Origin of the sequence: Bacillus sp. FJAT-25509 (assembly GCF_001420605.1) — a bacterium.
In the GTDB taxonomy this organism is placed as follows: Bacteria; Bacillota; Bacilli; order Bacillales; family Bacillaceae_G; genus Gottfriedia.
Genome location: NZ_LJIZ01000037.1, coordinates 1 through 91870, shown reverse-complemented (window position 1 = coordinate 91870; position 91870 = coordinate 1). Strand labels below are relative to the sequence as shown.

General features: G+C 33.0%; 79 protein-coding genes, 1 pseudogene, 2 riboswitches and 1 other annotated feature. Of the genes and pseudogenes, 33 read left to right on the top strand and 47 right to left on the bottom strand.

The window, feature by feature from the left end; translation table 11 throughout:
• Window positions 1-121 precede the first annotated feature (121 nt).
• Complete coding sequence (locus tag AN960_RS22020; RefSeq protein ID WP_056476428.1) at window positions 122-466, bottom strand: DUF805 domain-containing protein; 345 nt, start codon at window positions 464-466, stop codon at window positions 122-124.
• Window positions 467-725: 259 nt separating this feature from the next.
• On the opposite strand from AN960_RS22020, the gene AN960_RS22015 reads away from it, so the two are divergent.
• Window positions 726-1124 (top strand): VanZ family protein, encoded by a 399-nt coding sequence (locus AN960_RS22015; RefSeq protein ID WP_056476425.1) that lies wholly within the window; start codon window positions 726-728, stop codon window positions 1122-1124.
• A 53-nt stretch (window positions 1125-1177) separates the two neighbouring features.
• Here the strand turns inward: AN960_RS22015 and AN960_RS22010 are convergent, their stop codons facing one another.
• The 6 genes and pseudogenes from AN960_RS22010 to AN960_RS21990 all read right to left on the bottom strand — a co-directional run bounded on the left by AN960_RS22010 (window position 1178) and on the right by AN960_RS21990 (window position 6630).
• Window positions 1178-1519, bottom strand: coding sequence for a DUF805 domain-containing protein (locus AN960_RS22010; RefSeq protein ID WP_056476422.1), 342 nt, complete (start codon window positions 1517-1519; stop codon window positions 1178-1180).
• A gap of 164 nt (window positions 1520-1683) precedes the next feature.
• Window positions 1684-2598, bottom strand: coding sequence for a hypothetical protein (locus tag AN960_RS22005; protein WP_056476421.1), 915 nt, complete (start codon window positions 2596-2598; stop codon window positions 1684-1686).
• Between the two features lie 216 nt (window positions 2599-2814).
• Complete coding sequence (locus AN960_RS22000) at window positions 2815-4089, bottom strand: ABC transporter substrate-binding protein (protein WP_056476418.1); 1275 nt, start codon at window positions 4087-4089, stop codon at window positions 2815-2817.
• 15 nt (window positions 4090-4104) lie between these two features.
• Window positions 4105-4218, bottom strand: a pseudogene (locus AN960_RS25220) (carbohydrate ABC transporter permease); the annotation flags it as partial.
• A gap of 145 nt (window positions 4219-4363) precedes the next feature.
• Window positions 4364-5308 carry a DMT family transporter gene (locus AN960_RS21995; protein ID WP_056476415.1) on the bottom strand — a complete coding sequence of 315 codons (945 nt, stop codon included), beginning with the start codon at window positions 5306-5308 and terminating at the stop codon, window positions 4364-4366.
• A 161-nt stretch (window positions 5309-5469) separates the two neighbouring features.
• Window positions 5470-6630 carry a C40 family peptidase gene (locus AN960_RS21990; RefSeq protein ID WP_056476413.1) on the bottom strand — a complete coding sequence of 387 codons (1161 nt, stop codon included), beginning with the start codon at window positions 6628-6630 and terminating at the stop codon, window positions 5470-5472.
• A 489-nt stretch (window positions 6631-7119) separates the two neighbouring features.
• On the opposite strand from AN960_RS21990, the gene AN960_RS21985 reads away from it, so the two are divergent.
• On the top strand, window positions 7120-9039 hold the full coding sequence (locus AN960_RS21985; RefSeq protein WP_056476410.1) for a heavy metal translocating P-type ATPase: 1920 nt from the start codon (window positions 7120-7122) through the stop codon (window positions 9037-9039).
• Between the two features lie 306 nt (window positions 9040-9345).
• Here AN960_RS21985 and AN960_RS21980 read toward each other — a convergent pair whose 3' ends face one another.
• The 3 genes from AN960_RS21980 to AN960_RS21970 are packed head-to-tail and all read right to left on the bottom strand — an operon-like array spanning window position 9346 to window position 11274.
• Window positions 9346-10227, bottom strand: a complete 882-nt coding sequence (locus AN960_RS21980) for a YihY/virulence factor BrkB family protein (RefSeq protein ID WP_286131777.1) — start codon at window positions 10225-10227, stop codon at window positions 9346-9348.
• A gap of 17 nt (window positions 10228-10244) precedes the next feature.
• Window positions 10245-10784: a hypothetical protein gene (locus AN960_RS21975; RefSeq protein WP_056476408.1), complete on the bottom strand. Its 540-nt coding sequence runs from the start codon at window positions 10782-10784 to the stop codon at window positions 10245-10247.
• Between the two features lie 13 nt (window positions 10785-10797).
• The gene (locus AN960_RS21970; protein ID WP_056476405.1) at window positions 10798-11274 is read right to left on the bottom strand and encodes a low molecular weight protein-tyrosine-phosphatase; all 477 of its coding nucleotides are present in this window, start codon (window positions 11272-11274) and stop codon (window positions 10798-10800) included.
• 340 nt (window positions 11275-11614) lie between these two features.
• A riboswitch (TPP riboswitch) is annotated at window positions 11615-11719 on the top strand.
• Window positions 11720-11837: 118 nt separating this feature from the next.
• On the opposite strand from AN960_RS21970, the gene thiT reads away from it, so the two are divergent.
• Window positions 11838-12419: an energy-coupled thiamine transporter ThiT gene (gene thiT / locus AN960_RS21965; RefSeq protein WP_056476402.1), complete on the top strand. Its 582-nt coding sequence runs from the start codon at window positions 11838-11840 to the stop codon at window positions 12417-12419.
• Window positions 12420-12544: 125 nt separating this feature from the next.
• On the opposite strand, the gene AN960_RS24170 is transcribed toward thiT, so the two are convergent.
• Window positions 12545-14626: a WxL domain-containing protein gene (locus AN960_RS24170; RefSeq protein WP_156339753.1), complete on the bottom strand. Its 2082-nt coding sequence runs from the start codon at window positions 14624-14626 to the stop codon at window positions 12545-12547.
• A 34-nt stretch (window positions 14627-14660) separates the two neighbouring features.
• Window positions 14661-15662 (bottom strand): WxLIP family cell surface protein, encoded by a 1002-nt coding sequence (locus tag AN960_RS21955; RefSeq protein ID WP_056476399.1) that lies wholly within the window; start codon window positions 15660-15662, stop codon window positions 14661-14663.
• A 456-nt stretch (window positions 15663-16118) separates the two neighbouring features.
• Between AN960_RS21955 and AN960_RS24665 the strand changes: the two genes are divergently transcribed.
• From AN960_RS24665 to opp4A, 7 genes are all read left to right on the top strand, one after another.
• Window positions 16119-16274: a hypothetical protein gene (locus AN960_RS24665; protein ID WP_156339752.1), complete on the top strand. Its 156-nt coding sequence runs from the start codon at window positions 16119-16121 to the stop codon at window positions 16272-16274.
• 855 nt (window positions 16275-17129) lie between these two features.
• On the top strand, window positions 17130-17567 hold the full coding sequence (locus tag AN960_RS21950; protein ID WP_056476434.1) for a Dps family protein: 438 nt from the start codon (window positions 17130-17132) through the stop codon (window positions 17565-17567).
• A gap of 557 nt (window positions 17568-18124) precedes the next feature.
• Window positions 18125-19150: an ABC transporter ATP-binding protein gene (locus tag AN960_RS21945; protein ID WP_056476395.1), complete on the top strand. Its 1026-nt coding sequence runs from the start codon at window positions 18125-18127 to the stop codon at window positions 19148-19150.
• Window positions 19131-20057 carry an ABC transporter ATP-binding protein gene (locus AN960_RS21940; protein WP_056476392.1) on the top strand — a complete coding sequence of 309 codons (927 nt, stop codon included), beginning with the start codon at window positions 19131-19133 and terminating at the stop codon, window positions 20055-20057. The genes AN960_RS21945 and AN960_RS21940 overlap by 20 nt, the downstream gene beginning before the upstream one ends.
• A 15-nt stretch (window positions 20058-20072) precedes the next feature.
• Entirely contained in the window at window positions 20073-21038 is a 966-nt protein-coding gene (gene opp4B / locus AN960_RS21935) for an oligopeptide ABC transporter permease (RefSeq protein ID WP_056476389.1), read from the top strand.
• Window positions 21039-21052: 14 nt separating this feature from the next.
• Complete coding sequence (locus AN960_RS21930; protein ID WP_056476386.1) at window positions 21053-21958, top strand: ABC transporter permease; 906 nt, start codon at window positions 21053-21055, stop codon at window positions 21956-21958.
• A 24-nt stretch (window positions 21959-21982) separates the two neighbouring features.
• Entirely contained in the window at window positions 21983-23761 is a 1779-nt protein-coding gene (gene opp4A / locus AN960_RS21925; RefSeq protein ID WP_056476383.1) for an oligopeptide ABC transporter substrate-binding protein, read from the top strand.
• Between the two features lie 816 nt (window positions 23762-24577).
• Here opp4A and AN960_RS21920 read toward each other — a convergent pair.
• The 3 genes from AN960_RS21920 to AN960_RS21910 all read right to left on the bottom strand — a co-directional run bounded on the left by AN960_RS21920 (window position 24578) and on the right by AN960_RS21910 (window position 28763).
• The gene (locus AN960_RS21920; RefSeq protein WP_056476380.1) at window positions 24578-25984 is read right to left on the bottom strand and encodes an amino acid permease; all 1407 of its coding nucleotides are present in this window, start codon (window positions 25982-25984) and stop codon (window positions 24578-24580) included.
• Between the two features lie 266 nt (window positions 25985-26250).
• Window positions 26251-27537 (bottom strand): Glu/Leu/Phe/Val family dehydrogenase, encoded by a 1287-nt coding sequence (locus AN960_RS21915; protein WP_056476377.1) that lies wholly within the window; start codon window positions 27535-27537, stop codon window positions 26251-26253.
• Window positions 27538-27551: 14 nt separating this feature from the next.
• Entirely contained in the window at window positions 27552-28763 is a 1212-nt protein-coding gene (locus tag AN960_RS21910; RefSeq protein ID WP_056476375.1) for an ornithine--oxo-acid transaminase, read from the bottom strand.
• 330 nt (window positions 28764-29093) lie between these two features.
• Here AN960_RS21910 and AN960_RS21905 point away from each other — a divergent pair, with 330 nt between their 5' ends.
• Together AN960_RS21905 and AN960_RS21900 are read left to right on the top strand one after the other, a co-directional pair.
• The gene (locus tag AN960_RS21905; protein WP_056476372.1) at window positions 29094-30515 is read left to right on the top strand and encodes a sigma-54 interaction domain-containing protein; all 1422 of its coding nucleotides are present in this window, start codon (window positions 29094-29096) and stop codon (window positions 30513-30515) included.
• Between the two features lie 125 nt (window positions 30516-30640).
• The gene (locus AN960_RS21900; RefSeq protein ID WP_056476369.1) at window positions 30641-30928 is read left to right on the top strand and encodes a hypothetical protein; all 288 of its coding nucleotides are present in this window, start codon (window positions 30641-30643) and stop codon (window positions 30926-30928) included.
• Between the two features lie 49 nt (window positions 30929-30977).
• On the opposite strand, the gene pheA is transcribed toward AN960_RS21900, so the two are convergent.
• The 3 genes from pheA to AN960_RS21885 all read right to left on the bottom strand — a co-directional run bounded on the left by pheA (window position 30978) and on the right by AN960_RS21885 (window position 33612).
• On the bottom strand, window positions 30978-31826 hold the full coding sequence (pheA, locus tag AN960_RS21895; RefSeq protein ID WP_056476366.1) for a prephenate dehydratase: 849 nt from the start codon (window positions 31824-31826) through the stop codon (window positions 30978-30980).
• A gap of 103 nt (window positions 31827-31929) precedes the next feature.
• The gene (locus tag AN960_RS21890) at window positions 31930-32916 is read right to left on the bottom strand and encodes a LacI family DNA-binding transcriptional regulator (protein WP_056476363.1); all 987 of its coding nucleotides are present in this window, start codon (window positions 32914-32916) and stop codon (window positions 31930-31932) included.
• Window positions 32917-33174: 258 nt separating this feature from the next.
• Window positions 33175-33612 (bottom strand): galactokinase, encoded by a 438-nt coding sequence (locus AN960_RS21885; RefSeq protein WP_056476359.1) that lies wholly within the window; start codon window positions 33610-33612, stop codon window positions 33175-33177.
• Window positions 33613-34261: 649 nt separating this feature from the next.
• On the opposite strand from AN960_RS21885, the gene AN960_RS21880 reads away from it, so the two are divergent.
• Window positions 34262-34633, top strand: a complete 372-nt coding sequence (locus AN960_RS21880) for a DUF2500 domain-containing protein (protein WP_353611590.1) — start codon at window positions 34262-34264, stop codon at window positions 34631-34633.
• A gap of 20 nt (window positions 34634-34653) precedes the next feature.
• On the top strand, window positions 34654-35643 hold the full coding sequence (locus tag AN960_RS21875) for an NAD-dependent epimerase/dehydratase family protein (RefSeq protein WP_056476353.1): 990 nt from the start codon (window positions 34654-34656) through the stop codon (window positions 35641-35643).
• Between the two features lie 257 nt (window positions 35644-35900).
• On the opposite strand, the gene AN960_RS21870 is transcribed toward AN960_RS21875, so the two are convergent.
• Together AN960_RS21870 and AN960_RS21865 are read right to left on the bottom strand one after the other, a co-directional pair.
• Window positions 35901-36578, bottom strand: a complete 678-nt coding sequence (locus AN960_RS21870; RefSeq protein WP_056476350.1) for a Dph6-related ATP pyrophosphatase — start codon at window positions 36576-36578, stop codon at window positions 35901-35903.
• Window positions 36579-36650: 72 nt separating this feature from the next.
• Window positions 36651-36971, bottom strand: a complete 321-nt coding sequence (locus AN960_RS21865; RefSeq protein WP_056476347.1) for a hypothetical protein — start codon at window positions 36969-36971, stop codon at window positions 36651-36653.
• Between the two features lie 144 nt (window positions 36972-37115).
• Between AN960_RS21865 and AN960_RS21860 the strand changes: the two genes are divergently transcribed.
• Complete coding sequence (locus AN960_RS21860; RefSeq protein WP_056476344.1) at window positions 37116-37892, top strand: class I SAM-dependent methyltransferase; 777 nt, start codon at window positions 37116-37118, stop codon at window positions 37890-37892.
• 82 nt (window positions 37893-37974) lie between these two features.
• On the opposite strand, the gene AN960_RS21855 is transcribed toward AN960_RS21860, so the two are convergent.
• Window positions 37975-39249, bottom strand: a complete 1275-nt coding sequence (locus AN960_RS21855) for an ATP-binding protein (protein ID WP_056476341.1) — start codon at window positions 39247-39249, stop codon at window positions 37975-37977.
• 233 nt (window positions 39250-39482) lie between these two features.
• On the opposite strand from AN960_RS21855, the gene AN960_RS21850 reads away from it, so the two are divergent.
• Together AN960_RS21850 and AN960_RS21845 are read left to right on the top strand one after the other, a co-directional pair.
• On the top strand, window positions 39483-40628 hold the full coding sequence (locus AN960_RS21850) for a metallophosphoesterase (RefSeq protein ID WP_056476337.1): 1146 nt from the start codon (window positions 39483-39485) through the stop codon (window positions 40626-40628).
• Window positions 40629-40816: 188 nt separating this feature from the next.
• Window positions 40817-42043 (top strand): ATP-binding protein, encoded by a 1227-nt coding sequence (locus AN960_RS21845; protein WP_056476334.1) that lies wholly within the window; start codon window positions 40817-40819, stop codon window positions 42041-42043.
• A 62-nt stretch (window positions 42044-42105) separates the two neighbouring features.
• On the opposite strand, the gene AN960_RS21840 is transcribed toward AN960_RS21845, so the two are convergent.
• From AN960_RS21840 to AN960_RS21830, 3 genes are all read right to left on the bottom strand, one after another.
• Window positions 42106-42741, bottom strand: coding sequence for an FMN-dependent NADH-azoreductase (locus tag AN960_RS21840; protein WP_056476331.1), 636 nt, complete (start codon window positions 42739-42741; stop codon window positions 42106-42108).
• A gap of 169 nt (window positions 42742-42910) precedes the next feature.
• Window positions 42911-43525, bottom strand: coding sequence for an acetate uptake transporter (locus tag AN960_RS21835; protein WP_056476328.1), 615 nt, complete (start codon window positions 43523-43525; stop codon window positions 42911-42913).
• A 133-nt stretch (window positions 43526-43658) separates the two neighbouring features.
• On the bottom strand, window positions 43659-44540 hold the full coding sequence (locus tag AN960_RS21830) for a radical SAM/SPASM domain-containing protein (protein WP_056476326.1): 882 nt from the start codon (window positions 44538-44540) through the stop codon (window positions 43659-43661).
• Between the two features lie 291 nt (window positions 44541-44831).
• Between AN960_RS21830 and AN960_RS25480 the strand changes: the two genes are divergently transcribed.
• The 5 genes from AN960_RS25480 (at window position 44832) to AN960_RS24660 (ending at window position 48241) form a co-directional block, all read left to right on the top strand.
• Window positions 44832-44936 (top strand): putative holin-like toxin, encoded by a 105-nt coding sequence (locus AN960_RS25480; protein ID WP_483295410.1) that lies wholly within the window; start codon window positions 44832-44834, stop codon window positions 44934-44936.
• A 647-nt stretch (window positions 44937-45583) separates the two neighbouring features.
• Window positions 45584-45844 (top strand) — a binding site (T-box leader).
• Between the two features lie 65 nt (window positions 45845-45909).
• Window positions 45910-46686, top strand: coding sequence for an amino acid ABC transporter substrate-binding protein (locus AN960_RS21825; protein WP_056476322.1), 777 nt, complete (start codon window positions 45910-45912; stop codon window positions 46684-46686).
• A gap of 16 nt (window positions 46687-46702) precedes the next feature.
• Window positions 46703-47344, top strand: coding sequence for an amino acid ABC transporter permease (locus AN960_RS21820; RefSeq protein WP_056476320.1), 642 nt, complete (start codon window positions 46703-46705; stop codon window positions 47342-47344).
• Between the two features lie 13 nt (window positions 47345-47357).
• Window positions 47358-48011 (top strand): amino acid ABC transporter ATP-binding protein, encoded by a 654-nt coding sequence (locus AN960_RS21815; RefSeq protein WP_056476318.1) that lies wholly within the window; start codon window positions 47358-47360, stop codon window positions 48009-48011.
• 80 nt (window positions 48012-48091) lie between these two features.
• Complete coding sequence (locus AN960_RS24660; protein ID WP_156339750.1) at window positions 48092-48241, top strand: hypothetical protein; 150 nt, start codon at window positions 48092-48094, stop codon at window positions 48239-48241.
• Between the two features lie 234 nt (window positions 48242-48475).
• On the opposite strand, the gene AN960_RS21810 is transcribed toward AN960_RS24660, so the two are convergent.
• The 5 genes from AN960_RS21810 to AN960_RS21790 all read right to left on the bottom strand — a co-directional run bounded on the left by AN960_RS21810 (window position 48476) and on the right by AN960_RS21790 (window position 53728).
• On the bottom strand, window positions 48476-49492 hold the full coding sequence (locus tag AN960_RS21810) for a cytochrome d ubiquinol oxidase subunit II (protein ID WP_056476315.1): 1017 nt from the start codon (window positions 49490-49492) through the stop codon (window positions 48476-48478).
• A gap of 78 nt (window positions 49493-49570) precedes the next feature.
• The gene (locus AN960_RS21805; protein WP_056476313.1) at window positions 49571-50902 is read right to left on the bottom strand and encodes a cytochrome ubiquinol oxidase subunit I; all 1332 of its coding nucleotides are present in this window, start codon (window positions 50900-50902) and stop codon (window positions 49571-49573) included.
• Window positions 50903-51195: 293 nt separating this feature from the next.
• Window positions 51196-52524, bottom strand: a complete 1329-nt coding sequence (locus AN960_RS21800; RefSeq protein ID WP_082459640.1) for an MATE family efflux transporter — start codon at window positions 52522-52524, stop codon at window positions 51196-51198.
• Window positions 52525-52583: 59 nt separating this feature from the next.
• Window positions 52584-52952 carry a GIY-YIG nuclease family protein gene (locus tag AN960_RS21795; RefSeq protein WP_056476431.1) on the bottom strand — a complete coding sequence of 123 codons (369 nt, stop codon included), beginning with the start codon at window positions 52950-52952 and terminating at the stop codon, window positions 52584-52586.
• Between the two features lie 20 nt (window positions 52953-52972).
• Window positions 52973-53728, bottom strand: coding sequence for a DUF2087 domain-containing protein (locus AN960_RS21790; RefSeq protein ID WP_056476307.1), 756 nt, complete (start codon window positions 53726-53728; stop codon window positions 52973-52975).
• 573 nt (window positions 53729-54301) lie between these two features.
• Between AN960_RS21790 and AN960_RS21785 the strand changes: the two genes are divergently transcribed.
• Window positions 54302-55597, top strand: coding sequence for a polysaccharide deacetylase family protein (locus AN960_RS21785; RefSeq protein WP_056476305.1), 1296 nt, complete (start codon window positions 54302-54304; stop codon window positions 55595-55597).
• Window positions 55598-55693: 96 nt separating this feature from the next.
• Here AN960_RS21785 and AN960_RS21780 read toward each other — a convergent pair whose 3' ends face one another.
• Window positions 55694-56260, bottom strand: coding sequence for a GNAT family N-acetyltransferase (locus tag AN960_RS21780; protein WP_056476303.1), 567 nt, complete (start codon window positions 56258-56260; stop codon window positions 55694-55696).
• Between the two features lie 836 nt (window positions 56261-57096).
• Between AN960_RS21780 and sigV the strand changes: the two genes are divergently transcribed.
• The 4 genes from sigV (at window position 57097) to AN960_RS21760 (ending at window position 61054) form a co-directional block, all read left to right on the top strand.
• The gene (sigV, locus tag AN960_RS21775; RefSeq protein WP_029715399.1) at window positions 57097-57582 is read left to right on the top strand and encodes an RNA polymerase sigma factor SigV; all 486 of its coding nucleotides are present in this window, start codon (window positions 57097-57099) and stop codon (window positions 57580-57582) included.
• 24 nt (window positions 57583-57606) lie between these two features.
• Window positions 57607-58479, top strand: coding sequence for an anti-sigma-V factor RsiV (rsiV, locus tag AN960_RS21770; protein ID WP_056476301.1), 873 nt, complete (start codon window positions 57607-57609; stop codon window positions 58477-58479).
• A 247-nt stretch (window positions 58480-58726) separates the two neighbouring features.
• Window positions 58727-60778, top strand: a complete 2052-nt coding sequence (locus AN960_RS21765) for an acyltransferase family protein (RefSeq protein ID WP_056476298.1) — start codon at window positions 58727-58729, stop codon at window positions 60776-60778.
• 96 nt (window positions 60779-60874) lie between these two features.
• Complete coding sequence (locus tag AN960_RS21760; protein ID WP_056476295.1) at window positions 60875-61054, top strand: hypothetical protein; 180 nt, start codon at window positions 60875-60877, stop codon at window positions 61052-61054.
• Here the strand turns inward: AN960_RS21760 and AN960_RS21755 are convergent.
• Window positions 61047-65201 carry a S8 family serine peptidase gene (locus tag AN960_RS21755; protein WP_056476293.1) on the bottom strand — a complete coding sequence of 1385 codons (4155 nt, stop codon included), beginning with the start codon at window positions 65199-65201 and terminating at the stop codon, window positions 61047-61049. The genes AN960_RS21760 and AN960_RS21755 overlap by 8 nt on opposite strands.
• Window positions 65202-65626: 425 nt before the next feature.
• Here AN960_RS21755 and AN960_RS21750 point away from each other — a divergent pair, with 425 nt between their 5' ends.
• On the top strand, window positions 65627-66847 hold the full coding sequence (locus AN960_RS21750; RefSeq protein ID WP_056476290.1) for a helix-turn-helix domain-containing protein: 1221 nt from the start codon (window positions 65627-65629) through the stop codon (window positions 66845-66847).
• A gap of 49 nt (window positions 66848-66896) precedes the next feature.
• Here AN960_RS21750 and AN960_RS21745 read toward each other — a convergent pair whose 3' ends face one another.
• The 6 genes from AN960_RS21745 to AN960_RS21720 all read right to left on the bottom strand — a co-directional run bounded on the left by AN960_RS21745 (window position 66897) and on the right by AN960_RS21720 (window position 75619).
• Entirely contained in the window at window positions 66897-67676 is a 780-nt protein-coding gene (locus AN960_RS21745; protein WP_056476289.1) for a M15 family metallopeptidase, read from the bottom strand.
• Between the two features lie 1301 nt (window positions 67677-68977).
• Window positions 68978-70552, bottom strand: coding sequence for a SagB family peptide dehydrogenase (locus AN960_RS21740; RefSeq protein WP_056476286.1), 1575 nt, complete (start codon window positions 70550-70552; stop codon window positions 68978-68980).
• 24 nt (window positions 70553-70576) lie between these two features.
• Window positions 70577-72520: a TOMM precursor leader peptide-binding protein gene (locus AN960_RS21735; RefSeq protein WP_056476283.1), complete on the bottom strand. Its 1944-nt coding sequence runs from the start codon at window positions 72518-72520 to the stop codon at window positions 70577-70579.
• Window positions 72517-74463, bottom strand: coding sequence for a putative thiazole-containing bacteriocin maturation protein (locus tag AN960_RS21730; protein ID WP_056476280.1), 1947 nt, complete (start codon window positions 74461-74463; stop codon window positions 72517-72519). Before AN960_RS21730 ends, AN960_RS21735 begins: the two co-directional genes overlap by 4 nt.
• A 173-nt stretch (window positions 74464-74636) precedes the next feature.
• Entirely contained in the window at window positions 74637-74855 is a 219-nt protein-coding gene (locus AN960_RS21725) for a heterocycloanthracin/sonorensin family bacteriocin (RefSeq protein WP_056476277.1), read from the bottom strand.
• Window positions 74856-75136: 281 nt separating this feature from the next.
• Window positions 75137-75619 (bottom strand): hypothetical protein, encoded by a 483-nt coding sequence (locus AN960_RS21720; RefSeq protein ID WP_056476272.1) that lies wholly within the window; start codon window positions 75617-75619, stop codon window positions 75137-75139.
• Window positions 75620-76006: 387 nt separating this feature from the next.
• Here AN960_RS21720 and AN960_RS21715 point away from each other — a divergent pair, with 387 nt between their 5' ends.
• The 3 genes from AN960_RS21715 to AN960_RS21705 all read left to right on the top strand — a co-directional run bounded on the left by AN960_RS21715 (window position 76007) and on the right by AN960_RS21705 (window position 78904).
• Window positions 76007-77440 carry a BglG family transcription antiterminator gene (locus tag AN960_RS21715; protein ID WP_056476270.1) on the top strand — a complete coding sequence of 478 codons (1434 nt, stop codon included), beginning with the start codon at window positions 76007-76009 and terminating at the stop codon, window positions 77438-77440.
• Window positions 77441-77474: 34 nt separating this feature from the next.
• On the top strand, window positions 77475-78041 hold the full coding sequence (locus tag AN960_RS21710) for an HD-GYP domain-containing protein (RefSeq protein ID WP_056476267.1): 567 nt from the start codon (window positions 77475-77477) through the stop codon (window positions 78039-78041).
• A 72-nt stretch (window positions 78042-78113) separates the two neighbouring features.
• Window positions 78114-78215, top strand: a riboswitch (purine riboswitch).
• Between the two features lie 101 nt (window positions 78216-78316).
• Window positions 78317-78904: a xanthine phosphoribosyltransferase gene (locus AN960_RS21705; RefSeq protein WP_056476264.1), complete on the top strand. Its 588-nt coding sequence runs from the start codon at window positions 78317-78319 to the stop codon at window positions 78902-78904.
• Between the two features lie 61 nt (window positions 78905-78965).
• On the opposite strand, the gene AN960_RS21700 is transcribed toward AN960_RS21705, so the two are convergent.
• From AN960_RS21700 to AN960_RS21685, 4 genes are all read right to left on the bottom strand, one after another.
• Entirely contained in the window at window positions 78966-79976 is a 1011-nt protein-coding gene (locus AN960_RS21700) for a FecCD family ABC transporter permease (RefSeq protein ID WP_056476261.1), read from the bottom strand.
• Complete coding sequence (locus AN960_RS21695) at window positions 79973-80983, bottom strand: FecCD family ABC transporter permease (protein WP_056476259.1); 1011 nt, start codon at window positions 80981-80983, stop codon at window positions 79973-79975. Before AN960_RS21695 ends, AN960_RS21700 begins: the two co-directional genes overlap by 4 nt.
• A 193-nt stretch (window positions 80984-81176) precedes the next feature.
• Window positions 81177-82097: an iron-hydroxamate ABC transporter substrate-binding protein gene (locus AN960_RS21690; protein WP_056476256.1), complete on the bottom strand. Its 921-nt coding sequence runs from the start codon at window positions 82095-82097 to the stop codon at window positions 81177-81179.
• Window positions 82048-82893 (bottom strand): ABC transporter ATP-binding protein, encoded by an 846-nt coding sequence (locus tag AN960_RS21685; RefSeq protein WP_056476253.1) that lies wholly within the window; start codon window positions 82891-82893, stop codon window positions 82048-82050. Before AN960_RS21685 ends, AN960_RS21690 begins: the two co-directional genes overlap by 50 nt.
• 202 nt (window positions 82894-83095) lie before the next feature.
• Here AN960_RS21685 and AN960_RS21680 point away from each other — a divergent pair, with 202 nt between their 5' ends.
• The gene (locus AN960_RS21680) at window positions 83096-84145 is read left to right on the top strand and encodes an NAD(P)/FAD-dependent oxidoreductase (protein ID WP_056476251.1); all 1050 of its coding nucleotides are present in this window, start codon (window positions 83096-83098) and stop codon (window positions 84143-84145) included.
• Window positions 84146-84444: 299 nt separating this feature from the next.
• Here the strand turns inward: AN960_RS21680 and AN960_RS21675 are convergent, their stop codons facing one another.
• From AN960_RS21675 to AN960_RS21645, 6 genes are all read right to left on the bottom strand, one after another.
• A complete protein-coding gene (locus tag AN960_RS21675; RefSeq protein ID WP_056476248.1) occupies window positions 84445-85536 on the bottom strand; it encodes a DUF871 domain-containing protein in 1092 nt (363 codons plus the stop codon).
• Window positions 85537-85821: 285 nt separating this feature from the next.
• Window positions 85822-87120, bottom strand: coding sequence for a PTS sugar transporter subunit IIC (locus AN960_RS21665; RefSeq protein WP_056476242.1), 1299 nt, complete (start codon window positions 87118-87120; stop codon window positions 85822-85824).
• Between the two features lie 174 nt (window positions 87121-87294).
• A complete protein-coding gene (locus AN960_RS21660; protein ID WP_056476240.1) occupies window positions 87295-87603 on the bottom strand; it encodes a PTS sugar transporter subunit IIB in 309 nt (102 codons plus the stop codon).
• A gap of 83 nt (window positions 87604-87686) precedes the next feature.
• Complete coding sequence (locus AN960_RS21655) at window positions 87687-88013, bottom strand: PTS lactose/cellobiose transporter subunit IIA (RefSeq protein ID WP_056476237.1); 327 nt, start codon at window positions 88011-88013, stop codon at window positions 87687-87689.
• Window positions 88014-88157: 144 nt separating this feature from the next.
• Window positions 88158-90095, bottom strand: coding sequence for a BglG family transcription antiterminator (locus AN960_RS21650; RefSeq protein ID WP_056476235.1), 1938 nt, complete (start codon window positions 90093-90095; stop codon window positions 88158-88160).
• A gap of 471 nt (window positions 90096-90566) precedes the next feature.
• Entirely contained in the window at window positions 90567-91112 is a 546-nt protein-coding gene (locus AN960_RS21645) for a hypothetical protein (protein WP_056476233.1), read from the bottom strand.
• Between the two features lie 314 nt (window positions 91113-91426).
• Between AN960_RS21645 and AN960_RS21640 the strand changes: the two genes are divergently transcribed.
• Entirely contained in the window at window positions 91427-91777 is a 351-nt protein-coding gene (locus AN960_RS21640) for a hypothetical protein (RefSeq protein ID WP_056476230.1), read from the top strand.
• The last annotated feature ends 93 nt before the right edge of the window (window positions 91778-91870 follow it).

Sequence of the window (91870 nt, the reverse complement as noted above, 5' to 3'; positions counted from 1 at the left end):
CCAGTAAAATACCGAGTTCATGCCCAACAGGCTGCCTAATTGAAGTAACCAGTCTAACTTTATGGGGTCACTACAATATAAGGCGGTTTACATCTTATCCCTTAAAACTAACCTTCAAAATTTAATACTTAGGGTTCGCCCCAAATCGATTATCTCCCTCTTCACTATCCAAACAGAAGAAAATAATAAGAATAATCGTACCAATAAACGGAATTATTCCAAGTAACAGCCACCAACCACTTCTACCTGAATCATGTAATCTGCGAGCTCCTACTGCTAAAGATGGCAATATCGTCAAAAGACCATAAATTCCAGTTAATATATTATCGATATCCGCAATGCTTTGTAAAATTGAAAGTATAATAGTGATAATGGCATTAAACAGGAAAAACATCCAATACTCTGTTCTTCTAGCTCTTCCGCTGAATACTGCGTAATTCTTTAATACTTTTAAATACCATTCCACGATGGATCCCTCCCAAGAAGTAAATACGGTACATTTAAGTCTATTCTTAATACCTAGCTAACATTATTAATTTTTAATAATAGGACAATCTATTTTGAATTAACACAAAAAACCGCCTAAAATTAGGCGGGTATTAAGCTTAAATTATCTCGGTGTTAGGCCAAATCGTCATTATTTAATGAAAAGTTTATTGAGGAAATACAAAATTATTAATGTATAATAACTTATTATTAATTAAAACATTTTTGGGAGATTTATTTTGAAACCTATTTTCATAAAACTATTACTGTTAATTTTTTCACTTGTGTTTATTTTTAGGTTTACTTTTTTTCCAGTTCCTTCTTTAGGAATAGGTGTTTCTGAAGGTGGATTAAATTTAATCCCATTAATTAAAATGTTTAATGAGTTTAGCAGCGTTAAACAATTTATAGTTAATATTTTTGGAAATATCCTTCTATTTGTACCATTTGGGTTTATTTTGACTTCAATTAAGAGAACAAAAAAAGTTATACTAATTGGCTTATTTTTATCGGTAAGCATAGAAGTTGTCCAATTTATGATGTCTTTTAGAACATCAGATATAGATGATGTTATCTTAAATACTTTAGGGACATACATTGGGTATAAGATTTCGAAGATCAATTTATTTAAGAAATAATATGGTACATTAAGTCTTTTCCTAATACCCAATGAATATTATTACTTTTAATCTTATCTTGGAACTGGTCCAAAACGATTCTCGTGATTTTCACTTTTAAAACAAGCAAGTATTAATAAAATAATTGATCCTATAAACGGAATTAAACTAATTAAATACCACCAACCACTTTTACCAATATCATGTAATCTGCGAACACCGACTGCAATTAGTGGCAGCAAGGTAAGCAAACCATAAATTCCTGAAATCATGTTATCTGTATTTGCAAAGTTATCTAATATACTAAGTAAAATAGTAATAATTGCATTAATTAACATGAACATCCAAAATTCAGTTCGACTCGCTCTGCCATGAAATCCTACATAATTCTTTAATACTTTTAAATACCAATGCACAATTGATCTCTCCTAAGAAATTATTTTATCCAAAAGCTAGTGTATACTTCCTTTTTAATATTCCCATTAGAAAATCAAATCTCATATTTCTTATTAAAAAAATGAAATAGATCAGTGCACAATAAAAAAAGGAAGTCCAAATTTGGACTCCTTCATCAAAAAACTTACTTATTAACATGTGTTAATGTCGCACCATACGGAGTTACATCAAAGAAGTCTCCATAACCAACAACAGTTCCGCTGCCGTTCGCAATTACTGATTTTCTTGATTTCCATGAATCTCTCCATTGTTCATTTACATCTGCAGCACGACGGTTAACGATAATATTCATTTTTTTCGTTTCGATTTGTTCTTTTGTCATGTTTTTTGTATCAATTTTTTTAAAGTCATCTAGTATTAAATTTTTTGTTTTATCCGATATTGCACCACTTTGAACAAATATATCAAACATTAATGCATATCCTCTTTTTGTCCATAATCCGAATGTCTTGTAATACTTTTCTGCTTGATCGAAGTACCATTTTGAAGCATTTACTTGTTCATCAATACATTCTTTACTTGTACCTAGATTTTTAAAGTAAGTTTTCCAAGGCTCTACAACTTGGTATTTATTATTAGGGTCAGTTATTGAATTTCCCCAAGCTACCTGTTCTTTTGTCGTTTTGTTCATAATTACATTTTTAAATATATTATAAGAATCAACGTCTCCATTGAAAGCTTTTAGGACAATATCATTATGATTTGCGAACATATTTTTCATAATTGGTTGGATCGTTTCTGTTCCAAAGTTTTCTTGAAGCGCGCCAAAAGATAGACCGGCACCGTCGAAATTACCACTTGTTGCACCAAATGCATCAGATCCAGATGATGATGTTTCATACCATGAAGTGATTTCAAGTGCCATCTTTTTAACTGATTCATTTGCTGGAAGCTTCACTGGAGCAATCGTTTTTGTTGCTGGCTTCTTTGTCGCAACTTGTGGTTTGACAACAGTAGCAGCATTCGCTGGTCCGACTACTGTTCCTAAAGAAAAGACAATCGTAGTTGATAAAATAACATTTTTAATCGATTTTTTCATATTTGATTACTCTCCCTTACTATTAATCTATTTATCTAGGTTAAACTCAGGAATTTCATTTATTTTCATAACGTTAATTACTATATCACGATAATTAAATCGGTTCATCACATAAAATCTTCCAATTGATAATCCATTGATAAAATCATTATACAAAAAAACAAACCTCACTCGAAATTATTTCGAAATAAGGTTTGCCTTAAATTTCTTCTTCGCTTACTGGTTTTTAAGCTTATCCCAAGAATCCTGAAGCGATTGCAGTAATTGCTGTGGATTTTTTTGTCCTCCAACATAAGCTTGCATTGAGGCACCAAATTCGTTTGTTGCACCATTTGGATATTTAAACCAGTTCCATGAAAGTACTTTTCCGTCAGTTGAGTATTTTTGAATATCGTCAGCTATTGGTCCTAGGCCTTTTCCTTCAATTGTTTTAACTGCTGGAATAAATCTAAACTTTTCAACGATATATTTTTTACCTGTATCAGAAGAAACCATCCAATTTAAAAACTTCTTCGCTTCTTCTTTGTTTTTTGAATTTTTGTTAACTACCCAGTTATTTGGTACACCGACAGGAATTTTGTCCATTGCGTTTTTATCATCATTAATCGGCATTGGTAATAGACCAAGTTTCATATTTGGCGTAATGCCATCAATCATACCTTGTGTCCAGTTTCCTTGTTGCATCATAGCTGTTTTTCCAGATGCAAAATTTGTAACTTGCGTATTGTAATCCGTTGTTAATGGATTTTTATTTCCATATTTAATCGTTAAATCAAATAATTTTATAAACTCCTTAAATTTATCATTATCAGAGATTTTTACTTTGCTTGCATTTAAATCGGCGATAAATTTATCTGGGTCCGGCTGTTGTGCGAATGGAATATTTAATAAATGAATTCCTAGAATCCACCATTCACCATATCCAACTGAAAACGGTGTAATGCCAGCGTCTTTTAATTTTTTTGCAGTTGCCTCTAATTCAGTTAATGTTTTTGGCAATTGTGTAATACCAGCTTTATCAAATAAATCTTTATTATAAATGAATCCATAGCCTTCTGTGTTCATAGGCATTCCGAGTAATTTCCCACCAACTGTCATCGGTTTTTCTGTTTCTGGATATAAATCCTTCACCCAATCTTGATCCGACAAGTCCTCAAGTTTGTCTTTCCAAGTAACAGCCTCTTGGTAACCACCATTATTGAAAATATCGGGTTCATTTCCTGATGCAAATTGAGCTTTCAATGCTGCTCCATAATCTGCACCTCCACCTACTGTTTGAACCTTTACCGTAACATTTTTATTTTCCTTTTGATATTCCTTTGCTAAAGCCTCTAGATCTTTTGCAATTTCAGCTTTAAACTGGAAAATATTTAATGTGATTTTTTCACCTGTACTAGGCTTTTTTGTTTCTTGTTTTTTATTATTACATCCAGTAAACAACAACATACTAGTTGATAAAACGGCAATCGACTTAAATAATTTATTATTCATATGTTCCTCCTTACCTTACTTTATAGAACCACTCGTAATACTACGGATAATTTGCTTTTGGGCATCGAAGAAAAAGATCAATAATGGCATAATGCCTAAAACTAATCCGGCAAGTGCTAAATTCCATTGTGGAAGCATCATCTACAACTGTTTCAACTGCTTTATCAATCTTTGACAACTATGTACCTACCCTCACAACGATTTACAAAAAAAGCAACTCCACATTATTATTAAAAAGTGGAGTTGCTTTTATTCGGGATGCATTCTATTCGAGTCAAGACGCACTCTTCATATGAGTGCTGCGTTGATCCTTTTGATAATTCACAATGATAATACCTGACGTAACCATAATTAAACCAATAAATACAAGATAAGATAACACTTCATTCAGCATGATTGATGATAAAATTACACCAAAAACAGGAACTAAGAATAAGTACATTGATACTTTTCCAACTTGGTTGTATTTCATGACATTGTTCCACAGAATGAAACCTACAGATGAAAGTATCGATAAATAAACTAACATGCCAAACGTTTTTAAATCAAAGTGGAACGGTAAAAATCCTGCCGTTAAACCACCAATTAATAACAATCCAATCGAACCGATCATCATTTGATATGCCGTTAAATAGGCAACATCCACTTTCTTTGCAGCTTCCTTAGCAAGTACATTACCATATCCACCAAATGCCATTGCAAACAATAATAAAATCTCGCCAATTCCTAAATGTAAAGAAAGCGTGCCTTTTGTAATATTCACAATAATCACACCCGCAAACCCTACTGTTACACCAAGAATCTTACGCAAGTTTAAACGATCATTTTTATACATAAAATGCGCTGCTAAAAGTTGAAAAAACGAAGTCGTTCCGGCAATAATCGAGCCTTGAACTCCCGTCGAAAAACTCAATCCAATATAAAACAACACATATTGTAAAAACGTTTGAAACAAACCTACTTTTCCTACTACAAAAAAAGTATCTCGCTTAAAAGTTAACTTTCTACCAATTATCGTAAAAAATATTAAAATTAATAATGAGGCCAAAAAGAAACGATAACCCGCAAAAATCATTTGCTTCCAAATTTCATTCTTCTCAATATGCAAGTGCTCATAACTTAGCTTAATAAACGGAAATGCGCTTCCCCATAAAAAAGTTGTAATAACCGCTGATGCAATCACTCCCAAAGGATGTGTAAAAAATCTCTTTGCAGACATTGTTTCCCTCCATAAGCCTTTTTCTCTCTATAGAATACAGTTTATTCTATCATCAATAGGGCATTCCTTCTATTCGTTTTATTATAAGAAAGTCCTAAAGGTAAAGACAATTGTTGAGAATCTTTATAAAAGTAATTTATGAGGATTTGTACTTAAAATTTTTATGATTTTATTCGCTTATACCCTAAAAAATGCTTTTGCCAATATGAGTCATTTAGATTTGAAATTGTAACACCTTTACTGGTACCGGCTTGAATAAATTCATTTTGATTTAACATAATCCCCATGTGTGATGGTCCATATGTGTATGTATTTTGAAAAAATATCAAATCACCAGGCTGTGAAGTTGTTACTTTTTGGAATGAAGTATTGTTCTGCCAATAACCTGATACATTTGTTCTTCCAAATGGCTTACCATTTTCCTTAAGGACATAATAAATAAAGCCACTGCAATCAAAACCAGTAGGCGATACTCCTGCCCACTTATAGGGAACACCTAAAAATTGTTTTGCAAAGGAAATCATATTTTGCTCATCAATATCGCTAGTCGAACCATTTGATTGATCAATTTCTTTTTCAGTATATCCAGCACTTATATAACCGATTTTTCCTTGATAGTTTATTTTGCGCCAACCATTTGAAGTTGAAATAACGTCTAACTTCTGCATTTTTGTCGCACTTCCTATTATATTGTAATTCGTTCCCGCACCTGAGCGAATATTTACTCTGGCCCCAGTTACAATATATTTAGTCGTATTGTATACTGGGTTTTCATCTTCAATATTCTTTTGTTTCTGAACATAAGTGCCACTTATGTAGCCAATTCTTCCTTGATAAATAATCTTGTACCAACCATTTGCGGAAGATTTAACATCTAATTTAGCATTCTTATTTACACTTCCTAAAATACTGTAATTCGTTCCTGCTCCCGAACGAATACGTACCCCGTTCCCGGTTGAGATATAATTGGAAGTATTGTTTTCTATTTTTTCATTTTCAACATTACTACTTTGTTTTTTAACATAAGTACCGCTTATGTAGCCCATTCTCCCCTTATAATTAATCTTATACCAACCATTTGTGGAAGAGATGACATCTAATTTAGCATTCTTATTTACACTTCCTAAAATACTATAATTCGTTCCTGCCCCTGAACGAATACGTACTCCGTTCCCTGTTGAGATATAGTAATCCACGTATGAGATCGATGCTTTAGGTTGATTTACAGTTGTACTTTCTGCATCCGCTTCTAATAGATCCATAGAATTAATACATGAAACAGATCCTATGATTGCAATTGATTGTATAATTTTTTTCTTCAAAATCTTCACCAGCTTTTATTTTATTTATATTTGCTATACTTTTATGAGTTTGAAATAGATGAATTAGCTTTTAATGTAGTAACAAATATGTATTTATGTGCTTACTGTATAAATATCGGTTGGATGCTTAAAATTCTTTAATGAACGTCAAAAATTTTATTATTTGATAGAACCGGTAAAATTTAATAGGGCAGACTGAATTCCTGTCCACCCCACACCTACATCTAATTTCACAACTCGATCACATCATTAAAATTTTTTTAATTTAAAAGCAAATTTTTTCTTCACATTTAAAGGAATGTGGTAATATATATTTAATAAGAATTATTTTAATTAAGAAATCTGTAAACTACACAACTAAGAGATTAAATAAATAGTAAGGTCTTATAAAATGTACGCTGCTGTCCTAGGACGGCAGCTTTCGTCGTTTTATAAGGATAGTGAATTTGATTATTTTTCTCAATTGAAAATAAGAAAGGGGTATTTATTATGGAAGCAAGTCCAAAAGTTACTACGATTCATGCTACATATGAAGCCGACCATGTGGAATCTACATCATTTCTTTCAAAACATGGAGAATTAATTGCCGCTTTAGTTTCTGGTGTATTAATTCTAATTGCTACATTCGTTAAGAACGATCATTCAATCATGTCGATTATTTTATATGTTTTAGCATTTTGTATTGGAGGATATGCAAAGGCAAAAGAAGGTATTGAAGATACGATTGCTGAAAAGGAACTAAACGTTGAAATGCTAATGATTATTGCGGCAGTTGGTTCAGCTGCAATTGGCTATTGGACTGAGGGTGCCGTACTGATTTTCATATTTGCTTTAAGTGGCGCACTTGAAACATATACGTTAAATAAAACAAATAAAGAAATTTCTTCATTATTATCACTTCAGCCACAAACGGCAATTCGATTAGTCGATGAAGTTGAAGAAGTCGTCAGCATTAAAAGTCTAAACATTGGTGATTATATTTTAATTAAAGCTGGAGAACGTATTCCTGCTGATGGTCAGATCGTTAAAGGAGAAACTTTAGTAGATGAAGCTGCTCTTACTGGTGAATCAATTCCAGTAGTAAAAAACTTAAATGATGAAGTGTTTGCTGGAACGATTAACATTAAAGGAACGCTAGTAGTAGAAATTACGAAACATAGTGATGAGACTCTTTTCCAAAAAATCATTAATCTTGTTCAAACAGCTCAAAGTGAACAAACTCCTTCTCAACAATTTATTGAGAGATTTGAAGGTGTTTATGTTAAAGGCGTATTAATTGCCGTATTATTCATGATGTTTTTACCGCATTTTGCATTAGATTGGTCATGGACAACAACATTTTATCGAGCAATGATTTTACTAGTTGTTGCATCACCTTGTGCATTAGTAGCATCGATTACACCAGCTGTTTTATCAGCAATCTCGAATGGAGCAAAGTCGGGAATTCTTGTTAAAGGTGGTATTCATTTAGAGCGATTAGGTGTATTAAAAGCAATCGCATTCGATAAAACGGGTACTTTAACGATTGGTAAGCCAGAGGTAACTGGTTTTGAGAAAATTGAAGATTTTGATCGTACAGAGTTATTGTCAATCGTTGCTTCAATTGAAAGATTTTCAACTCACCCACTAGCTGCAGCAATTGTTGAATACGCAACGAAACAAGGAATCACAATATCTTCGTCATTTGAACAAATTGATGACCACCCTGGTTTTGGTGTATCAGCGATTTTAAATGGTTCTGAGTACAGAGTAGGTAAAAAAGATTTCGTAACGATGAAACAAAATCCTCTTATTCATTTTGAACAACAGTGGGAACAAGAAGGAAATACAATTGTTTATGTAGGTACTCAAGATCAGGTTGTTGCGATATTCTCATTAAAAGATTTAGTTCGTAACGAATCAAAGCAAGCCCTATCTACTTTAAATAAATTAGGTGTTCAAACAGTCATGATTACAGGTGACTCAGAACAAACGGCGAAAGCAATTGCTGCAGAAAGTGAAATCAATGAATACTTTGCATCATGCTTACCGGATGAAAAAGTTTCGATTGTCAAAAAGCTAAAAGATAACTATGGTCAAGTTGCAATGGTTGGTGATGGTATAAACGATGCCCCTGCTCTAGCCACTGCAAATGTAGGGATCGCAATGGGCGGAGGAACTGGAGTTGCTTTAGAAACTGCAGATGTCGTTTTAATGAAAAATGACTTAACAAAAATATCAAAAGCAATCACTTTATCAAAACGCATGAACAGGATTGTAAAACAAAATATTATTTTTTCACTAACTGTAATCGCATTCCTAATCTGCTCGAATTTCCTACAAATCATTGATTTACCTTATGGAGTAATCGGTCACGAAGGAAGTACAATTTTAGTTATTCTTAACTCATTAAGATTATTAAGAGATTAAAAAAAGCATCGTACAAAAATGTACGATGCTTTTTCCTTCTAAACTGAACTAGTAATGAGCCTTTTAGCAGGAAAAGCAAGTATTCTAGTCAGTCTAAAAATCAATGGTAATCATTATGCCCGTTTGCAGAACCGCTAGTTTTGCCCTTTGGGTGAGAGCTACTCTTTTGTTTTTTATTTGATTTATCATTATGGTTTTTCTTATTATTACTCATTTGAAGTTCCTCCCTTTTTGAAGTCTTTATTAGTTTACCTTTCTAAAATAAGACTACTCATGGAAGAAAACTCCATTATATTATAGAAGAAATTATTTTGGATTTGGCTTATTAGGGTCAATTAATTTTGGTTTAGCTTTGTGCTTACCATATTGTCTTTGCTTTATTAATGCATTAAGCTCTCCACCAATAATCACAACCATTGCCGAAATAAAAAACCAGATCATTAAAACAATAATTCCACCTAAACTACCGTAATGACTTGTGTAATTACCAAAATTATCAACGTAAAATGCAAATCCAAATGAAGAAATGATCCATCCAAATGTTGCAAATAGCGAACCAAAAAATACCTTTTTAATGTGAACTACTTTACTAGGTCCAATTGAATATAGAACAGTAAATACAATCATCAGAATCACAAAGCTTAGTGACCACCGAATTAGGCTCCAAGTAGACAAGAAATCCTGAGATATATCTAAAAATTGAAATACAGACTTAGCAATGACTTTCCCGAACACTGGTATTAATAATGCGAATACAATTACAAAAATCATAATAATTGTTAAAAGAATTGAAATTCCTCTTGTAACAAAGTAATTCCGTTTATCCTCTACATCATACGCATCATTAAGTGCTCGGATGATTGCATTAATCCCATTGGACGCAGCCCAAATAGTCGCAATTAACCCTACTGATAAAACTCCACCATGTGATTGCCCGATTATTAACTGCAAGTTACTTCGTATAATCGCCATTGCATCTGGCGGAGCATATTGACTCAAGAATGACAATATTTGATCAGTAGAAAGTGGTAAATAGGTTACGACTTGAGTTAGAACAAGTAGAAATGGAAAAAGAGATAGCATTAAGTAATATGCTAGCTCCGCTGAACGAGATACTATTTCGTCTTCCATACACTTTTTCACTAAATCCCAAACAAATGCTACAATAGAATTCTTTTTCTTAATCAAATTGACACCTTCAATTGTTATTCTTTAGATGTATTACCTGCCAATAAAATTGATTCTACTTTCTCTTGTACTTCATCTGCATTTTCATCAGTTATATCTTCAATACCTTCAAGAGTTGCTTCTAACTGCTCGTCAGTTTCAGAAGATTCATTTTCATGATTTACTTCTAGTGAAGTCGCTGAAATTTGCGATTTACCTTCTTCTAGATCAATTGAATCTTCAATTTTCGCTTCTACAGCTTCAACTGCTTTTTCTGATACTTTAGAAGAGCCTTTATCAAACTTATTTAATGTGGAATCTTTAATTTCGATCCATTTATCTTTTACAAGCTGAACATTGCCTTCTAATTTCTCAACTGAGCTTTGTACTACTCTCAATTGATTACGAACAGCACCTTTTACGATTTCTGGATCATCTTTAATTTGATTTAATTTGTTCGTTACGCTTCTTCCTTTACGTGAGATCTTCTCACGATTTTCCTTGTTAAGTAGAGTAACCCCTGCACCAATTGCGACTCCGACTAGAATATTGCGTAAAGCTTTGTTACGTTTTGACATTCTACATCCTCCTCTAAACTGTTAATTGGTGTTGCTTTAAAATATGCTGAAGTAAATGAGAGCACCCTTCTGTAAGGATTTCATATACTTCATTAAAATTACCCGTATAATATGGATCAGGCACTTCCTTCCACATTGATGCTGGAACATAATCTGAAAGTAGTGAAATCTCTCCTATACAATTATTTCTTGCTAAATTCATTAAATCCTCTTTATTCTGTGCATCCATAGCAACAATATAACTAAAATATTTAAAGTCATTTTCTGTCACTTTTCGAGCTTTCATACCTTCGCAGGTTATCCCTTTTTCACTCAATAAACCTTGTGTTCCCTTATGTGGAGGGTGACCTAAATGCCAATCCCCAGTACCAGCTGAGTCTATCATAAATTGTTTATCTAACCCTTTTTCTGTCACTAAATGACGAAAAACAGCCTCAGCCATTGGCGATCGACAAATGTTACCTAAACAGACAAATAATACTTGAATCATCTAAAATGTCTCCTTCAAATTATTTACACTTTCTGCCAAAATTTAGCTGTTCTTTCGTATTCATTCTACACGGTAAATTTTAAAATGAAAAGTAAGCCATTGTGAATAATTTATGGCAAGGATAAATAAGATAATGGTTATAATGCTTATTTTTTACATAATAGCTATGATTACACTCATTTTTTAAAAATAATTTTAATGACTAACTAAAAAGTTAACTTTATTAGTGTTCTACGTGAGTACCATTAACAATAGGCAAAATTTTTTTAATTTTTACGGATAAATTAATTGTATTTTTAAATGACCTTGACTATATTTAGTAAAGACAACTAAATGTAAGCTAAACCACAAGGGGAGCCATTTGGCTGAGAGTGAATAGAATAGCTATTCTTACCCTCTGAACCTGTTAGTTAGTACTAACGTAGGGATGTGGCACGATGAAAAAGCAACGCCGGGATCATCATGCTACCCAGTATTGCTTTTTTTATTTATTCCTACTGATATCTCCTTACAAAGTGTTTCACTACATAAGTTGTCCATGAGATAAAGGGGGAAATATATATATGAAGACATCAAAGATTCAATTAATGACAGAAATAGCGATGTGTGCAGCACTAGCAATCGTTTTTGATTTCTTACCATTGTTTACTGCACCTCAAGGTGGTTCTGTATCATTATCAATGATTCCAGTTTTTCTAATTGCTTTTCGTTGGGGATTAAAGCAAGGTTTAATTACTGGTCTATTATTAGCAGCATTACAAATCGTTACAAAGCTATATTTTGTTCATCCAATCCAAGTATTTTTAGACTATATTCTAGCATTTACAAGTCTCGGATTAGCTGGACTTGTATATAAACAAATAAAAAATAGTTTAGCAAATGGCAATAAAAAAAGTGCAGCAGCCTATATAATTTTAGGAACTTTTATCGGCTCACTAGCTCGTTTCATCTGCCATTTTATTGCTGGAATCGTATTTTACGGTTCATACGCTCCAAAAGGAACACCAGTTTCACTTTATTCATTAGTATATAATGCTTGGTACATGGTTCCTTCTTTTATTATTAGTGCAGTTCTATTAATCATTTTGCTTTCTTCTGCACCAGTTCTCGTTCATGTTAAAAAGAATCGAAATCAAGCAGCATAAGTATAGAAACTTTTATTTGCAAGTTTACACAATTAAATAAGAAGGAACAGAATACCCCATCGAATTTTACATGTCTATTCGATGGGGTATTCACTTTTCCTTTTACATCAAATTATTTCATGTTTTTAGAGTGGGGTATCTGCTAATGTCCACGTTAAATTCGTCTTATATTTAGCACCTACTTCTTTGTAAGCTGCTCCTGGCACGAAAAGAGTTACACTTGATGAATTCAGACCATATGCAATCGTCCACGTTCCGAGTCCCTTACCCTCATCTGCAAAGGCTACATCCTGTGCACCTCCACCTGGAACCAATGTTACTGTATTGGCTACTGGTTTATATTGTCCTTCAGTAGTTGAGTTTAAAATAGGATTATTTAATTTTAAAACGGCACCAGTTAACTCATTGTTTCCACTCTTAAATTGCTCACTTTGTTGCACGGATAATTTCCAGCCTGTATTTACTCTACGATGGTCTGTTACTTGAATAAAATTTGGTACTTGAATGACCGAACCATCTGAAGTTTGTTTTACTTGATCTAATTGAGCAGTATAAACTTCATTACTACCTGAAATTTCCTGTTCACCAAAGTAAAAATTTGACACATAGTCAATACTTAATGAACTCTTTGTTCCCGGTTCATGAGGATTATCTGGATCAGTTGGGTTAACTGGCTCGACTGGACTTGTTGGGTTTGTTGGATTGACTGGATTTTTTGTTTCTGCCGTTACCGTTACATTTGTTTCTGTACTTGTATTACCTGCGACATCTGTTGCAGTTGCACGTACTACATCCCCAGCATACAATGCCCACTGTGGTACGTGTACGGAGAATGAACCATCCGCTCCGGCCTTTGTCGTTAAAAATGATTGGTCAGGTAACGTTATTTTCACAGTACTATTCGCCTCTGTTGTTCCCGTTATACTTGTACTGATATCTGTAATCGGGTTTACGACTGGAGGTAAAATAGTTTTGTCTACTGTAAAGTGTAAAATTGTTTGGTTACCTGCTTTATCAGTGATCACTAATGTGTGTTCACCATCAGTTGGATTTATTGTTCCAGAAGAAATGGTTGTCCCGTTTAAATTAGCAGTATCAATACCGCTTAGCGCATCACTGAATGTAATGTTTGTTGCTGTATTTTTATTATATAATTGCCCATCAGCATAGTTGGTAATAGGTGGTTCTTTATCAATTTTGACTGTAAATTTAGCTCCAGGATCGGTTACTGGATTACTTTGGTTTCCAGAATCATCTTTTGCTCTAATTAGAATATTTGTCGTACCTTGGGTTGAAACTGTATAATCAACGCCTGTTGAGGTAGCATTACTTAAACCGACTTTACTCCAAGTGTCACCATTATCTGTTGAAACTTCGTACGATGTTGGATCGACCCCATGATCATCAGTTGCTGTAAAGTGAATTGTTGTGATTTTATTGGTCCATGATGCACCACCTGTGTAACCTTCTGGTATGGTAATAATAGCATCCGTTATTTTTGGTGCCACAGTATCTAGTACTGTAACTGAAACATTATCAACCTGAAAGATTTGAAATCCACGACCATCAAGAGGATCTTTTATACCGTCTTCAAACGCAATGCTAAAATTTACTTTAGTTCCGATCGCAGTGAAAGTAGTCGTTACATTCTGAGGACCTGTGTAATCTATCCAATCTCTATTTGTCGTTAGAGAGGTACCACTTTCTGTGTCAGTTACAAACCAAACATACCTAGGGTGGGTATTCGTATTTTCAATAAGTTTAAAAGGAAACTTTAAGATATAAGTTTGTCCTGGAATTGTGTTAATCGTTTGCCTCATAACCATATATTCTTGGGAATCTACAGTGTTTAATACTTTTAATAAAATCCCACCACCTGGAACAGGTTTAACATAACTTTTTGGGTTGACTTCACCAAAAACCTTATACCAGCCGTCACCTTGATCCTCTAAATTGGAGCTATAAGGACCTTGACTTTGGCTTTTATTTAAATACGCCACAAATGACCAATTTGGAAAAGTAGTTGTCTGACTATCAAAATTAAATGTAGGGTTTTGGACCAAGTTTGGAAGTGCTGCTGCTTCTGTAATAGTTGGTTTAAGTAGTCCTTTTAGTCCAAGTAACCTCGGTTGCGTCCCGCTCGTCATGAAGACAAAAATGGAAGCTAAAACAGTCGCTTTAAAAAGTCGCTTTCTTTTTTTCACCATTATGTTTCTCCATTTCCAAAATAATAATTTTTCTTTACTCTTTTTCTATTTTCTTTAACCGTCTACTTAAAATAAACATAAGTATGACGAGTAATAGTGATAAAGTACCGCCAATTAAGTACCACATTTTTCGATCCTTTTCCAGATCTGAAGTCTTAAATTCCTCAGCTGATTTGTCCTTAATCGTAAATATTCTTGTCCATTTCCATGATTTCTCCCCATCTGTGGCTTTCATTTCTAGACGGTAATTACCTGATTCAAGTGCTCGGTCACCCCAATCCATTGCATAATCAAAGTTTGAATTAGGTGCCATTCTAAGATTTTCTTTTTTTGTTTCATGCAGGATCTTTTTCCCTTGTTCCGTAAATACTTTCGCATCTACACTCAAATTTTTTAACATAGCTGGCTTTATATTTTGTATGTTAGCTGTAACTACATTTCGTGCATTTACAATTTTTGGTTGTATTCCATTTAATTTTAAATCTGGCTTGATCACTTTATCGGTTTCCCTTAATACAACGCCAATTACGTATGCATATTTATTATTTATTTGAAGGTTATCATTTTTTTTATTAGCTTCCTCAACGTCTTCTTTCTCACTAAAATTGAGTCCACCCAATATAACACCATCGAATTGCTGCTTTGGCATCTCAATCGTAATCTCTACTGTTGCTTCACTTTTCGCTGGAATTTTCGTCTCTTTTTTTACCTTAGCTATATTAGTGAAAGGAATTTCTAACGTATCGTCTACCTTTGGATTTGAAATACTGTAATCCGCAATTCCACTACTATTTGTAATCACTGAATTAGCTTTTGCTTCAACAACTATATTTTTATCAGTATCATTTTTTATTTGAACTTCTAAGATTTGTTTTTGACCTGGTTTCATTCTCAAATCAAAATAAGTTTTGCTCTGATCAATTTGATTAGATGGGATAACCGCCGATACGGCAAAATTCATCTCAGCTGCACTTGCATGAAAATTATTAATATTAATTAGAAATAAAATAATAATAAATTTTTTTAGTACATTCATAGATAGCTCCTTTTTTTGAAATTGACTAAAAAATTTCATGCAGATTAGGTTACTGCTTTATTCGATTTATTTGCACTATACAGATTGAGTAGAGCTAGTTGCCTTTATTTTTGAAAATCACATCAAAACCTTCAACTTTGATTCTTAGTTGAACTCACAGCTAAATATGTGAAAAATGTAACATGGTTATATTCAATCGTTCAACGATATTTTTTACCTTTGTCAACGGTAATGGCGTTGAGTTTTAAGTTATTTTTTGTTTTGGTAGTTCTTCTTAATATTTTAGGTATAACTGCTACAAATGGTGATGTCACTTGCTGATCCAACCAAATAGTAAAAATATTTTATCCACATTTTAAATATGCATTTAAATTTTGAACACTTTGTGAATTTTGGTTATCTGTCCTTTTCTTCAATCATATATATGAATACAGAGTTTCGAAGGGGGTATAAATATTGGGATATGATGTACTCATCTTTTTCTTTTACTTTATTATTCTTTTAGGTATGATTGGTTCATTTTTCTTAGTGTTAAAAAATGCATTTAATGTAGATGATGCTTTAAGAATTGACCCTAAACCCTCCCTTCCTGAAGAAAGCGTACATTCATAGCTAAAAAAACCTCATCTAACAATTAGATGAGGTTTTAAGAGTGTTGAAATATAAAATGGTCAATAGGGAAAACGGACATTAAATGTACATTTATTAAGACTGAAATTATCATTTTTTGGATGATCTATTAAAGGTTTTAAATTAACACTAGTAATGGTTTTTGAAGTTATAAATATTATGAGCTAATTAAAAAACAAATTCAACTGATTAGTTTATTAACTAATGTTCGATATTAATTGACCTACAAACTGATTAATAAATAACTGTTAGGATACTCTTAGTAAAGGCTATTTGATTAGGATTTATTGTAGACTTTTTTTGATGAATAAGTTGATTGGAACAAAAGGGGTGCTCGACTCCTATGGGATATGCGGGAAGGCTGAGACCCCGCAGGCTTGCCGAGGAGGCTCAAGAATCTCGCCCCATGGAAAGCGAGCATCCTGTAGTGGAAATCAACATCACTCTACTCCTTTTACGAAAACTTGGTAATTTAATTGACAAGGTTGTTTTTTCCTTACATATAAGCCTGTTTTGAGTAAGGTATTTTCGTCTATATGTTTTTTAATTACTCATGAGCCCCTTATGAGTTACTATATTTCATCTTTTTGCTTTTTTACTTACTTATGATCTTTTCTTATGTAACCAAGAATCATATCTCCATCCACCCCTCCAATTAAATGAGGTTTTTTATTTCAATATAATGCTATTTACAATTTAACGTTAATTTTACTAATTGTTGTCTTAGCTATCAAATATTACCATGACTATTCTTACTCAATATCAGTTAAGATGGGTTATATGGTTTTTTAATCTTTTACATCATTTAGAGGAGGGATTTTAATGGATACATCATCCATCTCAAAAACGACTGTTGATGTGCTAAATAAGCAAATAGCAGACTGGAATATTCTATTTGTAAAGTTACATAACTATCATTGGTATGTAAAAGGTCCAAATTTTTTCACTCTACACACTAAATTTGAGGAATTTTACAACGAGGCAAGTTTACATATTGATGAACTAGCAGAGCGAGTGTTAATAATTGGTGGAAAACCACTAGCTACAATGAGAGAGTATCTTGATACTTCAAGCCTTAAAGAAGCCAATAAGAATATTACTTCTGATGAAATGGTCCAGGACATTACTAAGGACTATAACTATTTAATTGAAGAATTAAAAGATGGCATGGATATTGCAGAGTCTGAAAATGATTCAGTTACTCATGATTTATTATTAGCCATTCGAGAACAGCTTGCAAAGCATGTTTGGATGTTAACAGCCTACTTAAATTAAGTTAAAACTTAAGGATAACTTAAGAAAAGCAGTATAAAATAAAATGGATTATTCATCCTTTTATCTTTATACTGCTTTTTTTCTTTCCTATTTTAAAGCCTAGAGATGTAGTAGATTAATATTTTTTAATGAAACTCTTATTTTCCAGTGTAAAAACAGGTAATATGAACTAGGAATATCAAACTACAAATTGTACACTGAATATATTTTTTCCCCTATATTAATGCATTTTCCGACAAAAACCTCCTTTTTTCACCATTGTTTTCAAACACAACTATTTATCTATTCTAATAATTGTTTTGTAAACGTTTTCATTTTGTATTTTCCTTACTCTCCCTTATTTTATTTAATCTATCAACCTTTCCATCGAATCATAGTGACATTTTTTCCCTATTAATTTACTAGTTAATCCGAATTTCGAATGAATTTTAGTCAAAAAGGACTATATATTACAGAAAATGTTTTCATATTGAAACATTCGCGTAATAATATTATACTTATGAAAATTCTAAATTAAACAACAATTATGCTCATGAAACCTCGAAAGGAGACACGAAATGTCAAAACCTCTTTTGGAAATCGAACATTTAACGACATCGTTTCGTATAAACAACCAATACTATCCTGCTGTGGATGATGTATCACTTACTGTCCATGAAAATGAAGTTCTTGCAATTGTGGGTGAATCAGGCTGCGGTAAAAGTGCACTAGCCCTATCAATCCTAGGACTACATTCAAATAATCGTACAAAAATGAATGGATCGATCTCTTACAAGGGTACAAATTTACTAACGCTTAATGATAGTAAATTGAATAAAATTCGAGGAAAGGAAATCGGAATGATTTTCCAAGAACCTCTTACTGCTCTAAACCCGTTAATGACGATTGGTAAACAAATTGAAGAAAATCTAGATTTCCATACTGATCTTTCACGATCACAAAAAAAGGATCGTGCATTAGAGCTACTAGATCAAGTTGGAATCCCGAAGCCAGAGGTTACTTATAAACAATACCCACATGAATTATCTGGTGGTATGAGACAACGTGCTATGATTTCAATTGCTATTGCATGTAACCCTTCGTTCATTATTGCAGACGAGCCAACTACTGCCTTAGATGTAACGATACAAGCCCAAATACTAGATTTACTAAAAGAAATTCAAAAGAAAACGAAGTTAGGTATCATTTTAATTACGCATGACTTAAGTGTTGTTGCAGAAGTAGCAGACCGTGTTGCTGTTATGTATGCTGGACAAATTATAGAGACTGGTTCAGTAGAAGAAATACTAAATAATCCATTACACCCATATACACGCTCACTATTAAACTCTATTCCTACTACTCATTCAAAAAATCAAAGACTTCATATTATTGAAGGTACAGTTCCACCTTTAGACAAACTACCTAGAACAGGCTGCCGATTCAGCCACCGTATTCCTTGGATTCAAAATTATGCTCATGAAAATCAACCTATCTTGCACGAAGTTAAACCAAATCATTATGTACGTTGTTCTTGTTATAAGCATTTCCATTTCAAGAACGAGAAAGGAGCACCGATCGTAAATGTCTCTATTAAAGGTTGATAACTTAAAAGTACATTACCCTATTCGCGGTGGTATTTTTCGAACAGTTGTAGATCATGTTCGAGCTGTTGATGGAATTTCATTTGAACTTAACGAAGGCGAAACATATGGCCTAATTGGAGAATCAGGTAGTGGAAAATCTACTGCAGGTAAGGCAATTCTTCAACTAGCAAAGGCTACAAATGGAAGTATTCAGTTTTTAGACAATGACTTAATAACGCTAGGCAAAAAGCAATTGCGAGCATTTCGACAAGAGATTCAAATGATATTTCAAGACCCATACTCTTCTTTAAATCCTAAAAAGAGAATTATTGATTTAGTTGCAGAACCTCTAAGAAACTATGAAACTTTAACTGCTGAAGAAGAACGTGATAGAGTACTTTACTACCTTAATAAAGTTGGATTATCTCCAGAATCACTATATAAATATCCACATGAATTTTCTGGTGGGCAACGTCAACGAATTGGGATTGCAAGAGCTTTAACATTACAACCAAAGTTAATTGTTGCAGATGAACCTGTTTCTGCTTTGGATGTTTCAGTACAAGCACAAGTACTTAACTTCTTACAAGATTTACAAGAAGAATTCAAGCTAACTTATTTATTTATCGGTCATGACTTAGGCGTTATTCGCCATTTATGTGATCGAATTGGTGTTATGTATAGAGGGAGACTTGTTGAGGAAGGCACTACTGAAGATATTTTAAACAACCCACAACATATATACACTAAACGCTTAATTGCAGCAATACCGGATATTCGTCCAGAAGTTCGAGAAGAAAAAATTAAAGAAAGACAAGCAGTTAGACAAGAATATCAACAAAATGCTTCTTCTTACTTTGATGCAAATGGTCGACCATTTGATTTAAAACCAATCTCAGATACTCATCGAGTAGCATTACCCTAGAAAGGAGTAACGAATATGTTGAAATTTATCATTCGCCGTATACTCATTATGATTCCTCAGCTTCTAATCCTGAGTATAGTAATCTTTGCACTCGCTAAAGCAATGCCAGGTGATGCATTAACTGGACGATCGATTAACCCAAAAGCTAATCCACAGGAAATTGAAAAAATTCGTGAAGAAATGGGTTTAAATGATCCTGCATATGTTCAGTATTATCATTGGATTAAAAATGTTGCAAAAGGAGATTTTGGTGTTTCCTATACACACAAAATCAATGTAGTTGATGTAATTGGTGACCGTATTGGAAATACTGTATTACTTGCCTTCTGCGTGTTTATTGTGACTTATTTACTGGCAATTCCACTTGGTATTATTAGTGGACGTTATAACGACACCTGGGCGGATAAGCTGATAACCGGGTATAACTATTTAGGTTTTGCTACCCCTGTATTTATTTTTGCACTTGTTATGCTGTTTGTTTTTGGATTTTATTTTGATCTTTTTCCTACGGGCGGTAGCGTAGACCCTCAGATTGCTAATGGAACTTTTGCTTATTACGTAAGCAAATTAGATCATCTTGTTTTACCAACTTTATCGGGTGCACTTATTTCAACTGTTGGAATTTCCCAATATTTACGTAGTGAGATTATTGATACAAAAGTAAAAGATTTTGTAAGAACAGCTAGATCGAAAGGTGTTCCCGAAGCAAAGGTTTATTCTAGACATATTTTACGAAATTCATTCTTACCAATCGCTGCATTTTTAGGTTATGAGATTACCGGTCTAATAGCAGGTTCAGTAATTTTAGAGTCAATTTTCGGATATCCTGGAATTGGGCAACTGTTCGTTAAATCCGTAATGTTACGCGATTTTACCGTTGTAAATGCACTTGTTTTAATGACATGTCTTGCAACACTTTTCGGCACATTAATCTCAGATATCATTCTAAGCATCGTAGATCCACGTATACGGATTGAATAGGGTAGGTGAAATTTATGGAATTAAAAATCGAAAATCAAACTCATATTGAAGAACAGCGAAAAAGCCCATCTGGATTTAGTGTCATTTGGACAGAATTTAGACGAGATAAATTAGCTTTAGGTTCTCTTATCATGCTTGGCCTAATAATATTAGGTGTGTATGGTACTTCGCTTATTCTAGATCAAAATCAAATTGTTAAAGTCGACTTTCTATCAATTTATCAGCCACCTTCCTCTACTCATTGGTTAGGTACTGACTATGGTGGACGCGATATATTTGGACAACTAATAATTGGGACTAAAAATTCTTTTACAATTGGATTTTTTATCACAATTATTACAAATCTACTGGGCCTAGTATTAGGTTTAATAGCTGGTTATTTCGGTGGTTGGGTAGACAGTGTCGTTATGCGTATTATCGACTTTTTCTTATCCTTACCAACATTAATGTTAATTATTGTATTCGTAACAGTTGTACCTACATTCTCTATCATAAATTTTGTCCTTATTATGAGCCTGTTTTTATGGACAGGTAAAGCAAGGTTAATTCGTTCAAAAGTTTTATCAGAGAGCGAATTAGATTATGTGGCAGCAGCTAAAGCAATTGGCACGCCGAATTGGAAAATCATTATCTCGCATGTTTTACCAAATGTAAGCTCATTAATTATTGTTGCATTCACTTTAAACCTAGCAGGAAATATTGGAATCGAGTCTGCTCTAACCTTCCTTGGATTTGGTTTACCAGAAAGTACACCAAGTTTAGGAACACTAGTTAGTTATGCAACAAATCCTGATGTTTTACAAAATAAGCTGTGGATATGGTTACCTGCATCGTGCATGATTTTAGTGCTCATGCTGAGTATAAATTTCATCGGTGAAGCGCTAAAGCGTGCAGCTGATGCTAGACAAAGAAGAGGATAATTAAAAATTAAGGAGAGTGGAAATATGAAAAATGCAAAAAGCTTTACTAAAGTATTAAGCGCAATGGCAGTATCTATGATGATTCTTTCAGCATGTAAAGGCGGCGACACGAAGACTACGACTACTACTAAACAAGTCGATCAAGCTGCTTTTCCTATTAAAGTAACAAATAACAAAAAATCAGTTTCAGGTGGCATTTTAAAATATGGTTTAGTTTCAGATACGCCATTTGAAGGTATCTTAAATACAGTTTTCTATGAAGGCGATCCAGACTCTCAAGTTCTTCAATTCTTTGATGAAGCACTTCTTTCAACAGATGAAAACTATATTTATGACCAAGATGGTGCTGCTACATATAAATTAAGCGACGACAAAAAGACAATCACATTAAAAATTCGCGATAATGTAAATTGGACTAATGGTGATCCAGTTACAGCAGAGGATTTAGAATATGCTTATCTTGTAATTGGTAATCAAAAATATACAGGTGTGCGTTATGACTCACAAATGTCTATGATTGAAGGTATGGAAGATTACCATAACGGAAAGGCAAAAAATATTTCCGGTGTTAAAGTAATTGATCCTAAAACAATTTCAATTACATTTAAAGAAGCTAACCCATCTGTACTTACTGGCTTATGGACTAACCCACTACCTAAAAAATACTTAGGCAATGTTCCAATTGATAAATTAGCATCATCAGATCAAATTCGTAAAGCGCCTATCGGCTTTGGACCATTTAAAATTAAAAAGATCACTCCAGGTGAAGCTGTAGAGTTTGAAGCGAATAAAGATTACTGGAACGGTGCTCCAAAACTTGACGGTGTACTTTTAAAAGTTGTTAACCCAACTATTGCTACATCTTCTCTAGCTAACGGAGATATCGATATCGCTTCAGTTTCAGCTGACCAATATGATCAAGCTAAAAAATTAAAAAATATTTCATTAATCGGTAAAACTGAGTTAGCTTACTCTTACATTGGATTTAAATTAGGCCATTACGATGCGAAAAATGGTGTAAACGTAATGGATAATCCAAAATTCAAAGATAAGCGTGTACGTCAAGCAATGGCTTATGCCCTTGATAATAAAGCAGTTGGGGAAAAATTATACAAAGGATTACGAGTGCCTGCAACTTCTGTAATTCCACCATCATTCCCTAAATACTTTGATAAAGCATTAAAAGGATATACTCATGATCCTGAAAAAGCTAAAAAATTACTAGACGATGCTGGTTACAAAGATGTAACTGGAGATGGTTTACGTGAAGATCCAAATGGAAAACCATTTAAAATCAACTTCGCTTCTATGAGTGGTGGCGATATCGCTGAACCATTAGCTCAATTCTACTTACAATCTTGGAAAGAAGTTGGCTTAGATGTTCAATTATTAGATGGACGTTTACATGAGTTCAACTCATTCTACGATATGGTAGAAAAAGATAATCCAAAAATCGATATTTTCGCAGCAGCTTGGGGAACAGGTTCTGATCCAGACCCATCTGGAATTTGGTCGAAAAATGCACCATTCAACTACGTTCGTTGGGTAAATGACGACAATGATAAACTATTAAAAGAAGGTATTTCAGCAAAAGCATTTGATGAAAAATACCGTCAAGATGTATACGATAAATGGCAAGAGCTTGTAAATGACGAAGTGCCAGTTATCCCTACCCTATTCCGCTTCGGTTTAGATGGAGTTAATAAGCGTGTTAAAGGTTACGACTTAACAGCTGGTCAAGGCTTCCAAGGTCACTTACAAGACATCACTGTAACAAGTAAAGAGTCTGAAAAAAATAAATAAGCTGTAAAAATGTAGCTGTCCCTTAAGTCAATGTACTTTTGGGACAGTTCTTTTTTTATGTGTATAACCCATATCTGATTCTAAAGAAAATATAGCCATAACAGTAAAATGTGGATAAGTAACTCCCCCATTCCTTTCTAAAAAAGGTTATTAACAAGAACTTGCGAACATTTGTTGATATTTAATGCAGAATCACTTAAAAACAGTAATACGATCACCAAAACAGTGGATAACTAGTCGCTCTCCCCTGCAAAATCAAAAAAATATTTACAAAAATATGCACACTGTTGATAAAATTGTGAACTTTGTTAATAAAGCAGTAATTTTTACTCGTAAAATTTGTGGGAACGATATAAAGTTTGTTTCTGTGGGCTGAAATAAGTAGATTCAATCTTAACAAGCATGAACGAACTGTGGACATTGTTGATAAAGTTGTGAGCTTCCCTCAATTTTTGCAAAACGTGATTAACAACATAAACACAATTTAAGAAAACAAAAAACTCGCTAGTAGTAAATTACTAGCGAGTTAGGTTTTATTGCAGACTTCTTTTTGATAAATAAGTTGATTGGAATGGAGGGTGCTCGACTCCTATGGGATTAGCGGGAAGGCTGAGACCCCGCAGGCTTGCCGAGGAGGCTAAAGAATCTCGCCCCATGGAAAGCGAGCATCCCGTAATGGAAATCAACATCACTCTACTCCTATTACGAAAATTTGATAATTAATTGACAAGGTAGTTTTTCAACAGCGTAAAAACTCGCTAGTAATAACTTACTAGCGAGTTTCCACAAATTTTTGAGACATTCTCAAAACAATTATTAACTTACTTTTTTATTCACTTCTTGCTCGTGTTTTTCAATCTTATGCTTAGCAGAGAAATGATAATAGATTAAACATGCAATCATAAATGGAATTCCACAGTACAATGCAATACGTTGGTCTGGGATAAATGCAAGGCTAATAATTACAGCCACATTTAAAACTAAAGCAACGATTGGAACGATTGGATAAAGAGGCGTTTTGTATTTTAAATCCTCTAATTTTCCACCTTCTGCAAGGTATTTCTTTCTACCTAAAAGATTTGATAATGCAATGCTTGCCCAAACAAATAAACAGCCAAACCCTGCAATTGATAGTAACCATAGATAAACCGTGTCTTCTGCGTAAATACCACTTAATAGAGATAAACATCCAAAAAACATACTAAAAGTTAAAGCGTTTAAAGGTACACCTCTTTTAGTTAGTTTTCCTAATTTCGAACTAACCATTCCTTTTTGAGCCATTGAATACATCATACGAGATGTTGCGTATAAACCTGAGTTAGCAACTGATAGAACTGCTGTAATAATAACAAAGTTCATAATATCTGCCGCATATGGAATACCGATGTTATCAAATACTACTACGAATGGACTATCTACTAAACCAGCTTTCTCCCAAGGGAATAAGCCTGCTAAAACAAATATTGATAAAATAAAGAATACTAGAATTCGCCATACAGTGTTATTAATTGCTTTAGGTACTGCTTTTGCTGGATCTTCACTTTCACCAGCTGCAATCCCAACTAATTCACTTCCCTGGAATGAGAAGTTAACTGCAACCATTGTTATGCAAATTGCTAAAAAGCCTTTTGGGAAAAGTCCACCGTGGTCTGTAAAGTTTGAAAGCATTGGAGCTTTTGACCCTTCTACTGGCACAATGCCAAACATTACTGCTCCACCTAAAATAATAAATAAAACAATTGTTACTACTTTAATACTTGCAAACCAAAATTCAACTTCAGCAAAACTCTTAGTTGAAAGTGCGTTTATTGCGAATAATATTACCCCAAATACTACACACCAGATCCAAGTCGGTACATCTGGAAACCATCTCTTCATTAACATACTCACTGTAATTAACTCTAAACCGATTGTTACCGACCAGTTTAACCATGCCATCCATCCAACTACATAGCCTGACGCTGGTGAGATATATTTAGTTGCATAAGTTTGATAAGAACCAGCATCTGGTAAATTAACTGCTAATTCTCCTAAACAGAGCATTGTTAAATACATTACGATTCCACCTACTAAGTAGGCTAATAATGCTCCACCTGGGCCAGCTTCACTAATAGTATAGCCTGATCCCATAAACAAACCTGTCCCAATTACTCCCCCAAGAGCAATCATGAACAAGTGTCTGCTTTTAAGCTCTTTCTTTAACCCCTGTTCTTGTTGTTTCATGAAAGTCCCTCCTCTAGATGTAAATTGTGCGTATAAGTTAAAATATTCTGATATAACAGAATGCAGACTCCCCCGAATCCCATAACGAACACCAAAGAGCTTTAAATAAACATATTTTAAGACTAAATTTTCAGATAATAAATGAAAACGTATACAAATCATTGTATTGGAATAATACTTAATTATAAAAATAGATTTTATTATCTGTCAATACAAATATAAGTGCTCCAGATGAAATTTCCATCTGGAGCAAACCTATTAGTCTATTAAACCCATCCACGGAAACGAGATGCTTCCGCCATTTTACGAATACCAACCATATATGCTGCTAATCTCATATTTACTTTGCGATTAACTGAAGTTTGGTAAACACTATCAAATGAACGTACCATTTTTTCACGAAGTTTTTGAGCAACTTCTTCATCAGACCAGTAGTAACCTTGGTTATTTTGAACCCACTCAAAATAAGAAACAGAAACTCCACCAGCACTTGCTAGTACGTCTGGAACTAATAAAATTCCGCGCTCTGTTAATATTTTAGTAGCTTCTAGAGTAGTAGGACCATTTGCAGCTTCAACTACGATTGATGCTTGGATATTGTGAGCATTTTCAATTGTAATTTGATTTGAAATTGCAGCTGGAACTAAAATATCACAAGGTTTTTCAAGTAATTCTTTATTCGAAATAACATCAGTAAATAAGTTAGTTACTGTTCCGAAGCTATCTCTTTTTTCTAGTAAGCTATGAATATCTAAACCGTCTGGATCGTATAATGCGCCAAGTGCATCAGAAATACCGACTACCTTTGCACCTGCTTCTACCATGAACTTCGCTAAGAAGCTACCCGCATTTCCAAATCCTTGAACAATGACACTAGCACCCTTTAAATCGATTCCCTTACGTTTAGCAGCCTCTTCGATACAAATTGTAACACCTTGAGCTGTAGCTGTTTCACGCCCTTCTGATCCACCTAATACTAGAGGTTTACCAGTTATAAATCCAGGAGAATCAAATTCTTGAATTCTACTATATTCATCCATCATCCAAGCCATAATTTGTGGGTTAGTGTATACGTCTGGAGCAGGAATATCCTTTGTTGGTCCAACGATTTGGCTAATCGCACGAACATATCCTCTACTTAAACGCTCTAACTCATAAATTGACATTTTTCTTGGATCACAAATGATACCGCCTTTTCCCCCACCGTATGGTAAATCAACGATACCGCATTTTAAGCTCATCCACATTGATAAAGCTTTTACTTCATCCTCATTAACCTCAGGATGGAAACGAATTCCACCCTTTGTTGGACCTACAGCGTCATTATGTTGTGAACGATAGCCAGTGAAAATTTTCACTGAGCCATCATCCATTCTTACCGGAATTTGAACTGTTAAAAAACGTAATGGTTCTTTTAATAACTCATAAAGTTCTTTTGAATAACCAAGTTTATGAAGAGCTTCTGAGATTACTTCTTGAGTAGACTCAATTAATTCTCTTCCTTCTTCTTTGATTTTGTTTTGTACTTCATTTTGTGGGATTGTAGTTGTCATTTTTATCGCTCCATTTATACAGTTGCTTTATATTGGCTAAATACTTCGTTAATTTGTTGAATTGACCAGTCTAAATCTTCTTTTGAAATAATTAATGGTGGTGCAAAACGAATTACTGTATCATGTGTTTCTTTACATAATAAACCTTGTTTCTTTAATGCTTCACAATAAACACGTGCTGGTACATGAAGTTCAACACCAATAAATAATCCACGTCCTCTAACTTCTTTAATATGAGGATGGTCGATTTCTTTTAATTTTTCCATAAAGTAGTTTCCAAGCTCATTAGAACGCTCAGCTAACTTCTCTTCTTCAAGAACTTCTAGAGCAGCTACAGAAACTGCACAAGCTAATGGATTTCCACCAAATGTAGATCCGTGAGAACCTGGCTCAAATACGCCTAAGATTGAACGATTTGCAGCAACACATGAAATTGGGAATACTCCGCCACCAAGTGCTTTACCTAAAATGTACATGTCAGGAATTACTCCATCCCAATCACATGCAAAAGTTTTACCAGTTCTACATAAACCTGTTTGAATTTCATCTGCAATAAATAATACGTTTTCTTTTTTACAAACTTCAGCTACTTCAGGTAAGAATCCTTCTCTAGGGATATTAATTCCAGCTTCACCTTGGATTGGTTCGATTAAGAATGCAGCAGTATTTGGTGTAATTGCAGCTTTTAATGCTTCAATATCGCCATAAGGAATTAACTTAATTCCTGGTAAGAATGGTCCAAATCCACGTTGATAATCTTTTTCTGATGATAAAGAAACTGCAGCCATCGTACGACCGTGGAAGTTTCCAACACAAGCAATAATTTCTGCTTGGTTTTCTTCTACACCCTTAACATCATAAGCCCATCTTCTAGCAGCTTTAATAGCTGTCTCAACAGCTTCAGCACCAGTGTTCATAGGTAAAATCATATCTTTGTTAGTAACTTTTGCTACCTTTTCAAACCACTCACCCATGTTTTCACTATAGAAAGCACGAGAAGTTAATGTAACTTTGTCAGCTTGATCTTTTAAAGCTTGAATAATTTTTGGATGACGATGTCCTTGGTTTACAGAAGAATATGCGCTTAACATATCTAAATATCTGTTACCCTCAGGGTCTGTAACCCAAATACCTTCAGCTTTAGAAATTACTACTGGAAGTGGATGATAGTTATTTGCGCCATATTGATTTGTTTGGTCAATGATCTTTTGAGAATTAGTTGTCATTTGAGTTCCCCCAATATTATTGATTAATATTTAGTTTCTTACTAAAAGAATAAGCAATTTCCGTGCCAAACATGTTAAATAAATTTAAATTCACAAAATGTACTTATTCTCAGCGTTATTCATCATTAAGCATGATACCGTTTTCAATTTACTGCAAAATATTTTTGCATTCAGGCGCAAAATTAATTAAAATATGCATAGAATATTTGCAGCAAAAAAACGATTAACAAAGAAAATTAGCACATTCGGAAAAAAACTGCCTTTTTATCTTACCAAAAATAGTTAGAAGTGCAAATTTTTTCTATTGTTATAATGAAAAGAGAGAATTATATGAAAAATGATAAGCAAAACTATTTAGCTGTTGATGAATTGTTACAATTAATATTAGAAGAAATAGATATCGGTATACATGTAGTTGATCAAGATGCAAATACAATGGTGTATAACCGCAAAATGATGGAAATCGAAATGATGAATGAAGAGGATGTCTTACATAAAAATCTTTTAGATGTCTTCACGTTTCAAAAAAACCAATCGAGCACCTTACTTGAAGCCCTCCAAAAAGGTAAAGTACGAAAAAACATTAAACAATCTTATTTTAATAATAAAGGAAAAGAAGTTACGACGATTAATGATACTTACCCAATAATGAAAGAAAATAAAATTATTGGAGCAATTGAAATGGTTCGCGACGTGACGGAATTAAAGCAATCTGTGCAGGAAGGCATTCTCCAAAATCGAAATACGCGTTATACATTTGAACAATTAATCGGAACATCTGGGGCATTTAAAAGCATAATTGAAGATGCAAAAAGATCTGCCAAAACTTCATCATCCGTTTTAATTGTAGGAGAAACCGGAACAGGTAAAGAACTATTCGCTCAAAGTATTCATAATGCTAGCAAAAGAGCAACAAAGCCCTTCATTTCTCAAAATTGCGCCGCACTTCCAGAATCCTTAATTGAAAGCATTCTTTTTGGGACAAAAAAAGGAGCATTTACTGGGGCAATTGATAAGCCTGGATTATTTGAAGAAGCAAATGGTGGAACATTATTATTAGATGAAATTAACTCGCTTAGCCCAAATTTACAGGCTAAACTTTTAAGAGTTATTCAAGAGCGTAAAGTTAGAAGAATTGGTGAGATTAACGAAAAAGAATTAGATGTCCGAATTATCGCTACGATAAATGAAGACCCTATTGAAGCAATTGCGAATAATCATTTACGTAAAGACTTATATTACCGTCTAAGTGTCGTTTCATTATTTCTACCACCACTTCGTGAACGCTTCGAAGATATATTGCTGTTAGCAAACTTCTTCATTCAAAAATATAATCGTCTTTTCGGCCATCGGGTAACTAATTTAGATGAAAATGTAGCAAATTTCTTCCTGAAACATAACTGGCCAGGTAATATACGTGAACTTGAACATATGATTGAAGGTGCAATGAACTTAATAGAAGATGAAACAATTATATCGACTACACATTTACCATCAAGATTCTTTAATGAAAATAGGATTATAAGCGTAGCACCGACTGCTCAAAAAAATAGAGAAATTAAAATAAATCAATCGGAATTAACAGATGACAAATCAAATTTGAAAAATACTTTATTAAATAATGAAAAACAGTATATTATAAATGTTTTAAATGAGCATAACGGCAATATTACACAGGCTGCAAAAAAACTAGGCATCAGTAGACAGAACCTACAATACCGAATTCGCAAGTTTAATTTATTAAATGATTAAGTTAAAAATTAATAGTAACGAATTTTAAGTTTCAAGTACGTTTAAAATACAATATGCCCAAACCTTCCACTTTTGTCCTGCATATTTTGATTATGTAAGACTCATAAGTAAAGGAGGTTTTTTATATGTCGAATGAACATGAGTATCGTCCGCATGGATTTGGTGGAGGTGGCTTTGGACACGGAGGATTTGGAGGCTTCCACGGAGGATTCGGTGGAGGATTTGGTAGACCTGGATTTGGCTTTGGTAGACCTGGGTTTGGATTTGGCTTTGGACGTCCATTTTTCCGTCCGTTTTTCCGTCCATTTTTCCCATTTTTCCCATTTTATGGTTATGGTTATGGCTATGGCTATCCTTACTATTCATATTGCCCGCCAGGATACTATTGTCCACCACCTTATTACTATTATTAATGTAAAAATAAAAAATATAAAAGAGAAGGATTGTAATCCTTCTCTTTTTTTATAGTGATATTGTTGAATAACTTCCTACAACATCTACTGAAAAGCCTAAAGCTTCCAATTCTTGCTTTACTCCAGGTAATAATACGTCATCATAGCCCATCTCAACATCAACAATGAAGAAGTAATTTCCTAATCCAGTTTTCGTCGGGCGGGACTCAATTTTTGAAAGGTCAATCTGTCTCCATGCAAATGCAGAAAGCACTTGGTGAAGCGCACCAGCATGATTCTCTGGCATGTTAATAACTAGAGTTGCTTTAGTATGTTTAGATTGAAAATAACTTGTTTCTAATTCAGCATCTTGTCTTTGTAAAACAACAAATCTCGTGTGGTTATACGAGTTAGAGTGAATATCTGAAGCAACAATTTCTAATCCATATTTCTTTGCAGCAAATTCATTAGCGATCGCAGCTATACATTCATTAGATTGCTCACTAACCATTTTAGCTGCAGCACTAGTAGAAGTAACTGGTTCTAACTTTGTATATTTATATTGATTATGCAAAAATGTGTGACACTGAGCTAACGCATGAGAATGAGAATAGATCACCTCAATATCCTTTACTCGATGTACTTGTCCTTTTGCCATCAATAAATGTTGTCTAATCGGTATAATAATTTCACCAACCATTTTTAATGGCTGTTCATGTACAAGATAATCAATAGTTGTAGTCACAGATCCTTCAACTGAATTCTCTATTGGTACGACGACTAAATCAACTTCACCTTCAGCAACATTATCCATACAAACTGGAATACTAGAATAAGCAATATGTTCATCATTCTTAAAAACAGACCGTACAGCAACATGTGTAAAAGTCGCCTCAGGACCTAAATACCCAACCTTCACGTTCCCACTCCTTTTAATTTTTAATTATACTAAAAAGAGTTAAGATTAAAAGTAAAATATTTAATTTTTAGCAATTATCTTACAAATTTCGCAAATATCTGCATTACAGGCTACTTTGACGAATCTTTAACGTCGTAGGAACAATCACTTTTTTGGCTACTTTCCTACCTAAAAGTCTTTCCATTAATAAATCCACTGCAGATTCACCCATTATTTCAGTGTATACCTTCAAGGTACTTAAACTAGGAAAAAGATATTTTGAAAACACAAAATCATTCATCCCGATTAAATTTACACGCTCTGGCACTGATATTTTCGCTTCATGAAGTGCTCTTAGACATCCGACAGCCATCGTATCACAACCAATTAAAAATGCTGTTGGTAATTCACCACCTTGTTCTCGAATTGCCTTGTTCATTAAATTAAACCCGGCTTCAGCTGTAAATTCACTTAAGTACAGATTCTCTTTTCGAAAGAGTCCCTTTTCCTCTAAATAGTTTTTATATGTTTTCACTCGAGAATTCATTTTTTGACCTTGCTTCTTATCATACTCGCGTCCACCAATATATCCGATTTTTTGATGTCCATGTGAGATAAAATGATCTAAAACTTTAATAATAGCATTCTCATAATCTGTAACAACAGAATCATATTGCTCTTCATCTGGTGAAAAATCAACAAAAACTATATTTTTTGATACTTTTTTCAATGAGCTAATTTGTTGATTGTCAAACTTACCTAATGCAATCACACCAAGTATTTGCTCATCTAACATCCCCTTTTCATTTCCACGAAAAAAAGTAGAAATGTGCAGAGAATGTTGTTCACACTTATTTTCAATTCCAAAACGAATTAGCATATAAAAGAGATCACTTAATTCTTCATGGCCATTGTCACCTTTAACAAGTGCGATTTTAGCGATATTCTTTTTTACTTTTGATTTTTTCCTATATGAAAGCTTTTCTGCTGTTTCAAAAATTCTTTGTTTTGTATCGTCAGTTACTGATAGTGCCGGGTCATAATTAAGCACTCTTGATACAGTAGCAATCGATACCCCTGCTTTTTCGGCAATTTCTTTAATTGTAGTCATTACAACTCTCCTCGTAACCTTCCAATCTGAATTGTTTTCGAAACTATTACTTTAATTTTAACAGTTGAAGGTTGTATGATTATCTATTAAATATGGAGAATTTTTTACATATTTTATTTTCCTTAAATCAAGATTGGATAATTAAGTTTTATTTATGCAAATTTGAAATATTATAATTTACAAGAGGAGAATTTAATTTTTCTGGAGTAAACTTAGCTGTTTTTTAATTGTTGAAATCATAGATGTGGTTTCTTGATTCTATTCGTATAAAGTTTTTAACATTGTATCCGTTAAAGCTTCAACTGATTTGGTTGAGGATAGCCCTACTTCATTTGGAAGATTACTGTAAATTAGTATATCCATCCCCCTATTAATACGATACCCTGCTTGTTTTAAATAACTAATCACTTTCTTTAAGTAGCTAGCCCAGTCATGCTTTATTTCGTCACCTAAATCATTTAAAGAAATTTCAATGATTCCTAAATCTTCAAAGTTTAAGGATACTAATTTAATTAATTGCGTCTCTGTTCTAGACAAAATCACATAAATGCCAAATGGTTGTGAAGTATGTTGATCATTTGCATCAAAGTCCGTGATTTCTTCGATTTCGTCAGTATGGCCTGATACAAAAAAAACGCGTAAATTAGAATGACTGTAATACTGATTGTAAACCGATATTAAATCTTTAACATTCATTTCCTAATCACTCCTATAACTAATTTTCCATGATGATCCCTACCCGCTATTCAGTCAGATAGACATAGATTTAACCCAAAAATTAAATCATCTAACCCTATATCTCCTCGCTAGCCTTATTTCAATTCTTACCATTAGAAGATAACAAGCTTACTAGCACTAATCACCCTACTAGTTTTAAACACTAGTACCTTGGCAAAGGAACACTATAAAGAGATAAAAGAGTTCTATTAAGAGTATCCTACTCTCATGGATATTATCGGTCAATAATTATTCAATTAAAATTTACTAAAACGGGAGGATTTTTTACTTAGTTTTTTATTCTGTCACAATTAATGTTCGTATAAGTAAAATAACAGGATAACTACCTTAATTTAAAGGTTCTTGGATAGTAGTTCTATTAGATTATTAATAGTAATTTTTTTACATTTTTTTACTAATTAGATCTTTTTTAGAATTATATCTAAATAATAAAAGAAATAAATTTCACTAAAATATTTTAATGTTTACATTACAACTACAATTTATTTGCTAGTTGAAAGAAATAAGTTTATTACTTTCAGAAAATTTAATAAACTATATATATAGTCCTACTTAAAGAGGATTAAGAAGTGAGAGCCTTACAATACATTTAAAGGAGGTCTTAATGATGTCAGGGTTTGATGCAGGTTTTGATATTTTTAAAATTATCGCGTTCGTATTTCCAATCATTTTCGTGTTCGTTTTTGCAGGTATATTTTTTGCACTAATAAAAGGTTTAAAGCAATGGAATTATAATAATAAACAACCAAAGTTAATTGTCCCGGCAAAAATAGTTACTAAAAGAATAGATTATATTCAGCGTGCTAATACGAATCAGTTCGCTCATTCCTCTACACATTATTATGTTACACTTGAGGTCGAATCTGGAGACAGAATTGAATTTCAAATTGATGGGTTCATTTATGGTCAATTAGTAGAAAATGATACTGGAAAACTAACTTTCCAAGGTACGAGATTCATAAACTTTGAGCGACAATAATTTCTTTTCGGGGTGGAATAATGAATGTTTTCATAAGTGGTGCCACAGGTTTTTTAGGAAAACATACTACAAAAAGATTAAGTGAAATGGGCTACTCCGTTTTAGCCTTTGGACGAAATGAGGAAGAAGCTAAATTTTTTAACAAGATGGAAAATGTCACCTTTGTAAAAGGAGATTTGAATGACTCTGTCTTATTAGAAGAAAATATAAAGAATGTAGACTATGTGATCCATTGTGCTGCACTTGCAGCACCTTTTGGACATTTTTCTGAATTTGAGAAAACAAATGTTGAAGGGACAAGGAATATTGTTAAAGCTTCACTTTCAGCAGATTTAAAAAAGTTTATTAATATTTCGACGCCGAGTGTGTACTTTACTAGTGAGAGTCGCAAAAATGTTAAAGAAAGTGATCCGCTGCCATCAAAACACTCTAATTACTATGCTAAAACAAAGCATATGGCAGATTTAATTATTGAAGATGCAATTGAAAAAGGGCTACCTGCAATCTCATTAAGACCTAGACAAATTTTTGGTCCTTTCGATCATACGATTTTCGGGAGATTTATACAGATTAATGAAAATGGAGGAATTCCATTAGTTCATAAAGGACAAGTTCTAATGGATTTTACTTATATCGATAATGTTGTTGATATGATCATAGCTTGTATGAATGCAGATAATGCCTTAAATGGTGAATACTACAATCTTACAAATGACCAGCCCATTTATTTAATTGACGTACTTAAACAACTCTTCTTTGACTTAAATAAAGAGTTGAATACAAAAAATATCTCGCCAAATCTACTGTCATTTATCGCGTTGAATTCGGAAATAATTGCGAGGATTACTAACAAACCACCTAAAGTTTCTAAGCATATTGCCAATTTCTTAAGCTATGACTATACACTAAATATAGAAAAAATCAAAAGTGATTTAAACTATGAACCTAAAGTATCAATTAGTGAAGGTATTAAGCGTTATGCTGATTGGTACTTAACTACAATTGATTGAAAACTAAAAACAAGCTAAAGTCACCTAAATTAATTGTATTTAAGTAATTTTAGCTTGTTTTTGTTTGGCATAATTCGAATCTAGTAAATTGATGTTGATTAAGTCCATTGACTGGCGTTTATTTGCGGTTTTGTCATTTTTAATTGCAGTTTCTTGATTTTTATTTGCACTTTTACCACTTTTATTTGCAGTTTCAGATTTTTTTACGCCCCCAGTTTTTCCTGTTCTACTCTACATATATAAAAACCAGTAGTAATCTATTTAATAATTGTTTGTATTTCTTTAATATTTAAAGACCATAATCCACTATTAAGAATGGTCTCTGCTTCTATTATATTTAAGCGTTCTTTGAATAATGGTCCATCAATGACAAATGTATGATATTCTCCACTTTCGCCCATTAAACAGATTTCCTTGCTAATGAATAGTTCCTTTAAATCTTTATTTAGGCTCTTACCTACGATCGTAGAATCAAAAATATTCTCCCTTGCCCTACAAATAATTGCATCGTATCCAGTCGCAAGCCATTGGTCTAGTAAATTAGTAGTTTCACTTTTCTCAATCCATACTGGGAAAAGTGGTTCAAGTCCTGTCTTAGTTGCAACTAGTTCATTCCATTGTCGATCTTCCTCGACATATAAAGTACCAAATGCAATCGCAGAAAGATCAAATTGCTCTTTTATTGTTTTTAGTCCATTAATCATTGATTCCTCATATTTACCTGCTGAGTCAATCATGACAAGTGGAATCCCAATTGCATCTGCTTGCATTTGTAAAAATTTAAGCTGAGTCCCGTGCGCATGATTCCTTTCATCCTTTTTCGATACCATTGATACTAGACATGCCACTTCATATTTATTTTTAATTAGCAAATCTAATGCTAAACAACAATCCTTCCCACCACTCCAAGAAACTGCTACTTTACGATTATTCACTATATCATTCTCCCTTAAAATTAAAGCGATAGAAATGTTTAAATTTCTACCCATAGTTTATAACAAACGTTATTAATTTTTTAGTAAACTTTTAACGTATGTCATTCCTTTTATTGCATAATCAAACCACTGTTGATCCCCATATGGAATTTCAACCCATTCTCTCATAGGTTTCCCACCCATTGGGTCAAAGTTTTTTGCTCCGTTTATTATTAAAGCTGCTGCAACATCTTCTGGCTTTAGCTTTACAACAATATTGGGCTCATTATAGAACACAAAAACTTTACCTTGTATTTTTAATCCTTTATGTCCAAAGATACTTCCTTTTGATGCTTCATAATGATTAATTAGTTCAGTTCTTAAGCTTTCAAATCTTTCTATTGTACCTTCCATTTTCATCACTCCTTTTTTTCTGAAGCTTTTTTTAATAAAAATATCTTATTATTACCAATAACTTATTGATATTATTCAGTGTAATATCATCGTCTATACTAATAATATAGACGCAACTGAATCAAATTTTAGGGAGGTAATCATATGGCAATCAACTTCCACGATGCACAAAATAATAATACTTATACAACTAGAGAGGCTGATCAATCTTGGTTTCAGTTAATGAGGGATAATATTGATTTGTTTGGAAAAGACGCCGTTGATATTGGTTGTGGCGGAGGGATCTACTCGAAAGCTCTCACTAAGTTAAAAGTAAACCACGTTACGGCGGTAGATTTTTCAGAGGAAATGCTTAAAGGTGCTGCTGAAAATTGTAAAGACTACAGTAACATTTCTTTTAGTAAAGGAGATGCATATGATACTAAACTTCCATCTTCAAATTATGATGTAATATTAGAAAGAGCTTTAATACATCATTTAGATAATTTAAATGTCTGTTTCAATGAGGCAAATCGTTTACTAAAAAAGAATGGATTATTAATCGTACAAGATCGGACACCAGAAGATTGTTTACTTCCTGGAGACGAAAGCCATATACGGGGTTATTTTTTTGACCTATACCCAAAATTGAAAACTAAAGAGATAGCTAGAAGATATGATATACAAGAAATGCACTCTGCATTAGAGTCAGCTGGATTTCATATAGAAAACACAGTAAAACTTTGGGAAACAAGACGTACCTATACTAACCTAGAATCACTTCAGAGTGATTTATTACTTAGAACTGGCCGATCAATTCTTCATGAACTCACTGATGAAGAGCTAAACCAATTAGTAACATTCATCGCTAATAAGCTTCAGCATCAATCTTCTATTATTGAAAAAGATTGTTGGACAGTTTGTTTTGCTAGAAAGAAATAATATTATAGACACCACTCACATTAATAGAAACGCTTAGTCTAAACTCTAAGCGTTTTTTCATTTCCCATTCAAGGCTAAATAATTATTCATTCACTATAGGATCCTTAGGCTCAACTTTTGGTAGTTTAATCGTTACTTTTGTTCCGTCATCAACGCTACTCTCGAAAGTGATTGTTCCATTCATTGCTTCAATGATTCGAACAGATACAGTTGTTCCGACTCCAGTTCCCTTTTCTTTAGTTGAATAGAAAAGTGTACCAATACGTGAAAGCTGTTCTTTCGTCATTCCTTTTCCATTATCTCTAATCGTAATGACCGTTTTATCTTTTTCCTCGTGGAGCTTCGTATGTACAAATCCACCCGAGCTAGTTGCCTCAATTGCGTTTTTAATTAGGTTTATTAATGCTTGTTTAAATTGGTTTTTATCTGTATTTATAAATGTTTCAACTTCTGTATCACCTTTTAATTTAACATTTTGCTTTAATGCTAAAGGTACTAATAAGGTGACTACATCTGAAACGCATTGCTTTAAACTAAACGTTTCCACTTTTTCAAATTGTGGTTTAGCAAAGTTTAGATAATCATTAATGATTCCTTCTGCTCTACCTAATTCGCTTAATACTAGTGGCAAATATTCCATCGATTGATTGTCTTTGCTTTCTTGCATTAATTGTAGGAAACCTTTAACAACTGTAAGTGGATTCCTAACTTCATGGGCAATAGAAGCTGCCATTTCACTTAGCGTATTAAGTTTCTCAGCTCTTTGGATTTCTTTATGCAGTATTTTGTTTTCAATTAGTGTTTCAATCAGTTTTGCTCCTAAAGTAATTGCGACTAACTCTATTACAATAAAGATCAGAACTAACCCAAATAGTCTGTAATCGCTTTTAAAACTAATCTTATTTACGAATAAAAAAGTAAATAAGATTCCTAGTTGAACTAAAGCTGGCCATAAGCTAATAAGAGCTGTTGCAAGTATTCTCTGTTTAGGCTTAAATGTCCAAAACCATTTATATAAAATTAAAGACCCTAGTGAGGATAAGGTAATACTGATCATACCAAAAATAATAGCGTCTCCACCTAAAATTATTCTAGCTAATAAGATTGCTAAAAAAGTCACGATTCCCCAGCGATAGCCGCAATAAAGAAACGCAATTGTTAGTGGAATATATCTTAAATCCCAAAACAATCCATATGCTGGATATGGAAAGGCCATGCAAAAAAAACCTGCTACAGCCTGAAACATACCAAAAAGATAAATTTTATCTTTATAGCCATGCCTTTCAAAGATAATACTGTATATTAATATTGGACTTAATATGATTAAAACATGTAGCAAAAGTTTTTCGATTAACACGTTTTTATCCTCACTAGATTCGAAATTTTCGAAATAATATTATCCTAAAAATAATACGACAAAACTTCCAAAAATCCTTTATTTTCCCCTACCAAATAACACCATTTTTGATTTTCTGTCGATTAATATTTTTATGCTATTTTTCACTTTTTTAGACAGTGAATTAGGTGCGTTTATAAGTTTAAACATTTATACTAGAAGTACCTTACCACTACCGTATGAAAGGGATCACTATGAATAAAAGAATAGTCTTAAATATTATTTTCGTTATGATTTTCTTTTTCTTAATTAATTTTTACATAGGTCTTAATGGATGGATTTATATTAATGCATTGCTAAGTAGGTGGACGAATCCAACAATAAAAACAATCTATTGGATCGTATTTCTGTTAATAACTTTTGCGTACATTCTTTCAAGAGTTTTAAAGAGTAAGCTTCCTACTTCATTCTTTAAACCGATCCATAAAATTGGAGCATACTGGTTAGCCATCTTTTATTATTTAATTTTCTTTGTCATCGTTGCTGATTTGATTGGACTAATTTTAAAAGAATTTACCTCTTTCAAAACAAGAAGTCTAACTGTAATACTTGGAACAATCGTTATATTATGTGTCACAATCCTTATCGCAAAAGGTAGAAAAAGTGCACTAGACACACAGATTGTTCATTATGACATCAATGTTGAAAAAACAAATGAAAAGTATAAAGAACTATCAATTGTACTAGTTTCGGATTTACATTTAAGTACATTAGTCACGAATAAAAGATTAGAGTTTCTTGTTGAAAAGATTAATAAGCTTGCTCCTGATTTAGTCTTAATTGCTGGGGATATTATTGATGAAGATATTACTCCTTTTGTTGAGGAAAATATGATCCAAACATTGAAAAAGTTAAAGCCAAAAATTGGAACATACGCGGTCCCTGGTAATCATGATTATTACGGTGGACATTTAGATTTACTTGTAGAGCATTTAAAGGATGCTGGTATTCATATTTTATTAGATGAGAAAGAACTAGTTGATCACAATTTCTATATTGTTGGTCGTAAAGATCTTGCAAGTAAAAAGCGTCTAGATTTACATGAACTACTTGAAGAAATCGATCATACAAAACCAATTATCTTACTTGATCATCAGCCCTATCATTTAGAAATTCCAACTCAATTAGGCGTAGACTTACAAGTGTCTGGCCATACGCATCGCGGCCAATTTATGCCAAATCACTTAATTACCCGTCGACTATATGAAGTTGATTGGGGCTATTTACAAAAAGAACGCTCACACTTTGTCGTTTCATCAGGGTTTGGAACTTGGGGACCTCCTATTCGAACAGGTAACCCTTCTGAGATTGTTACGATTACTGTTTCATTTTCTAATTAATTCAGACTGCCCGCCAAACGCTTGCAATCAGTCTGAAACTCAAGTTTATAGGACTTTGTATACATATTGAAAAGACCAAAAAACATTTTTTGGTCTCTTTTTTATTAATGTCATAATTTATCTATAAATAGTTTTCTGAAAAGTGTAAAATATTATTGAGAGTTTCTTTTCAGAACGGAGATTGAATCATGAAAAATACAGAGTACTACAACAAAAGGAGCCGTCGAATTTATATTTTTTTTATGGCTTCACTTACTTCTTTATTACTAGTAGGAATTACACTTTCTCCTTTAACTTTTAAGGATCATCCATTTGAACTTATTACTCAAGTTATCTTAATGTTCATTGTTATTTTTGCCTTATTTAATTTTGTTAAAAAAGATAACACATTTTCAAAAGTATTATTTACGACCATTTCTTCACTATATGTGTATATTAAATTTTGGACGTACCCAGACACATCAACAATGTATAGTTTTGTAGCAATCATCCCAATTTTTACGATCTTTTTATATAATCGAATAGCATTTTATATCGGTTGGGCATTTAATATACTAATTGGTCCTACTTTTGTATTACTAATCACATTCACCAATCTAAAAGAAAAATATTCTTATATAGCATTAGACCCTGTCGGCAATATATTGGAGTTCCTATCAATTCAATTAATACTCTTATTTGTATTTTTACAAACAGAGACGAAGGTCATAGCTTTAGAAGCCAATTACAAGGAAATACAACAAGCAAAACAATTAAATTCGATTGGTCAACTAGCTGCAACAATTGCACATGAAATTCGTAATCCAATTACTGTCGTAAAAGGTTTTGCACAACTTTTTCAAAAAACAAAAACAATGAGCCCAGACGAAAAATACTATGTCGATACGATGCTAAAAGAATTAGAATACGCTCAAATTATTATTAATGATTATTTATCACTAGCCAAACCTCAAACTGAAACGCTACAAGTCGTAGAAGTAAATAAAGAAATAGTAAATGTAACTGATTTACTTGCCTCGATGGCAAATAGCCAATGCATCGGTTTCCATTTAAACTTAACTCAAATACTTCATACGAAAATAAATCCGATTGAATTTAAACAAGTTCTCGTTAACTTGATGAAAAATGCAATCGAATCAATGCATGATGCCGGTTTTATAACGATCAATCTCTTACCAGAAAATGAATATGCACTAATTGAAATCATAGACACAGGAATTGGAATGTCTCAAGAAACCATTGAAAAGCTCGGCACTCCCTTCTACTCACTAAAAGAAAGAGGCACAGGAATTGGGTTAACCGTCTGCTTTAATATCATTGAAAAATTTAAAGGTAAAATTAAAGTAAGTAGTAAGGAAAACGAAGGATCCATATTCCGAATTTATTTACCGATTTGGCAATATGACAATGAATGAAAAAAAAACAACATATTTCCGCAAAAAAAAACTCACAATAGTGTGAGTTTTTTTGTTGCAATTTAAAAGTCTTTTGCAGTTTCTTTAGCTTTTTGAATTGCTTGCTCTTTAATTTCTTGTGCTCGGTCCGGGAATTGATTTTGACCTTCTACAAAGATTCCATTAAAATCTTGAACACCTAAGAAGCTCATAATCACTCCAATATAGCGATGTCCCATTTCAAGACCTGCTGCTGGACCTTCTGAATAAACTCCACCACGTGCCTGGATATGCAAGGCTTTTTTACCACCTAATAATCCTTGAGGGCCATTAGAAGTATATTTAAAAGTTTTACCAGCAACGCAAATCGCATCAATATAGTTTTTCATAATTGGAGGGAATAAAAAGTTCCATAAAGGTGTTACAAAGACATATTTATCTGCTTCAGCAAATTGGGTTACAATCTCATTTAATCTTCCTACTTTTGATTGCTCACCTGAAGAAAGTGTATCAAAAGATCCTCCAGATTGAAGTTTTCCCCAACCTGCAAACACTTCAGCATCAATATGAGGAATCTTTTCATTATAAAGGTCAATATGTACTACTTGGTCATTAGGATGTGCAGCTTTATAACTCTCGATAAATGCATCACCAACCGCCATACTATATGAAGTAGACTTATCGTGTGGATGTGCTGTGATATACAATAGTGTTGTCAAACGAATTTCCACCTTTCAAATTAAATGTCCAAACTATCTTTACCTTATAAGAAGCACGATATTATCATCTGTCATTACTAACCAAACAATACAAATATTTATAAAAAAAAACCTTTACTCTAATGGTAAAGGTTTTTTTTATAGTCAAAGTCCGAAAACTTGATATTAATTATTTTGCTTTAAAAATCCCAAAAGGTTTCCCTACAGGTAAAAATTCTCTTCCAAAGTGACTATTTAATACAGCTGCAGCCGATCCATAAAATGACATAATTGCAATTCCTAATTCACTATATGCAGCAAAAGTATGTGTAGCTTCTTCCATAAAGCCTAAAGTGCTTAATGATAATCCAATAAATAAACAATCAATTAATACAAAAATAATAAATAATACTTTATGAGTTTCCATTGCACCGATTGTCATAAAAATTGAAAAGATTAAATATCCTACAAAAGCAAAACCAAGTTGTTTAACATCGGCTGCTTTCATTAATGCTTCTCCAAAAACACCTAATTGAATTAACCAAGTAGTACCAACAGCTAACCAAAAGAAAGCATATGCACCAAACGCAGTTGCGCCAAAAACATTATTATGTTTAAAATCCTGGATACTCGCAAATAATTGTGCAATAGCACCTAAAAAAATCGCCCACGGTAAAATTAATGAAACACCATCAGTAATTCCTAATTTCTGTGTTGAGGCAACAAGCGTTACCATCGCTAAACCGAATAAACCAATTGCAGATGGATCTGCAGTAGTTATTTTAATTTGTTGTACGTCTTTCATTGATGTAAATCCTCCTAAAATTTTAAACAGACTAAACTATACTACAATAAAATTCCGAGGATTAATATAGCTTTTTTTCGCTTTTTAAAAAGAAAGCACTTTCTTTTAAAAAGAAAGCGCTTTTTACCAAAAATTACTTTTTATGCCGTTTTGCATAACCGCATCTTTTGCATAATTCTTCCACTGCACATCGTCTTGAGAAACCATCATAAATCGCTCTTGCACGTTCAGAATTTAAAATATCTTCTAGTGATGACTCATAAATATTCCCTAATGGAATCTTACCTTCACTATCTAAACAACATGGTACAACCGTTCCATCTACTAATACTCCGATTTGATCTCTTAAACCATAGCAGAATACATTTTCGTCGATGATATCGTTACCCATATCAGGCCATTGGAACTTTTCAGCCATATTTAAATAAATTTTATCGCGCAGTTTAATATTATGTGTTTCCTGAAGTCTCTCACTTAAAGAAAAGTCTAAGTTTAGTTTTTCTTCAAGTAAATTTAATATATCAATATTCAATGAATTACTTGCCCTTAACTCTTCACTATCCATATTCCAAAGCCTAATTGCACAAATCATATCGCTTTTTTCATTCGCTTCATTAATGAAATTCGTAATATTTTCAACGTAATCGTGCAAATCCTTCGTTAAATCATTCGCCTCAAAACTATGAAGTGAAAAATTGATTTGTCTTAAACCTTTAGATTCAATTAATAAGTCCTTAACTTTATTAATTAACGTACCATTCGTTGTTAAGTTAACCTTCAAACCATTTTCGTGACTAATATCCAAAAATCTACCGAGTTTTGTATTTAAAAACGGCTCACCCATCAAGTGAAAATATATATGATCCGTATAAGGTTTAACCGAATTTACAACATGAGTAAATGCTTTCTCGTCCAAAAACTTTAACGGTCTCTCCAACGTTGGGCTCGGACAAAAATTACACTTTAAATTACAAATATTTGTAATTTCTATATAAACTTTCTTAAATTTTCTCATTCTACTCTCCTACTTTAATTTATCTATATCCACAGATTTCGCTCTAAAAAAACTACAATCCTATCATACAATAATTTTTAAGATATTAATATTTCAACACTCTGTTCAATTTTTACCAACCGAACAGAATTGTAATCATTCTAAAACTTCATGAAATTGTTTAAATTTTATAATTACAACTACAGTTTGATTATAGTTATTTTATTATAATAAAACTAGGCAATTGAATAGCATAGGGGAATTGGTTTTATCTTCTTTTCTACGCATTTTTGTAGAAAGGTGGTGATGCCAATGCAAACACTTGAAATACTTACTCTAATCTTCATCGCAATGACCTTTGTCGTTGCATTGATTCAATTAGTAGTTAGTATTATTAACGCTACAAAAAAGAAATAGCCCCTATGCTTTGACCGGGCATGGGCTACTTCTTATGATATAACTAGATAAAACCATCTCAGCTTATTCAATTACCTAGAATGAGTGCTATAGCACTCGTTCTTTTTTAATATATGTTTATTATATCATATGATTCTTTAGATATACTTTGAGCGCATGAACTTTTTGTTAAATACAAAGAAATTATCATCGCAATGACCTTTGTCATTGCATTGATCCAATTAGTAGTTAGTATTATTAACGCTACAAAAAAGAAATAGCCCCTATGCTTTGGTCTTGCATGGGCTACTTCTTAGTAATACTTTAAAAGATAAAACCATCTCAGCTCATTTAGTTGCCAAAAACGAATGATTTCCCGCTCGCTCTTAATTAACATTTATCATACTTTTCAATCGAATTTTATAAAGTATATGTTATTTTTGTGAATTGATAATATTTTACAATCCCAATCAGTTTGATCAGCATTAAATCGACAATTTTCCATATTTCCCGAGAAATTTCCAACCCAAGTTTTGACAAAATCAAAGTTTTTATAAATAAAATTTGTTGACAGTTGTTTGTAATCTGTAATATTATTTGTTCATCGCAAAACAAACTAGTTTGAATTTAAAAAACCTGCAGTATTTAACATATTTGAAAATTAAATCTTAAAAGCATTGATGAGAAATAGTAAAAGTATTAAGTTCTTAAACAGAGAGTTCCCGGTTGGTGCGAGGGGCGTAAGACAATATTTTGAACACATCTCTGAGCTGAGCACCGAACCCTTTTTGGTAGTAGACTGTTTCCGGATTCCCTGCACCCGTTATCGTGCTAGAGTATAGCTTAATTGCTGCACTTGAAGAGGTTGGTATCGTGAGGTATCAATAAAATAGAGGTGGAACCACGTGAGTATTACTCCCGTCCTCTAGCTATTCATATAGCTAGAGGGCGGGAGTTTTTTGTTTTTCAAGAATATTTTAAGGGAGAGAGTAAAATGAATAAGAAATTAATGTCAGCAATAATCATTTGTATGATTTCAATATTAGTTGTAACTGGTTGTGGAAAAGAAAAACGAAATGCAAACGAAGTAGTCGTTGGATTAGATGATACTTTTGTACCAATGGGTTTTAAAGATGATAAAGGAAAAGTTGTAGGTTTTGATATTGATTTAGCAAAAGAAGTATTTAAACGTGAAAATATGAAAGTAACTTTCCAACCAATTGATTGGTCAATGAAAGAGACTGAATTAAAATCGGGAAATATTGATGCAATTTGGAACGGCTATTCAATTACAGATGAGCGTAAGAAAAAAGTAAATTTCTCAGATGCATATTTAAAAAATAGACAAGTTATTATTACCCTAGCAAATTCAAATATAAAAACAAAAGCAGATTTAAAAGGTAAAAATGTTGGGATTCAAGAAGGATCAAGTTCTTTAGATGCAGTTAATAAAGATAAAAAATTAGTAAATTCGTTTAACGGTAGTAAACCTGTATTATATGAAAATAACAACCAAGCTTTAATGGACTTAGAATCAAAGCGTGTTGATGTAGTTGTAGCAGACGAAACATTAGCTAGATATTACATGAACAAACGAGGCCAAAACAAATACAAAATTTTAAAAGAAAACTTTGGTGAAGAAGAGTATGGAGTTGGCGTTAGTAAAGATGACACTGCTTTACTAAAAAAAATTAACAATCAAATTGGTGCCATGAAAAAAGATGGTACTTACGACAAAATTTATAAAAAATGGTTCGGTACATTGAAATAAAAAGGAGCTTACGATCATGGATCAAATTACATCTTTATTACCTTCCATGCTTGATGGATTAAAAATAACGCTAGAGGTTTTCTTAATAACTCTAGCGTTAGCAATTCCACTTGGAATCATCATTGCACTTGGTAGACTTTCGAATATTACAGCAATCAAATCAATTATTAGTTCTTATATTTTATTAATGCGTGGTACACCTCTACTTTTACAATTAATCTTTATCTTTTTTGGTTTACCATTAGTCGGAATTGTCTTTGACCGTTTTACAACAGTTATTATTGCATTTGTACTTAATTACGCAGCTTATTTTGGGGAAATATTCAGAGCTGGTATCCAATCAGTTGATAAAGGTCAATATGAAGCAGCAGAGGTTTTAGGCTTGAGTCGCAGTCAAACATTTAAAAGAATTATTCTGCCTCAAATGACTAAAAAAGTTTTACCTCCTGTTTCAAACGAAGTAATTACTCTAGTAAAAGATTCAGCTCTTGTATATGTAGTTGGACTTGATGATATGCTTCGAGTAGCAAAAATAGCATCTAATACTAGCGCATCTCTACTTCCTCTTGTTTTTGTTGGTATTATTTATCTACTACTAACAGCAATATTAACTAATTTATTTAAACGATTAGAAAATCGATATTCATATTATAAATAAGGAGAGACTTAAAATGTTAAAAGTAAATAACTTAACTAAACAATTTAATAAACAAACCGTATTAAATGAAGTCTCTTTTGAAGTTAATAAAGGAGAAATCGTTACTCTATTAGGACAATCAGGAGCTGGTAAAACGACTATACTTCGTTGTATTAATGGTTTAGAAAGCTTCGATGGCGGATCAATTGAAATTGATGGCCAAATGATTAAATCTAAAAAAGATCTTTTAAAAGTAAGAAAAAACGTTGGACTCGTTTTTCAAAACTATAATTTATTTCCTCACAAAACAGTAATTGAAAACATTATTGAAGCTCCAATTCTAGTACTAAGTATGAATAAAGAAGAAGCTACAAAAAGAGCCATGGATTTGTTAGAACAAGTTGGCCTAAGTGACAAAGCAAATTCATTACCAGATGAATTATCAGGCGGTCAACAGCAACGTGTAGCGATTGCTAGAGCGTGTGCACTTCAGCCAAAAATTCTTTGCTTTGATGAACCTACTTCAGCACTAGATCCTGAACTAACGAACGGAATTGCTGAGATTATGAAAAAATTAGCAAAAGACGGAATGAGTATCCTTGTCATTACGCATGATATGGAATTTGCAAGTAATGTTTCGACTCGTACGCTGCTTGTAAAAGAAGGAAAAGTTTTAGAAAGTGCGTGAATTTAGCGGAAACTAGGCTTAAATTTACCCTTTTTTCTATAAAACTAAATAATATGAACGGAATTTCAGGTGAATTTAGCATGTTAATTGCAGATTCACCTTTTTTATTTGCAGTTTTGACTTTTTTAATTGCAGTTTTGACTTTTTTAATTGCAGATCCATCAATTTATTTGCAGTTCCAACTGATTTATATGCACCCCCACCGCCTTACTACAGCTCCATCAGTTTAATTGCAGTTTCGTACAGTTTATATACAATCTCATCCTTAATTCAGTTCCAGCCTATTTAACTAAAGTCACAATAAAAAAAAAGACGCCACAATATTATTGACGCCTCCCTCTACACATTATTCAATGAAAAAACTTACTAATAAAAGATAATCCCATTATTAAAGCTACAATAAAACATAAAAGCACAAGCCGCTTTTCATGTTTATTAGAAGAGTGCATTTCATCTCACCCACTTTACTTTTTGCCTTGAACATATTCGGCATCAAATAAAAATAGTTTAAATAAAAACAATAGCGATGGAACTAACAGTAGTAACCCTAAGACAAATACAGTTACTAGCATAGTACCGGATGTTTGATTCGTGTATCCATTGTAGATCGTAATATATGGATCTAATATATATGGCATGTGCGCTGCTCCATAGCCGAAAAATGCGAAGAAAAATTGGAGCATAACAAATATAAAGGCTGTTCCGTAATTTCGTTTTAGCAAAATTAATGATGATGCTATTAGAAAACAAATTAGTGATAATAAAAACATCCACCAATAATGATTAACTATATTTTCATAAAATCTAACATTGTTATCTCTTAATCCTACAAATACAAGAAAGCTTGATAAGATCGTTGGCACAGTCCAAAATAAAGCATATTGTCTTAAAATTTCTAGGGCACTTTCATCCTTCGCTTTACTTGCGTAATAGGTTAAAAATGTCGCGCTAATATATAAAACTGAGATGATAGCAATGATTACAACACTCCACGAGTATAGACTTGTTAATAAATTTTTAGCTAAAAATTGAATGACTCCGTTTTTTTCGACTATATACCCTCCTCCCGAAATGGTCAGAACCGTACAAAGTGAAGCGGGGATCAGCAGGCCAGTGGCTCCATATAAGAATAAATATACTTTGTTTTCCTTGGAACCATAGTTAGAAAAGGCATAAAACGAGCCTCTAATGGCTAATAGGACTAGTGAAATACTTCCTGGAATTAAAAGGGCCGTTCCATAGTAAAATGCAACACTAGGAAAGAAACCTATAATGCCAACAAAGAAAAATACAAAAAATACATTCGTTATTTCCCAAACAGGAGATAAATATCTACTAATTAAATTGTTTATTAAGTGATCTTTTTTCGTTACTTTTCCAAAATAAGCAAAGAATCCAGCACCGAAGTCAATTGATGCAATGATGATATATCCATATAGAAATATCCATAAAACGACTATTCCTAATAACTCAATATTCAATGCTCACCCTCCTATTCATTGGCTTTGTTCAAATTCCAGTAATACTCATTCAAGCTTTGATAGAATTTTAAACAGAGCCTATTTTTTTAAACGATATTTAAGTTCATCTTCGGGTGGATTATGAATGAACATTTTTCGAATAACGATTGTACAAAAGACTCCTAAAAATACATACAATACAAAAAATAACCAAAACATACCGCCTAGTCCTTTGGCAGTTGTGGCTCCTTCTGAAACCTTCATATATCCTCTTAATATCCATGGTTGGCGGCCAATTTCGGCAATCATCCATCCAAGTTCGATATTAATCATCGCTAATGGTCCAGTCAGCGCTAGTCCACGTAAAAGCCACTTATTATGCATCCAATTTTTCTTCTTAATAGAAAACACAACAAATATGAAGGTCATTGATATAATTAAGCCAACAAAGGTCATCTTTATATCAAATAAATAATGTATGAACAAAGGTGGCCACTCATCTTTTGGAAATTCATTTAAACCAGTTACTGGTGCATTAAAATCTGAGAAAGATAAAAAGCTTAGCAGTTTAGGAATTCGAATTTCATATTTTACTTCATGTGTTTTATCATCTAGCGTTCCGAATAAGACAAAATCTGCCCCTCTTTCTGTCTCAAAATGCCATTCAATTGCTGCTAGTTTTTCCGGTTGGTATCTAGCTAGGAATTTTGCTGAAACATCTCCTGTAATACCTGTTAAAATGGCAAAAATTAATCCTAGTGTTGCTGCTAATCGAAGCCCTTTTCGTGTGTACTCCGTATTCTTTCCTCTTAATAATTGAATAGCGGCGATTGACGTTAATATAAGAGCGGATGCTACATACGCAGTAACAATTACATGTAAAGTTTTAGAAGGAGCAGCTGGATTAAACATTGCGGCAATTGGATCGACGGTTTTAATTATTCCATTTTTCAAAGTAAATCCTTGTGGCGTATTCATAAATGCATTTACCGTAGTGATAAAAAATGCCGACAAAGTTGAACCTAATATTACAGGTAAAATGATCAACCAATGATAAATAGGCTTTTTAAAACGATCCCAAGTATATAAATAGATCCCTAGGAATATCGCTTCAAAAAAGAAAGCGAATGTTTCCATAAACAATGGAAAACTAATTGCTTGACCCGCAATTCTCATAAAGCTCGGCCATAATAAGGATAGTTGTAGCCCAATACAAGTACCAGTTACTACTCCCACTGCAACGGTAATTGTGTAACCTCTGGCCCATCTTCTTGCCATAAGCGTGTAATGTGGATCTTTTTTTAAGATTCCTAACCCTTCTGCAATTGCGATCATTAAGGGTATTCCTACACCAATTGTTGCAAAAATAATGTGAAATATTAGTGTCATACTTGTTAGTAATCTACTGAGTGTGACATTATCCAAGTCCATCCGAAATCCCCCCTATAATGTAATATCTTATTGTCCAATGGAATTAATTATTCTAATCAAATGACCGATAATGTTACGTTTTTATGAACACAATCAGTAAAATTGCATTTTTATTTGTATCTATAAAAGTATGTTCCTATAACAATAAAGGTATACGGGGAATCTTAAGTCCAAACAAAGTGAATGGTAAAACAAAAACCACAAGGATAACCTTGTGGTTGTAGTGTTTAGACAATGTTTCTTTGATTTTTTAGGCTAATTGCAATCGCTTATCAACCTTTAAGAAATTAAATTTAATTTACTAAACGGACTATACGTTTCTTTCTCCATGAAAATTTATAATATAAATAGTTTAATCCAAGACCAACTATAAAAGCTGCCGGATATCCTACCCAAATTCCTTTCATTCCAAGACTCGTGTAATGAGATAAAAGATAGGCTACAGGCACTTCAATACACCATATTACGAATATACTCATGAGCGTTGGCCACAGTACTGCTCCACTAGCACGCATTGTAGATGATAAAATAAATGAATGTCCGAGTATTAAATATCCCCATAACGTAATCATCAATAAACTATTCGCTATTTGTACAGTACTATCATTCGTTAGAAATAAGTTTAGAATAGGCTTTGAGAAAAGATAAGTGAGTAATACTACTACGCCACCTAACACATAGTTAAGGAATAATCCTATTTTAATAACTTGGTTTAATCGATCAACCTGATTTGCTCCTATTGACTGAGCGGCAAAAATTGATACTGCGATTCCAATACAAATCGATGGCATCTGAACATAACTTACTAGCTGATTTACTACCCCATAGGATGCAGTCGCATCTGATCCATATTGATTAACAAAAGAGATAACGGCAATCTCTGAAATCGAAAGAAATACCATATTAATACTCGTTGGAATACCTAATTTTAATATTAGTTTTAAAAGTTCAGGATCCATCTTCAAATAATTTCTCACTGAAACATCAATTCGTAGAGGATGATTCGTTTTGTGTAAGTATATGAATAGAACTATACATGTTAAAACCGTTGAGCCTATTGATGCATAAGCTGCCCCATAAATTCCTAGTTTCGGTATGCCTACCCAACCAAATACTAATGGCGGTAAAAGTGCAACATTTAAAACTGTACTTAATATAAGAAAATAAAACGGTGTTTTCGAGTCCCCAATACCTCTCATTAAAGTTGTATAAACCATATAGATAAATAGCACGGGAATCGACCAAAATAAAATGGAAGCATAATGAGTACTAACATGAAGTATATTTTCAGGAGTTCCTATTAATCTCAAAAGTTTTTCAATAAAAATATTACCAATTATCGCAAGCACTACAGCGAGGAAAAGAGTAAAAGTAAGAGTCGTACCAACAATAGCTTTTACTCTTTCTTCAAGCTTTGCACCATGTGCCTGACCGATTAAAATTGAACTACCAGAACCAATTCCAATAATAAATGATACTAAGAAGAAAAATATTGGAAAGAATGCTGAAATTGCAGCTAAAGCATTTTCCCCTAACCATTTTCCTACTATAATCATGCTAATAACCTGACCGATTGACTGCATAATATTACTTAAAAGTAATGGAATTAGAAACATAATCATAGGGCGTAATAAAGTAAATTTTACTTTTTTTTGCTCCCGAGGATTAATCTCTGATGTAATCAAGTTTGATCACCCTTGCTACTGTCTGAGTTATATCCTCTTTCACCATAAGGTTGAAGTTTTTCTAACCATTTTTCCTCGAGTCTCTTTAGATCTCCTTTGATACCTAATGGACTAATGTCTTCTTCCTTTAAAATTTCTAATTCTTCAAATATAAATGACTCTTTACCAAATTCATTCCATTCTTGTTGAAGAATTTTATTTGTACAAGACCCTGCCTCTAATTCAAATTTCTTTCCATTAATCGTTTTTAAATTTTTAGTGCTTACTATAAATATTTTTTGATTTACTATGTTTTTAATTTGATAAATACCTGCTTGCACTTTCGTTTCTTTATATTGCATTTTTAATTCTTTTTTTCTACTCATTTTTACCAACCTTTCTTTTACTAAGCTCTTAACCAATAACTACTTCCATCCGACTTTCGATCTATAAAGCCATATTCAACTAAGTATCTTCTTAATACGACATAATCAGGATAAATAGCTGTCAGTACTTCATTTATTTCTTTTTCTGTATATGTCTTATTTGGCGAAAATCTTTTAACGATTTCTCTCAGAACAACAAGCTTTTGTTTTTCCTTCAATGGAAATTTTTTCAAAGGCCCATTTATGCCTTCTGGAAAGTATTTTTTTAAGTTTTTTTCCATTTCATCCTCAGTAATGTTATAGCGCTCATCGACCATTTTTGCTGTTTTATGAAGTGGTAAAAAACTTGGCGCATGTTGATCCTTTTCCTTTAAAAGCTCCATCATGACAAGAAATAATTTTGCTTGTCTTTCTTTTTCCTTTAAAACAAAGCGATGATTCCTAATCGTAGAGGCGCTACCGACACCAGTTTCTTTTTGAATATCTGTATCACTCTTACCTTGATAAAAAAGACGTAAAAGATGGTTTTGATGTTCTGTTAATCCTGTTAACTTTTTATCAAGTTGGATTAAATAATCGAAAACGGAGTCATGACTTTGTTCTATATGAACTTTCATGTATTTTTCGGCTTCATATAAAGTTCCTGAATCTTGATAAATAATTCCTTTTTCAATTCTTTTATTACAGAGTAAACATAAATAATGATTTTCCTCTTCGATATATCCTTGTTTTAATTCTTCTATATCGGCATTCCAAAAAACATCTAAATTTTCCATTTAACAAACACAACCCTTTTTTGTTTATTATTTACCAAATAATTTTATAAAATGTTTATTCATTTACAAACATAATATGTTATTGTTTGTAAAATGTCAATTTTACTAAACAATAACTCAAGTTGTTTGTACTTACATATTTAATAAAAAAAGATACTTCAAAAGACCTCTTACGATGTTTGAACTCATAATTTACAAAAAAAGCGTCTTAAAGGTACTTTCTTCCTAACGAGTCGTCATTTCAATTGGTTAGAATTTATTAAACAGTACTTTCTATTCTTTTCAACCATATTCTTTTATTCCAAAGGGACTAATTTCAAATCTTCAATTGACAATTTCTTACAGTACTTTACAATTAAAATGTAAGGTAAATTTAATATTCGACATATTTTAATGTAAATAAAAAACCTGTTCTCAATAGGGAAAATCTTTACTTATTATTTTCCTTATAGACTAATATATTTTAAGGTAGACAGTAGAAATAATTATGACAAAAGATATCTATTTAGGTCAGTCTTAAATGTCTTAAAATAAACGCAAATGGGTGATTTCTTTATAAGATAGGGGGAAGTTATGTCAATTTACAATGAAAAACTTATTGAGCTTTTATCAATCGAACAAAAATTCGAAAAATCCTTTTTGCATATTAAACTATTATTTAATCAAGAAATAGAACTTCATTGGGAAATTGACAACGAAACGGCCAATCTTATGAAATCAAAAATTATTTTTGATGAAAACTATAAGTTTAGCCTTTCTTTATGTAGTACTTGGGAAGAGGATAAAAATCAGTTTACTAGTTTTGTAACTAAATCAAACAATAATGAGAGTGAAAAAATCTACTTTTCGTGTTCAGAAGAGTTCCATCTTCAACTTCATTCCATAAAAAATATGAAGGATCTTAGGATTTTAATTGATCTACCTTATTTATCAATTAGTCGATCCAGTTCCAAAAAAGAAAAGGCTAATTCGAAACGATATAAACTTTATGGTTGGCTTACTGTTGCTGCTATTAGTATTCTATCGATTAGTTTAATAGCTTATAAGAGTCAAACTTGTAAATCAGAATCTTTATTTTGCGGAAAAAAACCAGCAAAAGCTGAAAGTGTTTCAAAGGCACAAACGATAAAAACTCCGGAGAAACAAATAAAACCCAATCAGGATAAACAAGATCCAAATAAAACTGCTATTAAAAACGTATCTCAACCGAATGTGCACACAAATGAACCAGATGTTAGATATGCAATTAAGCAAGAACCTAATAAACCTGTTCAATCAATTTATCCGACTGTAAAATTAAACAATGTAGTTAACTATAGTATCCCACAAGGTAGTGTAGCCATTACTTTTGATGACGGTCCCTCAAAGTATTCGAAGGAAATAGTAAATGTTTTAAAAAAATATAAAGTTGGCGGTACTTTTTTCTACATCGGAGATAACGTTGTAAGATATCCTGAAAATGTACAATATGCATATTCTAACGGGTACTCAGTTGGAAGCCACTCCATGCACCACGATGACTTCATAAAACTATCTTATAAAAATCAAGAAGATGATCTGGTTAGAACAAATAACTTAATAAAAAATATTACAAAACAAGAAACAACCCTCTTCAGACCACCATATGGCGCAAAAAATCAAGCAACTATTGAATTAATGCAAAAACATCAATTTAAAATGGTTTTATGGGATAAAGATACTGAGGACTGGAAGAACCGCAATACAAATACAATAATAAATTACGTTAAAAGCCACACTGAATCTGGAAGTATCATTCTACTTCACGAAACTAAACCTTCTTTAGATGCTTTACCACAAATTATTGAATTTCTTCAATCAAAAAATTTAAAAATTGTAAGTTTAAATTAAAAAAATAGTCGCTATTAGCGACTATTTTTTTATTCAAACGTTTGTTTAAACTTTAAAATCCTTTATTTCATAAAGAAATAAAAGTTCCATCCGACTCTATTTAGCGAAATATCTTTCTTTCGTTAACTCAAAAATGCATGAATGTATGTCTTCTTCATTAGTCGATTCCCTAATTACTAAGCCTTTATTAATAAATTCATTTCTCTCTAAAATTTGGATTGATTTTTGATTTTCTGACTGAACAATTCCTTCAATGACTTGTAATTCAAGTGTATTAAATCCATATGCTAACACTGCTTTTACTGCCTCTTGCATGATTCCTTTTCCTTGAAGCTCTGGTGAAAGTTCATATCCTACTTCCCCTTTTTTTTGCTCAACCGAAAAATTCCACAAGCATATTGTACCAATTAATTGATCACTTTCTTTAAAAGTAATTCCCCAAAGAACCCAATCATTACGTTTAATTCCTTCATTAATCATTTTTATATATTGAAGTGCTTCATCAACTTCTTTTGCAATCGGTCTGTTAATATATTGGGACACTTTTTTATTTGAACGTAATGCAAATATTTCATATTGATCTTCATTATTCATTTGTCTTAAAACTAATCGGTTCGTGTTTATTTTTGGAAATGGGTTAAAACTATAGTGTTCTTTAATCATATATCCTCCAACTAAATTAGTAAGATTAAACGATTATAAAAGAGCAAGATTTTGGGATTCTTGCATTTTTGCAAAGTGTTGAAATATAAAACAGTCTATAAGGAAATCAAAATTCAGTGGAACATTATTGATGTTAAAATTCATTTTTTTAATTTTAATTAACGATATTAAATGTAAAAGTGTTTCAACAATTTTAAGTATATAGTTTTAAATGATTGGTTTATAAGTTGATGTTCAATCTCAATTGACTTACAAACTGATTAATAAACATCTGTTAGTTTACTCCAAGTAAAGGCTATTTGATTAGGATTTTTTGCAGACTTTTTTTGATGAATAAGTTGATTGGAACGCAAGGGTGCTCGACTCCTATGGGATAAGCGGGAAGGCTGAGACCCCACAGGCTTGCCGAGGAGGCTCAGGTCCCGCCCCATGGAAAGCGAGCATCCCGTAGTGGAAATCAACATCACTAAACTCCCTTTACGAAAATTTGGGAATTTAATTGACAAGGTTGTTTTTCAACAGCGCGTAAAAGAGCAAGATTTTAAGATTCTTGCTTTTTTTGTTTTGGTTCTTTTTATACTTTAAAACGCCAGTTGGTTGGAACAGGAGTACTCCTTGGCTCTTTTTTTTGATTAATTGTCTATAGTTTGTTTACGAATAGGTATGCCATCTGTATACTACTAACTTAGGCCAAATTTCCATTAAACTGTGTGGATGATTTTTAATAAAAATTTCCTAAATTTATTTTTACTTTTTATAAAACTTTTTCGAATAGGTATACGTCTTTTATAATGTGTACCTTCTTAGATACGTATCTCAAAAAAGGAGCTCTTTAAATGAAGGGGAAATCTAACTTAGAAAAGGAACTTGTAGATTTTATTATTAATAATAAAGACGATTTTTATCGGTTAGCTTATAGCTACGTTAAAAATTCAGAAGATGCGGTGGATATATTACAAGATTCTATTCATAAAGCCATTTCCTCAAAAGATAAATTAAAAAATGAACAATCTTTAAAAAGTTGGTTTTATAGAATTGTAGTAAATACATCATTAGATTTTTTAAGAAAACAAAAAAAAGTAACTGTAATGGATGAAGAAACAATTGAGTTATATTCTTCAGGACAGGATGATAATTATACAGATATTGATTTAGAAAGATCATTAGAATCTTTACCAACTAAATATCGGGCAGTAATTGTCCTCAGGTATTTCGAAGACTTAAAGATTGAAGAAGTTGCTGAAATTTTACAGGAGAGTCCAAATACAATAAAAACTCGTTTATATAAAGCTTTAGAAATACTCCGGATTAAAATGAAATGAATTTATTTTTGGGAGGCCAATTAGTTGGATAAAAAATTAGAAAAATTAAGATCGGACTATAAAAATGTCCCTATCCCTGATAATTTGGACATTATTGTTAAAAAAGCAATTAAACGTTCCATACGTAAAAGATTCCCTCTAAAGTCAATTACAGGTTTTTTTACTGCAGCACTATTTGTTTTATCAATAAATACTAGTTCGACTTTTGCAAAGACATTATCGAATGTTCCAATACTTGGAAATGTTGTTAATGTGCTAAATTTTACTGAATATACTGTAGACGAGCCAACCTATAAGGCAGATTTAAAAGTCCCTGCGGTTAATAATTTAAAAAATAAAGATTTAGAGCAAAGCTTGAACAAAAAATACTTAGACGAAAATAAGAAGCTATATGATCAGTTTATGAAAGAAACAGAATCTGTAAAAAAAGATTCTGGTGCACACTTAGGAATTGATAGTGGTTATGAGGTTAAAACAGATAATGAGGACATATTGTCCATTGAAAGATATGTTGTTAATACTGCTGCTTCCTCTTCAACAACTATGAAATTTGACACAATTGACAAGAAAAAGGAAATTTTATTGTCTTTACCTATTCTTTTTAAAGATAAATCATATGTAAAAATAATTAGCGAAAACATTAAAGAACAAATGAAAGATCAAATGAAAAAGGATGAAAGTAAGGTATACTGGATACCTGAGGCAAATCTTGACTATTCAATTGATCCTTTCGTAAGCATTAAAGAGAATCAAAATTTTTATATAAATAAAGATCATAAGCTTGTTATTTCATTTGATAAATATGAAATTGCCCCAGGTTATATGGGTGTTGTTGAATTTACGATTCCAACTGACGTTATTTCAAAAGTTTTAGTTGGACATCATTATATTAGATAACTTTTAATTAAACGAATAAAAGAGCCACTTTTAATTTATTAGATTTGGCTCTCTTAAGAAAAACAAAAATATTAAACAAAAAGCCAAATATATAAAGAAGGCTGACATAAATAGTTAAATTAGGGGAAGGGGAAATTAGCAATGAACTTCGCGGTTCAGACGGTTAAGAAATTAAATTTTATAAGAGCCCAACATTTATTCGAAAAAGAAATCGTTTATGAGGTGTTTAAACGAAGAGGCTATTACTATGTCTAATAAAAATAAACAGTTTCGTTATATGGCTGGATTAGACGGGCTTAGAGCTTTAGCAGTTTTATCGGTCATTGCATATCACTTAAATTTTTCATGGGCTTCTGGCGGATTCCTAGGAGTAACAGTTTTCTTTGTACTTTCAGGTTATTTAATTACTGATTTATTAATTGCCGAGTGGAGTACAAATCAAAGGATCGACTTAAAAAGTTTTTGGTACCGTCGCGCCAAAAGACTTTTACCGGGAATGTTCACCTTACTACTAATAGTCATTGCATTTGTTTCATTATTCAAATCATCAATGATCGGAAATTTAAAACAAGATTCAGTAGCTGCAATATTTTATTACAGTAATTGGTGGTATATTTTCCATCATCTTTCGTACTTTGAGTCTTATGCAAATCCATCAATATTAAATCATTTTTGGTCATTAGCAGTTGAAGAGCAATTTTATATTATTTGGCCAATTCTTACTTTATTAGGCTTAAAATATATTAAAAATAAAGATCGCCTATTTTTGTATACATTTGTTGGTGCAATCGTTTCTGCATTATTGATGGCTATATTATTCCATCCGGGTAGTGATCCTAGTAGGGTCTATTACGGTACTGATACGAGAGCTTTTTCTTTATTAATAGGAGCTTCATTAGCATTAGTATGGCCTAGCCGAAAACTTACAAATAATGTTACAACCTCTGGAAAGATTTTAATTGATCTAGTTGGGATTACGGGTTTACTTATTTTTCTACTTATGGTCGGTAAAACAAATCAATATGATAGTTTCCTTTATCGCGGAGGAATGTTCCTATTGTCTATTTCTGCTGCAATGCTAATCGCAGCACTCGCTCACCCTACAAGTAAGATTGGTAGATTCCTAGCAATGAGACCATTGAAATGGATCGGATTACGTTCATATGGAATCTATTTATGGCAGTACCCTGTAATTATTTTATTATCCCCTAAGGTTAACACTGGCGATACTTCACTCTTTAGAGCTATTTGTCAAATTACTTTAATATTTGTTCTTGCAGCACTATCCTATCGCTATATCGAAGATCCAATTAGAAAAGGTAAACTAGGTATACTTTGGAAGAACTTCCTAGCAGGAAATATTAATTTAAAAGAATTCTTTTATAAACATATTGTTATCATAAGCACGTTTATTTTATTATCTGGTATCGCAAGCTTTGGACTATCTGTTCTTCCTGATGCCAATGATGTAAAAGCAAGCTCAGAAATTGAATCAGTTCAATCCGTATCAAAGCAATCATCTGAAACTGTTAAAAACGATACTAAAAAACCTCCTTCAACAACTATAGTTGATCACGATAAACAGGTAACTAAACCAATTCAGAAAAATGATGACGAAAAAACAGTAAATAATGAAGTAAAAACAGAAGAAAATAAAGAAGTAAAAACAGAAAATAAAGATCAAAAGCCAGTTGCTGACAATTCAAGTAAGCAAAATAATAATGATCAAACAAAAGAAGATCCTAAGCCAGGTGTAAATAACAATCAAACTCCAAATAATAATAATAATAATAATAAACCTGTTGAAACAAATAAACCGGTAGTTTCAAATAATAGTGTATTTATTATAGGAGATTCTATCGTTATTAATTCAATTCCTGAACTTAAAAAAACATATCCATCTCTTTCGGTAAATGCTAAAATTGGAAGACAATTTACTGAAGCATCTGCAATTATTCAACAAGCAAAAAGCACAAATTCGCTTGGGAATACTGTTGTCATAGAGCTAGGTACAAACGGTCCGTTTACCGTAAAACAAATGTCTTCTCTTATAGAGTTAATTGGAAAAGATCGAAAAATTTTATTTGTTAACACGCGAGTACCAAGACCTTGGGAATCGTTTGTTAATAAAACTTTAAGGGAAGGTTCAAGTAAATACCCAAATACTAGAGTTGTAGACTGGTATAGTGCTAGCGCCAATCATAATTCATATTTTTCTCCAGATGGTGTTCATTTAAAACCGAATGGTGCAAAAGTATTTGCGTCATTACTAATAAATGCAATTGAATCTTGGAAGTAACATTGATTGATCTAGATACATGATAAAAGACCACAAGATAAATTTGAAGTGCACCACAAATGTTAGACACAGTCTAACATTTGGAGGTGCATTTTTTTGACTAAATTTACAAGTGATAAGAAATTAATTGCTGTAAAACGTTATTTAGAAGGGAACGGTGAGTATGGCTTCATCATACTAAACTGTCAAATAAACTCTTTATTACAGAGAAAAGCCACAAGGATCATTCCTGGTGGCTTTTTTTCGAAATATCACTTAATCTTGCACTTTAGTTAAATTTCTTTTTCAATTCTTCTAACGTTAATTTACCTGCTTTTTCAACTGGTTTAATAGATGTAGGGAAAAATGGATTTGTTGTCATGAAGTTCTTTTCAACATAATTGAAGTCCAGTATATCAACAACTCCATCCTTATTTAGATCTTCCTTCAACTGATCACCAGTTTCATTAGCTTTATTTGCAATAAGCTTAGCATCATAAATGTCGATCACATTATCTCCATTAATGTCTCCTGCCGCTGCAGTATCAGTATAAGCGATATAATCGATTCCTTGGACTTTACCATCTATTAATTTACCTAATTTAATTTTTCTACTATATTGATAGTGTCCTGGAATATTAACTATGAGTGTATAATCATCCTCAGTTGCCGGAATATCAAAGATCGTCATATAACCATTTTCTGAAATATCCGCTTTATATTGTTTACCTTTTTTGTCCACAACATATGCTTTTACACCTAACTTAGAATAATCTAAATCGTAGTTATAAAAGTTAACTGCCTCACCGTGGAAATATCCTTCTAATACTGAATGTTGAGCTATGAATTTAAAGTGATTTGCATATGTGGGTAACGTAACTTTATTTCCTTCATTCGTCTGATAAGTTGATTCTTGATAATAAAATCCGCTCTCCCTCATATAGTTAAGGTCGCTCACAACTTTTAAATTAATATCTAATAAATCAATATTTCCATTAATTTTTACTGGTAAATTCGTCTTTTTATCCTTAATATCAATTGAAAATGTTGTAATATTTGACCATGTATCCTCTGTTACTTGTGGTTTTCCAATGCGAACACTCCAATTATTTTTCTTCATTAACTCATCTAATTGCTTCGATTGGTTTACACTCATAACTTTGTAATAATTTGGAATAGTTATTGTCGCGTTAGCACTTGTTAAATCTTTTGCATTGTGGACCGTAAATGTACTTGTAAACTCCGAACCTAGAGTAACTTCTTTAGACTTTGTATTAATTGTTGAATATCGATCACCTTTGTTAATAATCGTAAAATCTGGGAAAATCGGATTTCCTGCAGTTGCATAATCATAAGTATAAATTGCTATGTTAGTAGGGTAATTTGCATACTCTTCTGGTAATACACCAAATTTGAAGTCACCATTTTTAGTTGGGAAAAATTGTGCTGTCGGCCATGAAGAGTCCTGATAAGCATAAACTGAATTTGCTTCCTGAGTTAGATCATGTCCTCTACTCTGTAGATAATCAATTGTATCGTCGTATACATTTCCATGAACCCAGTAAGCTTTGTAATCTTTACCATCCATTGGGTTTGTTTCGGTTGTTAAATCTGCATCGGAAATTTCATTAATGCCTGTCTTTTTATCAAATACTACTTTTGGAGGTGTATTATCAATTACCATATCATTGTCTACTTTATAGGTTTTTCCATCTGCATCTGTACCAATATAAGAAACAATATATTTGCCCTCATCTAATGTTTCATATTCTAGTGATAACGGCTTATTTGGGTCACCTGTAAATAATTTTACATCACCTGAAAAACCGTACATGATTAAGTAGTCTGTATCAACATTTGCGCCATCTAAATCGAAAGTACCATACAAGCCGATTGGTTTCCCAGATGTATCGCTAACAACAACATCGATTTTTTCCATTTCACTATTTAATCTTATTGTAACTGGTGTAAAAGGTAGTATATCAGGATGGAAGTTACTTAAGTCACTTGTAATTGCATTCTTAAAGAAATCAACTTTTGCAAAGCCACTTGTCGTATACCTCACGTGGAATGGTATTTGGTACTCCTGGGTTTTTGATTCATTTTCTACATAAATATATCCTTCGTATATGCCAAACTCAGCAGATTTTGGAATTGTTACTTTGGCGTCTATATTAACATTTTCATTTCCATTAACAGTTACATTAGAAGGCAATTCGAGTTTTACTCCATTTTTACTAGCATCCTTTGAAACATCATCGATTGTTAAAAATTCTACTTTGGTATGATATGTTTCATTATTTTTACTTAAATTTTTAATACTAATGGATGTTGTTCGATTTTGTTCCTCGCTTGTTTGTGTAATACTTCCGAAAGGTAATGAACCTGATACATCATCGATTTGCTTTTTAAATCCATTTTCATCTAATGTGTACGTTTTATTTTGAACTTCTACTAAAGTCATGTTATGAACTGCCTCATAAGCATCTACTCGTCCAGCTCCAACTTCGTTTACATGATATGTTCTTCCTTTTAATGGATCCGCTGTATTCATAAGTGCGGCTTTTACATCGGCAACAGAATATTCCGGATGAGATTGTAGTAATAATGCTGCGACACCCGCAACATGTGGTGTAGCCATCGAAGTTCCATCCATGCTCGCGTAACTAGTTGAGTAATCCGTTCCTTCCCCGGGATTATTAATATATTCTGGTACAGTTGAGAAAATAGAAACCCCCGGTGCCACAACATCTGGTTTAATATCAAAATTATTACTTACAGGTCCTCTAGAACTAAAGCCTGCTAATACGTCACCAGATGTCATATTTGACTGTAAATCTGTCATTTTTAATTTAACCTCCGGATTCTTATTAAGTTCATCAACAATACTTTTCCCTTCCTCTTGACTCATTTTAAAGGTTGGTACATAGCCAAAGTTTTCACCTAAGAAGAAAGGAATCTCTTCTTCTATATTGTTATAAATTAACACCGCTACTGCTCCTTTTTCATGAGCACGGCGAATTTTTTCATCAAAAGATAAAGTACCACGTGATATTAACGCCACCTTGCCACTTACGTCTTTATTTGCATAATCCTCTTCGGCACCAATTCCTACATCTACTACCTTCAATTCTTTATCAATAATACTTAAATAATCTTTACCTAATCCGTGTGCCATTAACTCATTTTTAACTGAAACATTCCCAATACTCGTCTGTACAGTTGGTATATCTGTAGGAACGTCGCTTGCTCCAACAGTAATAGCTAACGGTGATGAACCAGGAGAACCTAATGACCCTGGCGTTGGGCCTGCGTTACCTCCTGCTACAACGGGAACTACTCCTTGCAAAGCTGCATTATTAATCGCTACTGCTGTAGCATCTAAAGAATAATTATTACTGTTTCCTAAAGAAAGATTAATCACATCCATGCCATCTTCTACAGCCTTTTCTATACCAGCAATAATCCAAGAATCATATCCTGAACCGTAATGACCTAAAACACGATATGCATATAAATCAACATTTGGTGCAACTCCGGTCATCGCATAATCAACGTTATTTCGTGGATTTGATGCAATCGTACCTGCAACATGCGTCCCATGCTCGGTAACAAATGAACGACCATCAATTTCTGCTGGTTCACCGGAAGCAGCAAGATCTGCAGGTGTAGACTCCATTGGGTCCGAGTCATTATCTACAAAATCATAACCACCTTTATAAGCATCCTTTAAATCTGGATGATTGTAATCAATACCCGTATCAAGAACTCCTACTTTAATCCCTTGTCCTTTTATATCCTCGTTATGTAAACGATCTACACCCAAAAGGGGTAAAGCTGGTGGAACACTTTTGTTTTTTGTAGATTCATTAACAGAAAGCTCATTGATTGGTACACTAACTTTGTTATCCTTCCATACTCGTTTCACAACACCGGTTTGAAGAAGCAAATTAATTTGATCTGTCGGAATAGTCATAGCCACTCCATTAAATACATTTTTAAATGATTGTTTGATATAAAATTGATTTGTTTTTTCCTTTGTTTGTTGATTTACTTCCACTTTTTCATTTTTCTTACTCCATAATTCCGTTAATCGTTTTTTAAAGAACTCTTGTTCACCTTTAATTTTTTCTTTCTTACCTCTAGAGATCTCTTTTAATGTTCCATTTTGATCATTTTCAATTGGCGAAGTTTTTAGTTCAACAATTATATTTGCAGTTTTATCTTTTAAAGATAATAAACTAGGGTCGATCACAAAGCCTTCTTGAGGAGTTAAACGCTTAATCGATTGTCTTTGCTCATCTGTCAGTCCCTTTAAGATTGATTCTACAGAGTTCGAAGTTGCATAAGATTTTTTTTGAGGCAATAAATAAGATGTAATAAAGCTTGTCGTTAATACACTTGTTACCATTACATTTAGCATTTTCTTATTTCTAATCTTCATTTCGATGCGCTCCTTCTAATAGGTTAAATTAAATTTAGTGAAAAATAGTTTACTGCATGAAAAAATGATTAAATTAAGTAACTCTATTTCATTCCTCCAATTAAAAAAATGATGTAAAATTAGAATTAGAATAGTTAGACAAATCTAATAATTTAATTGTAATTTAGCTATTTTTCTTGGTAAATGGGGGTTATTTCAGTCTGAACTTTCAGTTGTAATCCTTTTTTCAACATTAATCGTCATAATCAATTTTTCTTTTCAGGATTAAAGTCTCATATTTTACTAAATTTATTGATGTATAGATTGTGTTTGGCAAGAAAGTCATTTAAATTCAATAGAAATTTTTATTTTTAACTTGGGGGAATTGATGGTTTTCAACTACTCAAACTATTAATAAAAAGGTTTACAAAAGGGAGAAATTCGTTATGTATGAGGGGAAAATCATAAAATATTATCGTGAAAAATCTCAGATGACACAAGAACAGCTAGGGAAAGGGATTTGTTCTAGTACGCATATTAGTAAAATTGAAAGATCTCAAACCGAATATGCACATGAAATTATAGCCCTACTATCAGAACGACTTGGAATAAAAATCGAGAATGAGATTTTAAAATTAAACAATATAAAAATGCGTATAAATAGTTGGCAGCAGTCTATCGCAATGCAGTTATTTGACGAAATAGAAGAAATCAACTTAGAACTTGAGCAAGAAGAGTTGATTCAAATTTCAAATTATATTAATCAATATAAATTACTTCGCATCAGATATTTATTAATGCGTAATTTAATGAATGAAGCAAAAGAGCTCATTGATGAAATAAAAAAAATAAAACACAAATTGTCACCTTATGAAATAAATCTTTTTAGACATGTGCAAGGTATTTATCACTTAACGAACCATGAACCTTTACTTGCCATTCAAGTTTTAAAGAAAATTAATAATGAAGAATATGCAAATGAGGAATATTATTATCATTTAGCTTCTGCTTACCATTCGAACGATTTACCTGTTATGGCTTACTTTTATGCTGAAAAAGCCCGTCAGTATTTCAAAAGTATTAATTCCTATCTTCGAGTAATCGACTCCGAAATGCTTATGTTAATACAAGTTAAGGATAACGAAGAGTTTTCCGAGACGATTAAAGGATTTGAAAACTTAATCCAAAGCTGTGAAATTTGTAGATCATCAGAACGAAAAGCAAGGGTATATCATAACTTAGCCTTTGAATATTATCGAAGAAAAAATTATGAGTTAGCAAAAAAATACTATTTTGAGTCAATGAATTTGAAGGATTCTAATTCTATACCCTATTTACTTTCCCTAGAAGGATATATAAGAAGTTCCTATTATGGAGAACTATTACCTAAAGGAGAATTATTACAGTGGGTAGGTAAAGGGTTTGATATTGCTTCCCAAAAAAATGACAAACTTTTTATCAATTTATTCATCTTATTAGACCTTTTAATCTTAGAAAAAGAACAAGAATATCACCAATATTTGGCGGAACATTCATTACCTTTTTTTAAAAAACTTGGATTTGCTTATCTAATAAATCAATCGGAAAAAGAATTGTTTAACTATTATTTTAAACGCAAACAAACTCGTAAAGCACTAGGTATGGCGAATACACTAATAAATCAGTAGATATTAAAAGGCATGTCTCATTAGTTTGAGACATGCCTTTTTGTTATTATTATTTTTTAGCTGGCATCGCTTCTTCAAGTGCAAGATGATTCGTATATAAATAAGTAGCGTATTCTTTTCCAACGTATCGAATATGCCATGGTTCATAGTGATATTTAGTAATATCTACTTTATCTTCTGGGTAACGAATAATAAAGCCGTATTCATGTGCGTGCTTTGCTAACCAAGTTCCTTCAGGAGTTTTTGCAAAACCGACTTCTAAAGCATTACCAAATGCCGGTGATGAAACATCCATCGTTAGTCCAGTCTGATGCTCACTCGTTCCTGGATATGCACTGTATGCTTTAGTCCATGCCTCACCATGTACAGAAATATAATTATTGTATAAAGAAAGTTGTCGTTCATAAGAACGGTATCCAGAAATTGCTGTTAATGTATATCCATCCGCAGATGCACCAGCAAATAACTTCTCTAATGCATGTCCAGCTTCACTTCTCATTCTTGTTTTTTCTTTTACTGCCCCATTTAAAGGAATTGCTGGGTAGATCAGGTCATTTGGTTCATAACCATCTGGTAACTTTCGATCTTTATTAACTAAGACTAAATTTGAATCAGCGTTTAACACTTCTAATAATCCCGATTCATCTTCTTTTGTAGTTTTATAATAATCTGGAAAATTAAGTACAATGTCATTTTTAACTTTGTCATTCTTCTTAATAACTACCGTTTTAGGTTCTTTATGTTGTTCATAAAGAGTACCTGCAACACCCGCAACTAAAACTAAAGAAATAGCAATCCCTATAATAGGTTTTTTTCTACGATTTTTCATACTTCTGGACAATGGTTTTCTCCTCCTATAATTTCTATACTTTTTTATCGTTTTTTTAATTGGTTATTGTCGTAGAATTTGGTGGATGATTAATAAAGGTATTTTCACTCTAGTATCGTCACGAATTCTTTTAATCAAACTACTAATAATCAACGTTTAAAACTAACCATAAAAATATTTAAATTTGTTTTACTAAAATTAGACGATTTAATTATACAAAAAGTTTTATAATCTGACATTTTTTTTAATTATATGTTATTTTAATAGATAGTATTTATAACAACATTAAAATTTTGTTAATATAATTTAATCAATAGAAATAAAACACCTATTTTATAAAGAACTTTTAGGAATAATTTGTCTAAACAGACTAATCCATCTTAGAATCTATCTACAGGAGAATAAAAATATTAATTTGTTTTGGCCCCATATTAGTTCTAGCTATAACTGCTGGTATTGCTAAATTTTCGGCTGAAGATTTTAAAGAAATTGCACCAATTATTATCCTTCAGTTTTTGCTATATACTTTCTTAATTACGCCAATTATTCTTTGGGGATATTTACGTTAAATATTTTCAAAAATAAAAAAACCTTCTTTTGGAAGGTTTTTTATTTTATATTTAAATAATTTCTAAAGTAATTATACTATAAAATTTTAATTCAAAAGAACTATTCGATGTAATTTTCGAGACTTTTGTATGTCGAATAAGTGTCGATTGAGCACTAACCTGCGCCATCATTGGGTTTTATTTGTTATAACTGGAACAAAAAAACAAGAATACCCAAAAGTATCCTTGTTTTTAGTTTTGAACTTTTTAAATTCTAAAAACGATAAATGACAATCTTGAACTACTCACCACTTAACGCCCTTACAGGTTGTTTGAAGTGGGAGATTCTTGGGAACAAAGCATACTTACTAGTGATTCTTTACCAGCAGAGGTTACTTTTATTTACCAAGCTAACCCCGTAGTTCCTACGGTTTGGTTTCACCTAACGCTAGGTGAAACGTACTCAGCCTGTTTTTTACTGAGGGGTATTACAGTTGTTCTATTTGCGACTCTTGAATGGTATAGGCGAATGACAACCACCAGACGAGTTCTATTTACGCAACAAGTACTACACTTGAATTCATTCTTTTTCTACAGTATTTACATTATCTATTGTACAGAATAGTAGCAAAAGAAGAAAGCATTTTGGCTAATGCCAACCTTCATTCATCTCCCACCTATTACTGGTGTTATCACACCTTCACGTAATTGAGGAAGGAGTCTTCTGTCGTATAATCATAAAAATTGTATTGATCAACTATGCAAATTTCCTTTTAGCCAAGGTCGATTCCGATAATGACCTATTGGAATTTGAATTAAACTTGTTTTTCCTATCTCTTCTAATTGGTATAACTCATCACATAATTTTACATTATATCCTAATAGTGGATGCCCACCCAATCCTAACGCTGATGCGGCTATTAGTAAACGCTGAACCATTATACCAGCTTCCATCTGTTGAATCCGGTAGCCTCTATAACTATGTGTCGATCTTATATGTTCCTTATTCCCCACTACATGTATACAAATAGGCACTTGGAATAAATTAACGGTAGGGGCATTCATTCCTAATTGAAGCTGCATTCGTTGATCGCCTAATTTAGTTTGTACTATCGTATGGGTAAAATCATCATAATAATAAGCACCATTGTTAATCCCTTCGACATTATACAAACATAAATATAATTTAGGGCGGTTATTATTATTTTTAAGGGAACCATCTAAATCATTTACATATGAAAAGGATGCTGTCGCCTCTTTAAGTAGTGTTGCTAAGTTTTTTTGACTAATAGATCGTAATACAAAGTCTAGTTCAGGCGAAAACCTTTCTTTACATATTGTGGCCAAATCATAGGATAGACGTTCTACTTTAGGTAAAATTATTCGATGCCGTTCATCTAATGCAGCCACAGTTTCGTCAACTTTTCTAAATGTTTGAGTCGATTCGATCATCGATACTTTATTTACTTTAATTAGCATCGGGAACTCTCTAATCTTTTTCGATTTTACTAAATATTTATGTGTAACTGCTTGTAACTCTTTACTTAGATCAATTGAATTGTAATTTTCACTTTTTACATTATCATTTGAAATCAACGCAGATTCTTCAATAGAGAGTGGAATTACTCCGTATACACTTTCCTCACGTTCGTTTATACCGATTAAATGGTTAATCGCTTGATCTAGAAACTGGTAATATACTCCCGCTTTAAATCCAAAGCGTTTAGCCATCTCCAAAATCTGTCCAATTAACACACCGCAATCTAATCCTTGAAGCCGATAAGAAAAATTATTGTACTTAAAAAAATTTTTCCAAAACATTGTTGAAATAAAAATAGTACCAAAACACTTAGGAAGATCACATCTATTCCCTAAAGCCCTTGATACATAAGAATCAAAATTGCCTTCTCTTAATAAAACTAAGCAATGTCTAGCAACATCATAATGATAAATCCCCGAAGAGACTTGATCAGACTTAATATATAAATACAATTCATTCGGATATAATCCTCCACCAGAGGGAATGAATCTTCGGTTCGAAGACATCATATTAACCATTTCGTTGGAGCCGGAAGTAATTGCTGTTTGAGCAACTTGGGTTACTCCATATACATACCATAGAAAATAGCCTATTTCGTCTAAATTCGGCTCAATTGCATCCTTTTTTCCTTTTAAGGATAATGGAACGTTATGAGAAAGTGGAATAGTAGGTAAATCTTTATAAATCTTATAAGTTAGTGGCGCATCCTCCCAATCTACTTCCCAATCTGATTGATTTGCCTTTTCAATATCAAAATGAAGATTGTGTAGAAATGTTTGTAAACTCATCCAATCAACCTCCTAAAACACCACCTATGGGAACGGGTGCGGATATGGATTGAGCTGCTCCGGCTTTAGCGGTTTCTTCGTATAACCCATTTTAACAGGAACCTCTAACACTCGATCAAGTCCATTCAATCGTTTTAGATGATTGCCGAATGTCATTGGCAACATCCCTGGAATTAAGACTTTTACACAAGATAATCCATTTCTTTTGATTTCAGGTGTAGTTTGATCAACTACGATCACATCAAGATTTAATTTTTTAAATTCTTGTAGAATATCCTTTAAATCATTCGTCAAATCCAGATGGTTTGTATTCCATTTAAATTCTTCCTCAAAAGTCTTTAATGGACGGTTATCATCTAATAAAAATTTCAGACGCTCCTCTGCTTGACGTAAACCATATAACATTCCATGATCTTCCATTTGTTTAACGAGAGTGTTGTCTAAAAGCATTTTCATATTTTTAGCATAATTTTCTTCAAACTTTTTATCCAATGTTAACATCATCCCAGCTAATTCATGTACTGCGCTTTTAACCGCCCTAACCGGGTCAAGATGAGCGCCTGCTGCACAAATGAGGTTTAAACCATGTTCTTTTCGATTTTTTGCAATGGCAACAATACTTGGAATTCCATTCTCCATCGTCGAATTAAATAGATGAAGATCATACCCTCCAACTAAGCGCATTCGCTCAATCATTAAATCGAGTTCTTGATCCTTAGCCGATTTTGGATCAAGTCGAGGAAGAGGCAACTGAGCATACCAAGTCATTAAAAATGAATCCCGTTCAACGATTTCCAAAATACCGTAGAATATAGCTTCTTCTAGGCTGCCCCCTAATGCACATCCATTGGAAGTTTCGTACACATAACCGTGTCCGCATCCTAGACTATAATATGAAAGCAACTCCGGTACAAGAATCGGCTCTTCCTTCAAAAATGAATAGCCCCATACCCAATCAATCTTCCGTTTAGGATTAAACGCCTTAAATGGAAAACGCGGCAGAGCATATTGCTCTTTCGAATGAGTACCGACAATTTCAGGATTAATTGCATAATCTTTTACGTTGTTATAACTATCATGTACGACCGTTTTTTTTCCTCGTGGAGTGAGGCCACAATACCTTTCTAACCCTTCCAATATGGCAGTTAATTCACTAGATTCATATGAAAGTGTACGTCCTGCTGTTCCTTCATCCCCTTGTAGTAACGGTAGATTTACAACTACATCTGCAAATGGCGTAGATAGATCAAATGCCTTTCCATTTAAAAAACCTGTCTTTTGACCTAAATAATCATTAACTAACACTTTTTTTAATTCATCCATTGAGCGACTACGATAACTAGTTGGCGAAACTTTCATACTAGGCTCAAGTGAAATAATCGCTGAATCAGAAGTATCATCTTCTAATTCACCACAAATTGGACATAAAGGATTCGGTAAAAAAAAGTGATTTGAGCTCTTGAATGTTTTCATATTTAATAAAAAAATTCGTTCCTCTAGACGTGTTTCTTTACCGTTCATAAATTTATCTACTTCAGCTGCAATTAAGTAAGCCATTTGTAAAAGTCCCGTTCTTGTACCCCATACATCATCCGATACTCCATCGCCTTCTAATAACTGATCATCTATTTCTAGCATTTCTCTTCGCTCTCTACCAGCCATTAAACGTCTAAAATCGGCACACTTTATGCACCCTTTTTGCCCTGGATGTACTAAAGGTCCGATTACACCTTCCCCAAACGAAACACAAGCACGTAGCCATGGAACAGTTCCTATTCTAAAGATTTCATCTGCTTTTTCATAAATCTTAGGGTTCCATGCGTCATCCAAAATAAGGATTAAACTAGTATCCTGAGAAACCTTCGACTCTAAATCTTTCTGTTGAACGATCTTATACTTATTTAAAAGGATTTCAGATGTGTACTTACTTAATAATCCCTCTCCAAAAATGGTAACCGTTGAATTCAAATTGAGTTCACCTCTCTTAACAAGACACCATAAACTCCCGCTAGTTCCTCTACATTAATCGATTCAAGCATAAACTCCAATGTTAGTAATTCAATATTTTTCTGTTTTAAAGTATCAATAGCCGAGACTAATAAATCAGTATGTTGAGCGCGATTAGATTGAGGAATAATAATTTCAGGTATTTGCTTTTCTTCTACTAAAACTAACGAACTTTGAATAGCTGTTGATGCAAGTAATGGAGTCTTATTTTGCAACTCCTTAAGTACTTGTTTTAGAGCATCTTGTATGGCCATAGTTATATTTAAACCAACACTTCTATACCAACCTTTTTGTGTACCAATCCAAACTACTGGAAATCCACAAATCTCTTTCCCTAATGCTATTTTTGGAGATTCATGTATTGTATTTAATGTTTGTAAATAAAATTGAGCACAATCATCTTCAATTTTTATCGCTTTTATTTCCTGAATTTTACTTTTATGATCACTCGCTTGTTTATTAAGCTCTTCAGATAAATATTTTTGTAGGGCTCTGCAAATACTTTCTGAAAAAGTTTGACCAGTAGCTATTGCGATGTATTCACCAGGTTCCATACTCTCAACAACATCGGACTCTGAATTCATAATAAGTTGATTGGCTATTTGAGCTACATACATTTCAACTCCAGTAAGTCCCGCCTCTCTTCTTGCTTCTTCATGAGTTAATTCAGTACAAATCGTACTCGTTAGTAATTTTACTGGGCCTTCTGTAAGAGGATCTACTACTTGTATCCGACACTGAGCTAATGGAAGTTGGTTTAGTTCGCCCTCATCCCAAACGTGAAATAATCCAGTTTCTTGTGAATTGAACTGACCTAAGTAAGTTAATAACTTACTTTGATCTCCTTTCAATTTGTTTTGCTCTAGCTTTTCCTCAAAATTATGGACTATTTTAGCTTTTGCTTTCCCAGTCACTAATGGATGAGGAGAGAATGTGTGCCAACTGCCCTCTAGCGTCTCTTGATTAATAATATAAACTTGATTATTCTTTTCTGTTTCGCGTGATTTTGTAATATCCTTAAATAACTCGAACACCATTATATTTGCCAACATTGCCGATGAAATTGAAGACAATGGATGGTTGACTCCTTCTTCACAGAGTATGTTTTGATGAACGCTTCTCCATGCTGACTCGAAGCAAGCTTCCGAATTTGAAGTTACTAGTGGTCCTGTCATGCAGATCCTTTGGGAAGAAATTGCTGGAATAAATCTCTTTTTCTCCCTTTTACAAATCTCATTAAGCATTTTAAGCTCATAAACACGATCATCTTCTGATACATATAAAATCGAATCAAAAGTCGATACAATCTCTTGTAACGAAAGCTTCTCTCTCTTCATTAATTCAACTTCGACTTCACGATCCGTCTTTCGTGCGTTGTCTACAATTTCTTTTATTCGTTTTTTATCAGTATTTTCCGTGTTCGTTATTAAAAGATGGAATTTCGCTAATCCCGACTCTAATAATGCTGAAACTAGCGAAGTGACAATTGTTCCAGAACCAATTGCCAATATCTTGGATTGGCGATAGGTTTGAAAACGATATGAACCAGAATCTCCGAAGCAATTTAAAAACTCAATTTGACTGGCATACTTATTTAAAATCTCTTTAGATAATTGATGTGGCAGATCCTTACTTACATCCCGTGCAAAGCCATTGTTATATAAAGTCTCACCAATTTCAATTACTCTATCCCGGTATTGGTCAGGCAAACCATTTGTTAAGCTATCTAGTGAGTGTTCGCCGTTAAACATAGGCACTAACTTTTCAATCCACTGGTAAACAGAAGCACCTTCCATGCGAAATGAACTTAAGTTATTCCTAAAATAGACCCCTCCATTCGAATCAGGTACAAAAAAAGTATCTCGGTTAACCTTTAGACGTGCAGATGGATTCAATTTTGACATCCTTTTCAACCCCTTCGATACAGTGAGTTGTTCATTAAATAGCATAAATACTTTCTTCATAATCCTATGTATATTATGTATTCCTTATGTCATAACATAACTCTATAGCCCCTACAAAGATTAGTAGGGGCTGTTTGTCTAAATGGACAAATAGTTTTTATGAAACATTACATTTAACGGTGACAGCGACCGCATCCTCCACAACGGAAACAGCCTCCACAGCCTCCACAGCCTCCACAACCGCCGCAACCAAAACAACTAAAGAAAGGAAAGAAACATGCACACATTCTAGCTTCGAAATTTTGATACTGATTATAGTCCCATGGAACTAATTGACTTGATTGAAACTGACCAACGTTTAATTGTTGAAGCTCTCTTTGAAAATCATACATTTTTATAACCTCCGACATAAAATTTGAAAGCGAATAAAACATACCGCACTTAAATAAAATAAATACGATTCCCTAATTTGAATCTACTAAAATGCAGACTCTCAACAACAAAATATGTTGAGGACTTGGGCAATGTTACCGTTTCAATTGCCCAATTTATTGCTCCTCAGTAAAAGAATTCACCGGTTGAATGTGCAAAAAAAAACCTCACTTCAAAAGTGAGGTTTTTCGTACGCCATTTATTTAGTCTCTAAACTCTATCCATTAATATCGGTTATTCCTTAATCTTCATTAAGCGTAATGTTTTTAAGAGGTGAATATGAATATACATTCCTTTTTAATACTATCTTATTTGTCCTGATTTTTTTTCCGAAAATTAATTGTGTTGTCTTTATTTTAAGTACTTTGAATAGTAAGAGGTACAGTAATAATACAAAGTCAAAAATGAAAAGTAAGTCCCCTATCATAAAAAAAGAGAATATAGTATTGGAGATTTCTTCTGTTTGATTAAGCGTAGAAAATACAAAAACAGCATATCTTTCATAAATAGTACAGATTAAAAATATAGTTCCTACCACTAATGAAGTAAAACTATAACCAATAGTTCGTTCTCTTTTATTGAATTCTAAAAGGATTGGAAGTAAATATAGCAAAACAACAATAAAAATACTAAATAATAATCCTAACAAAGTAATTCGACTATGTAACATAGACTGAACTAGCAAAAGTTTTCCTAGTATAAAAAACAGTAACACTGTACCCATCATTTCCCTCCTCATTTCTCAATTTAGAGCACCAATCATGATCACATCCGAATACAATCCCAAAATAACTCGAGTTCCTTTTCAAATTAAATTATAGTCTTGCTAATTAAAGTTTCAAATGCTATTTTTTACCGTTTTGATAGGTAAAAACAAGTAATATATAAAGTTTCCCTAAACGATGTATGCCTTTCGTTATATAAAAAGGAGATTGTCGATTAGTGTTTATTTTTACCGTTTTTAACGGTAAAAATAGTCATTTCCTAATCCATCATCTAAGTTTACAATAATTTTGAAAACATTATCTCAACAACATTTTATGTGAGTGTTATCACAAAAAATGTTAGTTTATTTTAAATAAAATTATTTTAGATCAAAGTAGGAGATGAGATGGATAAGGCGAGTTTACGAAGATTACACTTAATCGATCTTTTAAGTAGTCAAGAAAAATGGTTCAAAACAGAGGAGCTTGCTAAAAATTTAAATTGCACCGAGAAAACAATAAGAACTGATATACAAATTATCAATGCAACATTCCCAGAAGGATGGCATATTGAAACGATAAAAGGAAAAGGTATTTATATAAATAATCCAATTAATTCCTCGCTTGATCAAGTTCGTTCTCTTTTTGTTAAGAATTCTCTATCGCTTCAAGTAATCATGTTTATTCTAATTAAAGAGATTGAATACATTAGTGATTTAGGAAAAGTTTTATACACACATCATAATACTGTTTATAAAATTCTCGAACGAGTAGACACTTTATTGAAATCATATAATTTAAGTTTAAAGCGTGCACCTCTTGAAATTGTAGGTAATGAGTTTCAAAAAAGAATCTTATGCTGTGACGTATTATATGGTCTATATTCCTATACTAATAAGTGGCCTTATGATTCACTATCGTTTTCTATAATTAAAGAAGTAGTGACAAAGTCTGCTGAAAATAATAATTTATTTTTATTTCCACCTACAATGTATAAATATATTTATTATGTTGGTACGATGCTTCAAAGAATTGATCGAGATGTACAATTGGACTTAAATCCTTCTAACAATATTAAGGATACGAAGTTTTTTTCAGTTGCAACTGATATAGGCGTACAACTAGAAAAAATTTATAAAGTATCTATTCCATTAGATGAGATTAACGCTCTTTCTCTAATGATATCTGCATTCCCTTATTTTTCTAGCGATAATGAACCTCAAGATGAAATAATAAATAGCTACCATAATAAATCCGAAAAACAATATTTAGAATTACAAGAGCTTGTTACGATGCTCGAAAAAAAGCTTAGTATAAAATTACATGATCATAATGACTTTATTCTCACTCTTCAAAAACAATTTAAAGTCCTTTCCCTATTTCTTTTTTTAAACGGTAGAATTGATCGATCTTCTCTCATATCTGATTACGCTAAAAAGCGTTATCCAGAGTTATTTAATAAAGTAAAAGCCGTATTTCGTAAATGGTGCAAAAACCTTTCATACCCAGAAGTAAATAATGAAGTAATTGCTAAAATCACTTTAAATATTCAAGCAATAATCACTAAATTATCATTAGTAAAAAAAAGGGTCCTACTGTTAAGTAGTGAAGGTTATGGTGTACGGCAGTATTTAACAGCTAAACTAATAAAGGAATTTGGAGATAAAATCCAGTTTGTTGAACTCCAAAATGGCGATTTGAGTCCGGAAACGATCAGTGAATTACGTTTAGACTTTATCATTGCTGATTTTCAAATTGATCTAGAAACTGTTCCAATTGCGGTAATTAGTTCTACACTTTCACAGCGCGATATTAATCATATCGCCCATTTATTAAAATAAATTTTATTTTGAATAAGCATTCAAAGGTGATTTTATGATAAAAGAAAGGCAAACATTCGTCACAAATGAGGTAGTTGATCTACTAAGGCAACTTGATCATGATACTTTTTTACACGGGATGCGTGTAGGAGAAATGTCGTATAAATTCAGTAGATATTTAGATCTCTCATTATATCAATCCAATCAGTTACATTTTATTGGTTATGTACATGATATTGGTAAACTAAAAATACCAATTTCAATCGTTGCAAAAAGAGGTCCTCTTACTGATTCCGAGTGGAATCTAATGAAGAATCACACAATTTATGGATATGATTTATTAAAAGATTTTTCATATCATAAAGATATTTTAAAAGCTGTACGTTATCATCATGAAAATATTGATGGGACTGGCTATGAAGGTTTATGTAGTAACGAAATTGATTTTAATTCGAAAATAGTTAGAATAATTGATAGTTTTGATGCTCTAACCCATGACCGTTGTTATCGAAAGAAATGTTCAATTGAATTATCGTTAAAAAAAATTCAAAAAAAAAGTGGTACTGTTTATGACCAGGATTTAGTAAAGGAGTTCACTAAGTTTATTTGTAAACTGTATTAGGTATATTCAATAATGCTAATAATTTACACCTATTAATTGCTAGACCAGATTCTATTAACATGTTATAGTTTCATTAAAATTATAAATTTCACTCGTATAATAGTGAGGATATGGCTCACGAGTTTCTACCGGTTAACCTTAAATTTACCGACTATGAGTGGTAACACATCTGTCTATAGCTCTTGCTAATCAAAGACTCAAAATGTGTTACTTCACTCATTTTATACAGTGAAGTACATGTTTTGAGTTTTTTGTTTACATTAAGGGGGATCATTATGGAATTATTACTTAAGAAAATTGAACAAGAAGGAATCGTTTTGGCAAATGATGTATTAAAGGTGGATGCTTTCTTAAATCATCAAATGGATCCTGTTTTAATGAAAGAAATTGGGGAAGAATTTGCGCGTTTATTCTCTGAAGAAAAAATAACAAAGGTAGTTACGATAGAATCTTCAGGTATCGGACCTGGGCTAATGACAGCACTTGCTTTAAATGTTCCCCTAGTTTTTGCTCGCAAGAAAAAATCAATCACAATGCAGCAAGATGTTTATACTGCTAAAGTATATTCATTTACAAAAAAAGAAGAAAATGAAATTTCAATTTCTCATAAATGGTTAGACGAAGGCGATAAAGTATTAATAATAGATGATTTCTTAGCAAACGGACAGGCAGCTCTTGGATTACTTTCAATCATCGAACAAGCGAAGGCAGAGACAGTTGGCTTTGGGATCGTAATTGAAAAATCATTCCAAAATGGTGGAAAGCTTCTGCGTGATCGTGGTAATCGAGTAGAATCTCTTGCTCGTATTCAATCTTTAAAAGAAGGCCAAATTAAATACTTAAATGAAGAATTAACTGTTTAAGAATAAAGAAAAGACATTGTTTGAACACTTTGTGTAGTTCACAATGTCTTTTTTCTATTGATTAAGCCTTTTTTAGAATTAAATATACAAAGTAAGGTCCACCGATTAGGGCTACTATAATCCCTGCTGGTATTCCTTCCGGATCGACTAAGTTTCTTCCGATTGTGTCGGCAACTAATAGTAATAATCCACCAATTAAAATTGCGATGGGTATAAATAATTGATTTCTTGGGCCAACTAAACTTTTAGCTATATGTGGTGCCATTAATCCGATAAACGCAATTCCTCCTGTTACTGAAACGGCAGATGCTGCTAATGCAACTGCTGCTAACATTAAAACAATTCTTTCCTTTTCTAAGGAGACCCCTACCCCTATTGCAACAGGCTCATTTAAATTAAGAAGGTTTAATGTGTTTGCTTTATATAAAGTAAACGGAATTAATACAATTAGCCATGGTAAGAATGCCCAAATAAACGGCCAATCTGTTCCCCATATATTACCTGCTAACCATTTTGCAATAAAATCTACTTTAGCACGTTCCGCAGATGAAATTAATACAATCATTATTCCTGAAAGAGCCATCGAGAAACCAATACCGACTAAAACTAGTCTTATAGGTTGTAAACCCGAATTTTTCTTATAAGAAAATAAGTAAATAATAATTGCTGTTATAACAGCACCACAAAATCCAACGATTGGGATTAAATAAACAAACGATCCTGCTTCAATTGGAAAGTATAAAAAGAATACTGTAATAGCTACACCTGCACCAGCATTAAAACCTAATATTCCAGGCTCAGCCATATCATTTCGTGTTACCCCTTGCAAAATGGCACCAGATAGTGCAAGGGCCATTCCTGCCATTAAAGTGATAATCATTCTAGGTAATCGAATTGAAAAGATTACAAACTCTTCTTTAAATGTACCATCACCTAAAAATGTTGGAAGTAATCTACTATATGGTATTGCTGAATACCCCAAACTCATTCCAATAAACATTGTTAATAGAATAAGTATAAAGAGTATCAATAGAATTAACCTTTGTTTTCTAATAATAGCAGGCTGGATCATGAGAATTCTTTGCCTCCTTTATGTACGATAAACAGAAAGAAAGGAAGGCCAATCATTGCAACAATCGCTGCAACTGGTGTTTCATAAGGTATATTAATTGTTCGCCCAAGTGTATCTGCCAAAAGTAAGAATGTAGCACCAAAAATAGCAGACATCGGTATAATAAATCGGTAATCAGTTCCGACGAATCCACGCACCATATGAGGTACCATTAAACCTAAAAATGCCATATTTCCTACTAGAGCAACTGCCGCTCCAGCTAGTAAAACGATTACTACAAATAAAATTGCTTTGATTCTTGGGATATTTTGACCTAAACCTACTGCAACCTCTTCATTTAAACTAAGTATTGTTAATTGACGTGACAAGAAAATTGCTACTAGAACACCTACTATAATAAAAGGCGTAATCGTTTTTACTTGCCCCCATGAAGTACCGACTAATCCACCTGAAGTCCACATTGAAATATTTTGAGATATTTTAAAGTAAATCCCTACACCTTCAGAAATAGCAGTTAAAAAGCCTGTAACAGCAGCCCCTGCTAAAACAATACGAAATGGAGAAAAGCCGCCTTTTTTCATGGTAGCAATACCAAAAACGATTAGTGAACCAACCGCTGCACCAATAAAACAAGCGATCATAATCCCAAAATAACTTACTTTTGGTAGGAAAGCCATTGTTATTGCTAAAGCTGCATTTGCTCCTGCCGTTAAACCGAGCAAACCCGGATCTGCAAGCGGATTTCTTGTCATCCCTTGCATAATAGCGCCTGCCACCGCAAGTGCTGCCCCTACAAATATTGCCGCCACTTCTCGAGGTAACCGCAACTCCCTAATAATAGAAATCTGTTGACTATTCATGTTTGTAAAAATCGCATTCCATACATCACCAACAGTTGTATCCGCTGCGCCGGAAACAATCGCAATTACAAACATAATAATAAAAATGATCATCCCCAATATAAATTTAAAAAAGAATGGAACAGAACCTTTGTTTTTTTGTCTCATTAGCCTCTCATCTTCTCTATATAGAATGTCTTTCAGGCTGTCCTCCAAACGCTCGCTTTCTGCAGTGCTTATTACCGACTAGGATAAGTTCGGGCCTCGAAAGACAAATGTTTTCAAACAGTCTACAATAAAATCTTTGGACAATGTCTAAATAATAAGAGTAGGAATAATAAAATTCCTACTCTTATTTTTGTTAGTTACCTAGAAATTGCTTTTTAAAGAATTCTAATTGCATGTCTAAAGTATCTGGATCATTGAAATAGAATTCACTTCCATTTACTTCGAAAACGTGCTTATTCTTTACTGCTGGTATATTTTTATAAGTATCTGTTTTTTCGACTGAAGTATCAGTTTGATCAAATTTACTGAAGATCACATAGTCACCCATAAACTCTGGAAGTACTTCTAATGAAATTGCAAAATATCCTGGTTTTAATGCGTTTTCTTCAACTTTTTTAGGCATTTTTAATTTCATTTCTTGGTAAAGAATTTCTGTTCCACGACCCCAGTTATTACCATATACATAAAGCTGCTTGTCGAATTTTTCAATTACAGAAACAGTTGCATTTGGACCAATTTTAGCTTTAATCTCTTCGCCGGCCTTTTGTGCACGAGCTTTAAAATCATCTACCCATGCTTGAGCTTCTTTTTCTTTGTTTAATAATTTACCAATTTCAATATGTTGAGTTAAGTAATCTACTTTGCCGTATGTATAAACTACAGTAGGTGCAATTTTCTTTAATTTATCAAGGTTTTTAACATTATCTAAACCAATAATTAAATCTGGGTTTAGCTCAATAATTTTTTCGATATTATCATCTGAAACAACTTCAGCATTTTTTAATTTTTCAGCCCAGCGAGGATTCGACTTAGACCAAGAATCAACACCGACAATGTTAACTCCTAAAGACATTACATTTCCTGCAAACGAAGATAACACTACTACACGTTTAGGGTTAGCTGGGACTTTAACTGGACCATTTTGCGATTGATATGTAATAGTTCCAGACTTTTTTGGTTCATTCTTTGAGCCTTCTGTACTTGATGCGCCTTTACTACATGCACTAATAATTAGCACGAATATTAAAAGAAATGGTATTAAGATTTTCTTCATTTTTCTCTTCTCCCTTAAGTAAATTGTATGTTATGCACATTGGTTTATCTGTTCTTGGATCTCTTCCAATTACTGTATCAATTGAAAAAACTTTTTTTAGAACTTCATGTGTAATGACTTCTTCGCAAGAGCCTGCTTTTACGATTTCCCCATCTTTAAGTGCGATGATAAAATCTGCAAATCGAGCAGCTTGATTTAGATCATGTAAAACCATAACAATTGTACGTTCTTGTTCCTGATTTAGCTTTTGTAACAACTCCAAAATTTCGAGTTGATGAGCTGAATCTAAATATGTAGTTGGCTCATCAAGGAAAATGATTTCAGTTTCTTGTGCTAACGCCATTGCGATCCAAACTCGTTGACGTTGACCTCCTGAAAGCGAATCAACTGACTTGTACTTATATTCCTTTGTACCTGTAACCTCAAGTGCCCAGTCAATTACTTCAATATCTTTTTGAGTTAATCTGCCAAAACCACTTTGATATGGGAATCGACCATAAGACACTAGTTCACCTACTGTTAAACCACTTGCACTCTCTGGTGTTTGAGGTAGAATTGCCATTTTTTTAGCTAGTAATTTAGTATTCTCTGAAGCAATGTTTTCCCCGTCTAAGATAATCGTTCCGGATTGATGAGAGATTATTCTTGTAATCGCCTTCAAAAGAGTCGACTTCCCGCATCCATTTGAACCGATGATTGTTGTAATTTGTTTATCCGGAATTTTTATATTAAGGTCTTTTACTATCAAACGATCACCATAACCAATGGTCAATTCATTAGTGTATAACCGTACCATAAACGGACCTCCATTCATTTAATATTTCAACCGTTAGTGATAATGATAATTATTATCAATCGTTATTACTACGTAAATATAAGTCTATTTACTAATATTGTCAACATTATTTTTTAGTGAAATCATTGAAAAATTCTCAAAAATGGTTTATATTTTATTGAGAATGATAATCAATGACAGAATATTCTGGAGTGAGAACATAATGAACATGAACGATCTTTATGATGTAACAGTAATCGGAGGAGGCCCTGCTGGACTTTACTCTGCCTTTTATAGTGGTTTACGAGAAATGAAAACAAAAATTATTGAATTTCAATCTGAATTAGGTGGCAAAGTTCATTGTTATCCTGAAAAAGTGATTTGGGATGTTGGAGGACAACCACCAATTCCTGGCGAGAGATTTATCGGACAAATTGTTCAGCAAGGATTAACGTTTGATCCGACTGTTGTGTTAAATGAAAAAGTTGACACAATCACTCGTGACAATAATGGTATTTTTGTTTTACATACAGCTTCAGGTCAAATACATTATTCTAAAACAGTTATTGTTGCAGTTGGAAGTGGTATTTTAAATCCAACAAAGCTTCAAATAGATGGTGCAGAAAGATTCGAAGTTTCAAATTTAAACTATACAGTAAAATCACTTAAGCATTTCAAAGATAAAACTGTAATCGTTTCCGGTGGTGGTAACTCTGCAATTGATTGGGCCAATGAGTTAGAGCCAATTGCTAAGAAAGTTTTTTTAACTTACCGAAAAGATGCTCTAAAGGGTCATGAAGCACAGGTTTCTCAATTAATGAATAGTTCAGTTGAATGTCTTTTCAATACATCTATTACGAAACTAATTGCTGGTGAAAACCATGAAGAAATAGAAAAGGTTGAACTGACAAATAATGAAACTGGTGAAGTATCTCATCTAGCAATTGATGAAGTAATCATAAACCACGGATATGAACAAGATACTTCTTTATTAAATAACAGTGAAATAAAGGTAGAAATGATTCAAGATTTCTATATTAAAGGGAATACAACGAGTGAAACTTCGATTGAAGGGATTTACGCAGCTGGAGATATTTTAATGCATGAAGGAAAGTTACAATTAATTGCTGGCGCATTTCAAGATGCTGCTAATGCCGTTAATAAAGCGAAGCAATATATCCAACCAGATGCCAGTGGATCAGCAATGGTTTCATCACATAATGAGGTATTTAAACAACGAAATCGTGATTTAATTAAACAAATGATGAGTTAATCTTGAAAAAATGATGTCTTTTTTTCAAGATTACTTACAACATTGCGATTTATCTGGAAGCGTAATGTTATCGAATTTTTGCTAGGCTAAATACTCCAAAAACGAATTCCAACCGAATTCGTTTTTTTATTAGTTAAGTGATAATGAATTTAACACATACTGATAATAATATAACGTTGGAATAAATAAGACTGCATTTCAAGAGATGTCCTAGTTGAATCATCTTCTGAAAATGCAGTCTTCATTCGTTATCTCTTATATCACAAAGCACGTTCTATCAATCTATTTACGAGATAGTATTATTCCTCAACCTTTAAGGCAAAGGTACCCCAAGGCTGAATGTAATCAATAAGGAAATGCTCTTCCTCTACAACATCCCCAATATAGTTTTTCCGACTATCTAGCGGCATGTCTTGCAACACAACTTGGAGCTCCCCCTTATACTTACCAAAGCTATTGTTTCCGATGAAGATTCTCCCTTTTTGTTGCTTAATGCTCTTGCGAATTGGGAAATCTTCTGCAGCATATTTTTTCCTAACCTCTACCGAACGAATCATATATTCACTAATGTCCCCACGTCTTATGTGAAGCTCTTCCAGTGAGATGTTCTTTTCTGTATCAGATATTTCCGGCTGAAGCTTTACTTTTAGTTCCACAAAATCACGATTTAAGGATCCAAGTAGCTGCAGTTCATCTTCGCTTGCATATGCGTTTCCGATTATGACATCGTCAATTAACTTTGTAGCCCATAAATGCTTTGCTTGTACATCAATTGGCAAGGAACGATGTTGTTCTAATGTACATAAGCCATCATTAATGTCCCAAGGGCCGATATTTCCGTGATGAGAAGTGACAAATGCTGCTGTACGGATTCCATGCTTTTTAAATCGTTCACTGCATTTTATAAAGAAATCATATGGCAAACCTGTATACTTTTGCGGATAAAAATTATGACAACCGAGCAGTAGAGACTTATTACCTTGGTGCGTTAATATGTTCTCTAGATAGTCAACATCATTACTCATGTTCAGTTCAATCTTGAGCCCATATGAGTTATATGTCATCTTTGATTCCTTTAATCCGTCAAAACCAAGATCCAGTCGGATTCCATCCGCACCTAGTTGAGCAAAGAAGCTTAAGTCATCATAGCTGATATCCAGCTTTTCGAATACAGCTGGCGCTACATCCAAAATAACTTCCATCCCTAGGGATTTTGCATACGCGATTATATTTATAAAATCTTCCATAATCATTTCTTTTGGTTTATTCACAGAAAGAAGACAGGTAAAAACTCGTTCGAATCCGTACTGAGAAGCTAGTGCTAAATATTCCTTGTCTTTTTCAGGTTTTGAATGCTCCGGGTATATGGAAACACCTAGTTTTCTTGTCATTACCTTTTCTTCCTCCTAATTGACTATAATTTTCTGGCAGCAGTCAACCTTGTAACATAGTCTCTATATCTTGTTGAAACGAACACACTGCAAAATACAGTTGTGACAATTATGATAGAAACAAACTTGCTGCCCATGAGTACAAATACAAATATGGATAAACCGATAGCTAAAATTGAAATGCCAATTGATCCCCAAGGAGTAACCTTCCTCCCTAAGTTAGAACGGTCGAATAAAATATGAGCTATTATTAAGGTGAAAACGGCACTTATCATTTGAATCATCTTAGGCTGCTTGTCTCCCTTCTTCTTCCAATTTCAGTTGTTTTTTTTCAAACACTTTAAAGAAAGGATAGTATATGACAAATGCGACACAGAAATTTAGGATAGAAAGGGCACCTGCCGAAAAAGTCCAGTTTGTACTAATAACAGCCCCAATTGGCGCTAACATGGTGAATGGCAATTTTGCCATCATCATTGGAATGAAACCAGAAACTACTGCAAAGTAAGAAATCGTCGTTGTCACTAATGGCGCAACAATAAATGGAATGCAAAGTATAGGGTTCATCACAATAGGAGCACCAAAGATAATAGGCTCATTAATATTGAATAATCCTGGAACAAAAGCCAATCTTCCTAAATCCTTTAAATATTTTACTTTCGAGAACATAAACAGTACAACAAGAGCCAAGGTTGATCCCGCACCGCCAATCCATACGAACCATTGAAGAAATTGTTCTGTGAATAAATATGGTAGGTGGTGGGCATTTCCAGTCTGTGCAAATTTATCTGCATTTTCAAGGATTGCTGTATCCCACATCGGACGAATGAGCGGATCCAAAATTGCTGGACCGTGAATGCCAAGTGACCAGAAAAATACGATTAAGAAAACTGTTAGTAATCCGCCAAGTAAACTATTGCCTACTAAAATATTTTTAAGCGGAGAAATCAAAGTTGTAATGAATGAGTTAATATTGAAATTTAATCCGTAACGAATAGTCCAGAAAACAAACACAACTGCAAAAGTAGGAATAAGGGCAGAAAACGATTTTGCGACTGCTGGTGGAACACTGTCCGGCATCTTTACAGTAATATTGTGTTTTATTAAAAACCGATAAATTTCAACAGTAATTAAAGATGTAACAATTGCTCCGAATAATGATCCGGCACTTAAACTGCTGATAGGCAGCCAACGTCCAGCATCGATCACCCCTTCTACCGGCTGTGTGACCTGTACAGGCACAACACAGGAAATTAGGAATGCAAGCATTGATAAAAAGCCAGCATTCAATTGATCCAATTTATATGACTCCGCCAATGCTGATCCTACCCCAAATGCCGCATATAATGACATGGCGCCAACCGTAAAACGAAATGGAATATCGAGAGCAGCTTTATGTGGTGCGATCCATTGACTGAACGCATCGACTGGGAAGTTTAGAAATAGCACAAAAAACGATCCAACAATTGTCAGTGGGAGCGTAGACATCACGCCATTCCGTACTGCTAATAAATGCCTTTGTGATCCAATCTTATAAGTGAATGGAGCTATCTTATTCTCCAAAAAGCCGAATAGTTTATTCATCTCCTTGTAATCTCCTTTTAATTATTTGAATGATTCATCAAAACGATCTAACTTCATTAGTGTGTTTTTCGATGATGATTATCTTGAAATTCCAATAAACCGTAGGCTTAGGATATCAAGCGCTGTCCAAATTGCTGTGTTATATCAAGGCATCTACAAAAAGTTACCAACTTCTTATGCTTTGGAAGTCATTGACTCAGCATGCTTCAGAATGGCTTCACCGTTACACATTCCGTAGTGCATTTGATTGATGACTTCGACCGGTACATTATATTGCTTGCCCAGTTCTTGAAATCTTGGCAATGAAAAGCGGATTTGTGGCCCTAAAAGTACGACATCACTGTCCTTTATTTCTTCTTCTGCTTTGCCTTGGTCAACTGCTTTGATCATATATTGTTTTCCTTGGTTCTCGGCTGAAGCCTGCATTTTTTTAACAATGATGCTAGTGGACATTCCTGCTGCACAACATAATAAAATTTTCATAGTAAATCTCTCCTTTTAAAAATTACTTATAATTAGTCTATAATTTCTTCTTTACGTAACAAAACTGTAGTTTTAAAAAGACTTTATAAAGGCATTTGCATTGTATCTATTTTTTTGTATAACGAAATGAATTCCTCTGCAAGTTCCCTTACTGTGATTGCATTCATCAGATGATCTTGCGCATGGATTAGGAGTAAGTTGATTTCAGTTTTATTATCGGCGGCTTCATCTTGAATAAGAGTAGTTTGTATTTGATGTGCAAGGCCTAATTCCTCTTTCGCCTGTTTCAAACTTTCCAGTGCTTCTTCCATCTTTCCGTTCTTGGCGAATCTGATTGCTTCTAATGATAAACTGCGTGCATTCCCTCCATGTAAAATAATTTGAAAACTGATTGGTAAGCTAGTTTCCATATTTACCTCCTGATATTTATAAAAGCGTTTTCTTTGATATTTGTATTTTAATTCGAAATCCAGTTCCGCTAAATATAAAAAACTTCCGTTAGTAACGGAAGTTTTGAAATAGGATGCCAAAAATTTTTCTATATATAAACTAGCCTATTTAGCCTCTATCAATTTATTAAACTCTTTTTGACTAGTGCAGCCTATTATTTTATCTACCGTACTTTTATTATCGAGAATGTTGTATAGGAAATCATATAAATATTGCAGATCACTCTTATTGTTTTGCTTTACGCTAAATAAGCAAACCAATTGTACAGGTGTTCCTCCCCAATCAATCGGCTTAGTTAAGGTACAAAACGCGATAAACGTCTCTTGACTCATATTTTTGATAGGGTGAGGAATTGCTACAAGGTTGCCAAAGGCAGTAGAAGAGCATACTTCACGCTCCAACACGGAAGCACAGAAGGCATCGTCTCCCAACTGTAAATCAACGATTTTTCTACTTAAAAATCGGATGACTTCCTCTCTCGAATTCATTTGCTGCTGTAAAAAGACTAGTTCACTTTTTACATGGTTACTGATGTCCCCGCTGTGTTGTTGGAATAATTTTTTCCTGATATTGCTTACATCATCTTTACCTAGTATTGTATTTACTTTTATAACAGGCACAGAAATATCATTATCGATTGTCACAGTACTGATTATAAAATCAATCTGATCCTCTAATACAAAATCTTTCAAATTATAATAGCTTGCAACATCGACAATATCCAATGATCCTCCAAAATGCTCAATTAATTTATATTTAAGCAGTTGGGCACTTCCCTTTCCTGTTGCGCAAACGATTAAACAGCGTTTTTGTTCTCTGTTCTTTTTCTGCCTCTCGATGGACGCACCTAAATGTATGGCCAAATACCCGGTTTCGCCTTCTTCAATTTCTTTTTTTATCTTGCTGCTAATCACTTTGGCTGCAATTAAGCCGGCTTCGAACGCTAATGGATATTGTGTTTTGATATCCTGAATTATAGGGTTTCTAACATTCAGCCCATATTTGATACGATTTAATGCTACATATAAATGTTCCGCCATATTAAGCTTTAGCTCTTCATCATGCTGTAAATCTATATTCATCTCTTCAAAAATGGACTGAAGAATTTCTTGTATCATATGATCCACTGTTTCCTCTTTGGAAGGCTCGAAAGCCAGGTAGCTTGCCACCTTTGTTCCCATTAAATGGATGGTTATATAAATGCTTTCTACATATGGAAAGTGAATAGAAAATGCTTTTTCCAACTCTGATAGTATCTTGCACGAAATCTGATACTCCTTTGAATGTTCTATATATTTCGTATCGATATTTATTTCTTTTATTACACTGCCACTCCGTATTCTTTCAATAGAAATTAAAATGTGAACTAGTAAGTTTTCAAACTCCTGGTCGGATAAATCCATGCCTTTTTCCTTTAGGGAACGAAGCATAATCTCTTTGACCATTTCTATTTCAAAGGATTTGAACAGATTCAGCATAAATTGTACATTTTGCATAAGCGGTGTGTGGATATCGCGATTGAAGTAATACTCGGACATGCAAGAACGGATATTAAATTCATCACCCTTTACGCATACGCCGTAGTTTGGGCGTTTTTCCAGTATTAATTTATATTTTCCCAATAGCTTCTTCACATCTTTTATTAAATTATTCACTGTAGATTTGCTAACGTAAATCTCTTCTGCCAAGTCCTCAAGCTTTATATAGTCTGGGGAACCGAGCAATTTTCTTAAGATATATAGTACTCGTCCTTTATGGTCAATGGGGACATCAGAATGGTTCCCGATATTCTTTTGATGGTATGTTTGTATAAACGAATAAAATGAATGATCATCTAGGATCTCCAACTGATACCCATTTCCTCTATAGGATTGGATAACCGCACCGTGTTCACGAATGAACACATTTAACATTTTTATATCCGCTCGAATCGTACGAGATGATACATTCGCAAATTTCGAAAGGTAATTTCCATTAATTACCGATTTTGTTTTAAGAAATTCCTGTAGTATAAAAATTGACCGAGGATGCATATTAATCATTCATCATCCCTCCCTTCTTATCTATTTCACTTATAAAAAATTTTGGTACAAATATGCTATTAAAAAGTAAAAATACATGGCTCAGAGCCATATGGAAAAGCTTACTGTTTGCACGACTTTTTCGCTAAAGTGACTTATTACCGGTTAGATATCCATCAAAGTTACATATGTCTATTTAAGTTACTTAGGTTGTATAGTAAACGCTTTCAATCTTTGAACTGAACAAGCATAAGAAATTGCTATTTCTTTTTTACATATAAACAATATCATAGAAAATCAACCTAGTAAATATAACGTTATAATGTTTATTCAAAGGAGATGGGCACCTGAAAATAAATGGATTGCTGGGGATCAAGCGAAAGAAAAAACATGGTTAAATCGCTTAAAAAAGATGAATTAAACCTAAAAAAGACAAAATGAGAAAGGAGTTAAAACTCCTTTCTCATTTTGTCAGCAGTCCCTAATAGACCTCTATTTCCACACTGTCATATACTTTTTTCGATATTTTGGATCCTCTTCTGTTTCTATCAACTCTAAGGCCATTTGTTTAATTTCCTCATTCTTAACTGCGTCATACAGATTTCTCATACATTGAATGATATCATACCGAATTAGTGTATGGTTTTTCTCTTCTTTACAATCTAAATAACGATTTACTAGATGTTCAAGGACGATTGCTCTTTGCTCTGGACTAGCTAAACCTACTCGCCATATTGATTGTAAAGTGTGTCTTGCCGTAACAAACTTTGGATCATATGTAACTTGCCAAACTGCAGGAAAATCGTTTAGCATCCTCTTCTCTGGATCACTAATCGCTAGATTTGAGAGAAATTGTGCAGCTCTTGACCTTTTGTGATTTTCTTTATGAGTTAGCTCCGATTTTAATCGATCCCATACTTCATACGACCAATCCACTTTCTCTTTTGTAACCGAAATAATATAGTCAAAGGCTTCATATTGCAAATTCTTGTCTTTTGATTCAAGGTTTTCAAAATAAGTTTGTACTTGTTGATCCATGTCATGTACCTCTCCTGAGAATAGTAAATAATTCTTTTATCTAGATGATATCATTCCCTAGCATTTACAAGCTTAAAAAAAAAATTATCTTATCGTTCAATTTTTTTCGATTTTTACTAATACTAAGCATACCTATTATAAGTCAGAATGCTTTAAAATCACGATCATCGTTGCATTATATACTTAATTAAACGTTTGTTTAGTTTTTGAAATAAGTGGTTTCAGTAAAAAGTATACCAATGTATTAATAATTAAATTAAATAAATGAACGATATTCAGTCCCGGGTCGTATAAGAATTAAGGAGGGATTTTTTATGAAAACAATTTTATTTGAGGAAGATAAATTAATCATTTCACTTTCTAGTCTTGAAACAATATTAGGATTAAAACATACAATCGAGGTTCCCTACAGTAATATAATGGATGTTTCTATAGAGGATACCCATCAATTTTTATGGAAAATGTATGGTACACATTTAGGAGCAAGTAAATATGGCTATTTCAGAAAAGATGGCGTGAACTATTTTGTAGCTTCAAGCACTAATAAGGGGAATTTAGTTTTAACGTTAAATAACCACAAATACGATAAAATCATTTTAGAATTGGATCACGTTGATGATGTTTTCCAACAGTTACAAAATATTTTAAGTACTTATATTAAATAATTTAAATAAGACTGTCTTTGGACTTACCCCTGTCAAGTAGACACATTTAAATAAGACCGACTAAGCAGCCGTTGTTAACCTGTATTTTACAGG

Bases quoted from the DNA above. Each gene is read 5' to 3' on its own strand.
- AN960_RS21780 (WP_056476303.1), bottom strand. From the start codon at position 56,260: ATGATTAAAGAACACTATAGTTTTAACCCATTTCCAAAAATAAACACG.
- AN960_RS21830 (WP_056476326.1), bottom strand. From the start codon at position 44,540: ATGAGAAAATTTAAGAAAGTTTATATAGAAATTACAAATATTTGTAAT.
- opp4A (WP_056476383.1), top strand. From the start codon at position 21,983: ATGAAAAATGCAAAAAGCTTTACTAAAGTATTAAGCGCAATGGCAGTA.
- AN960_RS21930 (WP_056476386.1), top strand. From the start codon at position 21,053: ATGGAATTAAAAATCGAAAATCAAACTCATATTGAAGAACAGCGAAAA.
- AN960_RS21695 (WP_056476259.1), bottom strand. From the start codon at position 80,983: ATGAGACAAAAAAACAAAGGTTCTGTTCCATTCTTTTTTAAATTTATA.
- AN960_RS21805 (WP_056476313.1), bottom strand. From the start codon at position 50,902: ATGGACTTGGATAATGTCACACTCAGTAGATTACTAACAAGTATGACA.
- AN960_RS21970 (WP_056476405.1), bottom strand. From the start codon at position 11,274: ATGATTCAAGTATTATTTGTCTGTTTAGGTAACATTTGTCGATCGCCA.
- AN960_RS21880 (WP_353611590.1), top strand. From the start codon at position 34,262: ATGTCAGGGTTTGATGCAGGTTTTGATATTTTTAAAATTATCGCGTTC.
- AN960_RS21985 (WP_056476410.1), top strand. From the start codon at position 7,120: ATGGAAGCAAGTCCAAAAGTTACTACGATTCATGCTACATATGAAGCC.
- AN960_RS24660 (WP_156339750.1), top strand. From the start codon at position 48,092: ATGTTAATTGCAGATTCACCTTTTTTATTTGCAGTTTTGACTTTTTTA.
- AN960_RS21885 (WP_056476359.1), bottom strand. From the start codon at position 33,612: ATGAATGTTAAAGATTTAATATCGGTTTACAATCAGTATTACAGTCAT.
- AN960_RS21785 (WP_056476305.1), top strand. From the start codon at position 54,302: ATGTCAATTTACAATGAAAAACTTATTGAGCTTTTATCAATCGAACAA.
- AN960_RS21865 (WP_056476347.1), bottom strand. From the start codon at position 36,971: ATGGAAGGTACAATAGAAAGATTTGAAAGCTTAAGAACTGAACTAATT.
- AN960_RS21875 (WP_056476353.1), top strand. From the start codon at position 34,654: ATGAATGTTTTCATAAGTGGTGCCACAGGTTTTTTAGGAAAACATACT.
- AN960_RS21945 (WP_056476395.1), top strand. From the start codon at position 18,125: ATGTCAAAACCTCTTTTGGAAATCGAACATTTAACGACATCGTTTCGT.
- AN960_RS21940 (WP_056476392.1), top strand. From the start codon at position 19,131: ATGTCTCTATTAAAGGTTGATAACTTAAAAGTACATTACCCTATTCGC.
- AN960_RS21650 (WP_056476235.1), bottom strand. From the start codon at position 90,095: ATGATTAATATGCATCCTCGGTCAATTTTTATACTACAGGAATTTCTT.
- AN960_RS21905 (WP_056476372.1), top strand. From the start codon at position 29,094: ATGAAAAATGATAAGCAAAACTATTTAGCTGTTGATGAATTGTTACAA.
- AN960_RS22000 (WP_056476418.1), bottom strand. From the start codon at position 4,089: ATGAATAATAAATTATTTAAGTCGATTGCCGTTTTATCAACTAGTATG.
- AN960_RS21860 (WP_056476344.1), top strand. From the start codon at position 37,116: ATGGCAATCAACTTCCACGATGCACAAAATAATAATACTTATACAACT.
- AN960_RS21920 (WP_056476380.1), bottom strand. From the start codon at position 25,984: ATGAAACAACAAGAACAGGGGTTAAAGAAAGAGCTTAAAAGCAGACAC.
- AN960_RS21745 (WP_056476289.1), bottom strand. From the start codon at position 67,676: ATGAAAAATCGTAGAAAAAAACCTATTATAGGGATTGCTATTTCTTTA.
- AN960_RS21655 (WP_056476237.1), bottom strand. From the start codon at position 88,013: ATGGAAACTAGCTTACCAATCAGTTTTCAAATTATTTTACATGGAGGG.
- AN960_RS21825 (WP_056476322.1), top strand. From the start codon at position 45,910: ATGAATAAGAAATTAATGTCAGCAATAATCATTTGTATGATTTCAATA.
- AN960_RS21690 (WP_056476256.1), bottom strand. From the start codon at position 82,097: ATGAAGAAAATCTTAATACCATTTCTTTTAATATTCGTGCTAATTATT.
- AN960_RS21725 (WP_056476277.1), bottom strand. From the start codon at position 74,855: ATGTATGATTTTCAAAGAGAGCTTCAACAATTAAACGTTGGTCAGTTT.
- AN960_RS21995 (WP_056476415.1), bottom strand. From the start codon at position 5,308: ATGTCTGCAAAGAGATTTTTTACACATCCTTTGGGAGTGATTGCATCA.
- AN960_RS21835 (WP_056476328.1), bottom strand. From the start codon at position 43,525: ATGAAAGACGTACAACAAATTAAAATAACTACTGCAGATCCATCTGCA.
- AN960_RS21715 (WP_056476270.1), top strand. From the start codon at position 76,007: ATGGATAAGGCGAGTTTACGAAGATTACACTTAATCGATCTTTTAAGT.
- AN960_RS21700 (WP_056476261.1), bottom strand. From the start codon at position 79,976: ATGATCCAGCCTGCTATTATTAGAAAACAAAGGTTAATTCTATTGATA.
- AN960_RS21845 (WP_056476334.1), top strand. From the start codon at position 40,817: ATGAAAAATACAGAGTACTACAACAAAAGGAGCCGTCGAATTTATATT.
- AN960_RS22005 (WP_056476421.1), bottom strand. From the start codon at position 2,598: ATGAAAAAATCGATTAAAAATGTTATTTTATCAACTACGATTGTCTTT.
- sigV (WP_029715399.1), top strand. From the start codon at position 57,097: ATGAAGGGGAAATCTAACTTAGAAAAGGAACTTGTAGATTTTATTATT.
- AN960_RS21720 (WP_056476272.1), bottom strand. From the start codon at position 75,619: ATGGGTACAGTGTTACTGTTTTTTATACTAGGAAAACTTTTGCTAGTT.
- AN960_RS21765 (WP_056476298.1), top strand. From the start codon at position 58,727: ATGTCTAATAAAAATAAACAGTTTCGTTATATGGCTGGATTAGACGGG.
- AN960_RS21790 (WP_056476307.1), bottom strand. From the start codon at position 53,728: ATGGAAAATTTAGATGTTTTTTGGAATGCCGATATAGAAGAATTAAAA.
- AN960_RS21910 (WP_056476375.1), bottom strand. From the start codon at position 28,763: ATGACAACTAATTCTCAAAAGATCATTGACCAAACAAATCAATATGGC.
- AN960_RS21915 (WP_056476377.1), bottom strand. From the start codon at position 27,537: ATGACAACTACAATCCCACAAAATGAAGTACAAAACAAAATCAAAGAA.
- AN960_RS21955 (WP_056476399.1), bottom strand. From the start codon at position 15,662: ATGAATGTACTAAAAAAATTTATTATTATTTTATTTCTAATTAATATT.
- AN960_RS21740 (WP_056476286.1), bottom strand. From the start codon at position 70,552: ATGAGTTTACAAACATTTCTACACAATCTTCATTTTGATATTGAAAAG.
- AN960_RS21815 (WP_056476318.1), top strand. From the start codon at position 47,358: ATGTTAAAAGTAAATAACTTAACTAAACAATTTAATAAACAAACCGTA.
- AN960_RS21730 (WP_056476280.1), bottom strand. From the start codon at position 74,463: ATGTCAAAATTGAATCCATCTGCACGTCTAAAGGTTAACCGAGATACT.
- AN960_RS21660 (WP_056476240.1), bottom strand. From the start codon at position 87,603: ATGAAAATTTTATTATGTTGTGCAGCAGGAATGTCCACTAGCATCATT.
- AN960_RS21800 (WP_082459640.1), bottom strand. From the start codon at position 52,524: ATGATTATGTTTCTAATTCCATTACTTTTAAGTAATATTATGCAGTCA.
- AN960_RS21710 (WP_056476267.1), top strand. From the start codon at position 77,475: ATGATAAAAGAAAGGCAAACATTCGTCACAAATGAGGTAGTTGATCTA.
- AN960_RS21755 (WP_056476293.1), bottom strand. From the start codon at position 65,201: ATGAAGATTAGAAATAAGAAAATGCTAAATGTAATGGTAACAAGTGTA.
- AN960_RS21680 (WP_056476251.1), top strand. From the start codon at position 83,096: ATGAACATGAACGATCTTTATGATGTAACAGTAATCGGAGGAGGCCCT.
- AN960_RS21850 (WP_056476337.1), top strand. From the start codon at position 39,483: ATGAATAAAAGAATAGTCTTAAATATTATTTTCGTTATGATTTTCTTT.
- AN960_RS21665 (WP_056476242.1), bottom strand. From the start codon at position 87,120: ATGAATAAACTATTCGGCTTTTTGGAGAATAAGATAGCTCCATTCACT.
- AN960_RS21640 (WP_056476230.1), top strand. From the start codon at position 91,427: ATGAAAACAATTTTATTTGAGGAAGATAAATTAATCATTTCACTTTCT.
- AN960_RS21705 (WP_056476264.1), top strand. From the start codon at position 78,317: ATGGAATTATTACTTAAGAAAATTGAACAAGAAGGAATCGTTTTGGCA.
- opp4B (WP_056476389.1), top strand. From the start codon at position 20,073: ATGTTGAAATTTATCATTCGCCGTATACTCATTATGATTCCTCAGCTT.
- AN960_RS21750 (WP_056476290.1), top strand. From the start codon at position 65,627: ATGTATGAGGGGAAAATCATAAAATATTATCGTGAAAAATCTCAGATG.
- thiT (WP_056476402.1), top strand. From the start codon at position 11,838: ATGAAGACATCAAAGATTCAATTAATGACAGAAATAGCGATGTGTGCA.
- AN960_RS21975 (WP_056476408.1), bottom strand. From the start codon at position 10,784: ATGTCAAAACGTAACAAAGCTTTACGCAATATTCTAGTCGGAGTCGCA.
- AN960_RS21900 (WP_056476369.1), top strand. From the start codon at position 30,641: ATGTCGAATGAACATGAGTATCGTCCGCATGGATTTGGTGGAGGTGGC.
- AN960_RS21820 (WP_056476320.1), top strand. From the start codon at position 46,703: ATGGATCAAATTACATCTTTATTACCTTCCATGCTTGATGGATTAAAA.
- AN960_RS21675 (WP_056476248.1), bottom strand. From the start codon at position 85,536: ATGACAAGAAAACTAGGTGTTTCCATATACCCGGAGCATTCAAAACCT.
- AN960_RS21890 (WP_056476363.1), bottom strand. From the start codon at position 32,916: ATGACTACAATTAAAGAAATTGCCGAAAAAGCAGGGGTATCGATTGCT.
- AN960_RS21685 (WP_056476253.1), bottom strand. From the start codon at position 82,893: ATGGTACGGTTATACACTAATGAATTGACCATTGGTTATGGTGATCGT.
- AN960_RS21795 (WP_056476431.1), bottom strand. From the start codon at position 52,952: ATGAGTAGAAAAAAAGAATTAAAAATGCAATATAAAGAAACGAAAGTG.
- AN960_RS24170 (WP_156339753.1), bottom strand. From the start codon at position 14,626: ATGGTGAAAAAAAGAAAGCGACTTTTTAAAGCGACTGTTTTAGCTTCC.
- AN960_RS25480 (WP_483295410.1), top strand. From the start codon at position 44,832: ATGCAAACACTTGAAATACTTACTCTAATCTTCATCGCAATGACCTTT.
- AN960_RS21645 (WP_056476233.1), bottom strand. From the start codon at position 91,112: ATGGATCAACAAGTACAAACTTATTTTGAAAACCTTGAATCAAAAGAC.